Annotated in this window: 107 protein-coding genes, 2 tRNA genes, 1 other RNA gene and 1 pseudogene (1 of these 111 only partly in view); 47 read left to right on the top strand and 64 right to left on the bottom strand. The window is 65.4% G+C overall.

Translation table 11 applies throughout. The features are described from left to right. Positions 1-953: ATP-dependent metallopeptidase FtsH/Yme1/Tma family protein (locus A1351_RS17245; RefSeq protein WP_157096362.1), on the bottom strand; the 953-nt coding region annotated here is incomplete at its 3' end. Positions 954-1,239: 286 nt separating this feature from the next. Between A1351_RS17245 and A1351_RS17250 the strand changes: the two genes are divergently transcribed. Further along, a complete protein-coding gene (locus A1351_RS17250) occupies positions 1,240-2,904 on the top strand; it encodes a sulfite exporter TauE/SafE family protein (RefSeq protein ID WP_064033571.1) in 1,665 nt (554 codons plus the stop codon). A gap of 11 nt (positions 2,905-2,915) precedes the next feature. Here the strand turns inward: A1351_RS17250 and A1351_RS17255 are convergent, their stop codons facing one another. The 4 genes from A1351_RS17255 to A1351_RS17270 form a co-directional block, all read right to left on the bottom strand. Then, the gene (locus A1351_RS17255) at positions 2,916-3,209 is read right to left on the bottom strand and encodes a hypothetical protein (RefSeq protein ID WP_024880866.1); all 294 of its coding nucleotides are present in this window, start codon (positions 3,207-3,209) and stop codon (positions 2,916-2,918) included. Then, positions 3,206-3,712: a glutathione peroxidase gene (locus tag A1351_RS17260; RefSeq protein WP_024880867.1), complete on the bottom strand. Its 507-nt coding sequence runs from the start codon at positions 3,710-3,712 to the stop codon at positions 3,206-3,208. Before A1351_RS17260 ends, A1351_RS17255 begins: the two co-directional genes overlap by 4 nt. 181 nt (positions 3,713-3,893) lie before the next feature. Beyond that, positions 3,894-4,376 (bottom strand): glutathione peroxidase, encoded by a 483-nt coding sequence (locus A1351_RS17265; protein WP_018266439.1) that lies wholly within the window; start codon positions 4,374-4,376, stop codon positions 3,894-3,896. A 127-nt stretch (positions 4,377-4,503) separates the two neighbouring features. Then, a complete protein-coding gene (locus tag A1351_RS17270; protein ID WP_024880868.1) occupies positions 4,504-5,988 on the bottom strand; it encodes a sigma-54 dependent transcriptional regulator in 1,485 nt (494 codons plus the stop codon). A gap of 285 nt (positions 5,989-6,273) precedes the next feature. Between A1351_RS17270 and A1351_RS17275 the strand changes: the two genes are divergently transcribed. Beyond that, positions 6,274-8,124 (top strand): M3 family oligoendopeptidase, encoded by a 1,851-nt coding sequence (locus tag A1351_RS17275; protein ID WP_024880869.1) that lies wholly within the window; start codon positions 6,274-6,276, stop codon positions 8,122-8,124. A gap of 315 nt (positions 8,125-8,439) precedes the next feature. On the opposite strand, the gene A1351_RS24875 is transcribed toward A1351_RS17275, so the two are convergent. From A1351_RS24875 to A1351_RS17325, 10 genes are all read right to left on the bottom strand, one after another. Then, entirely contained in the window at positions 8,440-9,129 is a 690-nt protein-coding gene (locus tag A1351_RS24875) for a hypothetical protein (RefSeq protein ID WP_036308957.1), read from the bottom strand. A 217-nt stretch (positions 9,130-9,346) separates the two neighbouring features. Further along, positions 9,347-9,715, bottom strand: a complete 369-nt coding sequence (locus tag A1351_RS17285; protein ID WP_024880871.1) for a VOC family protein — start codon at positions 9,713-9,715, stop codon at positions 9,347-9,349. A gap of 50 nt (positions 9,716-9,765) precedes the next feature. Beyond that, positions 9,766-10,692, bottom strand: a complete 927-nt coding sequence (locus tag A1351_RS17290) for an ROK family protein (protein ID WP_024880872.1) — start codon at positions 10,690-10,692, stop codon at positions 9,766-9,768. Positions 10,693-10,772: 80 nt separating this feature from the next. Then, entirely contained in the window at positions 10,773-11,558 is a 786-nt protein-coding gene (locus A1351_RS17295; protein ID WP_064033573.1) for a pentapeptide repeat-containing protein, read from the bottom strand. After that, positions 11,555-12,355: a hypothetical protein gene (locus A1351_RS17300; RefSeq protein WP_064033574.1), complete on the bottom strand. Its 801-nt coding sequence runs from the start codon at positions 12,353-12,355 to the stop codon at positions 11,555-11,557. The genes A1351_RS17295 and A1351_RS17300 overlap by 4 nt, the downstream gene beginning before the upstream one ends. Positions 12,356-12,381: 26 nt before the next feature. Next, entirely contained in the window at positions 12,382-14,073 is a 1,692-nt protein-coding gene (locus tag A1351_RS17305; protein WP_024880875.1) for an OmpA family protein, read from the bottom strand. A gap of 113 nt (positions 14,074-14,186) precedes the next feature. Then, positions 14,187-14,561 (bottom strand): hypothetical protein, encoded by a 375-nt coding sequence (locus tag A1351_RS17310; protein ID WP_024880876.1) that lies wholly within the window; start codon positions 14,559-14,561, stop codon positions 14,187-14,189. Positions 14,562-14,637: 76 nt separating this feature from the next. Further along, positions 14,638-15,267, bottom strand: a complete 630-nt coding sequence (locus A1351_RS17315; RefSeq protein WP_026599252.1) for a hypothetical protein — start codon at positions 15,265-15,267, stop codon at positions 14,638-14,640. 157 nt (positions 15,268-15,424) lie between these two features. Then, complete coding sequence (locus A1351_RS17320; protein ID WP_157096363.1) at positions 15,425-16,165, bottom strand: sulfite exporter TauE/SafE family protein; 741 nt, start codon at positions 16,163-16,165, stop codon at positions 15,425-15,427. Positions 16,166-16,240: 75 nt separating this feature from the next. Then, on the bottom strand, positions 16,241-16,912 hold the full coding sequence (locus A1351_RS17325; RefSeq protein WP_024880879.1) for a TetR/AcrR family transcriptional regulator: 672 nt from the start codon (positions 16,910-16,912) through the stop codon (positions 16,241-16,243). A gap of 374 nt (positions 16,913-17,286) precedes the next feature. Between A1351_RS17325 and A1351_RS17330 the strand changes: the two genes are divergently transcribed. From A1351_RS17330 to A1351_RS17340, 3 genes are read left to right on the top strand one after another with little or no spacing between them, the layout of a single operon-like run. After that, a complete protein-coding gene (locus tag A1351_RS17330) occupies positions 17,287-20,751 on the top strand; it encodes an acyl-[ACP]--phospholipid O-acyltransferase (protein WP_024880880.1) in 3,465 nt (1,154 codons plus the stop codon). 18 nt (positions 20,752-20,769) lie between these two features. Continuing rightward, positions 20,770-21,819 carry an NADP(H)-dependent aldo-keto reductase gene (locus A1351_RS17335; RefSeq protein ID WP_024880881.1) on the top strand — a complete coding sequence of 350 codons (1,050 nt, stop codon included), beginning with the start codon at positions 20,770-20,772 and terminating at the stop codon, positions 21,817-21,819. A 21-nt stretch (positions 21,820-21,840) separates the two neighbouring features. Then, a complete protein-coding gene (locus tag A1351_RS17340) occupies positions 21,841-22,308 on the top strand; it encodes a GNAT family N-acetyltransferase (protein WP_024880882.1) in 468 nt (155 codons plus the stop codon). On the opposite strand, the gene A1351_RS17345 is transcribed toward A1351_RS17340, so the two are convergent. Further along, positions 22,309-23,163, bottom strand: coding sequence for a GyrI-like domain-containing protein (locus A1351_RS17345; RefSeq protein ID WP_024880883.1), 855 nt, complete (start codon positions 23,161-23,163; stop codon positions 22,309-22,311). 150 nt (positions 23,164-23,313) lie between these two features. Here A1351_RS17345 and A1351_RS17350 point away from each other — a divergent pair, with 150 nt between their 5' ends. Further along, positions 23,314-23,928, top strand: a complete 615-nt coding sequence (locus tag A1351_RS17350) for a glutathione S-transferase (protein ID WP_064033575.1) — start codon at positions 23,314-23,316, stop codon at positions 23,926-23,928. 64 nt (positions 23,929-23,992) lie between these two features. Here A1351_RS17350 and A1351_RS17355 read toward each other — a convergent pair whose 3' ends face one another. Beyond that, positions 23,993-25,087 carry a histidine phosphatase family protein gene (locus tag A1351_RS17355; protein ID WP_064033576.1) on the bottom strand — a complete coding sequence of 365 codons (1,095 nt, stop codon included), beginning with the start codon at positions 25,085-25,087 and terminating at the stop codon, positions 23,993-23,995. 497 nt (positions 25,088-25,584) lie between these two features. Here A1351_RS17355 and A1351_RS17360 point away from each other — a divergent pair, with 497 nt between their 5' ends. Beyond that, a complete protein-coding gene (locus A1351_RS17360) occupies positions 25,585-26,019 on the top strand; it encodes an Rrf2 family transcriptional regulator (protein WP_024880886.1) in 435 nt (144 codons plus the stop codon). Positions 26,020-26,117: 98 nt separating this feature from the next. On the opposite strand, the gene thiD is transcribed toward A1351_RS17360, so the two are convergent. Together thiD and A1351_RS17370 are read right to left on the bottom strand one after the other, a co-directional pair. Then, the gene (gene thiD, locus A1351_RS17365; protein ID WP_064033577.1) at positions 26,118-26,927 is read right to left on the bottom strand and encodes a bifunctional hydroxymethylpyrimidine kinase/phosphomethylpyrimidine kinase; all 810 of its coding nucleotides are present in this window, start codon (positions 26,925-26,927) and stop codon (positions 26,118-26,120) included. A gap of 20 nt (positions 26,928-26,947) precedes the next feature. Beyond that, positions 26,948-27,961 carry a WD40 repeat domain-containing protein gene (locus A1351_RS17370; RefSeq protein ID WP_064033578.1) on the bottom strand — a complete coding sequence of 338 codons (1,014 nt, stop codon included), beginning with the start codon at positions 27,959-27,961 and terminating at the stop codon, positions 26,948-26,950. 138 nt (positions 27,962-28,099) lie between these two features. Here A1351_RS17370 and A1351_RS17375 point away from each other — a divergent pair, with 138 nt between their 5' ends. Further along, positions 28,100-28,426 carry a hypothetical protein gene (locus tag A1351_RS17375; RefSeq protein ID WP_026599262.1) on the top strand — a complete coding sequence of 109 codons (327 nt, stop codon included), beginning with the start codon at positions 28,100-28,102 and terminating at the stop codon, positions 28,424-28,426. Positions 28,427-28,446: 20 nt separating this feature from the next. Here A1351_RS17375 and A1351_RS17380 read toward each other — a convergent pair whose 3' ends face one another. Then, positions 28,447-30,417, bottom strand: coding sequence for a bifunctional diguanylate cyclase/phosphodiesterase (locus A1351_RS17380; RefSeq protein ID WP_157096364.1), 1,971 nt, complete (start codon positions 30,415-30,417; stop codon positions 28,447-28,449). Between the two features lie 241 nt (positions 30,418-30,658). Here A1351_RS17380 and A1351_RS17385 point away from each other — a divergent pair, with 241 nt between their 5' ends. Then, positions 30,659-31,294 carry an HdeD family acid-resistance protein gene (locus A1351_RS17385; protein ID WP_024880891.1) on the top strand — a complete coding sequence of 212 codons (636 nt, stop codon included), beginning with the start codon at positions 30,659-30,661 and terminating at the stop codon, positions 31,292-31,294. 85 nt (positions 31,295-31,379) lie between these two features. Here the strand turns inward: A1351_RS17385 and A1351_RS17390 are convergent, their stop codons facing one another. After that, entirely contained in the window at positions 31,380-31,625 is a 246-nt protein-coding gene (locus tag A1351_RS17390; RefSeq protein ID WP_018266465.1) for a hypothetical protein, read from the bottom strand. 129 nt (positions 31,626-31,754) lie between these two features. Here A1351_RS17390 and dapE point away from each other — a divergent pair, with 129 nt between their 5' ends. Next, positions 31,755-32,912, top strand: coding sequence for a succinyl-diaminopimelate desuccinylase (gene dapE, locus A1351_RS17395; RefSeq protein ID WP_024880892.1), 1,158 nt, complete (start codon positions 31,755-31,757; stop codon positions 32,910-32,912). Positions 32,913-33,111: 199 nt separating this feature from the next. Here the strand turns inward: dapE and A1351_RS17400 are convergent, their stop codons facing one another. The 4 genes from A1351_RS17400 to A1351_RS17415 form a co-directional block, all read right to left on the bottom strand. After that, positions 33,112-34,167 carry a sensor histidine kinase gene (locus A1351_RS17400; RefSeq protein WP_064033579.1) on the bottom strand — a complete coding sequence of 352 codons (1,056 nt, stop codon included), beginning with the start codon at positions 34,165-34,167 and terminating at the stop codon, positions 33,112-33,114. Positions 34,168-34,322: 155 nt separating this feature from the next. After that, entirely contained in the window at positions 34,323-36,341 is a 2,019-nt protein-coding gene (parE, locus tag A1351_RS17405; RefSeq protein ID WP_026599264.1) for a DNA topoisomerase IV subunit B, read from the bottom strand. A 270-nt stretch (positions 36,342-36,611) separates the two neighbouring features. Next, on the bottom strand, positions 36,612-37,232 hold the full coding sequence (locus A1351_RS17410) for a 2OG-Fe(II) oxygenase (RefSeq protein WP_198162449.1): 621 nt from the start codon (positions 37,230-37,232) through the stop codon (positions 36,612-36,614). Between the two features lie 73 nt (positions 37,233-37,305). Further along, on the bottom strand, positions 37,306-37,974 hold the full coding sequence (locus tag A1351_RS17415) for a DJ-1/PfpI family protein (protein WP_064033581.1): 669 nt from the start codon (positions 37,972-37,974) through the stop codon (positions 37,306-37,308). Positions 37,975-38,074: 100 nt separating this feature from the next. Between A1351_RS17415 and A1351_RS17420 the strand changes: the two genes are divergently transcribed. Next, positions 38,075-39,064 (top strand): GlxA family transcriptional regulator, encoded by a 990-nt coding sequence (locus A1351_RS17420; protein WP_064033611.1) that lies wholly within the window; start codon positions 38,075-38,077, stop codon positions 39,062-39,064. On the opposite strand, the gene A1351_RS17425 is transcribed toward A1351_RS17420, so the two are convergent. From A1351_RS17425 to A1351_RS17440, 5 genes are all read right to left on the bottom strand, one after another. Continuing rightward, positions 39,028-39,351: a type II toxin-antitoxin system HicB family antitoxin gene (locus tag A1351_RS17425; protein WP_051949329.1), complete on the bottom strand. Its 324-nt coding sequence runs from the start codon at positions 39,349-39,351 to the stop codon at positions 39,028-39,030. The genes A1351_RS17420 and A1351_RS17425 overlap by 37 nt on opposite strands. Beyond that, positions 39,348-39,539, bottom strand: coding sequence for a type II toxin-antitoxin system HicA family toxin (locus A1351_RS17430; RefSeq protein ID WP_371441507.1), 192 nt, complete (start codon positions 39,537-39,539; stop codon positions 39,348-39,350). Before A1351_RS17430 ends, A1351_RS17425 begins: the two co-directional genes overlap by 4 nt. Positions 39,540-39,722: 183 nt before the next feature. Then, positions 39,723-40,277, bottom strand: a complete 555-nt coding sequence (locus tag A1351_RS24120; RefSeq protein ID WP_083967404.1) for a HEPN domain-containing protein — start codon at positions 40,275-40,277, stop codon at positions 39,723-39,725. A gap of 11 nt (positions 40,278-40,288) precedes the next feature. Next, positions 40,289-41,458, bottom strand: a complete 1,170-nt coding sequence (locus A1351_RS17435) for a DUF262 domain-containing protein (protein WP_064033582.1) — start codon at positions 41,456-41,458, stop codon at positions 40,289-40,291. Positions 41,459-41,753: 295 nt separating this feature from the next. Next, positions 41,754-41,843 (bottom strand) — tRNA-Ser (locus A1351_RS17440). A gap of 385 nt (positions 41,844-42,228) precedes the next feature. Here A1351_RS17440 and A1351_RS17445 point away from each other — a divergent pair. The 5 genes from A1351_RS17445 (at position 42,229) to A1351_RS17465 (ending at position 45,415) form a co-directional block, all read left to right on the top strand. Continuing rightward, positions 42,229-42,678, top strand: coding sequence for a gamma-glutamylcyclotransferase family protein (locus A1351_RS17445; protein WP_064033583.1), 450 nt, complete (start codon positions 42,229-42,231; stop codon positions 42,676-42,678). Then, the gene (gene panC / locus A1351_RS17450) at positions 42,675-43,541 is read left to right on the top strand and encodes a pantoate--beta-alanine ligase (RefSeq protein ID WP_064033584.1); all 867 of its coding nucleotides are present in this window, start codon (positions 42,675-42,677) and stop codon (positions 43,539-43,541) included. The genes A1351_RS17445 and panC overlap by 4 nt, the downstream gene beginning before the upstream one ends. Further along, complete coding sequence (locus tag A1351_RS17455; RefSeq protein ID WP_064033585.1) at positions 43,538-43,825, top strand: acylphosphatase; 288 nt, start codon at positions 43,538-43,540, stop codon at positions 43,823-43,825. The genes panC and A1351_RS17455 overlap by 4 nt, the downstream gene beginning before the upstream one ends. A gap of 5 nt (positions 43,826-43,830) precedes the next feature. Beyond that, on the top strand, positions 43,831-44,655 hold the full coding sequence (cysQ, locus tag A1351_RS17460) for a 3'(2'),5'-bisphosphate nucleotidase CysQ (protein ID WP_064033586.1): 825 nt from the start codon (positions 43,831-43,833) through the stop codon (positions 44,653-44,655). Between the two features lie 193 nt (positions 44,656-44,848). Further along, positions 44,849-45,415 (top strand): DUF1134 domain-containing protein, encoded by a 567-nt coding sequence (locus A1351_RS17465; protein WP_024880914.1) that lies wholly within the window; start codon positions 44,849-44,851, stop codon positions 45,413-45,415. Here A1351_RS17465 and rsmD read toward each other — a convergent pair. Further along, complete coding sequence (gene rsmD / locus A1351_RS17470) at positions 45,384-45,965, bottom strand: 16S rRNA (guanine(966)-N(2))-methyltransferase RsmD (RefSeq protein WP_024880915.1); 582 nt, start codon at positions 45,963-45,965, stop codon at positions 45,384-45,386. The genes A1351_RS17465 and rsmD overlap by 32 nt on opposite strands. 3 nt (positions 45,966-45,968) lie before the next feature. Further along, on the bottom strand, positions 45,969-48,443 hold the full coding sequence (locus A1351_RS25480) for a pseudouridine synthase (protein ID WP_064033587.1): 2,475 nt from the start codon (positions 48,441-48,443) through the stop codon (positions 45,969-45,971). A 182-nt stretch (positions 48,444-48,625) separates the two neighbouring features. Here A1351_RS25480 and A1351_RS17480 point away from each other — a divergent pair, with 182 nt between their 5' ends. Next, positions 48,626-49,927, top strand: coding sequence for a UDP-N-acetylglucosamine 1-carboxyvinyltransferase (locus A1351_RS17480; RefSeq protein WP_024880917.1), 1,302 nt, complete (start codon positions 48,626-48,628; stop codon positions 49,925-49,927). 13 nt (positions 49,928-49,940) lie between these two features. On the opposite strand, the gene A1351_RS17485 is transcribed toward A1351_RS17480, so the two are convergent. Further along, positions 49,941-50,288: a DNA-binding transcriptional regulator gene (locus A1351_RS17485; RefSeq protein WP_064033588.1), complete on the bottom strand. Its 348-nt coding sequence runs from the start codon at positions 50,286-50,288 to the stop codon at positions 49,941-49,943. Further along, positions 50,266-50,651 (bottom strand): annotated as a pseudogene (locus A1351_RS17490) (type II toxin-antitoxin system RelE/ParE family toxin). The gene A1351_RS17485 and the pseudogene A1351_RS17490 overlap by 23 nt, the downstream one beginning before the upstream one ends. A 177-nt stretch (positions 50,652-50,828) precedes the next feature. On the opposite strand from A1351_RS17490, the gene A1351_RS17495 reads away from it, so the two are divergent. After that, positions 50,829-51,269 (top strand): nucleoside deaminase, encoded by a 441-nt coding sequence (locus A1351_RS17495; protein ID WP_064033589.1) that lies wholly within the window; start codon positions 50,829-50,831, stop codon positions 51,267-51,269. Here the strand turns inward: A1351_RS17495 and A1351_RS17500 are convergent. Beyond that, a complete protein-coding gene (locus A1351_RS17500; protein ID WP_064033590.1) occupies positions 51,254-52,111 on the bottom strand; it encodes a patatin-like phospholipase family protein in 858 nt (285 codons plus the stop codon). The two genes, A1351_RS17495 and A1351_RS17500, sit on opposite strands and share 16 nt — an antisense overlap. Next, positions 52,108-52,992, bottom strand: coding sequence for an alpha/beta fold hydrolase (locus A1351_RS17505; RefSeq protein WP_064033591.1), 885 nt, complete (start codon positions 52,990-52,992; stop codon positions 52,108-52,110). Before A1351_RS17505 ends, A1351_RS17500 begins: the two co-directional genes overlap by 4 nt. A 302-nt stretch (positions 52,993-53,294) precedes the next feature. Between A1351_RS17505 and A1351_RS17510 the strand changes: the two genes are divergently transcribed. Together A1351_RS17510 and bfr are read left to right on the top strand one after the other, a co-directional pair. After that, on the top strand, positions 53,295-53,531 hold the full coding sequence (locus A1351_RS17510) for a bacterioferritin-associated ferredoxin (protein ID WP_018264260.1): 237 nt from the start codon (positions 53,295-53,297) through the stop codon (positions 53,529-53,531). A gap of 34 nt (positions 53,532-53,565) precedes the next feature. Further along, positions 53,566-54,042 carry a bacterioferritin gene (gene bfr / locus A1351_RS17515; RefSeq protein ID WP_018264261.1) on the top strand — a complete coding sequence of 159 codons (477 nt, stop codon included), beginning with the start codon at positions 53,566-53,568 and terminating at the stop codon, positions 54,040-54,042. A 119-nt stretch (positions 54,043-54,161) separates the two neighbouring features. On the opposite strand, the gene A1351_RS17520 is transcribed toward bfr, so the two are convergent. Both A1351_RS17520 and A1351_RS17525 read right to left on the bottom strand, forming a co-directional pair. After that, complete coding sequence (locus A1351_RS17520) at positions 54,162-55,412, bottom strand: MFS transporter (protein ID WP_064033592.1); 1,251 nt, start codon at positions 55,410-55,412, stop codon at positions 54,162-54,164. Between the two features lie 4 nt (positions 55,413-55,416). Further along, positions 55,417-56,034: a helix-turn-helix domain-containing protein gene (locus A1351_RS17525; RefSeq protein WP_024880925.1), complete on the bottom strand. Its 618-nt coding sequence runs from the start codon at positions 56,032-56,034 to the stop codon at positions 55,417-55,419. A gap of 165 nt (positions 56,035-56,199) precedes the next feature. On the opposite strand from A1351_RS17525, the gene A1351_RS17530 reads away from it, so the two are divergent. Continuing rightward, positions 56,200-57,045, top strand: a complete 846-nt coding sequence (locus tag A1351_RS17530) for a UDP-2,3-diacylglucosamine diphosphatase (RefSeq protein ID WP_064033593.1) — start codon at positions 56,200-56,202, stop codon at positions 57,043-57,045. Further along, positions 57,045-58,139, top strand: coding sequence for a glycosyltransferase family 1 protein (locus A1351_RS17535; protein ID WP_024880927.1), 1,095 nt, complete (start codon positions 57,045-57,047; stop codon positions 58,137-58,139). Before A1351_RS17530 ends, A1351_RS17535 begins: the two co-directional genes overlap by 1 nt. Here the strand turns inward: A1351_RS17535 and A1351_RS17540 are convergent. Together A1351_RS17540 and A1351_RS17545 are read right to left on the bottom strand one after the other, a co-directional pair. Then, positions 58,089-59,066 (bottom strand): hypothetical protein, encoded by a 978-nt coding sequence (locus A1351_RS17540; protein ID WP_024880928.1) that lies wholly within the window; start codon positions 59,064-59,066, stop codon positions 58,089-58,091. The two genes, A1351_RS17535 and A1351_RS17540, sit on opposite strands and share 51 nt — an antisense overlap. Positions 59,067-59,161: 95 nt before the next feature. Next, positions 59,162-59,761: a nucleotidyltransferase family protein gene (locus A1351_RS17545; protein WP_051465538.1), complete on the bottom strand. Its 600-nt coding sequence runs from the start codon at positions 59,759-59,761 to the stop codon at positions 59,162-59,164. Positions 59,762-59,850: 89 nt separating this feature from the next. On the opposite strand from A1351_RS17545, the gene A1351_RS17550 reads away from it, so the two are divergent. Continuing rightward, entirely contained in the window at positions 59,851-60,633 is a 783-nt protein-coding gene (locus A1351_RS17550; RefSeq protein WP_024880930.1) for a molybdopterin-synthase adenylyltransferase MoeB, read from the top strand. Here A1351_RS17550 and A1351_RS17555 read toward each other — a convergent pair. The 12 genes from A1351_RS17555 to A1351_RS17610 form a co-directional block, all read right to left on the bottom strand. Beyond that, positions 60,617-60,967, bottom strand: a complete 351-nt coding sequence (locus tag A1351_RS17555) for a RidA family protein (RefSeq protein WP_064033595.1) — start codon at positions 60,965-60,967, stop codon at positions 60,617-60,619. The genes A1351_RS17550 and A1351_RS17555 overlap by 17 nt on opposite strands. A 485-nt stretch (positions 60,968-61,452) precedes the next feature. Next, entirely contained in the window at positions 61,453-62,988 is a 1,536-nt protein-coding gene (locus A1351_RS17560) for an acyl-CoA carboxylase subunit beta (RefSeq protein ID WP_018266552.1), read from the bottom strand. A gap of 61 nt (positions 62,989-63,049) precedes the next feature. Beyond that, a complete protein-coding gene (locus A1351_RS17565) occupies positions 63,050-63,706 on the bottom strand; it encodes a hypothetical protein (RefSeq protein WP_024880934.1) in 657 nt (218 codons plus the stop codon). A gap of 97 nt (positions 63,707-63,803) precedes the next feature. Further along, a tRNA-Val gene (locus A1351_RS17570) sits at positions 63,804-63,879 on the bottom strand. 175 nt (positions 63,880-64,054) lie between these two features. Beyond that, positions 64,055-64,339 carry an HU family DNA-binding protein gene (locus A1351_RS17575; RefSeq protein ID WP_036291148.1) on the bottom strand — a complete coding sequence of 95 codons (285 nt, stop codon included), beginning with the start codon at positions 64,337-64,339 and terminating at the stop codon, positions 64,055-64,057. A gap of 284 nt (positions 64,340-64,623) precedes the next feature. Beyond that, positions 64,624-67,050, bottom strand: coding sequence for an endopeptidase La (gene lon / locus A1351_RS17580; RefSeq protein ID WP_024880936.1), 2,427 nt, complete (start codon positions 67,048-67,050; stop codon positions 64,624-64,626). Between the two features lie 288 nt (positions 67,051-67,338). After that, complete coding sequence (gene clpX / locus A1351_RS17585) at positions 67,339-68,604, bottom strand: ATP-dependent Clp protease ATP-binding subunit ClpX (RefSeq protein ID WP_018266556.1); 1,266 nt, start codon at positions 68,602-68,604, stop codon at positions 67,339-67,341. Between the two features lie 322 nt (positions 68,605-68,926). Further along, positions 68,927-70,147: a 6-phosphofructokinase gene (locus A1351_RS17590; RefSeq protein ID WP_024880937.1), complete on the bottom strand. Its 1,221-nt coding sequence runs from the start codon at positions 70,145-70,147 to the stop codon at positions 68,927-68,929. Between the two features lie 95 nt (positions 70,148-70,242). After that, positions 70,243-73,065 (bottom strand): preprotein translocase subunit SecA, encoded by a 2,823-nt coding sequence (gene secA, locus A1351_RS17595; protein ID WP_026599332.1) that lies wholly within the window; start codon positions 73,063-73,065, stop codon positions 70,243-70,245. A 209-nt stretch (positions 73,066-73,274) separates the two neighbouring features. Then, positions 73,275-73,574, bottom strand: coding sequence for a type II toxin-antitoxin system RelE/ParE family toxin (locus tag A1351_RS17600; RefSeq protein WP_064033596.1), 300 nt, complete (start codon positions 73,572-73,574; stop codon positions 73,275-73,277). Next, the gene (locus A1351_RS17605; protein ID WP_064033597.1) at positions 73,571-73,834 is read right to left on the bottom strand and encodes a type II toxin-antitoxin system ParD family antitoxin; all 264 of its coding nucleotides are present in this window, start codon (positions 73,832-73,834) and stop codon (positions 73,571-73,573) included. Before A1351_RS17605 ends, A1351_RS17600 begins: the two co-directional genes overlap by 4 nt. A gap of 57 nt (positions 73,835-73,891) precedes the next feature. Next, positions 73,892-74,869 (bottom strand): hypothetical protein, encoded by a 978-nt coding sequence (locus tag A1351_RS17610; RefSeq protein ID WP_064033598.1) that lies wholly within the window; start codon positions 74,867-74,869, stop codon positions 73,892-73,894. On the opposite strand from A1351_RS17610, the gene A1351_RS17615 reads away from it, so the two are divergent. Continuing rightward, positions 74,868-75,344 carry a GNAT family N-acetyltransferase gene (locus tag A1351_RS17615; RefSeq protein ID WP_064033599.1) on the top strand — a complete coding sequence of 159 codons (477 nt, stop codon included), beginning with the start codon at positions 74,868-74,870 and terminating at the stop codon, positions 75,342-75,344. The two genes, A1351_RS17610 and A1351_RS17615, sit on opposite strands and share 2 nt — an antisense overlap. Further along, on the top strand, positions 75,341-76,333 hold the full coding sequence (locus tag A1351_RS17620) for a zinc-dependent alcohol dehydrogenase family protein (RefSeq protein WP_024880943.1): 993 nt from the start codon (positions 75,341-75,343) through the stop codon (positions 76,331-76,333). The genes A1351_RS17615 and A1351_RS17620 overlap by 4 nt, the downstream gene beginning before the upstream one ends. Before the next feature lie 3 nt (positions 76,334-76,336). Here the strand turns inward: A1351_RS17620 and A1351_RS17625 are convergent, their stop codons facing one another. Beyond that, entirely contained in the window at positions 76,337-77,881 is a 1,545-nt protein-coding gene (locus A1351_RS17625) for an AAA family ATPase (protein ID WP_024880944.1), read from the bottom strand. Between the two features lie 235 nt (positions 77,882-78,116). Continuing rightward, entirely contained in the window at positions 78,117-80,726 is a 2,610-nt protein-coding gene (mgtA, locus tag A1351_RS17630) for a magnesium-translocating P-type ATPase (RefSeq protein ID WP_245275805.1), read from the bottom strand. A gap of 203 nt (positions 80,727-80,929) precedes the next feature. Here mgtA and A1351_RS17635 point away from each other — a divergent pair, with 203 nt between their 5' ends. Then, positions 80,930-82,201: an O-antigen ligase gene (locus A1351_RS17635; RefSeq protein WP_245275806.1), complete on the top strand. Its 1,272-nt coding sequence runs from the start codon at positions 80,930-80,932 to the stop codon at positions 82,199-82,201. 67 nt (positions 82,202-82,268) lie between these two features. Here the strand turns inward: A1351_RS17635 and A1351_RS17640 are convergent, their stop codons facing one another. After that, complete coding sequence (locus tag A1351_RS17640; protein WP_064033600.1) at positions 82,269-83,948, bottom strand: outer membrane beta-barrel protein; 1,680 nt, start codon at positions 83,946-83,948, stop codon at positions 82,269-82,271. Between the two features lie 103 nt (positions 83,949-84,051). Then, on the bottom strand, positions 84,052-84,312 hold the full coding sequence (locus A1351_RS17645) for a DUF2312 domain-containing protein (protein WP_024880948.1): 261 nt from the start codon (positions 84,310-84,312) through the stop codon (positions 84,052-84,054). A gap of 261 nt (positions 84,313-84,573) precedes the next feature. Here A1351_RS17645 and A1351_RS17650 point away from each other — a divergent pair, with 261 nt between their 5' ends. From A1351_RS17650 to A1351_RS17660, 3 genes are all read left to right on the top strand, one after another. Further along, the gene (locus tag A1351_RS17650; protein WP_024880949.1) at positions 84,574-85,035 is read left to right on the top strand and encodes an RDD family protein; all 462 of its coding nucleotides are present in this window, start codon (positions 84,574-84,576) and stop codon (positions 85,033-85,035) included. A 143-nt stretch (positions 85,036-85,178) separates the two neighbouring features. Next, entirely contained in the window at positions 85,179-85,910 is a 732-nt protein-coding gene (locus tag A1351_RS17655) for an arginyltransferase (RefSeq protein ID WP_024880950.1), read from the top strand. A 142-nt stretch (positions 85,911-86,052) separates the two neighbouring features. Next, entirely contained in the window at positions 86,053-86,445 is a 393-nt protein-coding gene (locus A1351_RS17660) for a hypothetical protein (protein WP_024880951.1), read from the top strand. Between the two features lie 146 nt (positions 86,446-86,591). Here the strand turns inward: A1351_RS17660 and A1351_RS17665 are convergent, their stop codons facing one another. Next, the gene (locus tag A1351_RS17665; protein WP_024880952.1) at positions 86,592-86,972 is read right to left on the bottom strand and encodes an AprI/Inh family metalloprotease inhibitor; all 381 of its coding nucleotides are present in this window, start codon (positions 86,970-86,972) and stop codon (positions 86,592-86,594) included. A gap of 435 nt (positions 86,973-87,407) precedes the next feature. Between A1351_RS17665 and hemN the strand changes: the two genes are divergently transcribed. The 3 genes from hemN (at position 87,408) to A1351_RS17680 (ending at position 90,312) form a co-directional block, all read left to right on the top strand. After that, positions 87,408-88,754: an oxygen-independent coproporphyrinogen III oxidase gene (gene hemN, locus A1351_RS17670; RefSeq protein ID WP_024880953.1), complete on the top strand. Its 1,347-nt coding sequence runs from the start codon at positions 87,408-87,410 to the stop codon at positions 88,752-88,754. A gap of 282 nt (positions 88,755-89,036) precedes the next feature. Beyond that, complete coding sequence (locus tag A1351_RS17675) at positions 89,037-89,777, top strand: ATP-binding protein (protein WP_024880954.1); 741 nt, start codon at positions 89,037-89,039, stop codon at positions 89,775-89,777. Between the two features lie 43 nt (positions 89,778-89,820). Further along, complete coding sequence (locus A1351_RS17680) at positions 89,821-90,312, top strand: polymer-forming cytoskeletal protein (RefSeq protein WP_024880955.1); 492 nt, start codon at positions 89,821-89,823, stop codon at positions 90,310-90,312. Positions 90,313-90,345: 33 nt separating this feature from the next. Here the strand turns inward: A1351_RS17680 and A1351_RS17685 are convergent, their stop codons facing one another. The 3 genes from A1351_RS17685 to A1351_RS17695 all read right to left on the bottom strand — a co-directional run bounded on the left by A1351_RS17685 (position 90,346) and on the right by A1351_RS17695 (position 93,210). Beyond that, positions 90,346-91,854, bottom strand: coding sequence for an acyl-CoA synthetase (locus A1351_RS17685; RefSeq protein WP_024880956.1), 1,509 nt, complete (start codon positions 91,852-91,854; stop codon positions 90,346-90,348). A 110-nt stretch (positions 91,855-91,964) separates the two neighbouring features. Beyond that, positions 91,965-92,906: a ribose-phosphate pyrophosphokinase gene (locus A1351_RS17690; RefSeq protein ID WP_083967402.1), complete on the bottom strand. Its 942-nt coding sequence runs from the start codon at positions 92,904-92,906 to the stop codon at positions 91,965-91,967. 91 nt (positions 92,907-92,997) lie between these two features. Then, positions 92,998-93,210, bottom strand: coding sequence for a hypothetical protein (locus A1351_RS17695; RefSeq protein ID WP_024880958.1), 213 nt, complete (start codon positions 93,208-93,210; stop codon positions 92,998-93,000). A gap of 134 nt (positions 93,211-93,344) precedes the next feature. On the opposite strand from A1351_RS17695, the gene A1351_RS17700 reads away from it, so the two are divergent. The 3 genes from A1351_RS17700 (at position 93,345) to A1351_RS17710 (ending at position 96,158) form a co-directional block, all read left to right on the top strand. Next, positions 93,345-94,058, top strand: a complete 714-nt coding sequence (locus A1351_RS17700) for a GNAT family N-acetyltransferase (RefSeq protein WP_024880959.1) — start codon at positions 93,345-93,347, stop codon at positions 94,056-94,058. A gap of 139 nt (positions 94,059-94,197) precedes the next feature. Then, positions 94,198-95,418 (top strand): tRNA 2-thiouridine(34) synthase MnmA, encoded by a 1,221-nt coding sequence (mnmA, locus tag A1351_RS17705; RefSeq protein ID WP_024880960.1) that lies wholly within the window; start codon positions 94,198-94,200, stop codon positions 95,416-95,418. After that, the gene (locus A1351_RS17710; protein WP_024880961.1) at positions 95,418-96,158 is read left to right on the top strand and encodes a class I SAM-dependent methyltransferase; all 741 of its coding nucleotides are present in this window, start codon (positions 95,418-95,420) and stop codon (positions 96,156-96,158) included. Before mnmA ends, A1351_RS17710 begins: the two co-directional genes overlap by 1 nt. A 4-nt stretch (positions 96,159-96,162) precedes the next feature. Here A1351_RS17710 and A1351_RS17715 read toward each other — a convergent pair whose 3' ends face one another. Both A1351_RS17715 and A1351_RS17720 read right to left on the bottom strand, forming a co-directional pair. Beyond that, complete coding sequence (locus tag A1351_RS17715) at positions 96,163-96,480, bottom strand: helix-turn-helix transcriptional regulator (protein ID WP_024880962.1); 318 nt, start codon at positions 96,478-96,480, stop codon at positions 96,163-96,165. Then, complete coding sequence (locus tag A1351_RS17720) at positions 96,474-96,764, bottom strand: type II toxin-antitoxin system RelE/ParE family toxin (protein ID WP_083967405.1); 291 nt, start codon at positions 96,762-96,764, stop codon at positions 96,474-96,476. The genes A1351_RS17715 and A1351_RS17720 overlap by 7 nt, the downstream gene beginning before the upstream one ends. A gap of 157 nt (positions 96,765-96,921) precedes the next feature. On the opposite strand from A1351_RS17720, the gene ssrS reads away from it, so the two are divergent. From ssrS to A1351_RS17735, 3 genes are all read left to right on the top strand, one after another. Continuing rightward, positions 96,922-97,077, top strand: a non-coding RNA gene (ssrS, locus tag A1351_RS17725) — 6S RNA. A 30-nt stretch (positions 97,078-97,107) separates the two neighbouring features. Then, the gene (locus A1351_RS17730) at positions 97,108-97,698 is read left to right on the top strand and encodes a 5-formyltetrahydrofolate cyclo-ligase (RefSeq protein WP_024880964.1); all 591 of its coding nucleotides are present in this window, start codon (positions 97,108-97,110) and stop codon (positions 97,696-97,698) included. Positions 97,699-97,813: 115 nt separating this feature from the next. Further along, complete coding sequence (locus tag A1351_RS17735) at positions 97,814-100,771, top strand: bifunctional [glutamine synthetase] adenylyltransferase/[glutamine synthetase]-adenylyl-L-tyrosine phosphorylase (protein ID WP_064033601.1); 2,958 nt, start codon at positions 97,814-97,816, stop codon at positions 100,769-100,771. Positions 100,772-100,882: 111 nt separating this feature from the next. Here A1351_RS17735 and A1351_RS17740 read toward each other — a convergent pair whose 3' ends face one another. Continuing rightward, positions 100,883-102,193, bottom strand: a complete 1,311-nt coding sequence (locus A1351_RS17740; protein ID WP_064033612.1) for an MFS transporter — start codon at positions 102,191-102,193, stop codon at positions 100,883-100,885. Between the two features lie 264 nt (positions 102,194-102,457). Between A1351_RS17740 and A1351_RS17745 the strand changes: the two genes are divergently transcribed. The 6 genes from A1351_RS17745 to mutT all read left to right on the top strand — a co-directional run bounded on the left by A1351_RS17745 (position 102,458) and on the right by mutT (position 107,090). Continuing rightward, positions 102,458-103,342, top strand: a complete 885-nt coding sequence (locus A1351_RS17745; RefSeq protein WP_064033613.1) for a peptidylprolyl isomerase — start codon at positions 102,458-102,460, stop codon at positions 103,340-103,342. 128 nt (positions 103,343-103,470) lie between these two features. Beyond that, positions 103,471-104,718, top strand: a complete 1,248-nt coding sequence (argJ, locus tag A1351_RS17750) for a bifunctional glutamate N-acetyltransferase/amino-acid acetyltransferase ArgJ (RefSeq protein WP_024880968.1) — start codon at positions 103,471-103,473, stop codon at positions 104,716-104,718. A gap of 146 nt (positions 104,719-104,864) precedes the next feature. Beyond that, the gene (locus A1351_RS17755) at positions 104,865-105,563 is read left to right on the top strand and encodes an HAD family phosphatase (RefSeq protein WP_024880969.1); all 699 of its coding nucleotides are present in this window, start codon (positions 104,865-104,867) and stop codon (positions 105,561-105,563) included. 105 nt (positions 105,564-105,668) lie between these two features. Continuing rightward, positions 105,669-106,028 (top strand): hypothetical protein, encoded by a 360-nt coding sequence (locus A1351_RS17760; RefSeq protein ID WP_157096367.1) that lies wholly within the window; start codon positions 105,669-105,671, stop codon positions 106,026-106,028. Between the two features lie 137 nt (positions 106,029-106,165). Then, positions 106,166-106,678 (top strand): carboxypeptidase-like regulatory domain-containing protein, encoded by a 513-nt coding sequence (locus A1351_RS17765; RefSeq protein WP_064033603.1) that lies wholly within the window; start codon positions 106,166-106,168, stop codon positions 106,676-106,678. A 10-nt stretch (positions 106,679-106,688) separates the two neighbouring features. Then, complete coding sequence (gene mutT, locus A1351_RS17770) at positions 106,689-107,090, top strand: 8-oxo-dGTP diphosphatase MutT (RefSeq protein WP_064033604.1); 402 nt, start codon at positions 106,689-106,691, stop codon at positions 107,088-107,090. 18 nt (positions 107,091-107,108) lie between these two features. On the opposite strand, the gene A1351_RS17775 is transcribed toward mutT, so the two are convergent. Then, positions 107,109-108,047 carry a DUF1152 domain-containing protein gene (locus tag A1351_RS17775; protein ID WP_064033614.1) on the bottom strand — a complete coding sequence of 313 codons (939 nt, stop codon included), beginning with the start codon at positions 108,045-108,047 and terminating at the stop codon, positions 107,109-107,111. Positions 108,048-108,328: 281 nt separating this feature from the next. Between A1351_RS17775 and rimP the strand changes: the two genes are divergently transcribed. The 3 genes in view from rimP to A1351_RS17790 are tightly spaced (at most 24 nt apart) and all read left to right on the top strand, a layout consistent with a single transcriptional unit that may run on beyond the window. Beyond that, on the top strand, positions 108,329-109,111 hold the full coding sequence (gene rimP / locus A1351_RS17780; protein ID WP_064033605.1) for a ribosome maturation factor RimP: 783 nt from the start codon (positions 108,329-108,331) through the stop codon (positions 109,109-109,111). A 24-nt stretch (positions 109,112-109,135) separates the two neighbouring features. Next, positions 109,136-110,770, top strand: a complete 1,635-nt coding sequence (gene nusA, locus A1351_RS17785; protein ID WP_064033606.1) for a transcription termination factor NusA — start codon at positions 109,136-109,138, stop codon at positions 110,768-110,770. Continuing rightward, on the top strand, positions 110,767-110,865 hold the 5' end (the start) of the coding sequence (locus A1351_RS17790) for an RNA-binding protein (protein WP_256388650.1). It continues 642 nt past the right edge of the window; the window shows 99 of its 741 coding nt (coding positions 1-99); the start codon lies at positions 110,767-110,769; its stop codon lies beyond the right edge, outside the window. Before nusA ends, A1351_RS17790 begins: the two co-directional genes overlap by 4 nt.

Raw genomic sequence — 110,865 nt, forward strand, 5'->3', positions numbered from 1 at the left:
AAGCGGCCCGGACGCATCAGCGCCGGATCGAGCACGTCGGGGCGGTTGGTCGCGGCGATGAGGATGATGCCCTCATTGGCCTCGAAGCCGTCCATCTCGACGAGCAGCTGATTGAGCGTCTGCTCGCGCTCGTCATTGCCGCCGCCGAGACCGGCGCCGCGGTGACGACCCACAGCGTCGATCTCATCGACGAAGATGATGCAGGGCGCGTTCTTCTTCGCCTGCTCGAACATGTCGCGCACGCGGGAAGCGCCGACGCCGACGAACATTTCGACGAAGTCCGAGCCCGAGATGGTGAAGAAGGGCACATTCGCCTCGCCGGCGATGGCGCGGGCGAGCAGCGTCTTACCCGTGCCGGGTGGTCCGACGAGCAGCACGCCGCGCGGAATGCGTCCGCCGAGGCGCTGGAATTTCTGCGGATCGCGCAGAAACTCGACGATCTCCTGAAGGTCTTCCTTGGCCTCGTCGACGCCGGCGACATCCTCGAAGGTGACGCGGCCTTGCGTTTCCGTCAGCAGCTTCGCCTTGGACTTGCCGAAGCCGAGCGCGCGGCCGCCGGCGCCGCCCTGCATCTGGCGGGCGAGAAAAATCCACACGCCGAGGAAGGCGATGAGCGGCAGCGCATTCAAGAACAAGGTCATCCACCAGCTGCCGCCGTCGCTCGCTGGACGCGCGCTGATGGCGACATTCTTCGCGGTCAGCCGCTGCACCAGCGACGGATCATTGGGCGCGTAAGTGGTGAAGGAGCGATTATCCGCGAAATGCCCGCTGATCTCGCTGCCGGCGATGGTCACGTCATGGACGCGGCCGAGATCGATCTGCGCCAGCAATTCGCTGAAGTTGATGTCGCGTCCGGCCGTGCGCTGGTTGCGCTGATCGAACAGCATGGCCAAAGCGACAGCGAGCAGCGCGACTATCGCGAATATCATGAAGGGCTTGTAATTCACTTTCATCGACGACCTCCGACGGACCGTCAGCCGGCCGCGGGAGACACATTTCCCGCGTCGACGGCGCGTGTCGCTTTTATGACCTTACGACAGCATTCCCAAGTCGCCAAATTAAATGCAGTCATGAGCCATGGCGAGAAATCATGAGCCGGGCCGCTGATCCGAGCGTCATCTTCGCCGTAGCCGCGCTCCGCCGCGCGGCCGAGACAAAAGGTCGCAGCGCCGCGGCGTCGCGGACGCCTTTTCCCGAGCCTGCGCTCGAACAGATATGATCTGTAAAGGAGAGCGGCGAATGGACGACCGGCTCACGAGCGTCGGCTCTGCGACGCTCGGCTTCCGCGCGCGCGGGATGCATTGCCACGGCTGCGAGCGCGCCATAGAGCGCGCCGTCGTCGAGCTCCCCGGCATTATGAGCGTGAAAGCCGATTATCCGACCGAGCGCGTGAGCGTGGCCTATGACCCCGCCGCCGTCACGCCTGAGGCGATCCGCGCCACGGTCGAGCGCCAGGGCTATCGCGCCGTCTCGACGGAGGAGCCCGGCGGCGGCCGCCTCGCCAAGATTCTCGGCGTCCTCCTCGGCCTCGCGGGCGTCGCTCTGCTGATCTTCATCGACACGCATTGGATCGGCGAGGCCGGCGCGCCCGATATCGGCCGCCATATGAGCCTCGAGCTTATTTTCCTGCTCGGCCTGCTCACCGGCTTTCATTGCATCGGAATGTGCGGCGGCTTCGTGCTGAGCTATACGGCCGATGACGCGCGGCGCGGGCGTCCGTCCTATCGCTCGCATCTGCTCTATGGCGCGGGCAAGACGATCTCCTACACGGCGATCGGCGCCTTGTTCGGCCTCGTCGGCGCCTTTATCGCCTTCACGCCCATGCTGCGCGGCGTCGCCGGCGTCATGGCCGGCGCGTTTCTGATCGTCTTCGGCCTCAACATGCTCGGCCTGTTCGAGCCGCTGCGGCGCTTTCGCTTCGCCCTGCCCGCGCCCCTTCAGCGCTATGTCGATCGGCGCGCGTCGGGCTCGCATCGGCCCTTCGTCATCGGCCTCTTCAACGGGCTGATGATCGCCTGCGGGCCTCTGCAGGCGATGTATGTGATGGCGGCGGGAACCGGCAGCGCGCTCGAGGGCGCGAAAATGCTGCTCGCCTTCGGGCTCGGCACGCTGCCCGTCATGCTGAGCTTCGGCGCGCTGTCGACGCTGGTCTCCGCCTCGCTGACGCATCGCCTGCTGATGGCCTCCGGCGCGATCGTCGTGGCGCTCGGCGCGGTGATGATCAATCGTGGCATGATCCTCACCGGCTGGGGCTATGATTTGCAATCCATGATCGGAACATTGCGCGGCGCGGAGGAACGTCCGATCCTTTCACCCTCCCCTGCGCCCACAACCGCGCCCGCTGTGGGGCCGCAAGCTTCGGCGCCGCAGCCGCGCGCCGCCTATCAGACGATCGAGATGGATGTCGTCGCCGCGGGCTTCTCGCCCAATCGCTTCATGCTCACCAAGGGCGTCCCCGTGCATTGGGTGATCGACGGCAAGGAGATCACCAATTGCAATAAGCGCATCGTCGTTCCGAGCCTCGCCCTCGAATTCGACGTGAAGCCCGGCGCGCAGACGATCGAGTTCACGCCGCGCGAGGCCGGCGTCATTCACTGGAGCTGCTGGATGGGCATGCTGCGCGGCGAGTTCGACGTGCAGGACGCGCCCGCCCCGGCCATCGCCGCGACGACAACGCCGCTACAAAAGCCTGCGGATGAGAGGCCGAGCGCGCGCTCAATGGCGCATGACGTCTATCGGGCGCATGACGACGTCTATCGCATCGCCGCCGGCGACACTCTGCGCGGCGTCGCCGTGAAGCTCTATGGCGACGGCGCGCGCTGGAAGGAGATTCTCGCCGCCAATCCGGGGCTCGATCCGCGGCGGCTGAAGCCGGGCGAGACGATCCACGCTCCAGGACGGTGAGACGCGACCGCTCACACCAGATATTTCGGCAGCTCGCGCTCGAATTCCGGAAAATACAGCGAAATCACGCTCACATCGAATTGCCCGAGGATCTGCTCCTTGGGCTCGCGCTCGAGCAGAAAGCGAAAGGCGGCGTCGAGACATTGCTCGGCGCTGGAGACGCCGCCGCCCAATCGCTCGGCGAGCACATGCGACATGGTCACGCGATGGCGCGACTTGCTCGCCGCATCGCGCACCACGACATCGAAGGTGAGGGTCTTGGGAGCGCCATTTTCGCGGCGCGCAATATCGATCGCGATGGTCATGCAGCCTCCGCCAGAAGCGTCTCTATATCCGCCGCGATCGCCTGCGGCCTGTCGGTCGGCGCATAGCGCTTCACGACGCAGCCCTGTCGATCGACGAGAAATTTGGTGAAATTCCATTTGATCGCCTGCGTGCCGAAAATTCCGGGCGCCTGCGCCTTCAAGAAACGATAGAGCGGATGCGCCTTCTCGCCATTCACGTCGATCTTGGCGAAGAGCGGAAAGGTGACGTCATAGCTCGCCGAGCAAAAGGCGCCGATGGCGGCTTCGTCACCGAGCTCCTGATGGCCGAATTGGTTGCAGGGAAAGCCGAGCACGGCGAAGCCGCGGTCGCGATAGGCGCGCCACAGCGCCTCGAGCCCCTGATATTGCGGGGTGAAGCCGCATTTGCTCGCGACGTTGACGATCAGCAGCGCCTGGCCGGCCCAATCGGCGAGGCTCGCGCTTTCGCCGTTCAGGCGACGCGCTTCGAAATCATGGACGCGATTCTCGCGGACAGGGCTCATGGCCGAGGCGACCTCTCGACATATCGCCTCGATCGCGGCGCGCGAGGGGCTCCCCGAACCGGCCGCTGAACGGCGGATCGGCGGAGCCCACTCGACCAATATGGCGCAGACTCGCGATTTCGTCACTCCGCCCGTCGGCTTCACCCATTGGGGGGAGCCGATGGCGGGCGCTTTCCGCCTCTCACGCCTCGGCGAGCAGAGCGTGAATGTCGGGCTCCATCTGGCGCGGCGTGTTGGTCGCCTGGAAGCGCTTCACCACATTGCCCTTGCGGTCGATGAGGAATTTGGTGAAGTTCCACTTCACGTCTTCGGCCGGACCCGGGTCCTTCTCCTTCAGCAGCTTGTAGAGCGGGTGCTGATTTTCGCCATTCACCTCGATCTTGCTGAACAGCGGGAAGGTCACGATGAAGCGGGTCGAGCAGAAGGTCTTGATCTCCTCGTCCGTTCCCGGCTCCTGATTGCTGAACTGGTTGCAAGGGAAGCCCAGAATGACGAACCCCTTGTCGCGGTTCTCGTTCCAGATCGCCTCGAGGCCATTGTATTGCAGCGTGAAGCCGCATCTGCTCGCCACATTGACGATCAGGATCACCTTGCCGGCGTAGTCGCCGATCTTGACGGTTTCGCCGTCGATCGTGCGCGCTTCGATATCATAGAGCTCGGACATGACTGAGAAGGTCTCCGTTCTGCGCGCCGGCGCCCGAGAGCGCGCGGCGCATTCTGGGCGCAGAATGGCCGCGAGCGGTTCCTTGGGCAAGCCGGGAAACGCCTAAATTCGCGGCGCCTTCGCCTCTTCAGGCGGCGTCCACATTCTCGTCCATCTCCTCGCCGAGCCCGTACTCCTTCATTTTGCGGTAGAGCGTCGAGCGGCCTATGCCCAGACGACGCGCAATCTCGGACATCTGGCCGCGATAATGGACGAGGGCGAATTTGATGACCTCGGCCTCCAGCTCCTCGAGACGGCGCATGTCGCCATGCGGTCCGAGCAGCGCCATCACATTTGGATCGCGAATCTCGACGCGGACGATCTCCCGCTCCGGCGTGGGGCCGGCCGAGACGGGCGCGGGCGCCGGCGGCACGCGGGCGGAAAAGCCGTCCACATGGGCGGCGATCTGCGGGAACTCGTTGACCGTCAGCTCGTCGCCATCGGCCAGCACCACGGCGCGGAACACGGCGTTCTCGAGCTGGCGGACATTGCCCGGCCAGTCATAGCTGGCGAGCAGCGTCGTCGCCTCATGCGATATGCCGCGCAGGCGCTTGTTCTCCTCCGCCGCGAAGCGGATGGCGAAGCGGCGCGCCAGATCGCCGATATCGTCGCGGCGCGCGCGCAGCGGCGGAATGGTGATGGGGAAGACATTGAGGCGGTAGAACAGATCCTCGCGGAACTGGCCGCGCTTCACCTGCTCGATCAAATTTTGATTGGTCGCCGAGATGAGGCGAATGTCGACGCGCACCGGACGCTTGGCGCCGACGGGGTCGATCTCCCCCTCCTGCAAGGCGCGCAGCAGCTTCACCTGCGTCTCGAGCGGCAATTCGCCGATCTCGTCGAGGAAGAGCGTGCCGCCATTGGCCTCGAGGAATTTGCCCGAATGCTTCTCGGTCGCGCCGGTGAAGGCGCCCTTCTCATGGCCGAAGAGGATGGATTCCACCAGATTGGCCGGCAGCGCCCCGCAATTGACCGTGACGAAGGCCTTGCCGCGGCGATCCGAGCCGCCCTGAATGGCGCGCGCGACGATCTCCTTGCCGACGCCCGACTCGCCCTCGATGAGCACCGGAATATTGGAATGGGCGGCGCGCTCGCCGAGGCGAATGACGCGCGCCATCTCCTCGCTGCGCGAGACGAGATCGCGGAAGGTCAGCGCGCCGTCCCTGCGGCGATTGACGCGGCGCAGCTCGCCGGCGAGGGCGTCTGCGGACAGCGCATTCTTGATGGAGACCTGCAAGCGCTCGGCGCCGACCGGCTTCACGACGAAATCATGCGCGCCGGCGCGCATCGCCGAGATCACCGTCTCTATGGAGCCATTGGCGGTCTGCACGATGACGGGCACGTCGATCTTGAGGTCGCGCATGCGAGTGAGCACGCCCATGCCGTCGAGATCGGGCATGACGAGATCGAGAATCAGCAGATCGACCGGCGTCGCGCCATTCTGCGTCAGCCGCGCCAGCGCCTGCTCGCCGCCCTCGACAGTCTCCACCTCATAGCCGAAGCGCCGCGCCGAAGCCTCGAGCAAGCGGCGCTGGACCGGATCGTCGTCGGCGATCAGAATCGTAGAAGTCATTGATCCTCTTGAAATCTCTTAGGCCTGCGCGGCGTGGGCTCGGGCGGATCGCGACGATCCGCAGCGTGCAATAGAGGACGTGGACGACGCCACCTTCCGGCCATGCTCGGAGATCAGGGTAAAGGCGCCGTTAACGTGAGCCTCGCCGTCGGGACGAATCCGAAGGCCGGGGACGGGAAAAGCTCCTGTGCGGCCTGCGACCAGGCGGCCTGCGACTTGCATTTTTTCCGTTCCGTGCCCGATATTCGGCGAAGCGCCCTTCATCCTCAACTCCCGGTTCGAACCATGCCGCATCTTCACGCCTGCGTCCAAGCCCCTCTTCGCGACGCCGCCTCCGAGGCTCAGGCCGGCGGCTCCGGCCCCGCGCTCCCCGAATGGAATCTCGCCGATCTCTATGCCGCGCCCGATTCGCCGGCGCTGGCCGCCGACATTGCGGCGGCGGAGAAGGAAGCCTTAGCCTTCGCAGCCGAGCTTCGCGGCCGCCTGAGCGAACTGGCGAGCGGCGCGGCGGCGAGCGAGACGCTCGGCGAGGCCGTGCGGCGTTATGAGGCGCTACAGGACCTGTTGGGCCGAATCATGTCCTATGCGGGACTGATCTACGCCGGCGACACCACCGATCCGGCCCGCGCCAAATTCTATGGCGACATTCAGGACAAGATCACCGAAATCTCCACGCAGCTGCTGTTCTTCCAGCTCGAGCTCAATCGCATCGACGACGCTGTTCTCGACGCCGCCGCGGCGACGGCGCCGCTCGCGCATTGGAAGCCCTGGCTCGAAGATATTCGCATGGAGAAGCCCTATGAGCTCTCCGACGAGCTGGAGCGTCTCTTCCACGAAAAATCCGTCACCGGCCGCGCCGCCTGGAACCGTCTCTTCGACGAGACCATCGCCTCGCTGCGCTTTTCGATCGGCGGCAAGGAGCTGACGATCGAGCCTGCGCTCAATCTAATGCAGGATTCGCGCGAGGAGGTGCGGCGCGAAGCCGCGCTCGCCGTCGGCGCGACGCTGAAAGCCAATCTGCGCACATTCGCGCTCGTCACCAACACGCTCGCCAAGGACAAGGAGATCGGCGATCGTTGGCGCGGCTTCAAAGACGTCGCCGACTCGCGCCATCTCTCCAACCGCGTCGAGCCGGAGGTGGTGGAGGCGCTGGTCGCGAGCGTCACAGCCGCGCATCCGCGGCTCTCGCATCGCTATTACAAGCTCAAGGCCAAATGGTTCGGCAAGGAGGCGCTGGACTATTGGGACCGCAACGCGCCGCTGCCCTCCGTGCCTTCGCATAATTACAGCTGGGACGAGGCGCGCGACATCGTTCTCACCGCCTATTCGAGCTTCGCGCCGCAAATGGCGGAGATCGCCTCGCGCTTCTTCGATAAGAGCTGGATCGACGCGCCGGTGCGGCCCGGCAAGGCGCCGGGCGCTTTCGCGCATCCGACCGTGCCTTCCGCGCATCCTTATGTGCTGGTCAATTTCCAGGGCAAGACGCGCGATGTGATGACGCTCGCCCATGAGCTCGGCCATGGCGTGCATCAGGTGCTGGCCTCGCGCCAAGGCGCTCTGATGGCGCCGACGCCGCTGACGCTCGCCGAGACGGCCTCCGTCTTCGGCGAGATGCTGACCTTCCGCTCGCTATTGGCGCAAACGACCGACGTCGAGAAGAAACGCGCTTTGCTCGCCGCCAAAGTGGAGGACATGCTCAACACTGTGGTGCGGCAGATCGCCTTCTATTCCTTCGAGCGCAAGGTCCACACCGAGCGCAAGAATGGCGAGCTCACCGCCGATAAGCTCTGCGAGCTGTGGATGAGCGTGCAGAGCGACAGCCTCGGCCCGGCCATTCGGCTCGGCGAAGGATATGAATCCTTCTGGGCCTATATTCCGCACTTCGTGCATTCGCCCTTCTATGTCTACGCCTACGCCTTCGGCGATTGTCTCGTGAACTCGCTCTATGGCGTCTATCAAAAGGCGGAGACGGGTTTCGCCGAGCGCTATTTCGGCCTGCTCGAGGCCGGCGGCGCCAAGCCCTATAACGAGTTGCTCGCGCCCTTCGGCCTGGATGCGCGCGATCCCGCCTTTTGGGGCATAGGCCTCGAGATGATCGAAGGGCTCATCGCGGAGCTGGAGGCGATGGAGGGGTAATTGGTGGACCCATCGCGAGGAGTGGAGCGACGAAGCAGACTGCAAACGAGGCAATGTCCAGGCGATCGCTTTACAGCAGGGCGATCGGGTGAAGGTTTCCTCATCCTGAGGAGCCCGCGCAGCGGGCGTCTCGAAGGACGAGAAAACCTTCATGCGCCGCCTTCTGGAGCTTGCCCTCGTGCTTCGAGACGGCTCCTGCGGAGCCTCCTCAGCATGAGGGCGAGGGTGCTTGCTCTTCACCCGATTGCCTTGCTTCGGACAGGCGTTCTTCTTGACGCCTTGTTTCGTTGCAGGAATCGAGTCGCAAGTTAAACGCTATTCCAAAGCGGACTGGTCCTCATCATTTGACCATATACCGTCTAATTCCCCGATGAACGTTGGCATGATATCCGAGATGCGGTTGTATGCGTACTCGAACACCCCGAGAGAACCCAGCACACTGTTTATTAGCATTTTTTTCGTTTGTTCCGCGCCCCTCATTCCCCGACCAAACGTCGTGACCATTTTCGTGTAATCGGTATCCGAATACAGTCCAAAGACCCCTCGCCAGTTCGGATGCGCAAATTCGCAGAGGCTATCATAGCTAGCTCGGATGCCCGGTATTTGCTTGTCCACTCGATCTATACACGTCAAGACATTGAACGCCTCTGGGAAATCCTCCCACAGTCGTGAACCCATCAACAGGCGCATCAAGATTGCGTCAAATTCCGATGCCGAGTGCTTCTCCCGATCGTCCAGCGCTTCCATGAGCCTCCAAGCAAGCGCACTACTTTCGGTTATTGCGCGGCAAAGGATGGCCGCCACCGCAAAGTCATTGCGTTCGATAGCATCACAAGCATTTCTCGACAGTTCCTCAGTCCGCCAGATCAGGGCTTCTCGTGCACAAAGCAGCTTCATTGGAGCCTTTGATCTTACACCCAACGCGGCCACGTCAACCGAAGTGGGCAGACTGTCTCGCAACCTATCAGCGAACTCTCTCACTTCGGACAAGTCGTCTCGTTGCATTGGTCCAAATCTCCTCCGAGTAATCAATCAAGTGGCAAGTATGTCGGATGATTCACGATCACCAACGCTGCAGGGAGTGAGGTTCACAGCAAAGATCGCGACGAAGGCCGCCAATTTGAAGGTCGATATTCTCCACTGGCCAATCATGACGCAGTTCGCTCTCGGCAGCTTCCTGTTAGCCGCGATGAAAATTCACGCGCTGAAGCGCGAGCCGCATTCACTCCACATTCTGCGCGATGCGCCACAGCACGCCCGATGGATCGTGCAGCGTGAAATCTCGCATACGCCAAGGTTGGAGCCGCACCTCTGAAACCGCGACGCCATAGCGCGCGGCGATTCCCACCTCCTCGACTTTCGCCCGCCACGCGTCGACATCCTCGACGAGCAGATGCAGCATCAAATTCTCGGCGAATTCCTTCACGTAGAAATTCTGCAGCAGGAAGCTCACAGTCTCGTGATGGAAATAGGCGACGCCGTCGCCGTCGGAGGCGAGCGTGAAGCCCAAATCCTGATAGAAGCGCTTGGAGAGCTCATAATCCTTCGCAGGAACGAATGCCTTCAATTCGATCGTTCGCAAATTGGACATGAACAGCCCCCGAGAAACGGAACGCCGCTCATCCTATCAGGAAAAGCGCATCAGCTCCCGCGATCCGGCCCGCCCCACAGCCAAGCCGCGCCGCGCACGCCGCCCGAGTCGCCATGGACATTGCGCAATATGCGCGTGTCGATGGCGTCCGAGAACGCCTGCTTCTCGACCAGATCGCGCAGACCCTCATAGATGAAATCGATATTGGATACGCCGCCGCCGAGCACGATGACATCCGGATCGAGCAGATTGACGATGCCCGCCAGCGCGCGCGACAGGCGGTCGCGATAGACTTCTAGCGCATGGCGCGCCGCCGCCTCGCCCGCTGCGGCGCGCGCGGCGATCTCCTCGCCATTCGCCTGCGCGCCGCTGCGCTGGCCATAATCGAAGGCGAGCGCCGGGCCGGAGAGAAAGGTCTCCACACAGCCGTAATGGCCGCAATAGCAGAGGCGCCCGGGAAATTCGTCCGGCGTCATCCAGGGCAGCGGCGTATGGCCCCATTCGCCCGCCACCTTGTTGACGCCCTGCAGAACCTCGCCATCGACGACGATGCCGCCGCCGACGCCGGTCCCCAATATCACGCCGAAAACACTGCGCGCCCCCGCCCCGGCGCCGTCGACTGCCTCCGACAGGGCGAAGCAATTGGCGTCATTCTCGAGCCGCACCGGGCGCTCGAGCAGCGCCTCGAGATCCTTGTCGAGCGGCCTGCCGTTGAGCCCTGTGGTGTTGGAGTTCTTCACGAGGCCGGTGCGCGGCGAGATCACGCCCGGCGTGCCGACGCCGACGCTGCCGCGCCCGCCGATCTCGCGCTCGAGGTCGAGCACGAGGCCGCCGATGGTCGCCAGAACGGCGGCGTAATCATGAGCGGGCGTCGGGGCGCGCCGACGCGCCAGCGTCTCGCCCGTGGGACCCATGGCGATCGCCTCGGTCTTGGTGCCGCCGAGATCGACGCCGATGCGGAAGGGTTCTCTTGTCATCGCCCTTCGTTCATCTATGGCGGCGGCGCGATCGGGCAGCCCCCGCCCCTATAGTCTTTCGCCTCGGCGCGTTTCCAAAGCTATTGCAGATAGGCGCGATCGAGATCGACCGCGCCCTTCAGCGTCGCGGCTACGCCTCTGTCGATCCTCACGGAATCGAGCGACAGGCCCTCGGCCTTGGTTCCCTCGAAGCGGGCGCCGGTGAAATCCGCGCCGGCGGCGTCGACATCCTTCAGCGAGGCCTTGTCGAAGATCGCGCCCGGCGCCCGCGCATAGCGCATGTCGGCGCGGGAGAGATCGGCGCCGTCGAAATGCGCGCCGTCGAGCTGGGCGGAGCGCAGAACGGCGCGCATCAGCCCCATGGATTGGTTCTTCATATCGGCGGACATATCCGCGCCGCGGAAGGAGGCGCCGCGCAGATCGGCGCCCGAGAGATCGGCGGCCACGCGGCTCTTGGAAAAATCCGCCCCCTCGGCGCGGGCGCGCTGCAGCTGCGTCGCGAAGACATGCGCGCCGCGCAGGCTGGCGCCGGAGAGATCGGCCTCGAGCAGCCAGGCCTGATCGAGAATGGCGCCGTCGAGCTTGGCCCCGGCGAGCCGCGCCTTCACCAGCCGCGCGGCGCGCAGATTGACGCCGGAGAGATCGAGGCCGGAGAGATCGAGCCCGTTGAGGCTGCGCATGGAGAGATCGAGCGTCTCGCCCGGCTTCGTCGCCGCTAGCCGCGCCTCTATGTCGGCGCGCGTGAACTCAGACTGCGAATAGGCGGGTTGGGCGAGATCGACATTGCGCAGCATGTCCTGCGCCGGCGCCTCCGCAGCGACGACGCAGAGCAGCAGCGACGCTCCGAGAAGATGCCCGCCTCTCATTGCGCCTGCGCCCGCTCTGCGGCCGGGGCGCTCCTGGCGGCGGCGAGCTCCTTGGCCTGCGCCACCCAGCGGCCGCGCTCGGGACGGCCGGGAACCGCGAGCGTCGCGCCGATCCAGGCGACATTCTCGGAGGACCAGCCGGCGATCTGATCGAAATGATAGACGCCGAGCCCGTGCAGCTTCTCGACGCTCTTCGGCCCGAGGCCCTTGATCTTGGCGAGATCGTCGGCGCGGCCGCCGCGCGGTTCCGGCAGCCCCTCCGGCCGCTGGCCCGGCGCCTTGCGCTCGTTCTCAGCGGGACGCGGCGATCCGGCGCGACGCCGCGGCTCGGCGACCGGAGCCGGAGCCTCGGTGAGCGCGGTTTCGGGCGCGGGCGGCTCGGCTGCGGCGATCGGGTCCACGGCGACGGGAGCAGGACCCGGCGCATTCTCGACCAGCGTCGCCGCGGCGCCGCGAAGCGCCACATGGGAGACATCCGCATGCGGCTTTCGCTTCGCCGGCGCGGCGGGAGCGGCGGCCCCGAACAGCAGCCTGACGCCGCCGCCGAAGGGCAGGCCGATCAGATAGGCCGTGGCGAGCAGCAGCCCCAATTCGAAGAGGAGGCCGTTGCGGCCGGGAATGGTCTGCAGATTGGCGAGCAAAAAGCCGCCGGCGAGCGCGAAGGCCGAGGCCACCACGACGCCATGGCCGGCGAATATCGCGCCGGCCTCTTTTTTCGTCGTCCAAAAGCCGATGACGAGCCCCAGCGCGAGCGCGGCGGCGAGCCATTGCGTGGAGGCGGCGAGCAGATAGAACATGGGTGTTCTCCCTCGAAAGCCCCGGATCACCGGATCGAGAATTCGATGCGACGGCCGCTCTCGTCGACCGCCGCAGCGCCCGAGGCGGAGAGTCGCGCCGCTTCGACGCCCGCCTCGATGAGATAAGCGCGAACCGCCTCGGCGCGATGGAGGCCGATGGCCTCATTCTCCGCATTCGAGCCGGCGCCCGCGAAAAGTCCGACGATATCGACGGCCGCGCCCGGGCTGCGCAGCAGCACGAAAGCGAGAGCGTCGACGACTGGGAAGGATGTTTCCGCAATCGTGTTGTCCGCGCCGAAGGAGAGCCCTTTGGCCGCGGTCTCCGACAGAGCGGCGTAGAGCTGTGTCGGCGGAATCTCGTCCTTCGTCGCGAGGCCGAGCCGCGCGGCGTGCTCATAGCCCTCCGGCAGCTCGCGGAAGAGGCGCGCGCGAATGTCATATTGCGCCTTGGCGTTATAGGCCGCGCCTTCCACCGCCAGCTTGCGGTCGGAGAGCGCCGCGACGCCGGAGTCGAGCCGCGCCAGCGCCCGCAGAGCCGCGCTCGCCGCCTCGGCGAAGCCCTTGGGCGCGCCATCGGCTATTGCGAGATCGACCTCCACCGCATCGCCGAAATCACGCTTGGCCTGCTCGGCGATGCGCGCGCGCGTCGCCGCGTCCGGCGCGAAGCCGGCGAGCGAGAGCCCGCTCTCCTGCTTGCGCGCGGTGAGCACGAAAGGCGAGACCGCGCCCGCCGCCACGCTCACCTTGCCGAGGCCAAAGCTCTTCGGCAGCGCCGAGCGCAGGCTCGCCTCGACGGCAGAGGCGCCGACATTGGTCTTGCCCGAGCCTTCGATGGAGACGACGCCATCGGCGATGGAGGCCTTGCCGCTCGACAGCTTCGCGAGCTCGTGCAGAGCCGCGCTCGCCGCTGCGGCGAAATCGCCGGGCGCGCCGCCGGCGACGCGCGTCTGATCGCTCGCCTTGCCGAGACTGGCCGCCTCGGCGATGAGAGTCTCGCGCGTCGTCTCGCTCGGCGCATAGCCGAACAGCGAGACGATCTCGCCGGCCTTGGCGGCGCTCCAGACGAAAGGCGAGACGCGCGGCGGCGCGATCTCCGCCTTTACCACAACGCCCTCGGGCGGGGCTTTCAGCGCCGCCTCGGCGCGATCATAGCCCTCGAAGCTGGCGGCGGCGCCGGTGACGGAAAGCGAAGCGTCGCTGACCGACACTCTGCCGTCGCCGATGGCGTCCAGCAGAGCGACGCCATAGGATGTGAGCGCAGCGTAATTCTTGGGCGCGCCCAGCGCCGAGATGGACGTGTCGGAAAGCTCGAGGCCCTTGCCCGCCGCCGCGTCGCGAACGGCCGCGCGCTCGCCGGGGACGGGCGCATTGCCGGAGAGAGCGAGCGTCTTGCCCTTGCGCTCCAACGCGAAGACGAAAGGCTTGGCGAGAGGCGGGGGCGTGGTGGCGTCTAAGATGGAGCGCACGCCCTCCTGCAATTCGACGGTCCGGACGGCTTCGGCGACGGCGGCCGGCGAGAGGACGACGCCGGACAGGCGAATGTCGCGCCCGTCCACGGCGACGCTTGCGCCTTCGATCGCGCCGGGGGATTTGTCGAGCGCCGCGCGGACGCGATCGCCCAAATCTTTTTCGATCTTCTCGACGTCCGACGTCGCGACGATCGTGAACAAAGCGGCCAGCACGGGCAGGCCGATCCACCATTTCGTCGGCTGGATCATGGCTTCCGTCGCTCCCTGGGGCGAGAATCATTACGTAACCGGCACAGTTCTACCAGTCGAGAGGCCGCAGACCAACTCGAGGGAAGCGCGTTGCCGCGTCGCAGGAAGCCGATTCAGCCCTTTTTCTTGGACGGCTGCTCGCCCGGCTGGGGCGGCGGCGCGGGGTAGAGATCGATCGCCCGATCGATCGTCCAGAAGCAATCCAGCGCGCCGGAGGGGCGCACGCACCACAGCGGGCCGTCGCGCTGATCGACGTCAACCTTCTGATCGCGCATGAGCTGCACGCATTGGCCGGCCTGGAGCTTGCCGCGGAAATAGGCGGGGTCGTCCTTGGCCGCCTTGTCCGCGGCCGGACGAAAGGCGCGTTTTATGTCCGCCTGATCGCGGCAGGCGAGAACTGCGCCGCGCGCGGCCGCCGCCTGCGCCGCCGAGGCGAGGCCGAGCGTGGCGAGAATGGTGACGGCGACGACGGCGCAACGGGCGTACATGCCGCGAATCTAACGCATTGGCGCGGGCATTTCCAGCCGTGTCCGCGCTTGGAAATTCGGTGATTTTCGGCGCCGATCACGATTTTGCGGGGCCGGTCCGCCGCTCGATCTCGGTTTTCACCCTTTTCCACAGATCGATCGCGCGCGGCTTGGCCCATTCATAGCCCTCGATGGCGCGCGGACGCCCCCAATCATAGAGCGCGACGCTCCATTCGCCGAGCAGCCGGCCCGTCGCCTTGGCGAAATCGACGCCCTTGTCGAACCAGGGCAGGAATTGGCTGTCCGCCGGAATCTTGGCCCGCGCCCAGGCGACGGCGTCCGCGACGATCTGCGAGATCGCGCGCCAGAGCTGGTTCCAGGGCTCGTCCACCGGCGTGCTCGTCACCTTGTCGCGGTAACGCGCGAACTCTCCCGCGAGCGTCGACTTGGCGCGGCGCTCGTCGTCGAGCTGGCGCTGCAAAGCGGCGGCGCGCTTTTCCGCCTCCTGCGCCTGGCGCAGGCCGCCCTCGGCCTTTTGCGCGTTGCGCTTGGCCTCGAGCTGAGCGTCGTCGATCTCGCGGGTCGATTCGTCGACCTGCAGCGCCATCGACTCATATTTGGAGAGCACGTCGTCGCGCTGCTCGATGACGCTGCGCAGTAGCGAGACGAGCGCGTCGCGCCCGAGCTTGTCGTAATCCTCGCCGGCGGTCGGGGTCGCGGCCGCCACAGCGGCGCTTCTATTGCGATTGTCGGACAGTTCGGCCTCCATCGACTTTTTCGCGCCGCGGCCTATGCGCCGGCGCTTCGCCGATGTGGTTAGATAAGGAGGCGGCTGCCGCCGACCAGCCGTGCCTTCCCGTCACGACGGCGCGAGGAGAAACGCCTCACGGCGCGCGCTGGAACAGGCCGAAGGTCAAGAGCGCGCCAATGACGACCACGATGATGCGCAGCCATTTGTCTGGAATGTGATGCAACATGCGCGCGCCGGCCACGCCGCCGATCGTGGCGCCGAGCGAGGTGACGAGCGCCTGGAGAAGGTGCAGATCCGGCGAGAACAGAAATATCGCCACGGCCGAGGCGTTCATCACCGCGGCGAGCACATTTTTGGTCGCGGCGGCGATGCGCACATTCTGCCCCGCCATGGTCAGCGCCGCGACCATCAGAAAGCCGATGCCGCCGCCGAAATAGCCGCCATAGACGGAGATGAGGAATTGCGCCACGCCGGCGCCGCGCGTCGAAAGATGCGCATTGGCCTCGCCGGGCTTGCGCAGAAAGCTGCCATAAGCGAACACCACGGTCGCGAACAGAACCAGCCAGGGCACAAGCTTGGCGAAGAAGGCGGGCGGCGTCAGCAGCAAGATCACCGCGCCGACCGCCCCGCCGACGATGCTGATGATGAACAGCGTGCGCAGGCCGAGGCCCGCCGCGCCGCGCGAGAGATCGCGGCCCGTCCAGCCGGTGGCGACCTGCGCGGGAAACAGCGCGACGCAGGATGTGACATTGGCGGCGCGGGCGTCCATGCCGGTGAGCATGAGCATCGGCAAAGTGAGAAAGGAGCCGCCGCCGGCCAGCGCATTTTGCGCGCCCGCCCACATTGCGACGAAAAAGAGCAGAAACAGCAGCATGGATCGGGGCGCCTTTTAAACTTCCCAAACCCGATATTTCAGGTCGGGCTCTGGAAGGCAAGCCATAGCTCGAAATCAGTCTTTTCGGGACGCTTCGCCGCAGGGCCGCGCGGTCGATCCAGCCGCGAAGGCGCGCACCAGCCGCTCGAGCTCGCCCTCCAGCGCCGCCTCGGACATTGGCGCGAGCTTCTCCTCGAGGCCCAGCGAGACGACGCCATGCACGGCGGAAAACAGGGTGCGCGCGAGCAGGACGCGCGAGGCCGCGGGCTCCTCCGGCAGCAGTCGCGCCAACGGCGCCTCGACCAAAGCGAAAAGCCGACCTTGATCCTCGAGATACCAGGCCGGCGCGGCGCGGCCGCCGGCGAGCCTATGCTCGAACAGCGCCCGCCACAGCGCCTTATTGGCGCGGGCGAAGGAGAGATAGAAGCGCGACAGCCGCAGCAGCTCTTCCGCCGGCTCGGGCGCCGGGCCGGGCGGCGCCGCGAGGCCCTGCTCCAGACGCGCGAGCGTATCCGCGCCGATGCGCAGGATCAGATCGTCGAGATCGTCGAACACATTGTAGATCGCGCCGACGGCGCAGCCCGCGGCGGCGGCGAGATCGCGCGCCTTCAAATTCTGCAGCCCGCCCTCGGCTATGGCCGCGCGGCCCGCCGCCACCAGCCGCGCGCGCAGATCGGCGCGGCGCGCTGAGGTCTTGGCGCCGGGGCGTTCCGCGGATTCGGATTCAGTTTTTTGAACGTCGTTCATTTTTCTCTTGAGCGCTGTTCAGATCGTGCTATGGTCACGCCTGAACGATGTTCATAACAGGAGGCCACGAATGTTCAAGCCGCCTTTTCGATGACAGTGCGCGCGCTCGCGCCCCCTCCCCGACCCTCCCCCGCTTCGCGGGAGAGGGGGCAGACTCGGCGCTTCATCGAAAATTTCGCGTCACGTGCCGCTTTCCCTCTCCCGCCAAGCGGGGGAGGGTGAGGGAGGGGGCCGCCAGCTCCCGAGAATCTCATCGCCGCGGGCCGCGCCCGCGGCGTAGTATGTGCGGGCGCGCAACGCCTGCCGACCAACCCATCCTTAAACAGAATCGGCGAAACCTGCATGTTCTCGCCGCGCGCCGACGGAATTCACCCATGTCCGATCATCTGCTCCTCACCAAACGTTTCGCACCTTTGTTCTGGTGCCAGTTTTTCGCCGCCTTCAACGACAACTTCCTCAAGAACGCGCTCGTTCTGCTCATATTGTTCAAGATCGGCGGGCATGAGGGCGAGTCGCTCGTCACGCTGGCCGGCGCCATTTTCATCGCGCCCTATTTCGTTCTCTCGGCGCTCGGCGGACAGATCGCCGACAAATACGACAAGGCGCTGGTCGCGCGTCGCTTGAAATTCGTCGAGATGGGCGCGGCGCTGATCGCCGTCGCCGGCTTCGCGCTCTCCTCCGTTCCCGTGCTCTTCGCCGCGCTGTTTTCCTTCGGCGTGCTCGGCGCGCTGTTCGGCCCGGTGAAATACGGCATTCTTCCCGATCATCTGCGCCAGGAGGAATTGCCGGCCGGCAATGCGCTGGTGGAAGGCGCGACCTTCCTCGCCATACTCACCGGCACCATCGCCGGCGGCCTCGCCATGCATGGCGGCGGCGAACCGCTCATCACCACCATCGGCGTCACCGCCGCGGCCGTGGCCGCCTGGGGCGCCGCGCGGCTCATTCCCTCCACCGAGCGCGCCGCGCCCGATCTGCGCATCGACCCCAATATTCTGCGCTCCACCGCCGTGCTGCTGCGCGAATTGTGGAAGGACAAGCGGCTGTGGCGCGTCGGCGTGGTGACGGGAATTTTCTGGCTCGTCGGCGTCATCGCAATGTCGCTGCTGGCGCCGCTGGTGACGCATGTGATGCATGGCTCGGAGCTGGTCGTCACTCTGTTCCTCGCGGTCTTCGCCATCTCCATCGCGGTGGGCTCCGGCCTCGCCTCCTTCCTGCTCGCGGGCCGCATCGTGCTGCTGCCGGCGGCGATCGGCGCGGCGATCATCGCCGGCGCCTCGCTCGATCTCGGCTGGACTCTCGCGACGCTCACGCCGCAGGAGGCGACGACGCCGCTCGAGATCGCCGAATTCTTCGAGCTCTCCGGCGCCTGGCGCGTGACCATCGATCTCGCTTCTCTCGCCATCGCCGGCGGGCTGATGATCGTGCCGAGCTTCGCCGCGCTGCAGGCCTTTGCGCCGGCGCAAGAGCGCTCGCGCATCATCGCCGCGGTCAATGTGCTCAACGCCGCCTTCATGGCCGGCGGCGCCTTCGCCGTCGCGCTGCTGCAGAGCAAGGGCGTCTCCGTGCCGGATCTCTTCCTCGGCATGGGCGTCCTCATGGCGCTCGCTGCGATATGGATCTACAAAGCGGTCGTCGTCTCCCCTTTTCGTGACGCCCTGTCGATCATCTTCCGCGCCTTCTATCGGCTCGAGGTGAAAGGCTTCGGCAATTTCGCCAGGGCGGGCAAGAATCCGATCATCGCGCTCAATCATGTGAGCTTCCTCGACGCCGCCGCCATTCTCTGCGTGCTGCCGGTCGATCCCGTCTTCGCCATCGACTCGACGATCGCGACGAAATGGTGGGTGCGGCCCTTCCTGCGCTATGTGCGCGCCATTCCGCTCGATCCGACGCGCCCGCTCGGCACGCGCACGCTGGTCAATGCGGTGAAGAACGGCGATCCGCTGATCATCTTCCCCGAGGGGCGCCTCACCGTCACCGGCAGCCTGATGAAGGTCTATGACGGCGCCGGACTCATCGCGGAAAAATCCGGCGCCTGGGTCGTGCCAGTGCGCATCGAAGGACCGGAAGCGACGATGTTCTCGCGTTTGACCCGCGAGCAGGCGCGCCGCCGCTTCTTCCCCAAATTCACTCTCACCGTGCTGGAGCCGACGCGGCTCGAGGTCGATCCCGCATTGCGCGGCAAGGCGCGGCGCATCGCCTCCGGCGCGGCGCTCTATGAGATCATGTCCGATCTCGTCTTCCGCACCAGCCCCATCGACCGCACGCTGCATCAGGCGCTCGTCGACGCAGCGCGCGAGCATGGCGCCGGCCGCGTCGCGATCCAGGACCCGATCACCGGCGCGCTCACCTATAAGCGCATCATGATCGGCGCCCATGCGCTCGGCCGCAAGCTGCAGCGCATTTCGCAAACGGGCGAGGCGCTCGGCGTCATGCTGCCCAATTCCAACGCCGCCGGCGTGACCATCTTCGCCGTCGTCGGCGCCGGGCGCGTCGCGGCCATGGTGAATTTCACCGCCGGCGCGGCGAACATCGCCTCGGGTCTCAAATCCGCGCAGGCGACGACGCTGCTGACCTCGCGCGCCTTTGTGGAGAAGGGCAAGCTCGACGCGCTGATCGCCGCGCTCGATAAGGAGTTCCGCATCGTCTATCTCGAGGATGTGCGCGGCGAGATCACGCGCGCCGACAAGCTCTCCGCTCTGCTGCGCCACAAGCGTCCGCTGGAGAAGCGGAGCCCCGACGATCCGGCGGCCATTCTCTTCACCTCCGGCTCGGAAGGCGCGCCCAAGGGCGTCGTGCTCTCGCACAAAAACCTGCTCGCCAACGCCGCCCAGGCTGCGGCGCGCATAGACTTCGGCCGCACCGACAAATTGTTCAGCGTGCTGCCGGTGTTCCATTGCTTCGGCCTCAATGTCGGCTTCATCCTGCCGATCGTCTCCGGCGTGCCGGTCTATTTCTACCCCTCGCCGCTGCACTATAAGATCGTGCCGGAGCTGGTCTACAACGCCAACGCCACAGTGCTGCTCGGCACCGACACATTCCTCAACGGCTATGCGCGCGTCGCGCATTCTTACGACTTCCGCTCGCTGCGCTATGTCATCGCCGGCGCCGAGCCGGTGAAGCAGGGAACGCGCGACGTCTATCTCGAGAAATTCGGCATTCGCATTCTCGAGGGCTATGGCGTCACCGAGACGGCGCCGGCGTTGGCGCTCAACACGCCCATGTTCAACCGCTTCGGCAGCGTCGGCCGGCTGCTGCCGGGCATGGAGCTGCGCCTCGAGACTGTTCCCGGCGTCGCCGAGGGCGGACGTCTCTTCGTGCGCGGCCCCAATGTGATGCTCGGCTATCTTTTGGCGGATAATCCCGGCGTGCTCGTGCCGCCGGCGCAAGGCTGGCACGACACGGGCGACATCGTCACCGTCGATGCGCAGGGCTATATAAAAATTCAGGGCCGCGCCAAGCGCTTCGCCAAGATCGGCGGCGAGATGATCTCGCTCGCCGCTGTGGAGACGCTCGCCGCGGAGCTGTGGCCCAATTCGCTGTCGGCAGCGGCGCGCGAGCTCGATCCGCGCAAGGGCGAGCGCATCGTGCTGGTGACGCAGCAAAAGGACGCCACACGTCCCGAGTTCCTCGCCTTCGCCAAATCGAAAGGCGCGTCAGAGCTGATGGTTCCGGCGGAATTCATGATCGTCGACAAATTGCCGCTGCTCGGCTCCGGCAAGCTCGACTTCGCGGGCGTCGCCACAATGGTGCGCGACCGCAACCGTTATGTTCTGCCCAGCCCACGCATTCCGAACGGCCTCGGCCGCATCGTCGGCGATGCGACGACGCAGAACGCCTGAGACGAAAGGTCGAAGACAATGGACTATCGCAAATTGGGCCGCACTGATCTTCGCGTGTCGGCGATCATGCTCGGCACCATGACCTGGGGCCAGCAGAACACCGAAGCGGAGGGACATGCGCAGCTCGACTATGCGCTCGATCGCGGCGTCAATTTCATCGACACGGCGGAAATCTACTCCATCCCGCCGCGCGCCGAGACGCAGGGCTCGACCGAGCGCATCATCGGCTCCTGGCTCGCGGCGCGAAAGAACCGCGACAAAGTGATATTGGCGACGAAAGTCTCCGGCCGCAGCGACAGCGCCTATCTGCGTCCCGAGGGCAAGGGAACCAGGCTCGATCGCAAGAACATCGGATATGCGATCGACGGATCGCTGAAGCGCCTGCAGACCGATTATGTCGATCTCTATCAGCTGCATTGGCCGGATCGCCCGCTGCCGCTGTTCGGCGCCGGCGGGACCATCTATCGCGCGCCGCCGAAACTCGATGAAATTCCCGTCGAGGAGACGTTGGAAGCGCTCGCCGATCTGGTGAAGGCCGGCAAGATTCGCCATGTCGCTTTGTCGAACGAGACGAGCTGGGGCGTCGCGCGCTTTTTGAGCGCGGCGGAGAAAGGCCATGGGCCGCGCGTCGTCTCGATCCAGAACGCCTACAACCTCATCAATCGCACTTTCGAGATCGGCCTCGCCGAATTCGCGACGCGCGAAGATGTGGGGCTTCTCGCCTATTCGCCTCTGGCGCAAGGCTATCTCACCGGCAAATACCAGAATGGCGCGCGTCCCGCCGGCGCGCGCACCACTCTGTTCGAGCGCGGCCAGCGCTATGAGAAGCCCGGCGTCACGCAGGCGATCGACGCCTATCTCGCGCTGGCGAAAGAGATCGGCGTGTCGCCGGCGAAGCTCGCCCTCGCCTTCGTCACCTCGCGTCCCTTCGTGACGTCGAACATCATCGGCGCGACGACGATGGCGCAATTGCAGGAAGATTTGGATTCGGTCGAGGTGACGATCACGCAGGAGATCGAAGCGCGCATCGACGAGATTCATCAGCTGCACAGCAATCCCGCGCCGTGAGGCGCAAGAGGAAAGCGCATCATGGACGTGCGACTGCGGCTCGCGCCGCTCGAGGAAAAGCGAGAGATCGCCGCTCTGCTGCGGCGCTATCTCATCGAGCTCGGCCCTTGGGGCTATGACGAGCCCGACAATTATCCTTTTCTCGATTCCTATTGGCGCGAGCCGCGTCGCTCTCCTTACGTGATCGAAGCCGATGGCGTCGCCGCCGGCTTCACCCTCGTCAACGCCATCTCTATCTCCGGCTATCCGGTCGAAGCTTCCATAGCGGAATTCTACGTGCTGCCGCATCTGCGCCGCGGCGGCTGCGGCGGCGCGGCGGCGCGCCAAGCCTTTCGCACGCGCGCCGGCTGGTGGGAGCTCTCTTTCCATCGCGACAATGCGGCGGCGTGCGCCTTCTGGCCGACGACCGCCGAACGCGCCGGCGGCAAGCGCATTCAGTTTTTCGACGTCGGCGAGAGCCGCATATTGCGCTTTCGTATGGCGCGCTGATCACTTCACCGGAATGAGCAGATCGGTGATCAGCCCTTCGGGCGGCGCGTCATAAGGCGTGTTGCGATAGATCTCGAGCGCCGGCCGATCGTCAGGCTCATGGCCGCTCGTCGGCAGCCATTCGCCATAGAGCCTCTGAAAGGCCACGGCGATGCCGCTATAAGGGCCGATGTGACGGTAGGAGGCGTAGCGCCCGCCGGGAATCTCGGCGATCGTCACCTCGCCCGAGGCCGCGACGCCATCTGGAAAAACCAGGCCGGCGCAATAGCGAAAGCCGCAATCTTCTTCCGGGTCGCCATAGCAGACGCCGATCGGATAGAGCGCCCGCCCGGCGAGGCCCGCCTGCATATGCCAGCGCCACAGGCTCGCCCATGTCTCCGGTATCGACGCCACCGGCCCCTTGTGCTCGAGGAGATGCGCGCGGATCGGCGCCAGCTCGACGATCTCGACATTCATGGCTGCGTCCTTTCTCATGACGACGATGGGGGAAGGCAAAGTGAAATCGGCGGCGGCGCGATGCGTCGCGCGAAACTGCGTAGGGCTCATGGCGACGAAGCCGCGAAAGGCGCGCGCGAAGCTCTGCGCATTCTCATAGCCCGCTTCCAATGCGATATCGGTGACGCTGCGCGCGCTCATCGCCAGCGCCCGCGCGGCGAGGGTGAGGCGGGCGCGGCGAATCGTGTCGGCGATGCTTTCGCCCTGCATGGCGCGATAGACGCGATGAAAATGAAAGGGCGAAAAATTGGCGAGCGCCGCCCACTCCTCGAGCGCGCGCGCTCGCGCGGGATCGCGAAAGATCGCCTCGGTGACGCGCGCGATGCGCCGCGCATAATCATTGCGTGTCGTCTGCTTCATGGATTTCACGAATAAATCAGCGCCGCGCCGGGCGCGTTGCAAGGATTGCTGATTTTCGTCCAATGCGCAAAAACCGCAATTGTCTCGGAATTATCGCATTTGTCGCGATGATCGCATCTCGGGCCGGGGCGAGCGAGAAGGATTTTGAAAATGCGTCTCATCGGAATGCTGGATTCGCCCTATGTCAGACGCGTCGCCGTATCGCTGAACGCATTCGGCCTGCCCTTCGTGCATGAGCCATTGTCGGTGTTTCGCGATTTCGACGCCTTCGCCGGAATTAATCCGATCGTAAAGGCGCCGACGCTGATCACCAACGAAGGGGTGACGCTGCTCGATTCGACTCTGATCCTCGATTATCTGGAACGCCTCGTCCCCGCCGAGCGGAGGCTCACGCCGGAACGGCCGGAGCATTTCTTGCGCGCGCAACGAATCATCGGGCTGGCGCTGGCGGCGAATGAGAAGACCGTGCAGCTCGTCTATGAGTCGAAGCGGCCCGACGAGAGGCGGCACGAGCCCTGGGTCGAGCGCGTCGAAGGCCAGCTTTTGGCGGCCTATCGCCTGCTGGAAAAAGAGGTCGCCGAGGTCGGGGAGAGCTTTCTCTTCGGCGCGCGCCTGCTGCAGCCGGATATAACGACGGCCGTCGCCTGGCGCTTCTCGCGCTTCGTGCTCGGCGATCGCCTCGAACCCGCCGATTATCCGGCGCTCGCGAATTTTTCCGTTCGCGCGGAGGCGCTGCCGGAATTCATCGCCGCGGATTTCGACTGAGGAATGCGCGCCTGAAGGCTCGCGGTCCGAAATGTCTCGGACCCCGCGAGCCTTTCGGCGAAGATCAGCTCTGCAGCTTGCCCAGCAGCCAGTCGAGCGCCTCGGGGAACACCAGCTCTTGCGTCGAGGCGATCTCCTCCGCGCTCCACCATTTCCAGCCGAGCACGTCGCTGCGCTCTATCTCGGTGAAGCCGCGCGTATCCGGCGTGAACTCGCCCGTGCGAATGGCGTAGAATCGCTCGTCCGCCTGGAACCAATCCTCGCCGAGCTGCATCGGAAACTCGCGCGAGAAGACGATATCGCCGATCTCGACGCCGGTGAGCCCGGTCTCCTCCGCGAGCTCGCGGCGGGCGGCGGCGTCGAAGGTCTCGCCGGGCTCCAAAGCGCCGCCGATCGAGCCCCAGAAATGCGAATGTCCATGCGCCACGAACACCGGCGACAGGCGCGTCGAATAGCGGAACAGCAGAACGCGATTCTCGGCGGTGAGCGGCAGCAGCCGCGCGGCCGGACGGCGCTCGAGCTTGCGCCCGTCATAGGGCATGACGACGCGCGCGCGCGCGCCCTCCTCCGCCCAGCGCTCGAGCGTCCAGCGTCCGTCCTCATAGAGGAACCAATTGGGCGCGGCGTGCAGCACAGGCGGATCACGCTTCTCGGAAAGGCCAAGGCCGGCAGCGAGGCGATAGCCTATGTCCAGCACGCCGGCATGGGCGACGACGAGCACTGTCTCGCCCGGATGCCGCGCCGCTATGGCGGTCAGCTCATCGCCGACGCGCGCGGCGAAAGCGGAGAGCGTCTCGCCGCCGGGAATGAGAAAATCCGCCTGACGCTGGCGATGCTTGGCGTGCTCGCTCGGAAAGGCGCGGTCGACATCGTCGAAAGTCATGCCGTGCCAGTCGCCATCGTCCTTCTCGCGCAGCGCGACGCTCGTCTCAATGGGTAGGCCGAGCCGGCGCGCCAGCGGCGTGACGGTCTGCACGGCGCGCTTGAGATCGCTGCTGTAGATGCGGTCGAAACGGGTGGAGTCGAGCTCGCGCGCCAGCGCCTCGGCCTGCGCCAGTCCTCTCACATTCAGGGGGATGTTCAGCTGCCCCTGAACGCGCCTCTCGAGATTCCAATTGGTTTCGCCGTGCCGTGCGAGACAGATGCGCGTGCGCGCCATTGACATTCTCCGGGATAGCCGCACGTCCTAGCGATGAAACGCCGTTCCGTCCAGCGGGACTGTGCGCCGCACAATGGCGGGCGACAAATCCTATGGGCGTCGCCGATTTCCTCCGTCGGCGCGCCGCACGCGAGCGGCCGCGTCCAGGCCGGCGCGAGAGCGCAGCCTGAGCCGCCCGCATCACTATAGCATTCTAGTGAATTAGTGATCCGCTCGCCGCGCAATGCGCGCGCGCAGGCGACGGAGCCCTTTCAGCGGCAGAATTTTTCCGCCCGGCGGCGGATTCGATGCTGGCGTTTTCCTTCTTGCGTGATAGTCGATATATCTATTCTATCCGCTTCGCCGTCATGGGTTTCGGCGCGCTCCCCTCGCGTTTCGCCATCGCGAAATCGCCTCGCTCGAGGCGCAGATCGCGAGACAGCCCATGGGGTTTGCCGACTTGCCGGAGGCGAGGCTCGCGCTCACTGCGGCGCGCGGACGGGAGAGATTGCGAACCGATGCTGTCCAACAAAGCGAAATACGGGCTCAAGGCGCTGATCCATCTCGCCGGCGCCGAAGGCCAGTGCCTCGCCGGCGACATGGCGGCGCAGAACAACATCCCGCGCAAGTTTCTCGACGCGATTCTGCTGGAATTGCGCAACGCCGGCATTCTCAACAGCAAGAAGGGCAAGGGCGGCGGCTATAATCTCGCCCGTCCGGCCGACAAGATCACCGTCGGCCAGATCATCCGCATTCTCGACGGGCCGCTCGCGCCCATCGCCTGCGCCAGCCGCACCGCCTATCAGCGCTGCAACGACTGCCCGGACGAGGACGCCTGCGCGATTCGCGATCTGATGCTGGATGTGCGCGACGCCATGGCGCTGATCCTCGATCGCACCAGCATCGCCTCGCTGCGCGGTAGGGGACGGCGATCGGCGCAAATCCTGCGCTGAGTCAGAGTCGTTTCGGTTCGAACCGAAACGACTCTATATCTCTTTGTTTGATCGTGTTTTCTTCACGCGAACCGGTTCCCACTTCGCTCGAAAACACTCTACCCTCTCCATAAAGACTGGAGAAGGTGGGGCGGCCCGCGCCCCGCGCCGAGCGCGAGCGTGTCGGCAGCGCCGAGCGCCTCTGTCAGAAAATCCTTGGCCGAGCGAATCGCCGGGACCAGCTCGGCGCCATGCGCCAGATGCGCCGCTATGGCGGAGGAGAGCGCGCAGCCCGTGCCGTGCAGATTCCGCGTCGCCACGCGCGCCCCGTGGAACTCGTGAACATCCTCGCCCTCGACGAGAATATCGAGCGGCTCGCCCGAAAGATGCCCGCCCTTCATCAGCACGGCCCGGGCGCCGCGCGCCGCCAGCGCCCTTCCCTGCTCCACCATCTCCCGCGGCGTGGCGGCCTCTGGCGCGCCGAGCAGGGCGGCCGCCTCCGGCAGATTGGGCGTGACCAGAGCCGCGAGCGGAAAGAGCCGCGCGATCACGGCCTCGACCAGCCCGGCGGAGGAGAGGGAATCCCCGCTCGTCGCGACCAGCACGGGATCGAGAACGATGCGCCGCGCGCCGGCGCGAGCGAGGGAGTCCGCCGCCGCCTGCGCTATGGCGGGCTCGGCCAGCATGCCGATCTTGACCGCATCCACTTCGATATCGGCGAAGATCGCGTCGATCTGCGCGGCGACAACCGGAGCCGGAACCGCATGGACGAGGCTGACGCCGCGCGTGTTCTGCGCGGTCAGCGCCGTGATCGCCGCCATGCCATAGCAGCGCAGCGCCGAAAATGTCTTGAGATCGCCCTGCACGCCGGCGCCGCCGCTCGGATCGGAACCGGCGATCGACAGAACCTTGGGAATTTGGGCGGCCATCTCGCCTCCCGCTCTTTGTCTTATTTTTTCGGCAGCGTCAGCACGCCGGCCGCGCCATTCTCGGCGCCGACGAGGAGCCGCGTTCCCTTGGCGTCCCAGCTCAGAGCCGAAATGCGCGCCGGCTCGCCTCGGTCCGGCGCGCGCACCAGCAACTCGGAGGCGTCGGTGAGGCGGCAGAGCATTACCATTCCATCCTCATAGCCGATCGCCACGGCGAGCGCGCTCGGGTGGAAGGCGACGCGCGTCACCTTCACCTCCGGCCGCACGCCACATTCGCGCGGCGGCTCGCCCATCGGCCCGTCCTTGGTTTGGAAGGGCCAGACGACGCAGGCGTCGGCGCCGGAAGTGGCGAGCCATTTGCCGTCATGCGACCAGGAGAGCGAGCGCGTCTTCGCCGGATAGCCGGCCATGCGCATATTCTTGCCGTCGGAAACGCGCCAACCGTGCAGCATGTTCTCCTGCATGGTGGTGAGCACGAATTTGCCGTCCGGCGAGACCGTCGCGTCGATATGCGAGCCCTTCCACTCCAGAAACTCCGGCGCGCCCGCATTGGGGAACCACAGCGAGACGCCGTTGTAATGAGCGATGGCGAGCCGATAGCCCTTGGGAAAAAAGGCGATTCCGCGCGAGCTCGACGGCAGCGGCAGCGTCTTGACCTCGCCCTTTGGCGTGCGCGCGCGCAGCTCGCGGCCGACGGACCAGGCGAGCGTCCCCTCGAAGCGGGCGGCGACGGCGTCGATCCATTTGCCCTTCTCATCGGCGATGATCTCGCGGCCGCCGGCGTTGTCGGACGCGACGACGAGGCCGTCGTCGCCGCCGGTGATCAGCCGCCGCCCGTCGATGGCCGCCGCCAATATGGCGCCGTCCGCATGGGCGACGACATGGCGAATCTCGTCCCCATTCGGAAAGGCGAGCCGTCCATCGGCCAGCGCCAGCACGGGCGTCTCCCCGAGAAAGGCGGCGGCGACGACCTCCGCGCCGGCGTCGAAGGGCGTGAAAGCGGAAGTGAGGGAGGGAGCAGCGCCAAAGGTCACGATCAGGAACGCCTCGGGAAAAGCCGCGGCGGCGCGGCCCCTTCTCTATAACGGATTTGCGGGGCCGGGCTCAAATGGCGCGGCGGTGGCGCCGTTCTTTCATGCAAGCTGGGTTTCGAGCCGGCAGGGAGGAGCCCAATGCAGCAAAAGCCCGACAGCGACGATTATCTCGCTCTTTTCGGCCGCTACAAGGAGGATTTCGGGGACGTCTACATGGACCCGGAGGACGAGCGCTTCCGGCTGCTTTTCGACCAGATCTGCCGCATGCTCACGCAGCCTTCCTCTTTCAACCTCAGCCTGCCCGAGCAATTTCGAACGACCGCCTCCCGCTATCTCGCCGGCGACCCTCACACAGTCGCCCATATGAAGACGATCGAGAACCGCCATTTCATGCTCAGCGACCTTTTCGACTATATTCATCTCGTGAAAACGATGGGCGGCTCCTGGGATCAGCGCGGCCGGTGACTCTCTGTCGCTTTGTTCGGTCACGCGGCGGAGGCCGCCGTCGGCGCCGACGCGTCGGCGGCCATTGCGAGAAAAGCGCCGAGCGGCATCGGCCGGCCGAACAGAAAGCCCTGCAGGCGCTGGCAGCCGGCTAGGCCGAGCACGTAAGCCTGCTCCTCTGTCTCCACGCCCTCGGCGGTCACGGCCATGTCGAGCGCATTGGCCATGTGAATGGCGCCGGCGACGAGCACGCCGGTCGATTTCTCGATCGTCACCCGATCGACGAGCGATTTGTCCAGCTTGATACGGTCGAAGCCATATTTCCGCAGATAGGCGATGCTGGTGTAGCCGGCGCCGAAATCATCCAGCGCCACGGCGACGCCCAGCGTCTTCAAAAAGGCGATCACCGCCGCCGCCCGCTGCGGATGGTCGATCAGATAGCCCTCCGTGACCTCGAGCTCGAGACGCGCGGAGGAAAAGCCGGTCTCCAGCAATGTCCGCATCACCGCGCGCTCGAAATCAGGATCGCGGAACTGGGCGGGCGAGACATTGACGGCGACCTTGATCGCCTCGACATCGAGAAAATCCTCGCAGGCCCGGCGCAGCACGAAGAGGCCGAGCTGATTGATGAGCCCGCTGCGTTCGGCGACCGGCACGAATTGATCGGGCGTGAGCTCGCCCTCCGGCCGCCGCGGCCAGCGCACCAGCGCCTCGACGGCGACGACGCGATTTTCCGCCGCGCCGACGATGGGCTGATAGACCACATCGAGCTCGTCGGCGCGGAGGGCGCGGCGCAGCTGATCCTCTATGTCCTGCTGGCGCTGGCGCTCGAGATCGAGATCGGGCGTGTATATCCTCATGCCCGATTTGCCATTGGCCTTGACGTGATACATAGCGATATCAGCGCGGCGGAACAGCTCCTGCGCGTCGCAGCCGTCCGCCTCCGTGCAGCAGACGCCGACGCTCGCGCCGATCTGCACCGCGCGATCTCCGATGCGGATCGGCCGCGCGAGAACCGTGAGCGCGCCGCTGGCGAAGGCGCGCGCCGCGCGCTCGGCGTCCGCGGCCGAGACCACCGCCGCGAACTCGTCGCCGCCGACGCGCGCCAGCATCGCGCCCTCGGGCAGAACGCGGAGGAGCTCTTTGGCCACTATGTCGATCAGCCGATCGCCGGTCGAATGTCCGTAAGTGTCGTTGACGTCCTTGAAGCCGTCGAGATCGATATAGACGACGGCGGTCGGCGGCGCGCCGGCGCCGCGGCTGCACTGGTCGAGCCTGGTCATCAGCGCGCGGCGATTGGGCAGGCCGCTCAGAGCGTCCATATTGGCGAGACGCGAATTCTCGTCGCTGAGCCGCTGCGTCTCCGCCTGCTTCTCGAGCAGCGAGCGGCGCGAGGCCACGAGATGCGCGAAATCGCGATAATAGATCATCAATATCGCGATCATGCCGACGGCGGCGAGCGCCAGATTGACCGCCGCCGCGCGAAAATGCCCATCATCGGCGAAGAAGAAGAACAGGCTGAAAGGCGCGACGCCGACCAAGGTCACGTTGAGCGCCGCCGACCGAAGATGCATCAGGCAGAAGTTGCAGCTGATCATCGTCAAGGCCAGGAAGAAGACGATCTGCGCCTTCGCATAGGCGTCGCCCTCGCCATAGGTGTAGAGCGACAGGCCCCAGGCGGTGAAGGCCACGGCGATGAAGAAAGCCAGTCTATTGGTGCGCTGCATGTGGCGGATGGCGATGTCGTCCGGCACTTGCGAGCGCCCGATCCGCCACCAGGCGACGCCACGCAGAAGGCAGAGGCCGCAGAGCGCGCTCGGCGCATAGACGGACAGCCAAGGATGACCGAATTTCGCGAAGGTGAACATCACAGCGAGCGCATTGGTCGCCAGGATGAAATAGAGAAGCGGGATCTGCCGCGCGAATGCACGAAACTGCGCGCGAATCAGCTCCACGTCGTCGGTCGGAACGCTGAACAAATAATGTAGTTTTCTGATGAGACTATTCTTCAAGATCAACGACCTTTCAGGCGTTCGTCACCCGTAAATCGAAAAATGGCCGCACCGGAAGCTTAGACAGGAACGGTGGCGAACTGGTTAAGATCGAGAAAACAATTCCACTGCGACGATGCAACGCGACGTCGCCCGGCGGAGGCCTGGACGAAACGCGAAACGGACCAATGTCATGCGGGGGCCGGCTCCCCCGTCGGAGAGCCGTCGCCTCGCGGCATTCGAAAATTCCGAGGAGCCAAGCATGAGCACGAGCAGCGTATCCGGCGATCCGTTTCGCGGCAGCCCGTTCGATCTGAACAAGCTCGAGGCGAAGAACGCTATTCTCGCCCATAATTGGTGGGCTATCGGCCTGCGCGGCCTCGCGGCGATCATCTTCGGGCTCATCGCCGTGTTCCAGCCCGGCGTGACCATATTGTCGCTGGTGCTGGTCTTCGCGATCTTCGCGGCCGTGGACGGCATAGCGACGATCGTCGCCGCCGTGCGCGCCGCGCGGCAGGGCGAGGCTTGGCTGTTTCTCTTCCTCGCCGGATTGGTGAAGATCGCCGCCGGCGCCTTCGCGGCCTTCTGGCCGGGCATCACCGCTCTCATCTTCGTGGCCGTTTTCGGCGCGGGCGAGGTCGTCGGCGGCGCGCTGACCTTCGGCTCCGCGCTGGATCTGAAGGAGGATCACGGCCGCTGGTGGCTGGCGCTGGGCGGCCTGCTGGCCGTGGTGTTCGGCCTGTTCCTGCTGCTGACGCCGGTCATCGGCGCGGTGGTGCTCACCTGGTGGGTCGGCATCTACGCCATAGCGCTCGGCATTGTGGAGCTGATCCTGGCCTTCCGGCTGCACGCCCGCCATGTCGAGCATCCGCCGCTGGCGCATCCGCAGGGCGCGTGATCGCCGGATCGGACAAAAAAATCGGGGCGCCCGCAGCCACAGGCGCCCCGTGCCCCCTTCCCGCCCCCGCGGAAAGCTCGAAAAATCAGTCGATCGAGGAAATCTTGATCGGCGAATCGAGATCGGCGTGCACGACCTTGAGGCCCGCCTTGGCGACGGCGGCCTCATCGGCGTACCAGGTCGACTCATGGTCGAGTCCGCCGTATTTGTTGAAGACCATCACATATTTGGCCTTCAGATCCACCTCGCAGCGCAGCCCTTTGCCGGGCTGGCCGATGGGCCGCATCTTGCCGTCCCAATCGATGAAATAGCCCCCGGTCTCTTCGGACATTTCCTGTTCCCTTTCGGACATTTGTCTCCGTGTCCGCGAGGAAGCACGTTTCAGGCCAGAGAGGTCGGGAGCGATTATTCGCTGCTCGCTCATATTGCAGAGCCCCTCGCATTTCCCTAACTTCCGCTCATGACTCTCTCCCCCGCCCTTTCCATCACCCGCGATCTCCTTCGCTGCCCCTCCGTCACCCCGGCCGACGCCGGCGCGCTCGGCGTGCTCGAGCAGCGCTTGAAAGAGGCGGGCTTCACGACGCATCGGCTCGTCTTCAAAGAGGAAGGCACGCCGGATATCGACAATCTCTTCGCCAAGATCGGCGAGGGCCGGCCGCATCTCGTCTTCGCCGGCCATACGGATGTGGTGCCGAGCGGCAATCCCGAGCGCTGGCGCTTCGATCCCTTTTCCGGCGAGATCGCCGACGGCAAGATTTTCGGCCGCGGCGCCTCCGATATGAAGGGCGGCATCGCCGCCTTCGCCGCCGCCGCAATCGATTATGTGAAGGAGCATGGCGCTCCCAAGGGCGCCATCTCCTTCCTCATCACCGGCGACGAGGAAGGCCCCGCCGTCAATGGCACGGTGAAGATGCTCGATTGGGCGAAAGCGCATGGCGAGGTCTTCGACCATTGCATCGTGGGCGAGCCGACCAATGTCAAAGAGCTCGGCGACACGATCAAGATCGGCCGGCGCGGCTCGCTCAACGGACGCCTCACCGTGCGCGGCAAGCAGGGCCATTCCGCCCATCCGCATCGCGCCGACAATCCCACGCCCGCCGTGGCGCGCATCGTCACCGCTCTTTCGACTCATGTCTTCGACGAAGGAACGGAGCATTTCGACCGCTCCAATCTCGAGGTGACGTCGATCGACATCGGCAATCAGGCGGCCAATGTCATCCCCGGCGAAGCGCGCGCGCGCTTCAACATTCGCTTCAACAATGTGTGGACGCTGGAAACGCTGCAGGCGGAAATCCGCCGCGTGATCGAGACGGCCGCGGGGGGCGCGAAAGTGGAGGTGGAGTTCCTGCCCTGCAATTCTCTGCCCTTCCTCACAGCGCCGGGCGATTTCAGCACGCTGGTCGCCGGCGCGATCGAGGAGATGACGGGCCGCCGTCCGGGCCTTTCGACCAGCGGCGGAACCTCGGATGCGCGCTTCATCACGCGCGATTGCCCGGTGCTGGAGTTCGGCCTCCTCAACGAGTCGATCCATGCGGTGGACGAGCATGCGTGCGTCGCGGATGTCGATGGGCTGACGGCGATCTACAAGCGCATCATCGAGACTTATTTCACGCGCTGAGGCCCCGAAACAACAAAGGTTCGCGCTCCCTTCTCCCGCGCAGGGGGAGAAGGTGGCCCGACGAAGTCGGGTCGGATGAGGGCTCGCGCCGCCACAGCATTATCTACAATTCAGAGCGCAGCAAACCCGCAGCGGCCCTCATCCGACCTCGCTTCGCGAGGCCACCTTCTCCCACAAGTGGGAGAAGGGGAGCACGCCCTCACTGCGCCAGCGCCTGCGCCGCCGGCACGGCGAGCGTCCATTCGAAGCCGTCGGGCGGAAAGCCGATCGTCGCCTCGCCGCCCAGCGCCTGCGCGACGAGGCGCTTGATGACCTTGTGGCCGAAGCCTTCGGACGGCGCCTCGGAAACAACCGGACCGCCGAACTCGCGCCACTCCACCACAAAGCGCCCGTCCTCGAGGCGCCAATGCAGCTCAATGCGCCCGTCCGGCTGCGCCAGCGAGCCATGCGTCAGCGCATTCACCGAAAGCTCGTGCAATGCGAGGCCGATGTTCTGCGCGGCCTCCGGCTTCAGCATCAGATCGGGACCGCCGGCGCGCGTCTGCTCCTCGACGCAGCCGACGTCGAGACAATAGGACAATTGCGCGCGCGCCAGCTCGACCATGGATGCGCCGCGCCAGTCCTGCGACACGAGAAGATCATGCGCCATGGAGAGCGCCTGCAGACGCGCGGCGAATTTGCGTTGGAAATCGGCGAGCGAAGGCGCGCCCGCCGCCGTCTGCCGCGCCATGGCCTGCACCACGGCGAGAAGATTTTTGGAGCGATGCACCAGCTCGCGCAGCAGCACATGGACATGATCCTCGCGCCGCTTGCGATCGGTTATGTCGCGCGCCGTGCCGATGATGCGCGCGGCGCGTCCGCCTTCGAAGAAAGTGCGGCCGCGCACCGCGATCCAGCGCTCGACGCCGTCGGTCTGGCCGATGACGCGATATTCCGCCTCATAATCGCCGAGCTCGCCGGGATCGAGCGCGGCCTGAACGGCCTCGCGCGTCTGCGCCTTATCGTCCTTGTGCTTGTCGTCCTTATGCATCGCATTGCGGAAAATCTCGAAGCTGCCCGGCGCATCGTCCGGCAGCGCCCAGAGCGCACGCACGCGCGCATCGAGATGCACCTCGCCGGTGACGAGATCCCAATCCCAAATTCCGGTGAGGCTCGCGTCGAGCGCCATGCGCATGCGCTCGAGCGCCAGAGCTTCGTCGCGATCGTCCCGCCGCTGCGGCGCGGACGCCTCGCTTCTTCCGTCGATCTCTGTCAAGCTCGACCTCTCGACGCCCGTCGCCCGCTTCGAGTGGCGCGGACCATAGCCCAATGGCCTCCGGCGGGCGAGAAAATCATTTCCAAATCACTCGTCGCCAATGCGCTCCATTTCACGAAACGGTAAACGTCGCCGCCCGGCCCGCGGTTCCCGCGTCACACATCCAATTCCGTGGCGAAAGCGGCGCGCTCCTGAATGAAGGCGAAACGCGCCTCTGGCTTGGCGCCCATCAGCCGCTCGACGCAATCGGCGGTCTCCTCGCGCTCGTCGCCGGCGATCACGACCTTGAGCAATGTGCGCTTCTTGGCGTCCATCGTCGTTTCCTTGAGCTGAGCCGGCATCATCTCGCCGAGGCCTTTGAAGCGGCTCGTCTCGATCTTGCCCTTGCCGGTCAGCACTTTCTTCACCAGCTCGTCGCGATGGGCGTCGTCGCGCGCATAGACGGTCTTGGCGCCTTGCGTCAGCTTGTAGAGCGGCGGCACGGCGAGATAGAGATGGCCGCCGTCGATGAGCTTGGGCATTTGCCGAAAGAAAAAGGTGATGAGCAACGACGCGATATGCGCGCCGTCGACATCGGCGTCGGTCATCACGATGATCTTGTCGTAGCGCAAATCCTCGTCGCGATAATGCGAGCCGATTCCACAGCCGAGCGCCTGCACCAGATCAGCGAGCTGCTGATTGGCGGCGAGCTTCTCGCGCCCCGCCGAGGCGACATTGAGAATCTTGCCGCGCAGAGGCAGCACGGCCTGGCTGGCGCGGTCGCGCGCGGCCTTGGCGGAGCCGCCAGCGGAATCGCCCTCGACGATGAAAATCTCCGAGCCTTGCGATGACGTATTGGTGCAATCGGCGAGCTTGCCCGGCAGGCGCAATTTGCGCGTCGGGGATTTCCTGGCCTGCTCCTTCTCGGCGCGTCGGCGAAGCCGCTCCTCGGAGCGCTCCACCGCGAAATCGAGGAGCTTGGTCGCCTGCGACGGTGCGCCGGCGAGCCAATGGTCGAAAGCGTCGCGCACCGTCCCTTCGACGAGGCGCGAAGCCTCGACATTCATCAGCCGCGTCTTGTTCTGGCCCTGGAATTCCGGCTCGCGAATAAAGACGGAGATCATCGCCGCCGACTGGCCCATGAGGTCCTCGGCCGTCACATTGGCGGCGCGCTTGGCCTGGCCGATGCGCTCGGCGTGATCCTTCAAGCCGCGCAGCAGAGCGAGGCGAAAGCCCGCCTCATGCGTGCCGCCGTCCGGCGTCGGAATCGTGTTGCAATAGGAGTGGGAAAAACCGTCCTCATTGGAGAACCAGGCGATGGCCCATTCGAGCGAGCCATGGCCGCCCTCGCGCTGCACCTTGCCGACGAAGGGCTGATCGGCGACCAGCTCCTTGCCCTCGGTCTCGCGCGTGAGATAATCGCGCAACCCGCCGGGGAAACGCAGCACGGCCTCGGCCGGCACATCCGAGCCCGGCTCGATCAGCGCCGGAGCGCAATGCCAGCGAATCTCGACGCCGCCGAAGAGATAGGCCTTGGAGCGCGCCATGCGGAACAGCCGCGCCGGCCGCCAATGCGTCGCCGGGCCGAAGATTTCCGCGTCCGGCTTGAAGCGCACCTTAGTGCCGCGGCGATTGGCGATGCGGCCGAGCTTTTCAAACTTGCTGGCGACGAGGCCGCGCGAGAAGACCTGACGATAGAGCTGCTGCTCTCTGGCCACCTCGACCTCAACCCTCTCCGACAGGGCGTTGACTACGGACACGCCGACACCATGCAGGCCGCCGGAGGTTTGATAGGCCCCCGAATCGAATTTGCCGCCGGCGTGCAGCATGGTCATCGCGACTTCGAGCCCGGTCTTGTCCGGAAACCGCGGGTGTCGATCGATCGGAAAACCGCGGCCATTATCCACGACGGTGAGCCAGCCCTCCGGCTCGAGCGTGACCTCTATGAAGCTGGCGTGGCCGGCGACGGCCTCGTCCATCGCATTGTCCAGCACCTCGGCGAAGAGGTGATGCATGGCGGCCTCGTCCTTGCCGCCGATATACATGCCCGGCCGCCGCCGCACCGGCTCCAGCCCCTCGAGCACCTCGATAGAGGCGGCGTCATATTCCGCCGGCGCCTTGGGCGCTTTCGCGGCGGGAGCGGCGGCGGCGGGCTTGCGCGGAGCGCCGCCGAAGAGATCATCGGATTTGGCCATGGAGGGGATTTTAGCGATTCGCGAGGGGGAGCGCGAGGGGGTACGAGAACATACAATGAACTTCTTTGAATAGGGACGTCCGCCTATCTCGCGCTCTGCCTGTTCCAAGCCGACCAAAACGAAAGCTGCGCCGGACCTGGAGAAGAATCGGGTTGAGGTTTCCTCATCCTGAGGAGGCGGCGCAGCCGCCGTCTCGAAGGACGAGAAAACCGTCAGCGCCGCCTTCTGGAGATCGCCCTCGTGCTTCGAGACGGTCGCTTCGCGACCTCCTCAGCATGATGGCGAGGGGGATTGCCCTTCGCGCGCCCGCCTCACCCAGCAATTGATCGAAAATCTCCCATCGGCAAAGGCGCTCGCGCAGCGCGTCGTCCGCACCTCATGCAATGCGGCGGACGGAAAAGCGACGAGACGATCATAGACCGGCGCTATGTCCGCAAAGCCGTCCGGCGAAAAGAGCCGCAGCGCGCCGCCCTCGAAACGCTTGGGCAGCGCGTGAAAATAATAGACGAGCGTGAGCGCCCGCACGCTGTCGTGTCCATCCGGCCGCGGCGGCGCATCGGCGTGGCGCTTGAAGAAGCCGCCGTCGCCGTAGCGCACCATCTCCATCTCTTTTTTCGTTTCGGCTGGCAAGCCGACATCGAGCTCATGCGTCAGTTGCGCGAGGATGGCGTCGACAGATGCGGAGAAAGCCGCGCGCAGCGGGCCGAGCTCGAGAAGATGCGAAGAATCGCGCACCGACGTATCGACGCGCGCCTCGCGCTCGGCTGTATAGAAACGCGATTGGTGAAATTCGCTCTCATGCTCCAGCGCGAATTGCATCAGCTCGCCTGCGCGCGCCGCGCCGAGAAAGCCGTCGATGACGACATGCGCAGGCGTGGCGGCGGCGGTCATAGGCGCATCCATTGCGGCGACAGGAGCGCTCGATAGAGCACAGAAAGCCGCACCTTGAAAAGCCGCGCCGCGCTCAGCCATGCAAAGCCGCGAAACGCGCCTTTCGCTCGGCGAAACGCGGCGATACGAATTCGACCAGCGCCGCGCCCGCCGTCTCTGGACGCCCGCTGTCGAAAGGCGGCGCCGGCGCATATTCGATCGACAATTGGATTGCGCGCGCGACCTGCTCGCCAGCGATATCGGCTGCGAGCGTCAAAGCGAAATCAATGCCCGCCGTCACGCCGCCGCCGGTGACGACACGGCCGTCACGCACGACGCGCGCGCCGTCGGGAACGGCACCGAACAATGGCAGAAGATCGCGCCAGGCCCAATGGCAGGCCGCGCGCTTGCCACGCAGCAGGCCCGCGGCGCCGAGCAGCAGCGAGCCGTTGCAGACCGAGGTCACATAGCGCGCGCCTTCCGCGAGCCGCGCGATCTGCTCGAGAAATTCGCGATCGACCGACGCCGCCTCGACGCCGGGGCCGCCGGGAACGCAGAGGAGATCGCAGCGCTCCACGCCGGCGAGCATGCGCGTCGAGCCGAATTCGAGTCCCGTGTCCGAAGCGACGCCGCCGCCCTCGCGCGAGGCGACGACGACCTCCGCGCCGGTCAGCCGCGACAGCACCTCGAAAGGCCCGGTGAAATCGAGCTGGGTGAGACGCGGAAAAATCGCGAAGACGATGCGAAAGCTTTGGTCCGACATTGCGAGCCTCCCCCTTGTTGACGAAGGCAGAGTAGCGCCGCTAGGCTCTGTCTCAAATGACGGTTTTCCCACTTTTCCAGACAGGGCCATGAGCGCACGGATCATCGCTCTGCTGATCTTCGAGGATTTTCAGATTCTCGATGCGGCGGGTCCGATCGCCGCATTCGAGATTGCCGCGCGCATCGTCCCCGACGCCTATGCGATACGGACCATCGCCGCCGCGCCGGGCCTCGTGCGCTCCTCTTCCGGCGTCGCCATAGCGGCCGCGAGCTTCGCGGCGGCGCGACGTTGCGACACGCTGCTGATCGCCGGAGGCCTCGGCACGCGCGCCGCCGCCACGGACAGAGCGACTCTCGCTTTCGCCGCGCGAACATCGACGCGCGCGCGACGTGTGGCGAGCGTGTGCTCGGGCGCCTATGTGCTGGCGGCGGCAGGGCTTCTCGACGGCCGCAGAGCGACGACGCATTGGAGCCGCAGCGGCGATTTTCAGCGACGCTTTCCCAAGGTTCGGCTGGAGCCGGATTTGATCTTCGTGCGCGACGGGCCGATCTGGACCTCCGCCGGAATCACCGCGGGGATCGATCTCGCGCTGGCGATGATCGACGACGATCTCGGCGAGGATATCGCGCGCGCCGTGGCGCGGCAGCTCGTCGTCTATCATCGGCGCCCGGGCGGGCAATCGCAATTTTCCGCGCTGCTGGAATTGGAGAGCCGGCAAGACAAATTCGCGACGCTGCTGCGCTGGGCGAGCGAGCGTCTGCGCCAGCGCCTCACAGTGGAGGAGCTTGCCGAGCAGGCCGCGATGAGCCCACGCAATTTCGCACGCGCTTTCTCCCGCGCCACCGGAGCGACGCCCGCCAAGGCGATCGAGCGCCTGCGTCTCGACAGAGCGAAGAGCGCGCTGGAGAGCGGCGCCGGCGCGATCGAGCAAATCGCGCGCGACAGCGGCTTTCACGATCCAGAACGAATGCGACGGGCGTTTCTGCGCGTTTACGGGCAGCCGCCGCAGGCGTTTCGGCGTGGGGGGCGGCTATTGCCCGCGCAGGCGACTGCTCACGCCACTTCCGCGAGCCGTTCGGCGATGAACTGATTGATGCTCTCGCCGGCCTTCGCCGCCTGCTCGGCGATGCGCTTGTGAAGCTCCGGCGGAATGCGCAGCGACAATGTGCCGGAATAGGGCTTCTCAGGCTCGACGTCGCGCGCTTTGCACCAGTCGCGATAGTCGGCGATCGTCTCAGCGAAGGCGCTGCGCAGCTCGTCTATGTCACGGCCGGCGAAGTGAAGCGTGGCGCGCGCATTGACGACGACGCCATTCATGAGCGCGTCGCCGTCTTCATAGCTCACCTCGGCGATATAGCCGTCATGCTTCAGGATCATGGCTTTGCTCCCGCGCTCTCGAGGAAACGGCGAACCGCCGCGACGGCGCCCTTGTCGGTCTGCGGTTGCGGGTGCGGGCGATGGAAGACCGCCTCCGCTCCGCCGAGCAGGAACCGAACGCGAGAGCCGCGTCCCTCCGAACGCTCCGCCCCGAGCGCGACGAGCAGGCTTTTTCGATATCCGTCCATCGCAGGTCCGAAGGAACGGGTCGGGCGAAGATCGCCTCCAGCGTGCGCCGATGCTTTGATAGCCGCTGTAATACCAAAAAATGGTAGCTTGCACCAGCAAAGGCAAGTGGAGGGGAGCGCCGGGCTGGAGGAGGATTGGACTGCCGAAGCCACGCGCGCTGAGGGAGCCTCGCAACCGTCACGCTATAAACCATCATTAATGCCAACAATATTAGAGCACTTTCTTAACTCAACTGGTATTATATTAACAAATGTCAAAGCTGACCTATATTGCCGATATATCTCATCGGCGGTCTTCTCTAACGAGAACGTCGCAAAATCTTGATGAACGAGCCGATTTCTATCACGCCCCACTTCTATGAAATTCTTAACAGCCTCACCTATCTCGGAGTTTCCCTTAATTATGTCTTCCATATGACTTTTGAAGTCAGGCCCAAAAAGACTATAGAATTTTGTTGCTGTATTACCATCCCAATCGAACCATGTGTGGTATTGTCGCGAAACTGCTTTATTTTTTATGAGAGCTGGGACGAGAGTGTTCGTACCCGCGATCTCCCGACAGAACAAAAGAACATCTTCCGAGATTCGGAGTTCAAAATAGCTTGCCGCAGCGAGAAGCAGAGCCTTTCTTGAGCTTTCATCAATAGCATTGCTGAGGGACACCTCTCCTCGTTCTTTCAGAACAGTGGAAGCATCTCGAAATTCCGTGTAGATACGGTCAACGGCAGACTGAGACATGTTCATAGCTACTAGAGTTTACTGAGCAATTCGCTAGCGCGCTTTAAGCGAACATCCACATTGAGCTTTTTCGTAGTCCCCTCCAAGGAGGCTCTGCCGAATTCGCTGTCGCCAATCAGCGCACTCAATTCTGCCGGCGAAACGCGGCCGCCCAAGAGACGACGGTCGGCGTAAGCGTCCGCACATGTGGCCGTAAATACCGCCTCAAACAATGCGATGTTAAACCTGTTTGAGCGTAGATTAATAAACGCATCCTGCGGCAAATCCACGCAAGCGTTTAGGAACGAGCAAAACAACTCCTCCAGATACCCATTTTCATCTGAACTATTTTTAGCACTGTCCCTTGAAAATTTGTTCAAGAACCGCACCATCGATGGCACATACGATTCGTAGCTTATAAGCATAGCAAACCCACGAAGCAGTATTTCGATGTCCTTCATATGCAAGTCAGGGACTTGAGTATTTAGAAATTCTCTCCATCTTGAATTAAGATTTAACCTATATAACATATCATAAAATCTGGAATGGTACATACTCGTCCTAATTTCCTGTGGCCGAAGATTCATTCCTCCAGTGTTCAGTCTGTTAAACACTTCGTAAATTGAAGAATCGTCACCTTCTGGCGAATTTTGCTTGACAACTATATTTCTAATCGGGCGCAAGTCAAGTTGAGTTTTGTAGTCACCCAGAGTTGAGTAGTTTAGTTTGTTAAACTTGTTGATTCTATTTGGCAACCTTTCGCTAAGCTTAAGATTAAAATCCTCAAAAAATTCGTCGCTATGCAGAATATGGTCGGGAATACGCCCCTCAGAATCGAATATTGTCCTCAATTCACTGCGCTTGTCCCTTTTTGGGAACCTGCGCTTTACAAAGTAGTAAATGGACATTAGACGCTGCTGCCCATCAATGACTAAAAATCTATTGCGAGTCTGTTCGTACAAAAATAGCTGAGGAACTGGGATCCCCAAGATCAATGACTCAATTAACTTCGATGATCTAGCTTTGTCCCATACAAAATTCCGCTGAAACCCCGGGATTCGTACTGCACCAGACTCGACGAAATTAAACAACGTCGATACATTGAAGTCACTTGGAGATGCAGTGATATCATACTCGTCAATTTGTAGATCATCGCTTTCCTCGACATAATCATCGAACCAGCGGTTTTCATCGTCGTTCATTGCATTCCCCGGGCTAGGTTCACCTTCGCGCGCGTCCAGGACAGATCGAGCGCCGACGCGAATCGGATCACCCAACCCAATAACTTAAGGCTTAACGTCGAACGAAAAAAGTTGGTTCCGAGCCCCGCCTCAGTCGCCCCTCCTCGATGGGCAGGTGGATCAAACAATTGACCTTCGACGGAGTGGTAGGGTCCCGAATACATAGGCGCAAGAGAGCTGTACCGAGATTTGTGATACCGAAGTGTGCTTCCGTTCGCGCCACATGCGCCACGCAACTCACCTAAGTAGTTGATTCTGGCGGAAGGGGTGGGATTCGAACCCACGGTGAAGTTTCCCCCACGGCGGTTTTCAAGACCGCTGCCTTAAACCACTCGGCCACCCTTCCGAACCCGGAGCCAGACCGGACTCGCGGCGAAGCCTATCGCTTCTCTATGACCGCGCGTCAACCGGCCGCGCGCGCCTAGCGGAACCAGACATAGACGATCGCCGCCGCCAGAGCCAGAACGAGGCCGATCGCCGTGTTGCGCAGAAAGCCGCCTTCGAACTCGTCCATTCCGTCTTCCCTTCTCGCCCTCGCGTCGATTCGACGCATTTCTAAAACTGCATCCAACGCTGAGAATAGTCGATGAGGGCGGTTAATTCCCAGGGGCCGCTCTCGGTTGGGAGCCCGGCGCAGGCCGGGCTCTTTTTCTTTCCGCGAGGGCCGCCCGCGGCGCCTCGCTCGCGACGGCGCTATGCGCTAAGGTCCGTCCGCCGCACGGAAAGACCACATGCCTCTCTATTTCGCCTATGGCGCCAATATGGACGTCGCCACAATGGCCGTCCGCTGTCCCCATTCGCGGCCGCTCGGCCTCGGCCGGCTGGCGCGCTATCGTTTCACCATTCTGGAGACGGGCTACGCCACTGTCGTGCCGGACGCGCGGGCGCAGGTCCATGGCCTGCTCTATGACCTCGCCGTGGCGGATGTGCCGGCGCTCGACCGTTACGAGGAGGTCGGCCGCCGGCTCTACCGCAAGGTGGTGCAGCCGGTGCTGCGCGCGCCGGTGGGCTCGGCGCGGGCGCTCATCTATATCGGAACCGCGACGCGCGAGGGGCCGGCGGCGCCGGGCTATGTCGAGAATATCGTCGCCTCGGCGCGCGCGCTCGGCCTGCCGAGCGCCTATATCGCCTTTCTGGAGAGCCATGCGCCGAATGCGCAGCAGAGGATGAGCCGAAGATGAGCGCTTTTCCCGTTCCCACCGTCCATACGCTGGCCGAGCTGCGCGAGCGCGTCGCGCAATGGCGCGCGCGCGGCGAGCGCGTCGGCTTTGTCCCCACCATGGGCGCGCTGCACAAGGGCCATCTCGCTCTGGTGGAGGAGGCGCGCCGGCGCGCCGATCGCGTGATGGTCTCGGTCTTCGTCAATCCCACGCAATTCGGCGCAGGCGAGGATTTCGGCCGCTATCCGCGCACGCTCGCGGCCGATGTCGAGAAGCTCGCGAGCGTTGCGGCCGATCTCTGCTATGCCCCGGCGGTGGAGGAAATGTATCCGCCGGGCTTTTCCACCACGGTCGCGGTGGGCGGGCCGGCGGTCGCCGATCTCGAGGATCATTTCCGGCCGACGCATTTCGCCGGCGTCGCGCTCATCGTCGCCAAGCTGCTCAACCAGGCCGATTGCGACGTCGCCGTCTTCGGCGAAAAGGATTATCAGCAATTGCTGGTGATAAAGCGCCTGGCGCGCGATCTCGATCTGCGCGCGGAGATCATCGGCGCGCCCACTTTGCGCGAGGCGGACGGCCTCGCAATGTCCTCGCGCAACATTTATCTCTCTGCCGAGGAGCGGCGCATCGCGCCGGCGCTCTATCGCGCGCTGAGCGAAGCCGCGCAGCGCATCGCCGCGGGCGAGCCGATCGGCCATGTGATGGCGGAGGCGCGCGAGCAGATCGCCGCCAAAGGCTTCCTCATCGATTATCTCGAGGCGCGCCACGCGCAGACTCTGGCGCGCGTCGCCCGCCGTCACGAGGGGCCGATCCGCCTGCTTGTCGCGGCGAAGCTCGGCGCGACGCGGCTCATCGACAATATCGCCGTGGAGGCGGCGCAATGAGCGAGAGGCGCCGCGTGTTCCGCATCATCGTGCGCGGGCGCGTGCAGGGCGTCGGCTTTCGCGCCTTTGTGGCGCGGGAGGCCGGGCGCCTCGCGCTCGCCGGCTGGGCGCGTAATTGCGACGATGGCGCGGTGGAGATCGTCGCCGCCGGGCCGCAGGGCGCGCTGCAAGCGCTGGTTGAAACCGCGCGACGCGGACCGCCCGCGGGACGCGTCGACGATCTGCGCGCGGAAGAGACGAACGAGGCCGCTCTCGTCGAGCGGCGCGGCGATTTGGAGTTCTAAAAGGCGTGCGGCTCGAGAGCGACGAAGATTTCGACGCGCTGGCGGCGGCTTTCGCCGATCTGGCGACCCGCGCCGGCGCCATTGCGATGGATGTTCTCGCCGCGCCGACAATCGACGCGCGCGCGAAGAAGGATGCGAGCCCGGTCTGCGAGGCGGATGAGAGGATCGAGGCCTTTCTGACGCCGCGTCTCGCCGAGCTGCTGCCCGGCCTTCCCATCGTCGCCGAGGAAGCCGCCGCCGCCGGCGCCGATTTCGCCCGCGCCGAGACGTTCCTGCTCGTCGATCCGCTCGACGGCACGCGCGAGTTTCTGGCGCGCAGCGGCGAGTTCACCGTCAATATCGGCCTTATCGTCGCGGGCGCGCCGCGCGCCGGCGCGGTCTATGCTCCGGCGCTCCGGCGATTATGGCTCGCCGGAGCGCGGGCCTTCGGCGCCGAGGCTACGCCCGGCCTGCCGGCGCCGCCGCGCGCGGCCTGGCGCCCGTTGCGCGTGCGCGCCCTACCGGCCGAAGGGCCGACGGCGCTGGTCAGCCGCTCGCATCTCGACGCGGCGACCACGGCCTTTCTGGAGACGCATCGCGTCGCCGCGACGCGCGACGTCGGCTCCTCGATCAAATTTTGCCTTCTGGCGGAGGGCGCGGCCGATCTCTATCCGCGCTTCGGCCCGACAATGGAATGGGACACGGCGGCCGGCGACGCCGTGCTGCGCGCGGCCGGCGGCGGCGTCATCGATCCCACGGGCCGCCCGCTTCTCTACGGCAAGGCGGGCGAAGCCTATCGCAACGGGCCGTTCATTGCTTTCGGCGATCCCGCAGCCGCAAGACTTTGTTAAGAACGCAGCGGGATTCTTCCTCTCGCGAAGAAGAGCCGTCGCGGCGCCACAGGCGCGACACGATCGCATCGAAACTTCGGCAAATCGATTCGCAAACGCCCAATGAGGAAGCTTCGTCATGCGCGCCGCAGATTCAACTCGCCGAGAGACGCGCGCAACGCGCAGAGAAGCGACGCTCGCAACGCGCAGAGAGATGCTGGCTCTCGCCACGGCCGCCGCGCTGTCGCCGCTGGCGCCGGCGCGCGCCGCCTATGACGTGCGGGCGGAGCCGAGACCCGAGCCCATGTCCGGCGACGAGGTGGTCCGCAGCGGCCATCGCTTCTTCGGCGCCATAGCGCGCGACCTCGCCCAGGGCGTCGAGCAATTGGCGCGACGCTGGGGACGGCCCAACGCCTATGTGCTCGGCCAGGAGGGCTCGGGCGCCTTCGTCGGCGGCCTGCGCTATGGCGAGGGGGTGATGTACACGCGCAACGCCGGCCAGCGCCGCGTCTTTTGGCAGGGGCCTTCGCTCGGCTTCGACGCCGGCGCCGATGGCGACCGCACCATGATGCTGATCTATAATCTGCCCTCGGTGGACGCCATCTACACGCGCTTCGGCGGCGTCGCCGGTTCGGCCTATCTGGTCGGCGGATTGGGCTTCACCGAGCTGTCGGCCGACGGCGTCGTCGTCGCGCCGATCCGCGCCGGGCTCGGCGCGCGCCTCGGCCTCAATCTCGGTTATTTGAAATTCACGCCGGAAGCGACCTGGAATCCGTTCTGACGCATCGCGCGATGACGATCTGCGTCTCGCCATAGCGGCGACGCTCTTTCTCGACGACGCCCTCCGGCAGCGATAACGGCGCGTCCGCCGCCTCCTCGACGACGATCAGCGCGCTCTCGGCGAGCCAGCCGCCTTCGATCAGCGAGCGCAGCGCGCGCGAGGCGAGATCGCGCCCATAGGGCGGATCGAGAAAAGCGAGCGTGAACAATTCGCCCGGCGGCGCGAGGCCGAGCTTGGTCGCGTCCCGCCGAAAGACGCGCGTCACGCCGCCCGCGCCCAGCGCCTCGACATTGGCGCGCAGCAGCGCGCGCGCCTCGGCGCCATCGTCGATGAAGAGGATTTTCGCAGCGCCGCGCGACAAGGCCTCGAGGCCGAGCGCGCCCGTGCCGGCGAAGAGATCGACGACGCGCGCGCCCGGAACGGGATCGTCATAGGCATGGGCGAGAATGTCGAAGACGGATTCGCGCAGGCGATCCGAAGTGGGACGGATCGCCTGCGATTGCGGCGTCTTCAGCACGCGGCCGCGAAAGCTGCCGGCGACGATGCGCATGGGCTAGCGCGGCTTGCGCGGCGCGCCGCCCGGCTTGCGCGGCCCCTTGCCGGGGCCTTTGCCCGCCGGCCCTTTGCCCGGGCCGCCTCTGCCAGGAGCCGCTCTGCCCGGAGCCGCTCTGCCCGGCTCCTTGCCCGCGCCGCTCCGCGGCGGACCGCGACGCTCGCCCGACGGCGGACGCGCATCCCCGTCACGACGCGGCGGACGACCCTCGCCTTCCTTGCGCGGCGCGCGCTCGCCCCGCGGCGCGTCGCCGGAGTCGAAACGCTTGCCGGCGCCCTTGCCCGCGAAGCTCTTGCCCGCGCCGAAGCTCTTGCGTTCGCCGAAGCTCTTGCCGGCGCCGGACGTCTTGCCGGCGCCGAAACTCTTGCGCTCGCCACGCTCGAAACGCTCGCCAGAGGGCGCACGGGCGGCCGCTCCCTCGCGACGCGGCGGACGCTCCTCGCCCTCCCGACGCGGCGCGCGCTCACGGCGCGGCCCATCGCCAGCGCCGAAGCTCGAACCGCGACGCTCGCCACGATCGAAACGCTCCGTCCGCTCGCCGCTGCGCGAACGCTGCTCCGCCCCCTCGCGACGCGGAGGACGACCCTCGCCCTCGCGACGCGGCGCGCGCTCACGGCGCGGCCCATCGCCGGCGCTAAAGCTCGACCCGCGACGCTCGGCACGATCGAAACGCTCGGTCCGCTCGCCCGTGCGCGGACGCTGCTCCGCCCCCTCGCGACGCGGAGGACGCCCCTCGCCCTCGCGACGCGGCGCGCGCTCACGGCGCGGGCCATCGCTAGCGCCGAAACTCGAACCGCGACGCTCGCCACGATCGAAACGCTCCGTTCGCTCGCCAGCGCGCGGACGCTGCTCCGCGCTCTCACGACGCGGCGGACGCCCCTCGCCCTCACGACGCGGCGCGCGCTCACCGCGCGGCCCATCGCCGGCGCCGAAGCTCGAACCGCGACGCTCGCCACGATCAAAACGCTCCGTCCGCTCGCCCGATGCGGCGCGCGCCGGCATTCCTTCGCGCCGTGGCGCGCGACCCTCGCCCTCACGCCGCGGCGGACGACCTTCGCCCTCGCGACGAGGCGCACGCTCACGACGCGGCCCATCGCCGGCGCCGAAGCTCGGACCGCGACGCTCGCCGCGATCGAAACGCTCGGTCCGCTCGCCAGCGCGCGGACGCGCAGCAGCGCCCTCGCGACGCGGCGGACGTCCTTCGCCCTCGCGCCGAGGCGCGCGCTCGCCCCGCTCGAATCGCTCCTTGCGCTCTCCGCCAGAGGCCCGCGCATCATCGTCACGGCGCGGCGGGCGGCGCTCGCCGGCAAAACGCGCAGGACCCGCCTCGCCCTCGGCCCTCTCGGCGCGGAAGCGGCGGGCGTTGCGCGTCGTCGCCGGCTCCTCGGCGCGGCGCACCGGCACGATCTTCTCCACCGGCACGGCGCGACCCTTGCGGTCGCTGGTCGCGGCGCGCTCGATGCGGGCGCGCGGGCCTTTGCCGCGCGTCTCCTCGCGCTCTGCGCGCAAGGTCGTCACATGCTTGCGCGTGCGCGTCTTGGCGCGCTGGCGCGCCTCCTCGGCGGCGACATGCGGCGGCTCGTCCGAGTCGCGGCGGGACGACGAAAAATCGACGCCGGCGAGCTCGGCCAAGCCCTTGCCGAGCTGCTCGCGCAACGTCTTCAGCTTCACCTCCTCGACGACGCCCTCCTCCAGCTCGCCGAGCTGGAAGGGGCCGAAGGAGATGCGAATCAGCCGATTGACGTCGAGCCCCAAATGCTCGAGCACGCGCTTGATCTCGCGATTCTTGCCCTCGCGCAGCGCCATGCTGATCCAGACATTGGCGCCCTGGACGCGATCGAGCTTGGCGTCGATCGGCGCGTAATCGACATCGTCGACGGCGACGCCCTTCTTCAACTCATCGAGTTGCGCCTGGTCGATCTCGCCATGGGCGCGCACGCGATAGCGGCGCGTCCAGCCGGTCGCCGGAAGCTCGAGCGTGCGCGCGAGGCCGCCGTCATTGGTCAGCAGCAGCAGGCCTTCGGTATTGATGTCGAGCCGCCCGACGCTCACCAAGCGCGGCAGATCGGGAAAGCGCTCCTCGAGAAAGCCGAAGACGGTCTCGCGCCCTTCCGGGTCCTTGGCGCTGGTGACGAGGCCGGCCGGCTTGTGGAACAAAAACAAGCGCGTCGGCTCGCGCTCGGCGAGCGGCTGGCCGTCCACCTCTATGCGGTCGCCCTCCTGCACATTGAAGGCGGGGCTGTCCAGCACGCGGCCGTTGACGGAAACGCGCCCTTCCGTGACCCAGATCTCGGCGTCGCGGCGCGAGCAGGCGCCGGCGCGCGCCATGACCTTGGCGATGCGCTCGCCCTCGAAGGCGCTGGCGGCGGCGTCGGGCTCGGCCGCTGCCGGTTTCTTGGCCGGAACGCGGCGACGCGGCGGCTGGTCGCCGCCGTCCTTACGGCGGGCGGGTCTTTCTGGCTTTTTGTCGGTCATCACGCCCTGATAGCAGGTCGCGGGGCCAAAGAGAAAGGCGCGGCGGCCGCTTTTTCACTCGTCATTCGCCATGAATCCGAGTTATGGCCTCGAATCCACGTAGGGAGTTGGCCGCAGCCCCGCGAAAGCCGGCCGCGGTCCCCTATTTCGGCGCATAGAGGCAACAGACGTCTGGAGGCGGTATGGCTCATCTGATCGTGCATGGCGGACGTCCGCTCAGCGGCAGGATCATCCCTTCCGCGAATAAGAACGCCGTGCTGCCCATTCTCTGCGCCACGCTGCTGACCAGAGAGCCGCTGCGCATCCATGGCGTGCCGGAGATCACCGACGTCAAGAAGATCCTCGAATTGTTCCGCACGCTCGGCAGCGACGTGCGGATGGATTTTGCGACCGGCCTGCTCGAGCTGCGCCATGAGGACACGCGCTTCGATCCGTCGATCCATCGCCTGCCGGCGGAGATGCGCTCCTCCATCATGCTGGCCCCGCCGCTGCTGGCGCGCTTCGGCGTCGCCCGCATAGAGGACGATGTGAAGGGCTGCACGCTCGGCGCGCGCGAGATCGACCCGCATATAGAGGTGCTGAAATCCTTCGGCGCGACGATCGAGCGCAGCGACGATTCGCTCGTCATCCGCTCCGACGGCCCGCTGCGCGCGACGCGGCACTGGCTCGACTACGCCTCCGTCACCACCACCGAGAATTTCGTGCTGTGCGCGGCGCTGGCGAGCGGCCAGTCCAAGCTCAACAACGCCGCCTCCGAGCCGCATGTGCAGGAGTTCTGCGCCTTCATGGAGACGCTCGGCGCGCGCATCTCCGGCATCGGCACCTCGCAGCTCACCATAGACGGGGTCGACTCCCTCACTGGCGGCGAGTTCCATCTCACGGAAGACTTCCACGAGGTCGCGACCTTTCTGGCGCTGGGCGCGATCACCGGCGGCGGCGTCGAGGTGAAGAATTCCGCGCCCGACCAGTTTCCGCTGATCGACCGCACTTTCGCGAAATTCGGCGTGCATGTCGTCCATGAGGACGGCTGGTCCAAGACCAGGGCCAATGGCCCGCTGAAAGTGGCGGAGCCCTTCACCCGCAATGTGCTGCAGAAAGTGGAGGCGGCGCCCTGGCCCTATCTGCCGGTCGATCTTCTGCCCATCTTCATCGCGCTCGGCGTCAAGGCCGAAGGCAGCGTGATGTTCTGGAACAAGGTCTATGACGGCGCGCTCGGCTGGACCGGCGAGCTCTCCAAATTCGGCGCGCATGTGTTTCTGTCGGACCCGCATCGGCTCATCGCCTTCGGCGGCAAGCCGCTGGTCCCGGCGCAGGTGGAGAGCCCCTATATCATCCGCGTCGCCATCGCTCTGCTGATGCTGGCGGCGAGCATAGAAGGGCGCTCGATGATCCATAACGCCACGCCGATCAAGCGCGCGCATCCGCGCTTCGTCGAGAATTTGCGCATGCTCGGCGCGGAGGTGGAATGGACCGGCGGGGATTGAGGCGGACGCCGGTCTAGAAGATCGCTTCTATGCCCTTACGGCGGATGAGGTCGAGCAGAACGAGCGCGGGGCCGCTCGGCCGCTTTGCGCCGCGCTCGAGCTGAGAGACATAGCCCACCGTAAGGTTGAGATAGCGGGCGAAGACCGCTTGGCTCAACCGCGCCTTTTCGCGGAGGTCGCGGATTTCCTCGCCCGTGATCGGCGCGGGCGCTGGCGCGCGGTCCTTGTCCAGTTGACGCAATGTGATCTTTGCATGACTCGCCTCGTCCATGATGCCGAGGCGGCGCATGTCTCCCGCAGTTTCGAGAATGGCGTCACGCAAACGGCTCGTAGCCTCGCTAGGCGTCGCTTTCTTTGTCATGCCGCACCTCCTGAATTGCTCCATCCTCGAGAGCCGCCTCGATGCGTTCCGATGTCGCTTCGAGCCATCCGCGCGCCACGAGGCGCAAATCCTCCAATTCGTCCGGCTCGATATTTTCCCTTTCGTTCTTGGCGAAGCCGTAAAGAAAAACAGCGCGCTCCTCGACGCGAAAGGCGATGATCATGCGATAGCCGCCAGAACGTCCTCGGCCCCGTCTGGCGACGCGCTGCTTGATGAGGCCCCCGCCCAAATCAGCGTCGATGAGGCCGCGCGCGGCGCGCCCGATCGCTTCGTTCAAGCTCTCGCGTCGATCCGCTCGCTGCGGGCGAACCGCGCGAACCATCTGATTTTGAAGACGCGCACACGGCACCATAGTTCTACAAACCATAGCTCTTTGAACTATGATTTCAAGCGGCCGATCGGGCGGGCGGCAGTTCAGCCGCTTGATTCGCGTCGGGCCGTGCTCGATATTCGCCGCGCTCGGCCGTGGAGACGCGCCCTTTGGCGCCCCTTTGGCGCGAGACGAAGCGAACAGGGCGAATGACCGACCCCCTCACCGCCGCCTTCGACGCCGCGCGCGAAGCCTTCGCCGCGAATGAGGTGCCCGTCGGCGCTTCCATAGCGCGCAATGGCGAGATCATCGCCGTCGCGGGCAATCGCACGCTGCGTGATAAAGACCCCACGGCTCATGCGGAGATGCTCGCCATTCGCGCCGCCTGCTCGGCACTCGGGAGCGAGCGGCTCGTCGATTGCGATCTCTATGTCACGCTCGAGCCCTGCGCCATGTGCGCGGCGGCCATCTCCTTCGCGCGCATTCGCCGGCTCTATTATTCGGCGGAAGACTTGAAGGGGGGCGGGGTCGACCATGGCGCGCGATTCTTCTCGCAGACGACCTGCCATCATGCGCCGGAGGTCTATGGCGGCTTGCGCGAGAGCGAGGCGGCCAAGCTGCTGCGCGCCTTTTTTCAGGCGCGGCGCTGAAGCGAAAGCCGCGCGGCGGCGCTCTGCAATCCTTCGATCACCTGCGCGCGGCAGGCGTCGCCCGCCTCGAAGATGCGCTTGGCCTTGAAGAGATCCAGCGCGAGATATTGATTGACCGCGGGCGAGATCAGAACGTCGGGCGGGCTCTCCTCGATCATGCGCTCGCTGATGGCGTTCATCATGATCTGGCTGGCGACGATGATCGTCTCTATCGGCGAGGGCGGCCGATTGCGCGCGCGTCCGCTCGCTGTTCCCGAGACATCGACGGCGAGCACGATATCGGCGCGGCCGACGAGATGATTGTAGGGCAGCGGATTGACGAGGCCGCCGTCGATCAGAAAGCTGTCGCCATAGGCGACCGGACGCACCAGGCCCGGAATCGCCATGGAGCCGCCGACCGCCGGACGCAGCAAACCAGACGAGATCGCCGCCTCGCGGCGCAGGCGAAAATCCGTCGTCACGGCGGTGAAGGGAATTTGCAGCGCCTCGAATGTCTCCGGCATGCCCTGCGGCCAGAAGGCGTCGAGGAAACGCTCGGCGTCGATCAGCGCCGGATGCGCGAGATCGGAGAAGGTGCGCGCCCGCCGTCGCGCCCGCGAGCGCAGCAGGCGCCGCGCGAGACGCATGCGATTGCGGAACGCCGCCTCCGCATGGGCGCGCAATTGCGCGCCGGAAAAGCCGGCGGCGTAAGCGGCGCCGATGATCGCGCCGATCGACGTGCCGGCGATGGCGCAGGGGCGCACGCCCAATTCGTCCAGCGCCTCCAGCACGGAGATATGGGCGAGGCCGCGCGCGCCGCCGCCGCCGAGCGCCACAGCGACGCTGAAGGGAAATTCGCTCACAGAAAAAGGTCGAGCGCGGCGAATGTCGCCTCGGGCGCCTCCTCGGCGAGATAATGGCCGCTGTCGATCTCGGCGCCGCGAAGATCGTCCGCCCATTCGCGCCATTGCTCGAGCAGAGCGGAGCCATGGCCGGAAAAGCTCGCCGCGCCCCATAGCGCCAGAGTGGGGACGACGATCTTCTCGCCCGCCGCGCGATCGGCGAGATCGAGCTCGCGATCCGGCCCCGCGCCGGCGCGAAAATCCTCGCAAAAGGCGTGGATGCGCGAGGGCTCGTCGAAGGCGGCGCGATAATGGGCGAAGGCCCGCGCATCGAAAGCGTCGAGCGTTCCGCTCTTGGTTCCGCTCGCCAGCGTATCGGCGAGAAAGGCTTTCGGATCTAGGCCGATCAATTGCTCGGGCTTGGGCGCCGGCTGCGACAAGAGCCGCGCGCGGCCGAGGCGCTTGAGATTTGCATCGCCGAGCGATTCCTCGAGCGGAGCTATATCGAGCAGAGCGAGCTTCTCCAGCCGCCCCGGATGATCGAGCGCCAGACGAAAGCCGACGCGCGCGCCGCGATCATGGCCGATGAGCGAGAAACGCACATGGCCGAGCTGCTCCATCACGACAATGACGTCCTCGCCCTGCGCGCGCTTCGTATAGGCCTCGCCCTTCTCGCTCGCAGGCGCGGAGGACCAGCCATAGCCGCGCAGATCCATGGCGACGACGAAGAAGCGCTCGGCGAGCCGCGGGGCGATCTTCTCGAAGGCGACATGAGTCTCGCCGAAGCCGTGCAGCAGCAGCAGCGGCGGACCGGAGCCGCCGGAGCGGGCGAAAATCGAGCCGGCGGGCGCATCGATCCAATGCGAGGCGAAGCCGGGAAAAAGATCTGGGAGATCTGACATCTGACCTTAGCCCTTCCGTTGGAGGCGCGAAGATTCGGCGCGAAGATTCGTCTGAAGCCTTTCTCAGCGCGAAAGATTTTCAAAAGAGCCGGGCGCGAGCATGCTCCAGGTCTTGCCGTGTCTCTTATCCACAACAAATAATCTGGTGCGGCCGAACGGCCGTGGCGCGCGATTTGCGAAGTCTCCGTGATCCCCGAGACCGCTGTCGGAAAACCGACAAAGGCCTCTAGCCAGAACCGGAACGGTACGTTAAGCTACTGAAATAACAGCTAGTTTACAACCCTTCCAAACTAGGTGCGGAGATGATCGTCTGCTCTTGCAATGTGCTCTCGGACGGGCAAGTCCGCGAGGTTCTCGGAGGAAGATCGGATCGCCCCAGCGTCGGCGCGATCTTCCGGCATATGGGGTGCGAGCCGCGCTGCGGCCGATGCGCGCGCAACATCAGCGCGATCGTCGATCAGCATGCGGCGATCCCCTCCGATCATTGCAGTGGGGCCGGCGAATGCGATAATTGTCGCGCCGACGAATTGGCTGCATGACCCGGTCCGCTCTGGCCGGGCGGAAGGGGGAACCATGCGCGGTGACGCGAAGCTCATCGAATATCTGAACCGTGGCGTCCGCGCCGAGCTGACGGCGATCAATCAATATTGGCTGCATTATCGTATCCTCGATAATTGGGGCTTCAAGGAGCTCGGCAAGAAGTGGCGTCACGAATCCATCGAGGAGATGGAGCACGCCGATAAATTCGTGCATCGCATCCTCTTCCTCGAAGGCTTCCCGAACATGCAGAGTCTCGATCCTCTGCGCATCGGCCAGTCCGTCGAGGAGATCATCCGCCTCGATCTCGCCACGGAAGTCGACGCCCGCGCTCTCTATCTCGAGGCGGCGGCCTATGCGCTGTCGATCAACGACCGCGTCAGCAAGCTGCTGTTCGAAGAGGTCGTCGAGAGCGAGGAGCGCCATATCGACTTCCTGGAGACGCAGCTCGAGCTGATCAAGCAGCTCGGCGTGCAGCTCTACTCGCAAAAGCACATGGGCGACCTCTCGTAAGAGGCGCCCGGGAGCCCGCGCCGATCGCGGGTTTACCCGAGCTCCGCATGACAATGCCCAAGTCGGGCGAGCCCGACTTGGGTGCGAGCGTCTCAAAAGGAGGCTTCATGCGCCGCCGCTCAAGCGCGTGAATGCTCGGGCTCGGCGTGAGCGTTCCGCGCCGCTTCCGTCCGAGCGTGACGGCCGGCGCAGAGATGCGCCACCGCGAAGGAGAGCAGCAGGCCGAGAAAGGCCACCGCCGCCATCGCCAAATAGGCGCGCTCCCCCGCCTGCGCATAGAGCGGTCCGGACAGGAAGGTGAGCAGGCTATTGCCGCCGGCGATGGCCGCCGCCAGCCAGGCTTGCGATTGCGCGAGGCGCTCCTTGCCGCCGAGCTCGGCGAGCAGATAGGCGGGGCCGATCTGCACCGCCGCGCATGAGGCGCCATGCAGCGCCTGGGCGAAGAAAATCCCATAGGGGCCGGGATCGGCCGACATCAGCAGCCAGCGCAGCACGGCGCCGATCGCGCCGACGAGCAGAAAGGCGCCCGCTTTCGACTCGCCGCCGAACCAGCGCGCCGCCATCAGAAAAGCGATCACCTCGGTGGCGAGCGCCGCGACCCAGGCGAAAGAGACGAAAGTGTCGCTATGGCCCTGCTCTTTCCAATGCAGCGCGCCGAATGTGTTCACCATCGAATGCGAGCTCTGCACCAGCGCCGCGGCGACGATGACCAGCGCCACCAGCTCCGGCCGCGCGATGCGGCCGACGGATTGCCGCTCCTCTCTCGCTCCCGACGAGCCGAAGCCGATCAGCGAGCCCATGCAGGCGAGGCAGGCGAAGGCTCCGACAGCGGTGAGCAGCCAGACGATATCCTCCACCGCGAGCGCGCCGGCGACCGGCCCGCTGGCGGCGAGAAAGACCAGGATCGACATGGAGCCCCAGCCGCGCACCCATGAATAATGCAGCTGCGGCAGGCCGGCCTCGCGCCGGCGCCGCGCCTCGCCGAAGGTGACGCCATCGGCGAGCGGCGCCAGCGGCCCCTGCGCCAGCGCCACCATGGCCCCGGCGACGAGCAATGCGAAGAAGCCGGAGGAGAGCCCCATCACCGCATAGGCCGCGGCCACGGCGGCCATGCAGCCGACGAGCAGCGCGCCATGATCGCCATGCTGATCGGCCCGGCGCGAGGCGAGCAGCATGGAGCCGATGCGAATGACCGGCTGCACGGCGAGAACGGCGGCGATCTCGAAAGCGTCGAGCCCGCGCGCCGACAGCCAGATGGAGAAGAAGGGCAGCTGGACCCCGACAATGGCGTAGATGGAGGCCTGCAGCAGCGACAGCCTCAGCTCCGCATGGCGCCCGGCCGCCGTCTCGCCGCTCGGTAGTTTCGTCAAATGGTCACTCCATCGCGGCCGCTTTGAGAATGCAGACCATGGTTGCATGGGCGGCGCTCCGCCCCAGATTGCGGATCACATGCGGGCGGTCGCAGCGGTAACGCAACGTCTCGCCCGCGCGCACGATCTCCTTGGCGCCGGCGACCTCCACCTCGAGCTCGCCCTCGCGCATGGACAGGCTCTCGACAGAGCCGCGCTGATGCGCGTCGGATTCGAGAACTCCCCCCGGATCGGCGGAGAATTCATAACATTGCAGCCATTCTACGGTCTTGATCCATCCGATGATCTCGAGCCGGCACTTGCCGTCGTCGGAGACGAGAATCGGCGTGTCCGCTCGGCTGGTCTTCTCGAGGAAGGGCTCGTCCTCCGTCGTCTGCAGCACACGCTCGATGGACACATCGAGAGCCTGGGCGAGGCGCCAGATCGTGGCGAGCGTCGGATTGGTCTCGTTGCGCTCGATCTGGCTGATGATCGATTTGGCGACGCCGGACTGCTGGGAGAGTTCCGACAGCGACAGATTATAGGCCTTGCGCAGACGCTGGACAGTCGCGCCGAGCTGCCCGGACAAAGCCAAGGCTCCGGCTTCCAGAATCTTCTGCTTTTCCCGGCCTTCCACGCCCATGACGCCCGTTCCTTTCGACATGATCGCGTTGATAATCGAATTCGTTCGAAATATCGAACGGGAAATTCGCCACGACTCCGCGCGCCTCGCGCGGTGTCATCGTTACGCAACAAGAATCTGGTGGGAAGGAGACGCTGCGGCACAAAAAGAGGCGGGCGCGTCAAAATGACCGCAATCGATTCATTGGCCGATTCGCAGAGCGCCAAGCGCTTCAGGACACTGTTCCTGTCGGATCTCCATCTCGGCACGAGAGGGCTTCAAGCCGAGCTTCTGCTCGACTTTCTGAAGCATCACGACGCCGACACCATCTATCTCGTCGGCGACATCGTCGACGGCTGGCGCTTGAAGGGCGGCTGGTATTGGCCGCAGGCGCACAATGACGTCGTGCAGAAGCTGCTGCGCAAGGCGCGCAAGGGCGCGCGCGTCGTCTATGTGCCCGGCAATCACGACGAATTCGCGCGCGACTACACCGGCATGGAGTTCGGCGGCGTCGAGGTCGCGGAGACCGATATTCACGAGACCGCCGACGGCAAGAAAATGCTCGTCATCCATGGCGATCAGTTCGACATAGTGGTGCGTCATGCGCGCTGGCTCGCCTTTCTCGGCGACTGGGCCTATGAGGCCGCGCTCTTCGCCAACACCTGGGCCAATCGCGTGCGCCGCCTGTTCGGCGTCGACTATTGGTCCTTCTCCGCCTGGGCCAAGCTGAAGGTGAAGAACGCCGTGAACTTCATCGGCGATTTCGAGCAGACTCTGGCGGCGGAAGCGGCGCGGCGCGGCGTGGACGGCGTCGTCTGCGGCCACATTCATCACGCGACGATCCGCCACATAGAGGGGATGCTCTATGTGAACACCGGCGATTTCGTCGAGAGCTGCACGGCGATCGCCGAGCATTCCGACGGCCGCTTCGAGATCCTCTATTGGCGGAAGACCGCCAAGGAGCAGGAGGCGGCGGCAGAAGCCGCCGCGCAGCAGCCGCCGGCCCTGCCGCAGGCGAGGGCCGCCGCCTGATGCGGATATTGATCGCGACGGACGCCTGGCGTCCGCAAGTCAACGGTGTCGTGCGTTCCTTGGAGGCGATGGCGAGCGCGGCGAGCGCGCTCGGCGCGTCGATCGATTTCCTGACCCCGCAGGATTTCTCCTCCATCCCCATGCCGACCTATCCGGAAATTCAGCTCGCCTTCGCCTCGGCGGGAGCGGTGGCGAAGCGTCTGGCGCAGGGCTACGACCATGTCCATATCGCCACCGAAGGGCCGGTGGGCATGGCGACGCGCGCCTGCTGCCTGCGCCAGGGGCGGCGCTTCACCACGAGCTATCACACGCGCTTTCCCGAATATATTCACGCCCGCACGCGCTTTCCGGTCGGCGTGACCTATGCGCTGCTGCGCCGCTTCCACAATAGCGGCGCGGGGACGATGGTCTCGACGCAGACGCTGGCGCAGGAGCTCTCCGCGAGAGGCTTCCGCCGGCTGATGCGCTGGTCGCGCGGCGTCGATCACCAGCTCTTTCACCCAGATAAGGCGGTCGATCTCGGCTATCCGCGGCCGCTCTATCTCTATGCCGGCCGGCTCGCGGTGGAGAAGAACATCGAGGCGTTCCTCGCGCTCGATCTGCCGGGCACCAAGCTCGTCGCCGGCGACGGGCCGGCGCGCGCGGCGCTCGAGGCGGCCTATCCGCAGGCGCGCTTTCTCGGCGTGAAGACCAGCGCGGAACTGGCCACGCTCTACGCCAGCTCGGATGTGTTCGTCTTTCCGAGCCGCACCGACACTTTCGGAATGGTGCTGCTGGAGGCAATGGCCTGCGGCCTGCCGGTCGCCGCTTTTCCAGTAGCGGGGCCGCTGGATGTGGTCGGCGCGAGCGGCGCCGGCGTGCTGAGCGAGGATTTGCAGGCGGCCTGTCTCGCGGCGACGGAGATTCCCTCAGCCGTGCCGCGCGCCCATGCGCTGACCTTCACCTGGGAAGCGAGCGCGCAGCAGTTTCTCGGCAATGTCGCGCTCGCGCATCAGAACGGCGTGGATGCGGCGGCGGCTCAGGCGGCCGCCGGCAAGGCCTGCTCAGCCAAACAGCCGAAGCTTTTCGTGCAGGGAGAGATGATCGAGCCGTGACAGCGCCACGAGGCGCGGATCGACCGGCAGCGCCGGTTCGGTCTTCGCCGGCGTGGTCTTCGGAAGGCTGATCTTGGGCGAGCCGGATTCGCGCGCGCCGAATTTGGGCGCATCGATGCGTGGCGCATCGAGTTCGACCGGCGCAGTCTCCTCCGGCAGAATCGCGCGAGCGACGAATTCCTCGAACACGATCTCATTGGACGCCGGCTCGGCGGCAACGGCAGATTCTGTGATCTCTATCGCCTGCGGCGGCTCCTCCAGCTGCGCGACGCGCTCGGGCTCGAAAGCGACAGGCTCAAAATCGACAGGCTCGGGCTCGGAAGCGACGGCCTCGATCTCGATCGGCTCGGCGACGACAGATTCCATCTCGAAGGATTCGACCAAGATCGGCTCGGCGTCGATCGGCTCCGCCTCCACGAGAGTCTCGACCTCGGCGATTTCTATCGGCTCATCCGCCACCTCGATCTCGAGAATCGGCTCGACGCGCTCCTCTTGGATTCGATGCGGCTCGTCGATGATCTCGATCGTCGCGGACTCGATGATCGCGCGCGGCGCTTCTTCCGGCTCCGCGGCGGGCGCGTCGAGCAATTTGGAGAATTGCTCGACCAGCGCATCGGCCTGCGCGCAGAGCTTCTCCTCGACGCCGCTGGCGCGCAGCGTGCGCGCGAATTCCTGCGCGCGCTCGACGAGGCGTCGCGGCAGGCGCCAATCGGAGGCGGCCTCCTGCTCCTCTGCGCGCTCCTCCGCGCGCGCAGCGATGCGCTCCAGACGATCCACCGCGAGCACGAGCCGCTCGGTCTCCTCGACGCGCTGACGGCGCGCATATTCGAGCAGGAACCAGCGGCCGCGCACGGTCTCCATCACCGCGGCTTCGATTCTCTCATAGTCTTCGGGATAGAGTCCGGTGGGCGGGGCCGGTAGGTTCATAGGCGGTCCTTGCGGGACAAAGCGCCGAATCAGCGCCTGTTCAAGGAAAGTCTGCGACGGCGTTTTATGCAAGCGCGAAAACGCTTTCACGCGGATCACGCGTGCGTTTCGGCGATGGTGAGAAAGGGCCAGCGCGCGCGAAGGCTCGCGGCTTTCGCCGCGAACAGCTCCGGCCGCGGATTGAGCGGATTGGGGCGCAGCACGCCGGCGAAGAGATCGTCGAGACGCGCCGGCGCATAGAGCTCCAGCGCGTCGTCCACACGCCGCGCGGCGACGCGCGTGCATTCGATGAGAAAACGATCGACGCCATCGGCGCTGCTGCGCAGCTGCGGATAGCCCGGACCGAAGCGCTCGCCATACCAAAGATGCACGCGCGCCTGATTCTTCAAATCGACGCGAATGGGAAGATCGGCGAAGAGCGCGCGAGCGCGGCGAATGGCGCGATCCTCCGCCTCATAGGAGATATCCTCGTCGAAATAGAAAATGTCGTAATCGAATATGTCCTGCGTCGCCGGCCGGCCGCTGTCGAGATTCCAAACCGTCTGGAACAGGCAGCCGGCGACGAGCCAGGCGTCCGCGAGGCGAAGGCTCGGCAGACGCTCGAGGATGACGGCATTATGCGGATTGCTCTGGATCGCCATAGCGAGACGCTCTTGCGCCTCTGGCGCCAGAGTTTCGAGGCGAGGCGGCGTCATCTTCTCCTCCGATTTCGCGCTCGCCGCGAAGCTGCTAAATATCACGACGAACGCGGCCGCCGCGTGAGCTTCGGCGCAGGAAAAACGACATGAGCCTCTCAGCCGAAGAAATCGAGCGCTACGCGCGCCATATCGTTCTGCGCGAGGTCGGCGGGCCGGGCCAGCAGCGGCTGAAGAAAGCGCGCGTGCTCGTCGTCGGCGCGGGCGGGCTCGGGTCGCCGCTGCTGCAATATCTCGCGGCGGGCGGCGTCGGCGTGCTGGGCATTGTCGATGACGACGAGGTCTCGCTGTCCAATCTGCAGCGGCAGGTGATTCACCATACCACCGCCGTCGGGCGGCTGAAGGTGGACAGCGCCAAGGACGCCATCCATCGGCTCAACCCGCATGTGCATGTCGAGCCCCATGCGCTGCGCCTCACGGAGCACAATGCGCGAGCGCTGATAGCGGGTTACGACATCATCGCCGACGGCTCCGATAATTTTTCGACGCGCTATCTCGTCTCGGACGCCTGCTTCTTCGAAAAAAAGCCGCTCGTCACGGCGGCGGTCGGCGGCTTCGACGCCTCGCTGACGACGCTGCGCCCCTTCGAGAACGACGCCGAGGGCCGCCCCAACCCGACCTATCGCTGCCTCTTCCCGGCGGCGCCGCCAGCGGGCGCCGTGCCGAGCTGCGAGGAGGCCGGCGTACTCGGCGCGCTCACCGGAATCGTCGGCGCGATGATGGCGCTGGAAATCATCCGCGAGATCGTCGGCTTCGGCGAGGGGCTGGTCGGGCGCCTGCTGCTGATGGACGCCCGCTCCATGCGCTTCGAGACCCTGCGCTACGCCTATGATCCCGACAATCCGCTGACCGGCGTCACAGCGCCGCGATGACGGCGATCTCTATCCTGTAATCGGGCGTGACGAGCTTCGCCTCGACCGTCGCGCGCGCCGGCGGATTGCTCTTGTCGACCCAGACGTCCCAAACCGAGTTCATCTCGGCGAAAGTGGCGATATCGGCGAGATAGATGGTGGCGGAGAGAATCTTCGCCTTCTCGCTGCCGGCCTCCTGCAGAATCGTGTCGATGAGGCCGAGAATCTCGCGCGTCTGATCGGCGACCGGACCGCCCTTGGCCGCCTCGGCCACCTGGCCCGCGGTATAGATCACGCCGCCATGCACGACGGCCTTGCTCATGCGCGCGCCGGCGCCGATCCGCTTGATGGACATTTTCCGTTTCTCCGAAGGTTGCGAGTGGGGCTCTGGGAAGAGCTGCGGCGGCGGGGAGCCGCTTCATAGGCAGGAGCTATCTATCGAGTGAAAAGCTCTATCATAGCTCTACATACACAAAGAGCGGGGACGGCCCTTGCCTCTCCCCACTCTTTGGTACCCGTCCTTTGACCGGACTCGTCGATAGGCGCCATCCGCGAGAATAGTGTGGAGCGTCTCGCGAGACGTGCAGAGTTCCGGCGTCCTCCCCGACTTGGACCTCAGCCAGCGATTGGTCGAACGCATTCTGCGTTCATATGTTTTTAGCCAGCTCGGCGAGGGGGACATTATGACAGCCGTGGCGTTTTGTCACCCAAAAAAGCCTGCCGCTGGAATGAAATTGTGCGGAGGGCGCCCGACTTCGGGGCAGGCTGTTCTCCGCTCGAGCGAAAAGGCGCGCCGACCCACCCGGGGAGCCGGCGCGCCTCCCTACCTGAAAGGATAGGTCAGAGCGGGATATTGTCGTGCTTCTTCCAGGGATTTTCCAATTCCTTGTGGCGCAGCAGGGCGAGCGCGCGGGCGATACGCTTGCGCGTGGCGCTCGGCATGATGACCTCGTCTATGTAGCCGCGCTCGGCGGCGACGAAGGGCGACAGGAAGCGGTCCTCATATTCCTTGGTGCGCTGGGCGATCTTCTCCGCGTCGCCGATATCGGCGCGAAAGATGATCTCGACGGCGCCCTTGGCGCCCATGACGGCGATCTGCGCCGAAGGCCATGCGTAATTCACATCGCCGCGCAAATGCTTGGAGGCCATGACGTCATAGGCGCCGCCAAAGGCTTTGCGGGTGATGAGCGTCACTTTCGGCACAGTGGCCTCGGCATAGGCGAAGAGCAGCTTGGCGCCGTGCTTGATGAGGCCGCCATATTCCTGCGCCGTGCCCGGCAGGAAGCCCGGAACGTCGACGAAGGTGACGATCGGAATATTGAAGCAGTCGCAGAAGCGCACGAAACGCGCCGCCTTCTTGGAGGCGTCGATGTCGAGCACGCCGGCGAGCACCATGGGCTGATTGGCGACGAAGCCGACCGTGCGGCCCTCGATGCGGCCGAAGCCGACGACGATGTTCTTGGCGTGGGTCTCCTGAATCTCGAAGAAATCGCCCTCATCGGCGATCTTCGTGATCAGCTCCTTGATATCATAGGGCTTGTTCGGATTGTCGGGGACCAGAGTATCCAGCGAGGCGTCGAGCCGCTCGGCCTCGTCGAAGCTCGGCCACTCCGGCGGCTCCTCCTTATTCGAGGAGGGCAGGAAATCGATGAGCCGGCGCATCTGCAGCAGCGCCTCGACGTCATTGTCGAAGGCCTTGTCGGCGATGGAGCTCTTGGTGGTATGCACCGAGGCGCCGCCGAGCTCCTCCGCCGTCACCGTCTCATTGGTCACGGTCTTCACGACGTCCGGGCCGGTGACGAACATATAGCTCGTGTCGCGCACCATGAAGATGAAGTCGGTCATGGCCGGCGAATAGACGTCGCCGCCGGCGCAGGGTCCCATGATGACGGAAATCTGCGGAATGACGCCCGAGGCCATCACATTGCGCTGGAACACCTCGCCATAGCCGCCGAGCGCCGCGACGCCCTCCTGAATGCGCGCGCCGCCGGCGTCGAACAGGCCGATGATCGGCGCCCGGTTCTTGAGCGCCATATCCTGCAGCTTGGTGATTTTCTGGGCGTGGGTCTCCGAAAGAGAGCCGCCGAAGACGGTGAAATCCTTGGCGAAGACGAAGACGGCGCGGCCATTGACCGTGCCCCAGCCGGTGACGACGCCGTCGCCGGAGATTTTCTCGCCCTTGTCCATGCCGAAATCGGCGCAGCGGTGCTCGACGAACATGTCGAACTCCTCGAAGGAGCCGTGATCGAGCAGCAGCTCGATACGCTCGCGCGCCGTGAGCTTGCCGCGCGCATGCTGCGCGTCGATGCGCTTGACGCCGCCGCCGAGACGCGCCGAGGCGCGCCGCTGCTCGAGACCTTCGATGATATGTTTCATGGAACGACCGATCCTGCAGGTTGAATGGATGCGCCGAGGAATTCCCCGCTCGACGGCTCTTTTACAGCTTTGGCGAGCCGAGCCGCCAGCGGGCGATCTCGGCGGCGGAAAGAAGGTGAACGCGATCCGGCGAGGTGCGCTCCGCCAATGCGATGAGATCGCGGCTGACGCCCATGGAATCGCTGTAGCGGGTGAGCGTGCGGCGCATCCCGCCATCGTCGTAGCGGCGCTCGCGCAGCGTCTCGCCGCTGGTCGGATCGACACCATCGACATAATTGAACATGCGATGGACGCCGACGCGGCTCTGGCGCGGGATCACCCGCTTGCGGCCGCCCATCAGCGCATAGACGCAGGCGGAATAGCAGCGGCCGGAAACCAGCGCGCCGCTCGCCGGCTCGACGCGGGCGACGATCACCGCCATGCCGAGGCGGCGCAGCGCCTGGCCGAGCTGCATGGAGGCGAGCACACGGCCGCCGGGCGAGTCGAGCAGCACGATGCTGCGCAGCTCGGTCTCGCGTCCCTGCTCGCGCAGAAAGCCCACAAAAGCGTCGGCCGTGTCCTCGACGATCTCGCCCTCCGCCACGATGACGCGCGGGCAATGGTCGGCGCAGCGGGCGTTCGCCGTCGTCGCGAGATGGAACGACATCTCCTCGGCGCGGGCCGAAGGCGCCGCGAGCAATGCGGCCATGGCGAGGAGAAGGACGAAATTTCGGCTCATGCTCTCGGCGCTGCGTCTCTCATCCCTTGCGGCCAACTCCCGCCCTTCCGCGCGCTCCCGGCGCGGCCGAATGACGGGGTCTCTCCCGAGCGCGGCGTGGTGGGCGGTGACGGGCTCGAACCGCCGACATTCTCGGTGTAAACGAGACGCTCTACCAACTGAGCTAACCGCCCGCGCGCCGACCGGGGTCGACGCCGCATTGTTTACGGGAGGGCGCCCCCTCCGCGCAAGACGGGTTGCGCAGGCGTTTTGAAACGACAATGCCGCCGGCGACGTTCGCGCCCCGGCGGCGAGCCTAGAAATCCGGTCGAAAGGGGGAATCGGCGCGGCAGGCCAGCCTTGCTCGGCTCACTTGGTCTTGTTGAGCGCCGCTTTGAGCGTGGCGCCGGGCTTGAAACGGGCGCTCTTGGAAGCGGGGATCTTGATCTCTTCGCCGGTCGCGGGATTACGGCCCTTGCCGGCCGCGCGCTTCTTGACCGAAAAGGTGCCGAAACCAACGAGACGCACCTCTTCGCCCTTCTTGAGGGCCAAAGTGATGCCGTCGATCACTGCGTCGATGGCGGCGGCGGCGGCGGCCTTCGAGGTTTCGGTCGCCTCGGCGACGTGCTCGACCAGTTCCAATTTATTGACCATGGTCTCATCCCTTCTGCTTCCGCCGGGAGCCGGTCGTCGACACGGGCTGAGCGCCGAAAATCGAGCGGCGTCGAATCGTTCGGACCCGGCACAGAGGAGTGATGTGCCGGAATGTCAGCAAAAGCAAGGGTTAGAAGAAAAGGCGCCGCCGGAATCCCTGGAATTCCGGACGCCTGAGGGCGAGACTATGGGGAAATCTGCGGAAAGCCGGGCTTCGAGCGGCCGAGCCCGAGGGCGGCGGCCCCTCCCCCGCGGCAGAGCCGCAGGCAGAGGGGCCGAAGCCTTCAGTGGGCGCGCACGCCGGCCGCGTCGTCCTCGACGACCGCCTTGGCGATCTGAGCCGTGGGCTCCTCCCAGACGATCGGCGTCGGCTGACGCACGAGCGCATGGGCGAGCACCTCGTCCATTCGAGACACCGGCACGACCTCGAGGCCATTCTTCACCGAGTCCGGAATATCGGCCAAATCCTTGGCGTTCTCTTCCGGGATCAGCACCTTCTTGAGGCCGCCGCGCAGCGCCGCGAGCAGCTTCTCCTTCAGGCCGCCGATCGGCAGCACGCGGCCGCGCAGCGTGATCTCGCCGGTCATGGCGATGTCGCGGCGCACCGGAATGCCGGTGAGGATCGACACGATCGTCGTCGCCATCGCCGTGCCGGCCGAGGGGCCATCCTTGGGCGTCGCGCCTTCCGGCACATGCACATGGATGTCGCGGCGGTCGAACAAAGGCGGCTCGATGCCGAAATCGACAGCGCGGGAGCGCACATAAGAGGCGGCCGCGGAGATCGACTCCTTCATCACCTCCTGCAGATTGCCGGTCACGGTCATCTTGCCCTTGCCGGGCATCATCACGCCTTCGATCGTCAGCAGCTCGCCGCCGACGCCGGTGACGGCGAGGCCGGTGACGACGCCCACCTGATCCTCGAGCTCCGCCTCGCCGTAGCGATATTTGTGGACGCCGAGATAGTCGGTGATGTTGTCATTGGTGACGTGGACCTTCTTGCCCTTTTCCTTGGACAGCAGGATTTCCTTCACCGCCTTGCGGGCGAGATTGGAGAGTTCGCGCTCGAGATTACGCACGCCGGCTTCCCGCGTGTAGCGGCGCACCAGCGTCAGCAGCGCTTCGTCGTCGATCGACCATTCGTCGGCGGCGAGGCCATGCTTCTTGACCGCGTTCGGAATGAGATGCTTGCGCGCGATCTCGGCCTTCTCGTCCTCCGTGTAGCCGGCGATACGGATGAGCTCCATGCGGTCCATCAAGGGCGCAGGGATGTTCAGCGTGTTCGACGTCGTCACGAACATGACATTGGACAGGTCGTAATCGACCTCGAGATAGTGATCCGCGAAAGTGGCGTTCTGCTCCGGATCGAGCACCTCGAGCAGAGCGGACGACGGATCGCCGCGGAAATCCATGCCCATCTTGTCGATCTCGTCGAGCAGGAAGAGCGGGTTGGACGTCTTCGCCTTGCGCATCGACTGGATGATCTTGCCGGGCATGGAGCCGATATAGGTGCGGCGATGGCCGCGGATCTCCGCCTCATCGCGCACGCCGCCGAGCGACATACGCACGAACTCGCGGCCCGTGGCCTTGGCGATCGACTTGCCGAGCGAGGTCTTGCCGACGCCGGGCGGGCCGACGAGGCACAGGATCGGGCCGGTCAGCTTATTGGCGCGGCTCTGCACGGCGAGATATTCGAGAATGCGCTCCTTGACCTTCTCCAGGCCGAAGTGATCGGAGTCGAGAACGCCCTGCGCAGCCTCGAGATCGCGCTTGATCTTGGACTTCTTGCCCCAGGGCAGCGCCAGCACCCAATCGAGATAATTGCGCACCACCGTCGCTTCCGCGGACATGGGCGACATCTGACGCAGCTTCTTGAACTCGGCGACAGCCTTGTCGCGCGCCTCCTTGGAGAGCTTGGTGTTCTTGATGCGCTCCTCGAGCTCGGCGAGATCGTCCTTGCCGTCCTCGTCGCCCAGCTCCTTCTGGATCGCCTTCATCTGCTCGTTGAGATAGTACTCGCGCTGCGTCTTCTCCATCTGGCGCTTGACGCGCGTGCGGATGCGCTTCTCCACCTGCAGCACGGAGATCTCGCTCTCCATCAGCGCGAGGCATTTCTCGAGACGCTTGGCGACGGCGATCGTCTCCAGCACGTCCTGCTTCTCGGCGATCTTCACCGAGAGATGCGAGGCGACCGTGTCGGCGAGCTTGGAGAAATCGTCGATCTGCGTGACCGCAGCGGCGATCTCCGGCGAGACCTTCTTGTTGAGCTTCACATAAGAGTCGAACTCGGCGATGACGGAGCGGCCGAGCGCCTCCACCTCGACGGGCTGATCGATCTCGTCGCCGAGCGCCTCGGCGTCGGCCTCGTGATATTCATCGACGCGCGTGTAGTTGCGCACCTTGGCGCGGCCGACGCCTTCCACCAGCACTTTGACAGTGCCGTCGGGCAGCTTCAGCAGCTGAAGCACGGAAGCGAGCGTGCCGATGGAATAGATCGCGTCGGGAGCCGGATCGTCGTCGCCCGCATTCTTCTGCGTCGCGAGCAGAATGAGCCGCTCGGATTTCGTCACCTCTTCCAGCGCGCGGATCGACTTGTCGCGCGCGACGAAGAGCGGAACGATCATATGCGGAAAGACCACTATGTCGCGCAGCGGCAGAACCGGATAACTGTCGATTGCGCCGGGAACGATGGAATTGCGCTTTTCGTTCGTCATATCTTTTTTCCTGTTCCGTTTCGCTCCCCGCAGGGGAAGCGGGGCGAGGCGACGCTCTGACGCAAAGGGACGCTTCTGACGTTAAAGGGACGCTTGCAAGTTCCAGGCCCGACGCTCCGGCGGAAATCCGCCTTCCGAGAGACCCGCTCACGCACGAACGGCGTCGAAGGCGACTACGCAACAAATGGGCCTAGCGGCAGAACGATTCAAGATACTGGAAAAGCAGACGTATCTGGCAGAAAGGGCGGGGGCTGCGAAAGAAGTCGCGCTCCCCCGCCCAAAAAAGCGTCAGGCGCTCGCGCCGCCGCTCTTCTCGTTGCGCTCTGCATAAATGTAGAGCGGACGCGCCTTGCCCTCGACCACCTCGGGGCCGATGACGACCTGCTCGACGCCCTCGAGGCCCGGCAGCTCGAACATGGTGTCGAGCAGAATGCCTTCCATGATGGAGCGAAGGCCGCGCGCGCCAGTGTGACGCTCGATCGCCTTGCGGGCGACGGAAGACAGCGCCTCGTCCTGGAAGGTGAGCTCGGTGCTCTCCATCTCGAACAGCCGTTGATACTGCTTGACCAGCGCATTCTTCGGCTCGGTGAGGATGCGCTTCAGCGCCTCCTCGTCGAGATCCTCGAGCGTCGCGATCACCGGCAGACGGCCGACGAATTCCGGAATCAATCCGAACTTCAGCAGATCCTCCGGCTGCACATGGCGGAAGATGTCGCCCGTGCGGCGCTCGTCCGGCGCCTGCACATTGGCGCCGAAGCCGATGGAGGTGCCCCGACCGCGCGAGGAGATGATCTTCTCGAGGCCGGCGAAGGCGCCGCCGCAGATGAAGAGGATGTTGGTCGTGTCGACCTGCAGAAACTCCTGCTGCGGATGCTTGCGCCCGCCCTGCGGCGGCACGGAGGCGATGGTGCCTTCCATGATCTTCAGCAGCGCCTGCTGCACGCCCTCGCCCGACACATCGCGCGTGATCGACGGGTTGTCGGATTTGCGCGAGATCTTGTCGATCTCGTCGACATAGACGATGCCGCGCTGCGCGCGCTCGACATTATAGTCGGAGGCCTGCAGCAGCTTGAGGATGATGTTCTCGACATCCTCGCCGACATAGCCCGCTTCGGTGAGCGTCGTTGCGTCGGCCATGGTGAAGGGCACATCGAGGATGCGCGCCAGCGTCTGCGCCAGCATCGTCTTGCCGACGCCCGTCGGGCCGATGAGCAGAATGTTGGATTTCGCCAGCTCGACGTCGCCATGCTTGGCGGCATGGTTGAGGCGCTTGTAGTGATTATGCACGGCGACAGACAGCACGCGCTTGGCCTGCGCCTGGCCGATCACATAATCGTCGAGGACCTTGCAGATTTCACGCGGCGTCGGAATGCCGTCGCGCTGCTTGACGATGGACTTGTTCTCCTCGCGGATGATGTCCATGCAGAGCTCGACGCATTCGTCGCAGATGAAAACCGTCGGACCGGCGATGAGCTTGCGCACCTCATGCTGGCTCTTGCCACAAAATGAGCAGTAGAGCGTGTTCTTCGAATCGCTGCTGCCGACCTTGCTCATGTCTCGTCTCCTGACCGATCGGCCCGCTGTGGCGAATCGAACCAACCTCACTCGATATCAGCGAGGGCCTAACAAAAGGTGCAAACAGGCTTCGCCCGCCGCTCTCCCCCGTCCCCCAGCCTCCGGCGTCTACCGCGGATGCCAGTCTATAAGTCCCGGCCCGCAATGCAACCACGACGCCCGCATATAAATCAAGCAAGAATCGCGCCTTGGGAAGAGGGCCTGCGCCTTTTCTCGGCGTCTCCCCCTTCTAAATAGTAAATTCCCTGGAAATCAAGCTCTTGACCCAGGGCGTCGCCGAATGTGCGACAGTCTCGAGACGTTACGTTCTCAGTTTTTTGGCGACAGGATTCAAGCGGAGCCTATACGCGTCCGGCATTCCCGAGCCGAGCAGAGGACGCAGATAAAGCCGGAAGGCGTCAGTGACATCCGTGCCATCCGCTGTCAGAAATTCGGCCGGCATCACCTTGGTCTTGCCGGCGACCTCCACGAGCGGCGTGAGCCGATAATCCACAGAGTAGAATCCCGTGCGGTGAATCGTCACGGAGCCGTCGCGATCGCCCCATAGCGCGAACTGCACCGCCTTCTCGCCGACCTCGCGCGCCTCGCGCTGATCCACATCGGAGACGCAGCCGACGAAGCTGCGCTGCACATAGCCGAAAGTGTCGGCGCGCACGCGCTTCAAGCCGAGCTTCGTCTTGACGAGCTCGGTCAGCATATCGGCGAGAGCGCCGCCGCCCAGATGCACATTGCCATGCGCGTCCTTCTCCACCTGCTCGGCGAGCTTGACCGCGATCGGCGTATGGTTCTCGTCGGAGATTCCCTCCGAGACGGCCACGACGCAGCGCCCATATTTGTCCATCGTCGCTTTGACGTCGGCGAGAAAACGCTCGGTGTCGAAGGCGCGCTCGGGCACATAGATGAGATGCGGTCCGTCGTCCGGGAATTTCTTGCCGAGCGCGGAGGCGGCGGTCAGAAAGCCGGCATGGCGGCCCATGACCACGGCGATATAGACGCCGGGCAGCGCCCAATTGTCGAGATTGGCGCCGGCGAAGGCCTGTGCGACCCAGCGCGCCGCGGAGGGAAAGCCCGGCGTATGATCGTTGATCATCAGATCATTGTCGATCGTCTTCGGAATATGCACGACGCGCAGCGGATAATCGGCCTTGATGGCTTCCTCGGAAACGATGCGCACCGTGTCGGAGCTGTCGTTTCCGCCAATATAGAAGAAGCAGCCGATCTCATGCGCGCGCAGCACCTCGAAGATCTCGTGGCAATATTTGAGATCGGGCTTGTCGCGCGTCGAGCCCAGCGCCGAGGAAGGCGTGCAGGCGACCATCTCGAGATTATGCGTCGTCTCTTGCGTCAGATCGACGAAATCCTCATTCACGATGCCGCGCACGCCGTGATAGGCGCCATAGACGCGATCCACCGCGCGGAACTTGCGCGACTCCAGCACGGCGCCGACGAGAGACTGATTGATGACGGCGGTCGGTCCGCCGCCTTGCGCGATGAGGACCTTGGAGAAATCGATCTTCGACACGAGGAATGCTCCGAGAGAGTAGTCAGTCGTGAGTGACGAGCAGCGGCGAGCGAGCGTGAGTTACGCCGCTCACCACCCGCTGCTCATTGCGTTTCTCACACCAATGCGCCGTGGCAGTGCTTGAACTTCTTGCCCGAGCCGCAGGGGCAGGGCTCGTTGCGGCCGACCTTGCCCCAGGTCGCGGGGTTCGCGGGATCGCGCGCGGCCTCGGCCTCCGCCACGCCGCCGCTCGTCGCCTGCGACGAAAAATCGGCGGCGGCAAGGCGGGCGTTGAGCTCGGCGAGCGCGCTCTCTCCGCCGCCGGCCGCGTTCGGGTCAGGATGCACATATTCCATCGGCGGCAATTCGGCCGGGGCCGGCGGCGCCTCGAATGAAACCTCGACGCGCATCAGCTGCGAGACGACGGTCTCGTCCCAATGCGTCATCAGGCTGCGGAACAGCTCGAGCGCCTCGGACTTATATTCGTTGAGCGGATCGCGCTGCGCCAGGCCGCGCCAGCCGATCACCTGACGGAGATGATCGAGCACGACGAGATGATCGCGCCACAGATGATCGAGCGCCTGCAGCACCACCTGCTTCTCGATCATGCGCGAGAGCTGCTCGGTGTTGCGCTCGACGCGCTCGGCATAGGACCGGTTCGCCGCGGTGAGCAGGCGCTCCTTGATCTCCTCGTCGGCGATGCCTTCTTCCTTCGCCCAATCCTCGATCGGCAGATCGAGATTGAGCTGCGCGCGCGCCGCCTCGGCGAGCCCTTCGACGTCCCAGGCCTCGGCATAGGCATTCGGCGGAATGTGCTTCGTGACGAGCTCGGCGACGACATCCTCGCGCATCTCGTTCACCGTCTCCTCGACGCTCTCCTCCGCCATGATCTCGCGCCGGCGCTCGAAGATCACCTTGCGCTGGTCGTTCATGACATTGTCGAACTTGAGGATGTTCTTGCGAATGTCGAAGTTGCGCGCCTCGACCTTGTGCTGCGCCTTCTCCAACGCCTTGTTGATCCAGGGATGGACGATCGCCTCGCCCTCCTGCAGGCCGAGCTTCACCAGCATCGACTCCATGCGCTCGGAGCCGAAGATGCGCATGAGATCGTCTTGCAGCGACAGGAAGAATTTCGAGCGGCCGGGATCGCCCTGACGGCCCGAGCGGCCGCGCAGCTGATTGTCGATGCGGCGGCTCTCGTGGCGCTCCGTGCCGATGATGTAGAGGCCGCCGGCGGCCAGCGCCTTCTCCTTGAAATCGGAGACCTCGGCGCGAATTTCCGTCTCCTTCGCCTCGAGCGCGGCGCCCTCGAGCCCGGCGCATTCCTGCGAGACGCGCATCTCTATGTTGCCGCCGAGCTGAATGTCGGTGCCGCGGCCGGCCATGTTGGTGGCGATGGTGATCGCGCCCGGCACGCCGGCCTCGGCGACGATATAGGCCTCCTGCTCGTGGAAGCGCGCGTTGAGCACGGCGAATTGCCGCGACGGCTGGCCGCTGCGCGCCGCCTCATAGAGCTTGGCGAGCGCCTTGGTCGGCTCGGAGAAGTCGATCTGCTTATAGCCCTTGGAGAGCAGGAATTCGGCGAGCTGCTCGGACTTCTCGATCGACGTCGTGCCGACGAGCAGCGGCTGCATCTTGGCGTTCGCCTCCTCGATCTCGTGCGCGATGGCGTCGAGCTTCTCGCGGCCGGTGCGATAGACCTCGTCGTCCTCGTCGATGCGCTGCACCGGGCGATTGGTCGGAATCTCGATGACGTCGAGCTTGTAGATCTCGGCGAACTCGTCGGCCTCCGTCGAGGCCGTGCCGGTCATGCCGGCGAGCTTCTCATAGAGGCGGAAATAATTCTGGAAGGTGATGGAGGCGAGGGTGACGTTCTCCGGCTGGACGGCCTGACGCTCCTTGGCCTCGAGCGCCTGATGCAGCCCTTCCGAATAGCGCCGGCCCGGCATCATGCGGCCGGTGAACTCGTCGATGATGACGACCTCGCCCTTGCGGACGATGTAATCCTTGTCGCGCTGAAACAGCTTGTGCGCGCGCAAGCCTTGATTGACATGGTGAACGAGCGTGACGTTCTGCGCCTCGTAGAGCGCGCCGTCGGCGAGCACGCCGGCCTCGGCCAGCAGCTCCTCCATATGCTCATTGCCGGCCTCCGTCAGATTGACGGTGCGCTGCTTCTCGTCGAGCTCGTAATCTTCCTTGTCGAGCTTGGGGATCAGCTTGTCGATGGCGTTGTAGAGATCGGATTTGTCGTCCGAATGGCCAGAGATGATGAGCGGCGTGCGCGCCTCGTCGATGAGGATCGAATCCACCTCGTCGACGATGGCGTAGACATGCGGGCGCTGCACCATTTGCGCCAGCTCATATTTCATATTGTCGCGCAGATAGTCGAAGCCGAACTCGTTATTGGTGCCGTAGGTGATGTCGCTGGCGTAGGCTTCGGCGCGGTCCTCGTCGGAAATATCATGGACGATGACGCCGACGCTGAGGCCGAGGAAGCGATAGACCCGGCCCATCCATTCGGCGTCGCGGCGGGCGAGATAGTCGTTGACGGTGACGACATGGACGCCGCGGCTGGGCAGCGCGTTGAGATAAACCGCGAGCGTCGCCACCAGCGTCTTGCCCTCGCCGGTGCGCATCTCGGCGATGGCGCCCTCGTGCAGGACCATGCCGCCGATCAGCTGGACGTCGAAATGCCTCTGGCCGAGCACGCGCTTGGCCGCCTCGCGGACGGTGGCGAAGGCCGGAACGAGCAAATCGTCGAGTCGCGCGCCGTTCGCGAGCCGTTCGCGGAACTCTTCGGTGCGCCCACGCAGCGCCTCATCGGACAAAGCCGCGAGCTCGGGCTCCAAAGCGTTGATCGCCTTGACCTTCGGCTGATAGGTCTTGAGCCGGCGGTCGTTGGCCGAGCCGAAAATCTTCTTGGCGAGAGCGCCGAGCATGCGCAAACCTTTCTAGATGAGCCTCCGGCGATGAGCCGGCGGAGGCCGCCTTTTCGCACATGTTCCTTTCGATTTGCCAATTTCTTTTCGAAAGGTCGGCGGGCGCGGCCGCGCGCTCGCGCTCACGGTTGCGGCGCGACGACGGGCGAGAGATAAGAGGCGGCCGAACCCTTGTCAATGTAAGGGGAAGCTTACCCGAGAGGGCGAGATCAGCGCTTTGGAACCAGCAGCGGCTCATAGTCCCTGGCGCCCCAGAGGACATGCAGGACAACCACCGCCTCGTCCAAGACTTGATAGAAAATCAAATAATTGCCGCGGACCAGTCGGCGAATGCCGCTCGCTTCTCGACCTGCGAGCAGAGGATAGGCCAGAGGCGTCGCCGGCAATGCGCGGCAGCGCGCTTCGAGCTCTTCGACGAAGGTGAACGCCCGCGCAGGGCTGTCATGCGCGATAAAATCGCCGATCTGGAGAAGATCGGCGCGCGCCTCGGCCGAGAAGACGAGCTTCATTCCTGGCGAGGACCCGCTCGGCCGCCATAGCGCGAGCGAAGCTCGGCGAACACCTCGTCGGCGGGACGCGTGCGACCGGCTCGAGCGTCGGCGAGGCCGCGCTGCAACGCGGCGTCCAGCTTCGCCATTCGGTCTTCGCGCTCTTGAAGCAGCCGGACTCCTTCGCGGATCACCTCGCTCTTGGAGTGATAGCGGCCGCTCGACACCAGAAGGTCGATCGCGCTCTCCAGGTCCCGCTCGAGCGTAAGGTTGCTTGTCATCGCATGTTCTCCTTGCCGATGATTATGACAAAGCGCGAGACGCTTTGCAAAACGCGCTCACTCCGGCGCCTCCTCGATCCGCCGGAACGGCTGCGGCAGCCGGCCCTGCTCCAACAGTCTCGAGAACAGCCGCAGCCCCGCCGGCTCATTGCCATTGGGATGCACCAGCACGATCGAGCCGTCCCGCGGCGGCGGCGACAGCACCAGCCAAGCGTCCGCGCCGAGCGCGATCAGATGACGGCGGCGCAGCTCCTCCATCAGCCGCGCGTCGGCGACGAGGCCGGGGAAGCGGAAAAACGCCGAGGGCGTCGCGCCGCGCTCGATCAGCAGCCGCTCCACCCGGAAAATCTCGGCGTCGAGATCGACGCCCGGCCGCAGCAGATAATTCTGCCCATCCGCGAGGCGGGGAACATAAGGGTGGCTGTAGGAATGGCCGACCCAGTCGATCCGCAGCGTTCCGCTCGCCGCCTCATCCATCAGCCAGTCGAAATCCGCCCCATGGCGCTCGATCCAGAGCCCCGACACGGAGAGCGCGACCGGCGCGCCGGGGGCGAGCTCGGCCAATCGGCGCAGAAAGTCGCGGTCGAGCGGTCGCTGGCTCGGGCAGAGATCGCCGGTCAGAAAAGAGCCCGCCCCCGCCCCATGGCCGAGCCCCGCGCTGATCGATAGGCTGCGGCCGGCGGCGGCGAGGCGCGGCTCGTCTGGATCGCCCGGCCGCGGCCGCAAGGCGCGCAAAAAGCGCGTGTCCTTCTGCTCCGCCTCTGTCGTCTCCCGGCAGCGCCAGACGCTCTCCGCCTCGAGGCGCGTCTCCAGCGTCGCCGGATCGACCGTCAGAGCGACCGCCTCACCGTCGAGCCGCATGCGGCGAATGGCGAGGCGCTTCTCGTCCGCCGGCCCATGGCATTCGAGAAAGACAGGCCGATAATCCGCGAGACGGCGCGCCGTCTCCCGCCCGCGAGCGGACGGGACGATTGCGAGAAGAACGGCGAGCGCCCAGAATAAAGCCGCAGCGCTCCTTTGCGGGAGATGGTCCATGATCGAAAAAGCTCCTCCCGATAAACCGCTTGCCCAAACCACACCCGCCGCGGAGACGCTCGCCGTCGTCTTCCACGATCTCGCCCGCGAGAGCCCGGCCGTCGCGGCGGCGCTCGGCGGCGAGATCGCCGCGAGCTTCCGCCCCCGCGACGAGGCGCCCTTCTCCATCATCGCCCATGACGAGAAGGGCGCGCTGATCGGCGGGCTCAACGGCGTCTCGCACTGGCGCTGGCTCTATATAAGGCACTTATGGGTCGCGCCGGAGCGTCGCGGCATAGGTCTCGGGACCGCCCTGCTGCGCCGCGCGGAGGCGGAAGCCCGTGCGCGCGCCTGCCTCGGCCTCTATATCGACAGTTTCGATCCGCGCGCGGCGGCGCTCTATGAGCGCTTCGGCTTCACCCGCTTCGGCGAGATCGCCGATTTTCCGCCCGGCCATAGCCGCATGTTCTTCTCCAAGAGGATCGCCGGCGCATGACGGAAACAACCGCCATGGTCCTGCGGCGGCCGGGAACGCCGCTGGAAGCCGAGCGCCGCCCCCTGCCCCGCCCCGGCCCCGGCGAATTGCTGCTCGAGGTCGAGGCCTGCGGCGTCTGCCGCACCGATCTCCATGTCGTCGACGGCGAGCTCGAGCATCCGAAACTGCCGATCGTTCCTGGCCATGAGATCGTCGGCCGCGTGGCGGCGATCGGCGCCGGCGTCACGGGCTTCGCTGTTGGAGAGCGAGTCGGCGTCCCCTGGCTCGGCCGCACTTGCGGCTGCTGCCCCTATTGCTCCAGCGGCCGCGAGAATCTCTGCGACGATCCGCTCTTCACCGGCTACACGCGCGACGGCGGCTACGCCACGCATACGGTCGCCGACGCTTCCTATTGCTTCCCGATGCCGTCCGATGGCGATGCGGCGGCTCTGGCGCCGCTGCTCTGCGCCGGGCTCATCGGCTGGCGCTCGCTGAAGATGACCGGCGACGCGCGCGATATCGGCATTTACGGCTTCGGCGCCGCGGCGCATATCGTCGCGCAAGTCGCGATCGCGCAGGGGCGGCGCATCTTCGCCTTCGTGCGCCCCGGCGATGTGGCGGCGCGCGATTTCGCGCTCTCGCTCGGCGCCGTCTGGGCCGGCGGCTCCGACGACACGCCGCCGGAAAAGCTCGACGCCGCGATCATCTTCGCGCCCGTCGGCGCGCTGGTTCCGCGCGCGCTCGCAGCGGTGCGCAAAGGCGGAATCGTCGTCTGCGGCGGCATTCACATGAGCGACATTCCCGCTTTTCCCTATTCGCTGCTGTGGGAGGAGCGCCGGCTGGTCTCCGTCGCCAATCTCACGCGCGAGGACGCGCGCGAATTTCTGGCGCTCGCGCCGCAGATTGGAATCGACACGCATGTCGTGCGCTATCCGCTGACTGCGGCCAATGAAGCGCTCGCGGATTTGCGCGAGGGGCGTCTGCAAGGCGCGGCGGTGCTGATTCCGTGAGGCCTACTCCTTCTCCTGCAAAGCGGGAGAGGGCTGCAGAGAGGGCTGTCGCGCGGCGATCTCCTGCGCGATCACACCCACCTCGTGCGTAGCATCGACTCGCGTCCATCGCATCTCGCCGAGATCATAATTGCGCTGCCGCGCCGCTATCTCCTGCGTCGCATCCGACACATCGCCCTGCCGCGCGCCGACGCGGGACACGCGAAGCGGCCCATCCGCCTCGAGCCAAAAGCCCGCGAAAGGAACGCCCACGCGCTTCGCCGCCTCCTCCAGCGCATCGCGCTCGCTCTCGCGCGCATAAACGGCGTCGACGATGACGCACCAGCCGAAAGAGGCGACGCGCGACGCCTCATTCTGCATCGCCTCATAGACCCGCGCGGAAACGGCCGCCGTATAGGCCTCCTGCGGCAGCGGCGATGTAGGCGCAACGCCGAACAGCTTTTTGCGCAATCGATCGCTGTTGAGCGTTCGCGCGCCGGGCGCGGCGCCGACGAGCGGAGCCAAAGCCGCCGCGACGCTGGACTTGCCGGAGCCGCTGAGCCCGCCGATCGCGACGATGCGCGGCGTCGCGGGCCGCAGAAGCGCGCGCGAGAGATCGAAATAATCGCGCGTCTCCTCGTTCAGGGCAGCATGATCTGCGTCGGCGTCGAGCGCGCGCGCGGCGGCGACATCGGCGCGGATCGCAGCGCGCAGAGCCATGAAAAAGGGCAGCAGCGGTAGCCCCTCCACCTCGTCGCAATTATCCAGATAGCGATTGAGCGCGAAAGCGGCGAGCGCATCCAGTCCCCGCCGGCGCAGATCCATCAGCAGAAAAGCGAGGTCGTAGAGAACATCGATCGTCGCAAGATCGTCGGAGAATTCGATGCAATCGAATGGCGTCGGCTCGCCGTCGACGAGGCAGATGTTGCGCAGGGTGAGATCGCCATGGCAACGCCGCACCTTGCCGGCGTCGCGCCGACGATCGAGCAGCGCGCCATGCGTCTGCGCCACAGCGCGCAGCTCATCGGCGAGCGCACGGCGCTCCTGCGCCGAGACAACGGGCGATTTGGCGAGCGAGCTCGCATCGCCGAGATCGAGCAGCGAGGCCATGACCAAAGCGCCGCCGCGCCCTTCGATCACTTCCGCGCCATCGTGAAATTGCGCTATGCGCGCGGCGAGACGCTCGACGAGCGGCGCAGAGAGACGGCTGGCGACGGCGAGATTATCGAGGAGATTTTCTTCCTCGAAGCGCCGCATCTCGACGACGGCGTCGATGAGCGCGCCATCGCCGTCGAAACACAGCGCGCCATCGCCCCCGCGCGTGATGCGGCGCACGGCGAGATAGAGCTGCGGCGCCGTGCGGCGGTTGAGCGCGTATTCGCGCTCGCACATCGCCGAGCGAATCTGCGGCGTATGAAAATCGAGATAGGGGAAGACGACGTCGCGCTTGAGCTTATAGACGCGCTCCTTCGTCAGCACGACGATCGAGATGTGCGTTACGATCGTCCGCGCGTCCTCGCCCTGCGCCATGAGAAAGCGGACGGTCTCTTCCTGCGCGCCGAATGTCATGATCCGAGGGCTCCCGAAATCTCGCAGAACGCGCGCCCCTTCTCCCACTTGTGGGAGAAGGTGGCCCTCGCGTCAGCGAGGGTCGGATGAGGGCTCACGACCGCATTCGGATTACTCGTCATTTTCGCTGTCATTCGCAGCGAGCCCTCATCCGACCCGACTACGTCGGGCCGCCTTCTCCCGCGAGCGGGAGAAGGAGTCGCGCACCGAGATTTCGCAAATGACTTCGCGCTCATCACATTCCCCATTTCTTCACGAACCAGCTCTTCACCAAATGCGCCAGCACCGAATAGCAGATCAGGAATGAGAAAATCGCCGGCCAATAGAGCGGCGGCAGCGGCGTGAAGCCGAAGACGCCGGCGATCGGCGAAAAGGGAAGCGCCGCGCCGATGAGGCAGACGACGAGCGTCGTCAGCAGCAGCGCATTGCTCGCGCGGCTCTCGATGAAGGGAATCCGCGCTGTGCGGATGATGTGGATGATGAGCGTCTGCGTCAGCAGCGATTCGACGAACCAGCCGCTCTGGAACAGCGCCGGATCGGCCAAGGCGCCGAAGCCGTAGATCATCAGCGCGAAAGTCGCATAATCGAAGATCGAGCTGATCGGCCCGACGCAGAGCACGAATTTGGCGATATTGTCTATGTCCCAGCGGCGCGGCCGCTCGAGATATTCGGCGTCGACATTATCGGTCGGGATCGCCGTCTGCGAAAAATCATAGAGCAGATTATTGGTGAGCACCTGAATCGGCGTCATCGGCAAAAAGGGCAGGAACACGCTCGCGCCGAGCACGCTGAACATATTGCCGAAGTTCGAGCTCGCGCCCATCTTGATATATTTGTTGATGTTGGCGAACACTTTGCGGCCCTCGAGCACGCCATCGCCGAGCACGGCGAGGCTCTTCTCGAGCAAAATGATATCGGCCGTCTCCTTGGCGACGTCGACCGCCGTGTCGACGGAAATGCCGACATCGGCCGCCTTCAGCGCCGGCCCGTCATTGATGCCGTCGCCGAGATAGCCGACGACATGGCCCTTGCGATGCAACGCATCAATGACCCGCGCCTTTTGCGGCGGCGACAGCTTGGCTAAAACGCTTGCCTCCGCCGCCAGCGTCGACAAGTCTTCATCACTCATCGACTCTATCTCGGACCCGAGCGCGATGCGTCCGACCTCGAGCCCCACATCCTTGCAGATCTTGCGCGTCACAATGTCATTATCGCCGGTCAAGATCTTCACCGCGACGCCGGCTTTGGCGAGCGCCGCTATGGCCGGCGCCGCGCTCTCCTTGGGCGGATCGAGAAAAGCGATATAGCCGAGCAACGTCAGCGCGGTCTCGTCGGCGACCGAAAAGCTCGTCTGCTCCGGCGGCAGCTCCTTATAGGCGACGGCGACGACGCGGAAACCGTCGGCGTTCAGCTCCTCCGTCTCGCGCTGCGCCGCCTCGAGATGCGACGGATCGAGCGCGCCGCAGTCTTTCTCCGTCTCATAGCGCGCCGAAATGGCGAACAGCTCCTCCACCGCGCCTTTGCAGATGAGCAAATGCGGTCCGTCATCGCGGCGCACGACGACGGAAAGGCGGCGCCGCTCGAAATCGAAGGGAATTTCGTCGATCTTCTCGAATTGATGATCGGGTCGCAGCGCGGTCGCCAATTCGTGATGGTCGAGCACGGCGCGATCGAGCAAATTCTTCAAGCCCGATTGAAAATGGCTGTTGAGAAAGGCGAATTCGAGAACGCGATCCGACTCCTCGCCGAATATGTCGAGATGTCGCTTCAATATGATGCGGTCCTGCGTCAGCGTTCCGGTCTTGTCGGTGCAGAGCACATCCATCGCGCCGAAATTCTGGATGGAGTTGAGCCGCTTCACGATCACTTTCTTGCTGGCAATGGCGATCGCGCCCTTGGCGAGATTGACCGTCACGATCATCGGCAGCATTTCGGGCGTGAGGCCCACGGCGACGGAGACGGCGAAGAGCAGCGCCTCCAGCCAGTCGCCCTTGGTGACGCCATTGATGACGAACACCGCCGGCGCCATCACCGCCATGAAGAAGACCATCAGCAGAGTGAAGCGCGTCAGCCCCTTGTCGAAGCTCGTCTCGACGCGCGCGCCGGCCATTTTGTCGGCGAGCGCGCCGAGGCATGTGCGCCGTCCCGTCTCGATGACGATTGCCGTCGCATAGCCGCTGACAACATTCGCGCCCATCAGCGCGAGATTTTGCGCGGCGAAAGGATCGCTCGCCGGCGCGGCATGCGCGAATTTCTCCACCGGCATGGATTCGCCGGTCAGCGCCGATTGATTGACGAAAAGGTCCTTGGCCTCCAGCAGGCGCAGATCGGCGGGAATCATGTCGCCGGCGGAGAGGCGCACGATGTCGCCGGGCGCGAGCCGTTCGATCGGCTCCTCGACGAAATTATCCGCCGTATGCGCGCCCGGCCTTCGCACGGAAGCATGCGTGCGCACCATCGCCTGCAAGCGCGCGGCGGCCTCGTTGGAGCGATGCTCCTGGAAGAAGGCGAGGCCGACGCTCAGCACCACCATTGCGGCGATGACGACCGAAGCGCGCAGATCGCCGAGCGCGTAAGAGGCGACGGCGAGGGCGAGCAGCAGCGCGTTGAGCGGATTCTTCGCCCTGCCGGCGATCTCGCGCATCACGCTCGGGCGCCGCTCATGCGCGATGCGGTTGAGCCCGACGCGCCGCAGCCGATGCGCCGCCTCGCGCACGTTCAACCCCGCGCGCGAGCTGTGCAGGGAAACGAGAACCGCCTCGCCCTCGGCCTCCGCGGCGCGTAGCAGCGCGCCGTCGAGCTGCTTCTCATGCAGGAGGCGCGTCGCCGAAAATCGCTGGTTCATCTCTTGCAAATTCCCGATTCGGGCGGGGAGCGGAAGAAGCGAAGCTGTTTCATCGCGGGCCGGCAAGGGCGCATGATGTCGCTTCGCTATCAAGTTCAGGTCACGCTTTCTTAACCATGACGAGGCTAGCAAATTCACAAGGCGCCGTCCTCACCTCGCGCGCGTCGCGCCCCAAGGCGCGCGACATCCTGGATCGTTCCGATATGGGACAAGCGATGACCGAGGCCGCGGCGGCCGCGCCACAGCCTCGCTGGACTCTGAACTATCCGCGGCTGCTCAACGCGCTGTTCTGGATCACCGCCTTTTCCGGCTCGGTGGTGTTCATCGAGCCCTCGCCCTATGACGGGCTCATTCTGCTGACGCTCATCGTCTGGGTGCTGGGCGGCGTGCGCGTTCATCGCGCCGTTCTGCCGGGCGTCGCCCTGCTCGTGCTATGGGCGCTCGGCGGCTACATCTCGCTCATTCCCTATTGGAACGAGCCCGATCCCGTCGAGTTCATGACGCATACGCTGTTCATCTCGACGACCGGCGTCTTCTATATGCTGTTCTTCTCGGAGAACACGTCGAAGCGCTTCGATCTCTGCATGAGCGGCTATGCGGCGAGCTGCATGCTCGCGGCCGTCATCGCTGTCGGCTCCTGGGCCGGCCTGTTCGGCAATCCGTTGACGATGACGCTCGACGGCCGCGCCATGGCGCCCTTCAAGGATCCCAACGTGCTCGGCTCCTATATGGTGCCGGGCGTGCTCTATTTCGTGCAGCGCCTGCTGCTCGGCCGCTGGGCCTATTGGCCGGTGACGCTCGCCGGCCTTGCGCTCTCGGGCGCGGCGCTGTTCACCTCCTTCTCGCGCGGCTCCTGGGGCGCGGCGGTGGTGTCCATCGCGCTGATGACGATCATGTCGGTGATGACCGCCGATTCGCGCAAGATGCGCATGCGCATCGGCTTCATGGCGCTCGCCGTCGTCGGCGTGGTCGTGGTGGGCGTCGGCGCGGCGCTCACCGAGCCCTCGGTGCGCGAGTTCTTCTTCAAGCGCGCCTCGGCGACGCAGGATTATGACGAAGGCCCGACGGGCCGCTTCGGCAATCAGAAACGCTCGCTGCCCATGCTGGTAGAGCGGCCCAACGGCATGGGGCCGCTGCGCTTTCGCCTCATCTTCGGGCTGGAGCCGCACAATAGCTACATCAACGCTTTCGCCTCCAATGGCTGGCTCGGCGGCTTCGCCTTTCTCGGCCTCGTGCTGACGACGACCTTCGTCGGCTTCCGCCTGTCGCTGACGCGCTCGCCCTATCTGCGGCACGGGCAGCTCATCTGGTCGGCGATGTTCGTGTTCTTTCTGCAGGCGCTGCAGATCGACATCGACCATTGGCGCTATTTCTTCATCTATCTCGGCGCCGTCTGGGGCCTCGAGGTCGGCCGCGTGAAATGGGCCGAGCAAGAGCGCCGCGAGAGCGTTATCCGATCCAATCGGATCGGATAACGCTCTCATTTCTCTATTGGGAGCGAATTCTGATCGATCGAACGATTCCGTTCGATCGGAAAGCGCTCTACGGCTCGAAGCGAAGCCCGCCCATGATGACATTGGCGGTGAAATTGGAATTGGCTGTCGAGCTGACGAGGCGCTGCCAGAAATAGCTGCCTTTGATAGAGATGGAGCGGGTGAGCTTGTATTCGAGCTTCACGCCCGCCGTGCCGACCTGCTCGAACGTATCCGCGCCCTGGTAATTATTGGTCTGATAGCTGCCGGTCGTGGTGATGGTGAAATTGCGGAACATCGCATGCGTCACATCGAAGGTGACATTGCGCGAGAGCACGCCCGCCGCCCCTTGCAGCGTCGTCTCGGAGAGCGTCGTTCCGGCGCGCAGCGTGATCGTGGTGAGCGGCGTCGCCGTATAGATGATGGCGGCGTCGATGATCGGCCCGCGCAAGCGCGGCAGGCGCGGATCGGCATAGTCGCGCTGCGCATAGCCGCCCGAGGCCTCGCCGGTGACGAGATCGGTGATCTTGAACGTGCTGCCGGCGCGGCCGGAGACGCCGGTGCTGTCGCGCGCATAGCCATAAGGGTCGAGCCAGCTGTCATGGACGCGCTTGTCGAGCGTCGCCTCGACATAGGGCTTCATCGACGGGGTGAGCTCATAGGAGATGCGCGGATTGATGCCCGGATCATTATAGCTCGTGCTCATCAGATTGAGCGTCGAGCCGTCATTGTAATAGGCGTTCTGGAATATCCAGCGGTCGAAGGTTCCGCGCATCGTCACATCCAGCCGGCCGAAGCTCTGCGTCACGCCGGCCGCCGTGCCCAGCGAGACGATGAGCGGCCGATTGACGACCGTGACATTGGGCAGGCTGGTGACGAGGCCCGGCGCGCCCGGGCGCTGCGAATCGAGCGTGAACTTGCCCTCGAATTTCACCTTGGTGTCGCGCGCGACGTCCCAACGATAGAAGGCATCGCCGACGCCATCGGGCCGATCGGCGTTGTCGACGCTGAAATAATCCACATAGCCGAGCCGCAGATTCCCCTGAATCTCGTCGCGGCTCCATTCCGAGCGCAAGCGCAGGCCGGCGTCGACGCGGAAAAATTTCGAGCCCTGGTAGCCGGAGGTCAGGCGATTCGGGTTGGTGTCATAGCCATAGGTCGGCTCGGCATAGGGGTAGAGGCGCAGCGAGCCGACGCCGAGGCCGAGCGGCGCATAAGGATTGGCGTCGATGCGCAGCTTCGGCTTCGCCGGAATCTGCGCCGGAAGCGCGACATTGGGCGGCGGCGGCCGCTCGGCCGGCAGGTCCAGCGCGCCGCGGAAGCCGCGCATGCGCAGCTTGGCCTGGCGCTTGATCTTGGCCTTGGCCTGGACCGAGGTCTTATAGGCCTCGAGCGGCGGCAGCGGATGCGCCGGGGAGAGCGGCGGCGGCTTCAAGGGGGCCGGCGGCGGATTGGGCCTGGGCAGGCGGGCGCGCACGCGCGGCAGACCGTAGTTCGGCGCGCCGGAGGAGAGTTCCGGCGCGGCCCGGCGCTCCTGCGTCATCGGCTGTGAGACCGAGGGCGGCGCGGCGCCCAGCCCCGGAATGGAGGGGACCGTCGGCAGATCGCGCAGCGGGGTGATATCGAGCGAGGAGGGCGAGAGCGTCTGGCCGGCGGCCGGACGCGACGGGGCCACCGCCGCCGGCGCAGCCAGCGACAGGGCGATCAGCGTCGTTGCCGCGGCGCGGCTCTGAAACTTGGCGGAAGCCACTCGTTCCCTCGCGCGGACGCCCGGTCGAAGCGGGCGCGATGGAAACGAGCGTTAAGGAGTTATGGTTAACGGAGGCTTACCAGCGAAGCTCGAGACTGAGGGCTCAATCGCCCAGCGCGGCCATATAGAGTTCGAGAATCTCTTCCTCTTCCGCCCGCTTATGCTTGTCCTGGCGGCGCAGCGAGACGATCTTGCGCATGATTTTGGGATCGAAGCCGGTGCTTTTGGCCTCGCCATAGACGTCCTTGATATCGTCGGAGATGGCGCGCTTCTCCTCCTCGAGCCGCTCTATGCGCTCGATGAAGGAGCGCAAATGCCCCCCATTCACTTCGCCGGTCGGATCGATCCCGGCGCTGGCCTCCATCTCTCGGGCGGCGACCCTGTTGCTGGCCATGATCTTCTCCTAAAGGGCTCGGGGGAACTTCGGCGCTCTGGGGGGGGAGCCGCGCGGCGTCCAATCCAGGCGTCCATGTCCAGGACGAAGGCGAGGCATGCCAAGCCGCAGACCTCGCCGTCAAGCGCGCTCGGAAATAATCCCCGCTTTCCTCCCGTCCGAGCTTGACGCCCGCCCCCTCGTCCCCGACATCAAGCCCGCAAAACCCGCAGAAGGGGAGAGGATACGCAAATGTACGACGCCGGCGGCGACGGCCGCCTCTATCCGGTCTCGCCGGGCCTGCCGCCGCGGGAGGCGCTCGCCGGCGTGCGCACGCGCCGCATTCTCGCCCTCTGCCTCGATTTTTTTGTCGTGGCGCTGCTGTCGGCGGGTCTGTGGCTCGGATTGCTGGTGCTGAGCTTCGGCCTCTCGGCCTTTCTGCTGCCGCCGCTGTTTCCGGTGGTCGCCTTCTTCTACAACGGCCTCACCGTCTCCGGCTGGCGGCGGGCGACGCCGGGAATGCGCGCCATGGACCTCGAGGTGCGGCTCGCCGATGGCGCTCCGGCGCCCTTCCTCAACGCGGCCGTCCAGGGCGTGCTCTTTTATGTGAGCTGGCTGTTCCCGCCGCTGCTGCTCGTCACCTTCATCACCTCGGACAAGCGTTGCCTGCACGACATTCTGGCCGATGTCATCGTCTTGCGGCGGGCGGATTGAGGCCGGGACGCGAAAAATTCTTGGCGCGCCGCGGGCAAAAATTCTTGGCGCGCCGCGGGCGTCGATTCTAATATCGCGGTCTGTCCGCGCTGGAAGGCGTCGGAGCGTGCGGTATATCGAATTCGGCGACAGGACCAGACAGCGTGACGAGAGAGCCCCGCGACGCGCCGCAATTCTATCTCACCTCGCCGGCGCCGTGCCCCTATCTCCCGGGGCGCGACGAGCGCAAGGTGTTTACCCATTTGATCGGCCGGCGCGCGCCGGCGCTCAACGACACTTTGACGCAATCGGGCTTCCGCCGCTCGCAGACCATCGCCTATCGGCCGGCCTGCGAGACCTGCCGATCCTGTGTCTCGGTGCGCGTGAAGGTCGAAGAGTTCCAGCAATCCAAAGGTTTGCGCCGGGTGGCGCGGCGCAACGCGGATCTCTTCGCCGAGGCCCGCCGCCCCCATGCGGCGAGCGAGCAATATGCGCTGTTCCGCGCCTATGTGGGCGCGCGGCACAATGACGGCGGCATGGCCGATATGAGCATGGTCGACTATCAGATGATGGTCGAGGACAGCCACGTCGAGACGCGGCTGATCGAATATCGCATGCCGGCCGAGAATGGCGGACCGGGCCGGCTGGTCGCCTGCTGCCTCACCGATTATCTCGCCGACGGCCTGTCGATGGTCTATTCCTTCTACGATCCTTCGATGGACGAGCGCTCGCTCGGCGCCTTCATGATTCTCGACCATGTGGAGCGGGTGCGCCGCGCCGCGCTGCCGCATCTCTATCTCGGCTATTGGGTCGATGGTTCCCGCAAAATGGCCTATAAGGCCCGCTTCCTGCCGCAGGAGCGGCTGGGCATGGACGGCTGGAAGCGCGTCGACTGATTCGTTTTCTCGACGCTTTCCTGAAGGCCAGATGAACGAAGCGGCCATACGCCGTTCAGCTTCGCCGCATTAACCTTTGCTTCGTCATCAGGAATTTCCGGCCGGCGCTCGGCGCGGCCGAATGAAGCGAAGGAGAGCGTCCATGGGCGCGAGGATCACAAAAATCGCCGCACTCGCGGTCGCCGGCGTCGTTGCTGCGACGACCATCGGCGCCGCCACTCCGGCTCTCGCCGACGGCTGGGGCCATCACGGCGGTTGGGGCCACGGCGGAGGCTGGGGCCATGGCGGCGGCTGGGGCCGTCCCGGATACGCCGGCTATGGCTGGCGCGGCGGCCATCGCGGCTACGGCTGGGGCGCTCCGGTCGCAGCCGGCGTGCTCGGCGCTCTGGCGGTCGGCGCGATCGCGGGCGCCGCCTCGCAGCCCTATTACGGCTACAGCGGCTATGGCTATGGCGGCTGCTATCCGGCCAATCAGCCCGTCCTCGACGACTGGGGCAATGTCGTCGCCTATCGCCGCGTGCAAGTCTGCAACTGACGCGATCGAATAGAGATTCGGCGAATTAACAGAATTCGGCGCCCGGTCAGCCAGGGGCGCCGATGCCCGCCGCCGCCTCCCCGCCCCCTCTCGCGCGACGGCGAGTATAGGCCTCCCGGACTCCCCTCCGGGGGGCCTTTTTTTCGTCAGAGCCGGCGCAGCGACAGCGCCTTGCCTTCCTTGGCGTCGCGTCGCCAGAGCCCATCAGCCTCGAGGTCGAAATGCGCCTTATGGCCCTTGCGGGCGGTGAGCGCGAGGCGGCCGCGCTCCATGGACCAGCCCACCGGATCGAAGATGACCACGCCTTGGTCGCGGCAGGCCGGCGCCAGCTGGGCGCGGAAGCCGCCCGGCCCATGGGCGCGATCGTCGAGCGTCAGCATGCAGCCCGTGTCCTTGTCGCCGGCGCGAAGGATCGCATAGCGGCCGGCGACGCTGGGCGGCGCCGCTAGGGCGGGCGCGGCCTCTATGGCGACGAACGTCAGGCCGACGAAGGCGAGAAGCTTCGCAGAACGATAAAAAAGCGACATTGAAGGCTCCAAGGAGCATTGAGAATCGAGGAAGAATATTGCCCTGCGCACGCCTCTCGACCAAGCCTCGAGGCAAAAAAAACGCACGGCGTCGTCGGAACCAGCGCGTTTTATTAAAACGCCTCCCCACTTTCTTCCGCCTCTGCTCCGCGCCGCAGCCCGCGCGCCGGTCGCGAGGCGGAGCGCGCCGAAGCGCCAGCGGTCGATCTGTCGAGGATTTTCATGCGCAGTCCCTAAAGCTCCGCCACATCCGATATTTGCAAAAGGCGCGTTAACGAATTGCTCTATCTCGGCCATTGACCCGGCCGTCGCGGCGCGACAATCGGGCCGCTCCGCCGCCCGACGGTCTTGCGCTTTTGCGCCTCGCGCCCCAAAGGACTAATCTCGAGCAAAAGGCCGGGGTTCGCGGCCTTCCTCCACACTGGAGCCGGCAAGATGACCAGCGCCTCTCTCGCTCTCGCCGAACGTTCGGCGCCGCGTTACACGAGCTATCCCACCGCCCCGCATTTCTCGGCGGACATCGGGCCGGATCAGGCTGCGCGCTGGCTCGCCGAACTCTCGCCTTCGACCAATCTGTCGCTCTATCTGCATGTGCCCTTCTGCCCGGCGATCTGCACCTATTGCGGCTGCCATACCAAGGCGCTGCGTCAGGACGCGCCGCTCACCTCCTATAAGGAGACGCTGCTGCGCGAGATCGAGCTGGTCGCGGCCTCGACGCCGGCGCGCCATGTGCGCTCGATCCATTGGGGCGGCGGCACGCCGAGCATGCTCGGTCCCTCGCGCTTTCGCGAGGTGGCGCATGTGCTCGGCGAGCAGTTCGACATCGCCCGCGACGTCGAGCATGCGATCGAGCTCGATCCACGTCTCGTGGACGCCGCGCTCGCCGACGCGCTGGTCGCGTCGGGCGTCAATCGCGTCTCGCTCGGCGTGCAGGATTTCAACAGCCATGTGCAGAAAGCCGCCGGCCGCGAGCAGCCCTATGAGGTGGTGGAGCGCTGCGTCGCGCTGCTGCGCGCCGCCGGCCTCGAGGCGATCAATTTCGATCTGATGTACGGCCTGCCGGAGCAGAGCGTCGACGATGTGATCCGCACCGCCAAGCTCGCCGTGGGCCTCTCGCCGAGCCGCCTCGCCGTTTTCGGCTATGCGCATGTGCCTTGGTTCGCCGTGCATCAAAAGCTGATCGATCAGGCCGCGCTCGCCGGCGCCAACGAGCGCCTCGCGCAGGCGGAGGCGGTGCGCGCGACGCTGGAGGCCGAAGGCTTCGAGACCATCGGCCTCGATCATTTCGCGCGGCCGCAGGACACGATGGCGCAGGCCGCGCGCGAAGGCCGATTGCACCGCAATTTCCAAGGCTACACGACCGACGCGGCCGATGCGCTCATCGGCCTCGGCGTGTCCTCCATCGGCCGGCTGCCGCAGGGCTATGTGGGCAATATCGGCGACACCGGCAATTGGCGCCGCTCCGTCGAGGCGGAGCGCCTGCCCATCTCGCGCGGTCTCGCCTTCACCGCGGAAGACAAAGCGCGCGGCGCCGTGATCGAACGACTGATGTGTGATTTCTCAGTGGATTTCGGCGCGGTCGCCGCGGCGCATGATTTTCGCGAGGACGCTTTCGACGACGCAGTGCCGCGCCTTTCGACGCTAATCGACGAAGGCCTCGTCGCGCTCGATGGTCGCCGCCTCACCATCGCGCCGCGCGGTCGTCCTTTCGCGCGTCTCGCCGCCGCCGCCTTCGACGCCTATCTCGAAGCGAAGGTCGCGCGGCACTCTGTCGCTGTGTAGGGCGCGCACCGATCGACCAACCAAAAAATGCCTCCACGCGATGCATGCGACGCATCGACTCGTCGCCATCGCGTGTGTTATTTCGGATATGTTTCTTATCCCCGGCTCAATTTCGTTCGGCCCTGGGCCGGCATTGACAAAGCGACCGTAACCTCGAATTGTCTCAATATGAAATAAGTACTATCGCCTAGGCGATTCTCACAGCTTTCGTCTCACAGCGTCGCGTGCCGTCACGAGTCCGCACAAGACGCGTAGCGTTTATCATTCCGAGGAATCAGCATAATGCTCGCATCGCCGCTCGTTCTGGTCGGAGCCGACAAGGGCGGAGTCGGCAAGACGACGGTGACGCGGCTGCTGATCGATTTCCTGCAGCTGGCGAACCGCGCGGTGCGAGTCTACGACACGCAATCGCCGACCGGCGCGCTGAAGCGCTTCTATCCCGATATCGCGCAGATCATCGACATTCGCGACGTGCGCCATCAGGCGCGTCTCGTCGAGAGCCTCACCGAGCACAGCGCCGTCACCATCGTCGACATAAAGGCGGGGCAGCTCACGCGCACGCTGCGCTTCATGGAGGATGTCGGCCTGCTCGACGCCGCGTCGCGCGGCGAGGCGCGTGTGATGGTGCTGCATCTCATCGGCGCCTCGGTCGCCTCGCTCTCCGAGCTCGAGGAGGTCGAACCCTTCAAGACCAAATGCGAGTATCGCATCGTCAAGAACTTCATCAACGCCTCCAACTTTTTTCAAGAGAACGCCCACTTCTCCGAACGCTATCTCGGCGAGAGCGATACGAGCCGCGAGATCATCGTGCCGCGTCTCGATCCGCTCGCCTATGAGGCGGTGGAGCTTACCGGGCTGCCATTTTCCTCTTTCGTGTTCGACGAGCCTGCGCGCAACGCCGAAAATCGTCCGCGCTCCTTCGTCCTGCGCGGCTATGTGCGCACATGGCTCGAACGTTCATGGACCAATTTCGAGGCCGCGGGGCTGCGCAGCTATGTCGCTCCCGTTTCCGAGAAAATCTAATTCCAAGAAGCCGGTAAACGGCGCAACAAAGGAGACCACCGTGATGAAAGACTTCCGACCTGAAGAAAAGAATGTCGTCTATATCGGAGAAGGCGTGACGCTGACGGGTTCCGTCAAAGCGCAGGACACGATCGTCGTCGACGGCGCCGTCGATGGCGAGATCTCTTGCAGCCAGCTGATCGTCGGCCCGTCGGGCGTCGTCAATGGCGCGATCTCCGTCTCCGACGCGGACATCTATGGCCGCATCGGCACGGATATCACCATCAAGCAGCTGCTGATCGTGCGCTCCACCGGCCGCGTCGAAGGCAAGTGGATCTATGGCGAGATCGAGGTCGAGAAGGGCGGCGTGCTGTTCGGCACGGCGGAATCGACCGAGATCCGTTCCGAGCGCAAGCCCGTGAACGCGAAGGAAGAAAAGGCCTCCTTCAAGAGCTTCGAGAAGCCCGCGCTGGTCGCCTCCAATGACGCCGACGCCGAAGCCGCGCCCGTCACCAGCATCTCGTCCCGCGCGCTGCGCGATCGCCGCAAGGCCTGACGTTCAGAGCCGCCAGGCTCGGGACTGAAAGGCTCAGGGCAGAGCTGCGCGCAAGAGCTTGCCATTGCGATTGCGCGGCAGCGCCTCCAGAAAAACGATCTGTCGCGGCCGCTTATAGGCCGCGAGATGATCCGCGCAATGGGCGAGGATATCCTCCTCGCCCAGCGTCGCGCCATCGCGCAAAATCACATAGGCTTTGATGATCGTCTGATCGTCGCGGCCCGGACGCTCCGCGACAGCGGCGTCGGCGACGAGCGGATGCGCCAGCAGGCATTTCTCCACTTCCGCCGGCGAGACGCGATAGCCGAGTGCGTTCATCACCTCATCCGCGCGGCCATGGTGCCACATATAGCCATCGGCGTCGAACTCGACGAGATCGCCGGAGACGAACCAGTCGCCGCGAAAGGCTTCCCTTTCTTCGTCCGGCCGGTTCCAATAACGCAACATCAGGCCCGGCTCGTCGCGGCGCACGGCGAGCACACCGGTCTCGCCGAGGCCGAGCGGCTCGGTCCCCTCCTCGCGCGGCAGAGCGGCGACGAAGCGCCCCGGCTGCGGGCGACCCGGCGAGCCCGGCCGCACCGGAACGCTCGGCGCGCTGGAAATGAAGGTCGAAATCTCGCTCATGCCGAAGGCCTCGTAGAGCTCGGTCTTGGCGCGCGCGCGCCATTCCTCTAGCAGGCTCGGCGACAGAGCGGCGCCGGCGGTGAGGCCATGCCGCAGGCTCGAGAGATCATGCGTCTCCAGCGCCGCATATTTGAGAATCTGGCGATAGACGCCAGGCACGGCGGCGAAGATGGTCGCGCGATGGCGCGCAATGAGCCGCGGCCAGACTTGCGGATCGGGGCGGCCATTGTAGAGCACCGCCGCGGCGCCATTGGCCAGCGGATCGACCACGCCGACGCCGAGCGTGTAGGTCCAATTCATCGCGCCGGCATGCAGCATCACATCGGCCGCAGAAAGGCCCTGCCAATGCGAATACATGGGCCGCCGCGCCCAGGCGGCGCGATGCGCATGCAGCACGCCCTTGGGCCGGCTCGTCGTGCCGGACGTGTAGACGAGATAGGCGGGATCGTCGGCCGCCGTGTCGGCGTATTCGTCCAGCGGCGCGTCTTTCGTCAGCCGCGCGAGATCCTCGCCGCGCAAGACGAAGACGCCGGCGCGCAAATGCGCCTCGCCCTCGAAATCGCGGCCGAGCACCAGCGCGGTCGCGCCGCAATCTTCCAGCAGGAAGGAGGCCTCCTCGAAAGTGAGCTGCGAGGAGGCGAGCAGCGCGACATAGCCGGCGGCGATGGCGGCAAAATAGGAGAGGACCGCGCCGGCCTCATTGCCCATGCGGATCATCACCCGCGCGCCGGGCGAAAGGCCGAGATCGCGAAAGCCGGCGGCGAGCGCGCGCACGTCGCGATCGAGCACGCCATAGGTCCAGCTCGTCTCGCTCTCGTCGCCGACGATGACGATCGCTGTCTTGTCGGGATGAACGCGCGCGTGATCGGCGATGCAATAGCGGGCGAGATTGAAGCGTGCGGGAACAGGCTCGATCATGTGCTCACAAACTCTCGACGCGGCGCGCGCTCTCTCGTCCACTCGCGGGAACAGACGGCCCTCGCGTCAGCGAGGGCTTTCGCTTTGATCGCGCCCTGCGGCGCGCGCCATCAATCGAACAGGCTCGACACGCTCTCCTCGCGCGCCGTGCGGGCGATGGCCTCGCCGATCAGAGGACCGATCGGGATGAAGCGGATGTTGCGCGCTCCCTGCACGGCGGGCGTCGCCGCGATCGTGTCGGTCAGCACCAGCTCTTTCAGCTTGGAGGCAGCGACGCGCTCGGCCGCCGCGCCGGACAGCACGCCATGGGTGATATAGGCGGAGACCGAGGTCGCGCCCTGCGCCAGCAGCGCCTCGGCGGCGTTGCACAGAGTGCCGCCCGAATCGACGATATCGTCGACGAGAATGCAATTGCGGCCGGAGACGTCGCCGATGATGTTCATCACCTCCGATTCGCCGGCGCGCTCGCGGCGCTTGTCGACGATGGCCAGCGGCGCGTCGATGCGCTTGGCGAGCGCGCGGGCGCGCACCACGCCGCCCGTATCCGGCGAGACCACCATCGCATTGGGCACTTTGGCGTGCGATTTGATATCCGCCACCATGACCGGCGCCGCGAAGAGATTGTCGGTCGGAATGTCGAAGAAGCCCTGAATCTGCCCGGCGTGGAGATCGACGGTCAGCACGCGGTCGGCGCCCGCGCGGGTGATGAGATTAGCCACGAGCTTGGCCGAGATCGGCGTGCGCGACGTGCCTTTGCGGTCTTGCCGCGCATAGCCGAAATAGGGAATGACCGCGGTGATGCGGCGCGCCGACGCGCGGCGCAGCGCGTCGATCATGATGAGCAGCTCCATCAGATGATCGTTCGAAGGCGCGGAGGTCGACTGGACGACGAAAGTGTCCTGCCCGCGCACATTCTCCTGAATCTCGACGAAGACCTCCATATCGGCGAAGCGCCGCACCTGCGCCCGACACAAAGGCACGCCGACATAGGCTGCGATCGTCTCGGCGAGCGCGCGATTAGAGTTGCCTGCGAGAATTTTCATCGCCGCCATCGAAACGCCTCGACCCTCACCAGTGACACGGCGGCCTCTTAGCAGCGATGCGGCCGTCGGACAATACGGCAGCAATATGACACTGCTCTCGTCACGCCTCGCCGCGGCGGCAGACGATCTTGAGATATTCCTCTCCCTCGCGCGGCGCGAGCGTCGTGCGGGCGATCGTCGCCTGCCCGAGGAGGCCGCATTGCGCCTGGCTCGCCACCCTCGGCCCCCGGACGACGTCTATCGCCGTCTCCGGGCGGCAGTCGCTCGGCGAGACCTGTAGCGAGCAGACGAGGATCATCACGGAATAGAGCATGCGCTTTCTCCCCCGCTGGAGGTCAAATCCTCGGGCCGGTCGAAACCTCTCTGACGACGAAGCTAGGGCATGTTCCATGCCACTGCGATGAGATAAAAGCGGCAGAGCCGCCTTCTTTCGACCCTGAGACAAAAATGTCACAACCGCAGCCTCCGGCCCCGCTCTCGGCGCCTTTCGTCGCTCCCACGCGAACGCGCCTCTCCGGCCGGCTCACCAATCTCGTCCCGCTCGCAGCGGCCCATGCCGACGATCTCTATGCGGCGACGCACGAGCAGCCCCGCGCCGAGGATCGCGAGGCGCTGTGGCGCTATCTCTTCATCGGCCCCTTCCCCGACCGCGCCGCCTTCCGCGCCGCCGTCGAGAAAATGGCGGCCGCGACCGATGCGGTCTGGTTCGCCGTGCTCGACGGCGACGGCCGCGCTGTCGGCTTCCAGTCCTATATGAACATCGAGCCGGCCAATCGCGCCGTCGAAGTGGGCGGCGTGCTCTATTCCCCGGCTCTGCAGCGCAGCGCCGGGGCGACCGAGGCGCAATATTTATTCGCCGCCCACGCCTTCGAGACGCTCGGCTGCCGCCGCTATGTCTGGAAATGCGACAACGCCAATGAGAAGTCCAAGGCGGCGGCGCTGCGGCTCGGCTTTTCGCCGGAGGGGCTCTTCCGCCAGCATATGATCGTCAAGGGCCGCAATCGCGACACCGCCTGGTTTTCCATGCTGGACAGCGAATGGCCGGCGCGCCGAGCCGCCTTCGAGGCATTCCTCGATCCCGGCAATTTCGACGCCTTCGGCCGCCAGAAAACGCCGCTTTCGGCCTTGAACGGGCAGGCCCGCGCGGCAGATAGGGACTGACGGCGGCAGGGCCGAGCCCGGCTCGGACGGATTGCCTCGCCGAACGGATGATGGTTTACAATGAATTGCGAGACGTTGGCGCGGATTTGAAGCTTCCGCCGGCGGTTCTCGCGCAACGCTCTTCGGACGGTCAAAGAAAATGACGACGGCCGGCGCCAGCCTACTCAACAGCCTCGATCTGCCCAAGCCGCCGGGCGAGACGCGGGTCGTCGTGGCCATGTCCGGCGGCGTCGACTCCAGCGTCGTCGCCGCTCTGCTGCGCGAGGAAGGCTATGACGTCGTGGGCGTCACGCTGCAACTCTACGACCATGGCGAGGCCACGCATCGCAAGGGCGCCTGCTGCGCCGGCCAGGACATCCAAGACGCCCGCCAGGTGGCGGCGCGGCTCGGCATTCCGCATTACGTGCTCGACTATGAGAGCCGCTTCCGCGAGACCGTCATCGACACTTTCGCGCAGAGCTACGCCAGCGGCGAGACGCCGGTTCCCTGCGTCGCCTGCAATCAATTCGTGAAATTCGTCGATCTCTTCGAGACCGCCAAGGATCTCGGCGCCGACGCTCTCGCCACCGGCCATTACATCGCCTCGCGCGAGGACGGCTTCGGCGGCCGCGCGCTCTATCGCGCCTTCGACGCCTCCCGCGATCAGAGCTATTTCCTCTTCGCCACGACGCGCGCGCAGCTCGACATGCTGCGCTTTCCGCTCGGCGAATACGCCAAATCCGAGGTGCGCGAGCTGGCCCGCCGTTTCGGTCTCGACATCGCCGAGAAGCCGGACAGCCAGGACATCTGCTTCGTCCCCAGCGGCCATTACACCGATCTCGTCGAGCGCCTGTCGCCCGGCGCCGCCGTGCCGGGCGACATCGTCCATGTGGACGGGCGCGTGCTCGGGCGCCATGCCGGGGTCATCCATTACACCATCGGCCAGCGGCGCGGCCTCGGCCTCGGCGCCGCCGTCTCCGGCCGCGCGGCCGAGCCGCTCTTCGTCGTGCGGCTCGACGCCGCCAAGGCGCAGGTCGTCGTCGGCCCGCGCGAGGCGCTGGAGACCCGCCGCGTCGCTTTGCGCGACGTGAATTGGATCGGCCCGGGCGATCTTTCCGATCTGCCGGCCGAGGGGCTGCCGATTTCCGCGCGCGTGCGCTCCACCCGTCCGCCGACGGCGGCGCTGCTGCGGCCGCTGCCGGGCGGCGGGGCGGAGGTCGTGTTCGAAACCGGCGAGTTCGGCGTCTCGCCGGGCCAGGCTTGCGTCTTCTATGAGCGCGACGACACGCGCGGCCGTGTGCTCGGCGGCGGCTTCATCGCGCACGCCGAAGTGGAGCCCCCCGCGCCAGAGCCGGCGCTCGAGCTCGATCGGAGTGCGTGATGAGCGATGCGCGTGGCGTTTCCGGCTTCAATTTCTTCGAGCACGGCCTCGATCGCCAGGCGATAGAGGCCGCCTACGCCCGCTGGGCGCCCGTCTATGATCTCGTCTTCTCCCATATGCTCGGCCCCGGCCGGCGCGCCGTGGCGACGATCGCCTCGCGCGCCGATGGGCGCATATTGGACGTCGGGGTCGGCACCGGCCTCGAGCTGCCCATGTTCCGCGACAAGGCGCGGGTCGTCGGCGTCGATCTCTCCGAGCCTATGCTGCAACGCGCCTCCGCCCGCGTCGCCCGCGAGGGACTGAAGAACATCGCCGGCCTCGCCCGCATGGACGCGAGCCGCCTCGCCTTCTGCGACGCCAGCTTCGCCTGCGTGGTGGCGCCCTATCTGCTGACCGTTGTACCCGACCCGGAGGAGACTCTGGACGAGCTCGCCCGCGTGCTGCGGCCGGGCGGCGAGATCGTGCTGGTCAATCATGTCAGCTCGCCGGATTGGCCGATGTCGGCGCTGGAGGAGTTCATCGGCGAGAGCTTTTCCGTCACTCTCGGCTGGCGCCCGCAATTCCCGTGGTCGATCATCGGAGACTGGATCGACTCCCGCACCGACATGCGCCTCACCGAGCGCCGCGTGCTGCCGCCCTTCGGCCTGTTCACGCTGACGCGCATCGAACGCCTCGCCCGCTGGGGCGAGCACTCGCGCCGGCCCTATGACGAGCATCGTCGGCCGTTCGAGCACGCGTGAGCGGTCACACCAATTCGAAGCGCAAGCGCCGGCCGACGACCTTCGCCGCACGCACCAGAGTATCGAGCGTGGCGCTATCGTTCTTCGGATCGAGCAGCCGATCGATCTGAGCGCGGCTCGTCTCCATCATCTCGGCCATCCGCGCTTTGGTGATTCCTTTCTTCTTCATTTCGGCGGCGAGTTGCGCGGCGATCACCTCCTTGATCGCTGCGGCCGTGACTTCCTCGCGAATGCCCTGCTCGTCCAGCCAGCTGTCGAAAGTCGAGCCGAGGTGAGGATTTTCTCCGACGCCCGGCGCAGGGTTTTGCTTTTTCGTCACCATGATGCGACCTTTTTCAGCCTCTGGCGCGCGAGCGTCAGCTCATCCGCCGGCGTGCGTTGCGTCTTCTCGATGAATGCATGGAGCGCGATCAGCGCGCCCTCGTGAAAGCCGAAGAAGACGCGCGCCTCTCGCTTGCTCGGCAAGGACGACCGGACCTCCCACAAGCCGCCGCTCAACGCTCGGCACAAGGGCAGGCCCATCGGCCAGCCGAACTGGACCTTCATCATGTCGCGCCCGACGGCGCGACGATCGTCGAGCGGCAATTCATTCAGCCATTCCCGCACTGGCTCTCGGCCCGCGAGAGTCCGCCAGAAGCGGAGGGGAATGGCCTCGAGAGCCTCGGTCATAGAATTAGGGCAATGTATCAAAAAAGATACCAGCCCACAAGCATCGCCACGTCGGCCTCTGGCGTTCTCGCCCGCGTGGGATTACATTGCTCTCGCGGCGCTGCGGGGTGCGTGACGGACTTTAATTCCCCGGGGCCTTATCGATCTCTAAGGGAGCTGTCCCTGGCCTTGCCCGTGGGCTCGGTCACTACGGCGCCCACCTACGTTGTAGGTTCCCGGGATCGATGTCCCACGGCTCACGCGGCCCGCGCTATTGCATCTCGGACGATTAAACGCCCCAATGACCGTCGACGCCAAGACCGAACTGCGCCGGCGGACGCTCTCCCGCCGCGATCTCGTCTCTCATGAGGAGGCGCACGCCGCCTCGCTCGAAGTCGCCGAGCGCGCGCTGGCGCTGGTGCGTCGATTCGCGCCGCGCGGCTCCGAGACCGGCGAGGTGGTCTCCGTCTATTGGCCGATCCGCAGCGAGCTGAACACGCGCCCTCTGCTGGAGATTCTGGCGGCGGAGAAAATCGCCACGGCGCTGCCGGTGATGACGGCGGTGAAGCGCCCGCTGATCTTCCGCGCCTTCACGCCCGGCGACGATCTGATGAAAGGTCCCTTCGGCCTCTCCGAGCCGGCCGAGACGCAGCCCTCCTTCGAGCCCGACATCGTCTTCTCGCCGCTCGCCGCCTTCGACCGCAAGGGCTATCGGCTGGGCTATGGCGGCGGCATTTATGACGCGACGCTCTCTCAGCTGCGCGCCAAGAAGCGCATCGTCGCCGTCGGCGTCGCCTACGCCTGCCAGGAGACCGATTCCGTGCCGACCGAGCCGCACGACCAGAAGCTGGATTTTCTGCTGACGGAGCGAGAGCTGATCGAATTTTCGTGACGCGCGTTTGCGTCGCCGCGTTCGGCCGAATCTCGCCGCGCGACTCCTTCTCCCGCAGGAGGGAGAAGGAAGCGCGCAATTCTGAGAGGCGTCGCTGCGCAGGCAACGGACGAAAATGACGCAGACGAATTCCCGCTCGCTCCTCTCCCGCGCCCTCCGCGTCATCGAGCCGATCGACCATGCGCAAGCCGCGGCCGCGCTGGCGCGCGTGCTGGAGAGCGACGCCGATGGCGCGCTCGCCACCGTTCTCGCTGTGCATGGAAAAGCACGCCCTCTACTCGAGGGCGTCCTCGGCTCCTCGCCTTTTCTCACCGAGCTGTCCGCGCGTGATCCCGCCCGGCTCGCGCGCCTGCTGAGCGACGAGCCCGACGCCAGCCTCGCGCGGCTCGTGGAGGCCACATGCAACGCCGCCAAGGGCGTCACGGATGAAGCCGAGCTGATGCGCGCATTGCGGCGCGCCAAGCAGGAGGGCGCGCTGCTGGTCGCGCTCGCCGATCTTTCCAAAGTCTGGGACACGATGCAGGCGACCGATGCGCTCACGCGCCTCGCCGACGCCGCGCTCGCCGCTTCCATCGCCTTCACGCTGCGCGAGGCCGCCGCCGCCGGCAAGCTCGAGCTCTATGATCAGCGCATGCCGGAGCGCGGCTGCGGCTGGATATTCCTCGCCATGGGCAAGGAAGGCGCCTATGAGCTCAACTACTCTTCCGACATAGACATCATCGTCCTCTTCGACCGCGCCCGCGCCCGCGTCGCGCAGCCGAGCGAGGATGTCGATCTCTTCGTCAAAATGACGAAGCGTGTCGTGCGCATTCTCTCGGAGATCACGCCCGACGGCTATGTGTTCCGCGTCGATCTGCGGCTGCGGCCCGATCCCGGCGCGACGCCCATCGCCATACCGCTCGAGGCGGCCTTCTCTTACTATGAGAGCATGGGCCAGAATTGGGAGCGCGCCGCCTTCATCAAGGCGCGCGCGGCGGCCGGCGACATTCCGGCCGGCGAGGCTTTTCTGAAAGAGCTGTCTCCTTTCGTCTGGCGCAAGAATTTCGATTTCGCCGCCATCGCCGACGTGCATTCGATCAAGCGGCAGATTCACGCTTTCAAAGGCCATGGCGAGATCGCCGCGCTGGGGCATGATCTCAAGCTCGGCCGCGGCGGCATTCGCGAGATCGAGTTTTTCGCGCAGACGCAGCAGCTCATCACCGGCGGACGCAATCCCGCATTGCGCGGCCGCGCGACATTGGAGACGCTCGACGCGCTCCTCGCCAATGGCTGGATCGAGCCGCGCGTGCGCGACGAGCTGCGCGCGGCTTACGTCTTTCTGCGCGATATCGAGCATCGCATTCAAATGGTCGCCGACAAGCAGACCCATGTTCTGCCGCGCGACGAGAAGGAGGCGCTGCGCATCGCGCGCATGGCCGGCTTCGCCACGCTCGAGGATTTCACGCAGGCGCTGGTCGCGCATCTCGAGACGGTGCAGAGCCATTATTCGCATCTCTTCGAGAGCGCGCCGCAGCTTTCCTCGCAGACCGGCAATCTCGTCTTCACCGGCGGCGAGGACGATCCCGGCACGCTCGAAACGCTGTCGCGTCTCGGCTTCGCGCATCCCAAGACAGTGACGGAGACGATACGCGGCTGGCATTTCGGCCGCTACGCCGCGACGCGCTCCACCAAGGCGCGCGAGCGCCTGACCGAGCTGACGCCGGCGCTGCTGGAGGCGCTCGCCGCGACGGAGAACGCCGATCGGGCCTTTCTCGCTTTCGACAAATTGCTCGCCGGGCTTCCGGCCGGCGTGCAATTGTTTTCCGTGCTCCTCGCCAATCCGACGCTGCTGTCTTTGCTGACGGCGATCACCGGCGCCGCGCCCAAGCTCGCCGCCACCATCTCGCGGCGCCCGCGCGTGCTCGACGCCGTGCTGGAGCCTGCCTTTTTCGAGCATTTGCCCGATGAATCGGAGCTCGCCGCAGCGCTCGCGCGCAGCCTCGCGGAAACGCGCTCCTATGAGGAGGCGCTCGACGCCGCGCGCGTCTTCGGACAGGAGCAGAAGTTTCTCATCGGCGTGCGCGTTCTGACCGGCGCGCTCTCGGTGGCGGAGGCGGGCCTCGCCTATGCGCGACTCGCCGAACGCCTCATCGCCGCTCTGCTGCCGCGCGTCGAGGCGGAGCTCGCGCGCGCGCATGGACGCATTGCAGGCGGCCGCGCTTGCGTCGTCGCGCTGGGCAAGCTCGGCGGACGCGAGATGACCGCCGCTTCCGATCTCGACCTCATGCTGCTCTATGACGCCGATCCGCACGCCGAGTCGGATGGCGAGCGGCCGCTCGCCGCGCCCGCCTATTATGCGCGGCTGACGCAGCGGCTCATTTCCGCGCTGTCTGCGCCAATGGCGCAGGGCCTGCTCTATGAGGTCGATTTTCGCCTGCGGCCGTCCGGCAGCAAAGGGCCGCTGGCGGTGAGCGTGAAAGCCTTCGAGGATTATCACGCGCATGAGGCGTGGAGCTGGGAGCATATGGCGCTGACGCGCGCGCGCGTCGTCGCCGGGGCGAGCGATTTCGCGACGATCGTCGAAGAAGCGATCAGCGCCGCGCTGACGCGTCCGCGCGACGTCGAAAAGCTGCGCCAGGACGTCCTCGACATGCGCGCCCGTCTCGAGCGCGACAAGCCGGCGAGAAGCCTTTGGGATTTGAAGCAGGCGCCGGGCGGGCTGATCGATGTGGAGTTCATCGCGCAATATTTGCAGCTTCGCCATGCGAACGCGCATCCGGCGTGCCTCTCGACGATGACATCGACGGCGCTGGAGCGTCTTTCCGATCTCTCCCTATTGGACCCGAACGAAGCGGCGACATTGATCGAAGCCTCGCGCCTCTATCAGAGCCTCACGCAATTGCTGCGGCTCTCGATCGACAATGATTTCGATCCTGCGCATGCGCCGCGCGGCCTCGTCGAGCTGCTGCTGCGTGGCGGCGAGGCGGTGGATATCGCCCATCTCGAGGCGCAGATCGTGGAGACGCAGCGCGCGACGCGGGCGATTTTCGTGTCCATTCTCGGCGCTGAAAGCAAAACAGCGCCCTCACCCTGAGGAGCCGGCGAAGCCGGCGTCTCGAAGGGTCGACCGCGCAGCCTTCTGGAGCATCCTTCGAGGCTTTTTGCGTTCCGCAAAAAGCGCCTCAGGATGAGGGGACTGTATTCATCATCGATCGACGAGCCGCGACGGAATGGCGATGATGACGAGCATCGCGCTCATGGCCATGAACAGAGCCAGCGCATAGAGCCCGTAATCGGCGCGCTGGGTCTGATCCTTGATGAAGCCGACCATATAGGGGCTGACGAAGCCCGCGAGATTTCCGACCGAATTGATGAGCGCTATGCCGCCCGCCGCGGCGACGCCGCGCAGAAAGGCGGTCGGGCAGCTCCAGAACAATGGCAGCGCCGTCATCGTGCCGGCGCTCGCCACAGTGAGCGCGATCAGCGCCGTCGCCGTGTCGGCGGCGAAGAGCCCGTTGGCGACGAGGCCGACGGCGCCCAATGCGCAAGGCAGAGCGAGATGCCAGCGGCGCTCGCGATATTTATCGGCGCTGATTCCGCCCAAGAGCATGGCGACGCTGGCGACGGCGTAGGGCGCGGCCGACAAGAGGCCGATGTCGAGCGGCCGGCTGACGCCCGTCGCCTGGACCAGAGTCGGCAGCCAGAAACCGACGCCATAGAGCCCCATCACAATTCCGAAATAGACGAGACATAAAATCCAGACTTTGGCGTCGCGCATCGCATCGCGGAAGGAATGGGACGCATGGGCGGCGTGATCGGCGGCGAGATGATCGGCGAGCAGCCTCTTCTCGCGGTCCGACAGCCAGCCGGCTTTTTCGATATTGTCCTCGAGCGCGAAAAAGACGATCGCGCCGACGACAATGGACGGCAGCCCTTCGATGAGGAACATCCAGCGCCACCCCGAAAGCCCGTGAACGCCGTCGAGATTCTGCAATATCCAGCCCGAGAGCGGGCCGCCGACGACGCCGGCGAGCGGCACCGCCAACATCAGCAGCGCGGTGATGCGGCCACGGCGCGCGGCGGGAAACCAATAGGTGAGATAGAGGATGGCGCCGGGAAAGAAGCCGGCCTCGGCGACGCCGAGCAGAAAGCGCATGACGTAGAACATGAGCGGCGTCGAGACGAGCATTGTCGTCGCCGAGGCCAGCCCCCAGGTGACGAGAATGCGCGCGATCCAGCGCCGCGCACCGACGCGATGCAGGATCAGATTGCTGGGAATCTCGAACAGGAAATAGCCGATGAAGAAGACGCCGGCGCCGAGCCCATAGACGCTCTCGCTGAATTTCAGATCGCCGACCATCTGCAGCTTGGCGAAGCCGACATTCACGCGATCGAGATAAGCGAGGATGTAGCAGAGAAAGAGCAGCGGCAGCACGCGCCGCGTGACCTTGGCGTAGACGCGCTGCTCGAGAGCGGCCGACGAAGCCTCGCCGTGGAGCGGCGGAACGAGAGTCATGACGATATTTCCCAAAGGCTCGAAGCGGCGACCGCTATCGTTAAAGCTTTCCCGACCGGAACCGGAAGAACCTCCCGGCCCGAGCGCGAGCGGCGTTGCGCGACCCTCGACCCTTGCAATATAATCTTGACCAATTCCATCGAGACGACGCCGGCGCCGCGCGTCGCGCCCAAATTTCCGTGTTCCCCTTTGCGGAGTCTTGCTCTAGTGGAACGCTGTTCGCGACAGGCCTCCCCGCCTGTCGCTCTTTTGTTGGAGACCATCATGCCTCACCTCAAGACCACGCGTCTCGGCAGCCGGGGCGTCCTCGCCGCGATCGGCGTCCTCGCTCTGCTGGCGATGGGCGCGGCCCCGGCGCAGGCCAAGGTCCTCGCCAAGGTCAATGGCGTCGACATCACCGACGAAGACGTGAAAATCGCGCTCGACGATCTCGGGGCTGGTCTGCCGCGGCAGCTGGAGGGCAAGGCGCGCGAGAATTATATTCTCGATTTCCTCATCGACGAGCAGCTCGTGGTGCAGAAGGCGCAGCGCGACAAGCTGGGCGAGACGCCGGATTTCGCCAAGAAGCTCGCCTATTTGCGCGACAAGGCGCTGATGGAGGCGCTGCTCGGCAAGGTCTCCAAGGACGCCACCACCGAGGCCGCCGTCAAGAAGACCTATGACGAGGCCGCCAAGAATCAAAAGCCCGAGACCGAGATCCACGCGCACCATATTCTGGTGACGACGGAGGACGAGGCCAAGGCGGCGCAAAAGCGCGTGAAGGGCGGCGAGGATTTCGGCAAGGTCGCGACCGAGCTGTCCAAGGACACGGGCGCGCAGGGCGGCGATCTCGGCTGGTTCACCAAGGACCGCATGGTGCCGGAATTCGGCGAGGCCGCCTTCAAGATGGAGCCGGGACAGATCTCCGATCCGGTGAAGACGCAATTCGGCTGGCATATCATCAAGCTGGACGAGAAGCGCCCGAAGGTGTTCCCGCCGCTGGACCAGGTGCGCGACCAGGTCTCCCGCTATGTGGCGCAGAAGGCCCAGTCGGACCTGATCATCGAGCTGCGCCAGGGCGCCAAGATCGAGCGCACCGAGCCGCCGGCGGCCGAAGCCAAGCCGGGCGACAAGCCCGTCGAGGCCAAGCCTGCCGAGAAGAAGAAATAGTCATGAGGCGGTAGTGAGCGGGGAGTAGGGAAGCGCGGCTCGCCGCGCCCGCCCTGCTCGCTCGCCGCGCCCGCTCACTGCTCACCATCCTGCTCCCACCCCTTGCTTTTCAGGACCTATACCGCCCCATGGCCAAGGCCGCCCCCATTTCGCCGCTCGCCCCCAAGACCTATCCCGACATTCCGCCGATCGCCGGCGTCCGCTTCGCGGTGGCGCAGGCCGGCATACGCTATGCCGGACGCACCGACGCCATGCTCGCCCTCTTCGACGAGGGCACGCAGGTCGCCGGGGTGTTCACGCGCTCCAAATGCCCCTCGGCCCCTGTCGACTGGTGCCGGGCGCGGCTCGAGGGCGGCAAGGCGCGGGCGCTGCTCGTCAATTCCGGCAACGCCAACGCCTTCACCGGCAAAGCCGGCAAGGAGGCGGCCAAGCTCTCCGCCAAGCTCGTCGCCGCCGCCGCCCGCGTGCCCGAGAAGCAGATCTTCCTCGCCTCCACAGGCGTCATCGGCGAGCCGCTCGACGCCACGAAATTCGAGCCCGTGCTGGGCAAGCTCGTGGCCGAGGCGCGCGGCGACGCCTGGCGCGAGGCCGCCTCGGCGATCATGACCACCGACACCTATCCCAAGCTCTCGACGCGCGTCGCCAAGCTCGGCGACGTCGAGGTGCGCCTAGCGGGCGTCGCCAAGGGCGCGGGCATGATCGCGCCCGATATGGCGACCATGCTCTCCTTCGTCTTCACCGACGCGCCGATCGACGCCGAGGTTCTGCAGAGCCTCTTGTCGAAATCGGTGCAGACCTCGTTCAACGCCATCACCGTGGACAGCGACACCTCGACCTCGGACACGCTGCTGCTCTTCGCGACAGGCGCGGCGGCGGAGCGCGGCGCGCCGCACATCGAGAAGACGAGCGACCGCCGCCTCGAGGATTTCCGCCGCGCGCTGGACGAGGTTCTGCTCGATCTCGCGCATCAGGTGGTGAAGGACGGCGAAGGCGCGCGCAAATTCGTCGAGGTGACGGTGATGGGCGCCGAGAGCCCCAAGGCGGCCAAGCGCATCGCCCTCTCCATCGCCAATTCGCCGCTGGTGAAGACGGCGGTGGCCGGCGAGGACGCCAATTGGGGCCGCGTGGTGATGGCGGTCGGCAAATCCGGCGAGGCCGCGGATCGCGACAAGCTGGCCATATGGTTCGGCGACATACGCGTCGCCCATAAGGGCCTGCGCGATCCCGATTACGATGAGGCGGAAGTCTCGCAGATCATGAAGCGCGACGAGATCGCCATCCATGTCGACATCGGCCTCGGCTCCGGCGCCGCGCGCGTGTGGACCTGCGATCTGACGAAGGAATATGTCGCCATCAACGGCGACTATCGCAGCTGATCGTTTTCCCTCCCGAGCCTTTCCTTCTCCCGCCTGCGGGAGAAGGAAAGCGCGCGCCTGACATGGGCTCGTGACCTGTTCGTCATCGCAGCGTTTCGAGAATCGGCTTCTACTCGCCTCGGCTCGGGCGGCGAGGAAGCGGACTTATGGTTTTCCCCCATGCTATAGAAGCAGTGCTCTTCGACATGGACGGCACGCTGCTCGACACGGAGCGGCTCTATGTCGACGCCTGGATCGCCGCCGGCCGCGCCGTCGGCTATGAGATCACCGAGGCGTTTTGCCATCGCATGATCGGCAAGCCCATGCAGGATTGCGAGACGATGATGATCGAGCGCTTCGGCGCCGATTTCCCGCTCGACGCCTGCATCGAAGCCTGCGGCGCCTTCGTCGCCCGCGCCTCGCGCTCCGGCGTGCCGCTGAAGGAGGGCGCGCGCGAGCTGGTCGACTATCTCACGGCGATGAATATTCCGCTCGCCATCGCCACCTCCTCGCGGCGCCCGACCGCCGAGCATCATCTGAGCCGTTGCGGACTGCTCTCGCATTTCTCCGCTCTGGTGACGCGCGACGATGTTCTGCGCGGCAAGCCGCATCCCGAATCTTATCTGCGCGCCGCGCGCGCGCTCGGCAAGGAGCCGCGGCGCTGCCTCGCGCTCGAGGATTCGCCGACCGGGCTGCGCTCGGCCGCCGCCTCCGGCGCAATGACGATCATGGCCCCCGATGTTCTGCAGCCCTCCGCCGAGGAGCGCGCCCTCTGCCTCGCAGTCGTCGCCAGCCTGCGCGACGTGCTCGAAATGCTGCGCGCGCATGCGGACACGCAGCGGCCCCTAGGCGCCATTGCGCGATGACGCGCTTCGTTTCGGTTTTTAGACTTCATGCCGACGCGACACGCTCGCGAAGAGACGAAGATCATGCCCCCGCGCCATCCGCTTTTGGTCATCGCTCCTTTTGGCTTGTCATTATCGCTCGCCGCCTGCGCCGGCGCCTATGAGGAGGCGCGCGACTACGCCGCCGCCTCCGGCGTCGTCGTGGAGAAGAGCGTGGACGCTCCCGCTAAGAAGGCCAAAGTGAAAAAGGCCAGGAAAAAGACCGCCGGCAAGACGAAGCCCGCCGAGAAAGCGGCGGTCGAGAAGGACGCGAAGGCTCCGCCCGCCGTCGGCGCCTGCGTCACCTATCAGTTCATGGGCGGGGCCGATTGCGAGGAAGCGATCACCAAGCGCAATTGCTACGACAAGCGGAGCAATGTCGTCGATTGGCGCAAGGAAATGAGCTGCGCCGCCGCCTTTCTCTCGCCGCCGGAGAAGAAACCTTAAAACACTCTCGAGCCTTGTTCTGTCGTGTTTTCTTCACGGAACCGGTTCCCACTTCGCTCGAAAACACTCTAGAGCCTTGCCTCGGCCGGACGAAGCGGCGACATTGGCCGCGCATTCGCCCAACGAGGCCATTCCCCATGCGTTCCGCCGTCCTCTGCATCGCCCTCGCGCCGCTCGCTCTTTCCGCCTGCAACAGCGCCGCGCCCGAAATGCGCTTCGATGCCGCCGAGGCCGCCTTCATAAAGCAGGAGGGCAAGGCGACGATCGAGGGTCAGGCCTTTCTGCGCGACCAGCAGGGCAAGATGAATGTGCGCTACGCCGCCGGCGAGGTGGTGCGGCTCATCCCGGCGACCGCCTATGCGCAGGCGCGCATCTCGCAATTCTACGGCAAGCGCAAGTTCATCGCCGCCCTCTTCATGCCGACGCCGACGCAGGAGGCCGAATACGCCGCCTATACGCGCACGACCAAGGCGGGCGCGACCGGCCGCTTCACCTTCGACAAGGTCGCGCCGGGCCGCTATTTCGTGACGACGCAGCTCACCTGGGTTCCGAAGGGCGGCTTGCTGAGCGAGGGCGGCGCGATGTACGACGAGATCACCGTCACCGGCAAGGAGACCGATCCGATCGAGGTCGTGCTCTCCGGCAATTGAGGGAAACGCTTTGTCTCTGCTTCTCGTGGTCGCCGCAGCGCTCGTCGATCCGCAAGGCCGCGTGCTGATCGCCCAGCGTCCGCAGGGCAAGCAGCTCGCAGGCCTGTGGGAGTTCCCCGGCGGCAAGCTCGACCCCGGCGAGCGGCCGGAGCAGGCGCTCGTGCGCGAGCTGGCCGAGGAGCTGGGCATAGAGGTGGAGACAGCCGATCTCGCGCCGCTGACCTTCGCCAGCCACGCCTATGAGGCGTTTCATCTGTTGATGCCGCTCTACCTCTGCCGGCGCTGGCGGGGCGCGCCGCACGCCCGCGAGGGCCAGACGCTCGCCTGGATGCGGCCGGGCGAGCTCGATGCGGCGCAAATGCCGCCCGCCGACGCGCCGCTGATCGCCCCGCTGGCGGCGTTGCTCGGGTGAGCGGGATTCGCCGACGCCTCAGAGCGGCAAATTCTTCCAGTCTCGCTTCTCTGCGTAGGCGTGATGAATGCGGATCGCATTCTCCACCTCGTGGAATTTCTCGCTGCCGGCGATCGCCTCGTAAAAGCCCATGCCGCGGACGACGGCGGCGAGATCATAGCACCAATAGAGCGCCATCAGCGCATTGATGAACAGCTCCGTCCCCCTGGTGCGCTCCGTGTCGTGCCGATTCCCGAAGCCGCCGCGGATCGCCGAGGTGATCGAATTGGCCACGATGCTCTTGGAATTGGGCTGGCGCTCGTTGAGATAATCGACAGCGTCGAGCAGCGCGTCGCCCTCGGGCGTCCCCGGCGACACCGAGACGCAGCCCAGGAATCCGCCGGAACGGATCAGCTCGGCCGTGTTCTCGAGAAAAGAATGATGGCAGACGCCGTGATAATGATCGACGCCGAAGCCGAGGCAGACGAGAAATTTGCGGACGCCCTCGAGCTGATGGACAGCGGCGATCGAGAGAGCGTCCTCCTCTATCGTGCCGAGCGCGGCCTCGTCGCCCTTCATCAGACTGTCGGTCCCGCCGTCGACGAGGATGATCGTATCGACCTTCAACAGCGTGACGAGCGCTTCATAGGATTGCCGCAGCGGTCTCACGCCGGTCTTCTCGAAGGCGAAGACCTTGGGCTCGCAGCCACGCGCCGCGAGCCAGTCGACGAGATGGCGCTCGGGAAAATAGCCCTGCATATGGCTGTCCAGATCGACGAGCCGCCCCGCGGGACCGATCTTCTTGCGGGAGGCGAGATCGACGCGCGCGAAGGACAGATTGGCGAGAAAGACATTCTTGCCCGCATTGCGCAGAAAGACATGGAGCGGCAGGCCGCTGACGATGTCGAAGCCTCCGCCGCAGCCGGCGATGAGAATGCGCTGCGAGTCCTCGAGCGCGCGGAAAAAAGGGATTTGCATTATTTCGTCTCTCTCCAAGGCGTGAAAAGCCTATCGCCTCTTCCGCGGTCTCGAAACAATTTCTCGAGCCGGCGGCGAGGCGTGATGCGCGGCGGCGCTCCCGGCGGAGGGCCGAGGCGCCGCCGCCGAGCATTTTTCTTGCGCCGGCGCGCGATCCGGGTGTATAAGCGCCTCGTTCTATCTCATAACGGTCATTCTCGGATGATCGCTGCTTGAGAGTGGGGCCCGGCCGGGACCCGCTCTTTTTTGTTTGCACCGGCCGGAAATTCTCGCAAGACAGGATGAGCCGCTTGGCAGAAACGCCCGCCGCCGGCGCCGTGGAGGCGCCCTCCCTGCTCGATGAGCCGCGCCTTTGCGGCGAGACGGGCGTTGCGGCGCGCATCGCCCATACCGCCGAGCCCGTGCTGGCGCAGCTCGGCTTTCGTCTCGTGCGTGCGCGCATTCTCTCGCAGAACGGCATGGTTCTGCAGATCATGGCCGAGCGTCCCGACGGAACCATGACCATCGACGATTGCGAGGCCGCGAGCCAGGCGCTGTCGCCGGAGCTGGACGTGGAGGACGTCATCTCGGACGCCTATCGGCTGGAGTTGTCCTCCCCCGGCATAGATCGCCCGCTGGTGCGAGTCTCGGATTTTCGTCGCGCGATCGGCCATGAGGCGAAGATCGAGCTGACGCAGCCGCTCGCCTCTGGCCGCAAGCGTTTTCGGGGCAATATTGTCTCCGTCGAGGGAGACGGCCGCGACGCCGTGGTGACGCTCGAGCGCGACGACGCCCCGCCGGACGAAGACAAGATCGTGCAAATGCCGCTGCGCGATCTCGACGAGGCCAAACTGATGCTGACCGACGCGCTGATCCGCGAGGCGCTGCGCGCCGGCAAGGCGCAGCTCGAGGACGACGGCCCGAGCGAGGAAGAGGCCGCGCCGCAAGAGGATACGCGGCCCCGCCGTGGGCCGGGCCGTTTCGCCGTGGCGCGCGGCACTAAGGCCAAGCCGCTGGTTCCGGCCGGCGTGCAGACGGGATTCAAGAAAAAAGGCAGCGGACCCGGCCGTCGCGGCGACGCGTAGGGCCGACGTTTTTGGGAGCAAGATATGGCCGTCAGCGCCAACAGGTTGGAAATCCTGCAGATCGCCGATGCGGTCGCGCGCGAGAAATCGATCGACCGCTCGATCGTCATCGCCTCCATGGAGGACGCGCTGCAAAAGGCCGCGCGCTCGCGCTATGGGCAGGAGACCGAGGTCCGCGCCGAGATCAATCCGAAGAGCGGCGAAGTCCGCTTCTCGCGTCTGCTGCTGGTCGTCGATCTCATCGAGAATGACGCGACGCAGATTTCCATCGAGGACGCGCGCAAGCGCAATCCGGCGGCGCAGGTCGGCGATTGGATATCCGAGACGCTGCCGCCTTTCGATTTCGGCCGCATCGCCGCGCAATCGGCCAAGCAGATCATCGTGCAGAAGGTGCGCGAGGCGGAGCGCGACCGCCAATACGAAGAATTCAAGGACCGCATCGGCGAGATCGTCAACGGCGTTGTCAAGCGCGTCGAATATGGCAATGTGATCATCGATCTCGGCCGCGGCGAGGCGATCATCCGCCGCGACGAGATGATCCCGCGTGAGACATTCCGTCCGGGCGATCGCGTGCGCGCCTATGTCTATGACGTGCGCCGCGAGCAGCGCGGTCCGCAGATTTTCCTGTCGCGCACGCATCCGCAATTCATGGCCAAGCTGTTCCGCCAGGAAGTGCCGGAGATCTACGACGGCGTCATCGAGGTGAAGTCGGTCGCGCGCGATCCGGGCTCGCGCGCCAAGATCGCCGTCATCTCGCGCGATTCCTCCATTGATCCCGTCGGCGCCTGCGTCGGCATGCGCGGCTCGCGCGTGCAGGCCGTGGTCGGCGAATTGCAGGGCGAGCGCATCGACATCATCCCCTGGTCGGCGGATGCGGCGACGTTCATCGTCAATGCGCTGCAGCCGGCCGAGGTGGTGAAGGTCGTTCTCGACGAGGATTCCGCGCGCATCGAGGTGGTGGTGCCGGACGATCAGCTGTCGCTGGCCATCGGCCGCCGCGGCCAGAATGTGCGCCTCGCCTCGCAGCTCACCGGCTGGGACATCGACATTCTGACCGAGGCCGAGGAATCGGAGCGCCGTCAGCGCGAGTTCGTCGAGCGCACCAAAGTGTTCATGAACGCCATCGACGTCGATGAGGTGGTCGGCCGGCTGCTCGCTTCGGAAGGCTTTCAATCGGTCGAGGAGCTGGCATTCGTCGATCTCGGCGAGCTGGCGACGATCGAAGGCTTCGACGAGGACACCGCCGCCGAGATTCAAAACCGCGCCCGCAATTATCTCGAGCGAGTCGAAGCGGAGAACGAGGCGCGTCGCCTCGAGCTTGGCGTGCTCGACGAGCTGAAGGAGCTCGACGGCGTCACCACGGCGATGCTGGTCAAGCTCGGCGAGAATGACGTGAAGTCGATCGAGGATCTCGCCGGCTGCGTGCCGGACGATCTCGTCGGCTGGACCGAGAAGAAGGATGGCGAGACGGTCAAGCAGACCGGCTTCCTCGACGGGATCGACCTTTCCCGCGAGGAGGCGGAGGCGCTGATCATGGATGCGCGCGTGCGCGCCGGCTGGATCGAGGCGCCGGAGCCCGAGGCGGAAGCCGAGGAGACCGAGGCCGCTGAGCCGACAGACGCGCAGCAGGCAGAGGCGCAGCAGACCGAGGCGCAGTGACGAAACGAGACGGCGAGCGAATGAGAGAGGCCGAGGCGAGCGAACGGACCTGCATCGTCACCCGCCGGCGCGACGCGCCGGAGGGGATGATCCGT

It is taken from the genome of Methylosinus sp. R-45379 (assembly GCF_001644125.1).
GTDB lineage: Bacteria > Pseudomonadota > Alphaproteobacteria > Rhizobiales > Beijerinckiaceae > Methylosinus.

Excerpts from the sequence above, each read along its gene's own strand:
- A1351_RS17250 (WP_064033571.1), top strand. The coding sequence starts at position 1,240 with ATGGACGACCGGCTCACGAGCGTCGGCTCTGCGACGCTCGGCTTCCGC.
- A1351_RS17255 (WP_024880866.1), bottom strand. The coding sequence starts at position 3,209 with ATGACCATCGCGATCGATATTGCGCGCCGCGAAAATGGCGCTCCCAAG.
- A1351_RS17260 (WP_024880867.1), bottom strand. The coding sequence starts at position 3,712 with ATGAGCCCTGTCCGCGAGAATCGCGTCCATGATTTCGAAGCGCGTCGC.
- A1351_RS17265 (WP_018266439.1), bottom strand. The coding sequence starts at position 4,376 with ATGTCCGAGCTCTATGATATCGAAGCGCGCACGATCGACGGCGAAACC.
- A1351_RS17270 (WP_024880868.1), bottom strand. The coding sequence starts at position 5,988 with ATGACTTCTACGATTCTGATCGCCGACGACGATCCGGTCCAGCGCCGC.
- A1351_RS17275 (WP_024880869.1), top strand. The coding sequence starts at position 6,274 with ATGCCGCATCTTCACGCCTGCGTCCAAGCCCCTCTTCGCGACGCCGCC.
- A1351_RS24875 (WP_036308957.1), bottom strand. The coding sequence starts at position 9,129 with ATGCAACGAGACGACTTGTCCGAAGTGAGAGAGTTCGCTGATAGGTTG.
- A1351_RS17285 (WP_024880871.1), bottom strand. The coding sequence starts at position 9,715 with ATGTCCAATTTGCGAACGATCGAATTGAAGGCATTCGTTCCTGCGAAG.
- A1351_RS17290 (WP_024880872.1), bottom strand. The coding sequence starts at position 10,692 with ATGACAAGAGAACCCTTCCGCATCGGCGTCGATCTCGGCGGCACCAAG.
- A1351_RS17295 (WP_064033573.1), bottom strand. The coding sequence starts at position 11,558 with ATGAGAGGCGGGCATCTTCTCGGAGCGTCGCTGCTGCTCTGCGTCGTC.
- A1351_RS17300 (WP_064033574.1), bottom strand. The coding sequence starts at position 12,355 with ATGTTCTATCTGCTCGCCGCCTCCACGCAATGGCTCGCCGCCGCGCTC.
- A1351_RS17305 (WP_024880875.1), bottom strand. The coding sequence starts at position 14,073 with ATGATCCAGCCGACGAAATGGTGGATCGGCCTGCCCGTGCTGGCCGCT.
- A1351_RS17310 (WP_024880876.1), bottom strand. The coding sequence starts at position 14,561 with ATGTACGCCCGTTGCGCCGTCGTCGCCGTCACCATTCTCGCCACGCTC.
- A1351_RS17320 (WP_157096363.1), bottom strand. The coding sequence starts at position 16,165 with ATGCTGCTGTTTCTGCTCTTTTTCGTCGCAATGTGGGCGGGCGCGCAA.
- A1351_RS17325 (WP_024880879.1), bottom strand. The coding sequence starts at position 16,912 with ATGAACGACGTTCAAAAAACTGAATCCGAATCCGCGGAACGCCCCGGC.
- A1351_RS17330 (WP_024880880.1), top strand. The coding sequence starts at position 17,287 with ATGTCCGATCATCTGCTCCTCACCAAACGTTTCGCACCTTTGTTCTGG.
- A1351_RS17335 (WP_024880881.1), top strand. The coding sequence starts at position 20,770 with ATGGACTATCGCAAATTGGGCCGCACTGATCTTCGCGTGTCGGCGATC.
- A1351_RS17340 (WP_024880882.1), top strand. The coding sequence starts at position 21,841 with ATGGACGTGCGACTGCGGCTCGCGCCGCTCGAGGAAAAGCGAGAGATC.
- A1351_RS17345 (WP_024880883.1), bottom strand. The coding sequence starts at position 23,163 with ATGAAGCAGACGACACGCAATGATTATGCGCGGCGCATCGCGCGCGTC.
- A1351_RS17350 (WP_064033575.1), top strand. The coding sequence starts at position 23,314 with ATGCGTCTCATCGGAATGCTGGATTCGCCCTATGTCAGACGCGTCGCC.
- A1351_RS17355 (WP_064033576.1), bottom strand. The coding sequence starts at position 25,087 with ATGGCGCGCACGCGCATCTGTCTCGCACGGCACGGCGAAACCAATTGG.
- A1351_RS17360 (WP_024880886.1), top strand. The coding sequence starts at position 25,585 with ATGCTGTCCAACAAAGCGAAATACGGGCTCAAGGCGCTGATCCATCTC.
- thiD (WP_064033577.1), bottom strand. The coding sequence starts at position 26,927 with ATGGCCGCCCAAATTCCCAAGGTTCTGTCGATCGCCGGTTCCGATCCG.
- A1351_RS17375 (WP_026599262.1), top strand. The coding sequence starts at position 28,100 with ATGCAGCAAAAGCCCGACAGCGACGATTATCTCGCTCTTTTCGGCCGC.
- A1351_RS17385 (WP_024880891.1), top strand. The coding sequence starts at position 30,659 with ATGAGCACGAGCAGCGTATCCGGCGATCCGTTTCGCGGCAGCCCGTTC.
- A1351_RS17390 (WP_018266465.1), bottom strand. The coding sequence starts at position 31,625 with ATGTCCGAAGAGACCGGGGGCTATTTCATCGATTGGGACGGCAAGATG.
- dapE (WP_024880892.1), top strand. The coding sequence starts at position 31,755 with ATGACTCTCTCCCCCGCCCTTTCCATCACCCGCGATCTCCTTCGCTGC.
- parE (WP_026599264.1), bottom strand. The coding sequence starts at position 36,341 with ATGGCCAAATCCGATGATCTCTTCGGCGGCGCTCCGCGCAAGCCCGCC.
- A1351_RS17410 (WP_198162449.1), bottom strand. The coding sequence starts at position 37,232 with ATGACCGCCGCCGCCACGCCTGCGCATGTCGTCATCGACGGCTTTCTC.
- A1351_RS17415 (WP_064033581.1), bottom strand. The coding sequence starts at position 37,974 with ATGTCGGACCAAAGCTTTCGCATCGTCTTCGCGATTTTTCCGCGTCTC.
- A1351_RS17425 (WP_051949329.1), bottom strand. The coding sequence starts at position 39,351 with ATGATCCTGAAGCATGACGGCTATATCGCCGAGGTGAGCTATGAAGAC.
- A1351_RS17430 (WP_371441507.1), bottom strand. The coding sequence starts at position 39,539 with ATGGACGGATATCGAAAAAGCCTGCTCGTCGCGCTCGGGGCGGAGCGT.
- A1351_RS24120 (WP_083967404.1), bottom strand. The coding sequence starts at position 40,277 with ATGTCTCAGTCTGCCGTTGACCGTATCTACACGGAATTTCGAGATGCT.
- A1351_RS17435 (WP_064033582.1), bottom strand. The coding sequence starts at position 41,458 with ATGAACGACGATGAAAACCGCTGGTTCGATGATTATGTCGAGGAAAGC.
- A1351_RS17445 (WP_064033583.1), top strand. The coding sequence starts at position 42,229 with ATGCCTCTCTATTTCGCCTATGGCGCCAATATGGACGTCGCCACAATG.
- panC (WP_064033584.1), top strand. The coding sequence starts at position 42,675 with ATGAGCGCTTTTCCCGTTCCCACCGTCCATACGCTGGCCGAGCTGCGC.
- A1351_RS17455 (WP_064033585.1), top strand. The coding sequence starts at position 43,538 with ATGAGCGAGAGGCGCCGCGTGTTCCGCATCATCGTGCGCGGGCGCGTG.
- A1351_RS17465 (WP_024880914.1), top strand. The coding sequence starts at position 44,849 with ATGCTGGCTCTCGCCACGGCCGCCGCGCTGTCGCCGCTGGCGCCGGCG.
- rsmD (WP_024880915.1), bottom strand. The coding sequence starts at position 45,965 with ATGCGCATCGTCGCCGGCAGCTTTCGCGGCCGCGTGCTGAAGACGCCG.
- A1351_RS25480 (WP_064033587.1), bottom strand. The coding sequence starts at position 48,443 with ATGACCGACAAAAAGCCAGAAAGACCCGCCCGCCGTAAGGACGGCGGC.
- A1351_RS17480 (WP_024880917.1), top strand. The coding sequence starts at position 48,626 with ATGGCTCATCTGATCGTGCATGGCGGACGTCCGCTCAGCGGCAGGATC.
- A1351_RS17485 (WP_064033588.1), bottom strand. The coding sequence starts at position 50,288 with ATGACAAAGAAAGCGACGCCTAGCGAGGCTACGAGCCGTTTGCGTGAC.
- A1351_RS17495 (WP_064033589.1), top strand. The coding sequence starts at position 50,829 with ATGACCGACCCCCTCACCGCCGCCTTCGACGCCGCGCGCGAAGCCTTC.
- A1351_RS17505 (WP_064033591.1), bottom strand. The coding sequence starts at position 52,992 with ATGTCAGATCTCCCAGATCTTTTTCCCGGCTTCGCCTCGCATTGGATC.
- A1351_RS17510 (WP_018264260.1), top strand. The coding sequence starts at position 53,295 with ATGATCGTCTGCTCTTGCAATGTGCTCTCGGACGGGCAAGTCCGCGAG.
- bfr (WP_018264261.1), top strand. The coding sequence starts at position 53,566 with ATGCGCGGTGACGCGAAGCTCATCGAATATCTGAACCGTGGCGTCCGC.
- A1351_RS17525 (WP_024880925.1), bottom strand. The coding sequence starts at position 56,034 with ATGGGCGTGGAAGGCCGGGAAAAGCAGAAGATTCTGGAAGCCGGAGCC.
- A1351_RS17530 (WP_064033593.1), top strand. The coding sequence starts at position 56,200 with ATGACCGCAATCGATTCATTGGCCGATTCGCAGAGCGCCAAGCGCTTC.
- A1351_RS17535 (WP_024880927.1), top strand. The coding sequence starts at position 57,045 with ATGCGGATATTGATCGCGACGGACGCCTGGCGTCCGCAAGTCAACGGT.
- A1351_RS17540 (WP_024880928.1), bottom strand. The coding sequence starts at position 59,066 with ATGAACCTACCGGCCCCGCCCACCGGACTCTATCCCGAAGACTATGAG.
- A1351_RS17545 (WP_051465538.1), bottom strand. The coding sequence starts at position 59,761 with ATGACGCCGCCTCGCCTCGAAACTCTGGCGCCAGAGGCGCAAGAGCGT.
- A1351_RS17550 (WP_024880930.1), top strand. The coding sequence starts at position 59,851 with ATGAGCCTCTCAGCCGAAGAAATCGAGCGCTACGCGCGCCATATCGTT.
- A1351_RS17555 (WP_064033595.1), bottom strand. The coding sequence starts at position 60,967 with ATGTCCATCAAGCGGATCGGCGCCGGCGCGCGCATGAGCAAGGCCGTC.
- A1351_RS17560 (WP_018266552.1), bottom strand. The coding sequence starts at position 62,988 with ATGAAACATATCATCGAAGGTCTCGAGCAGCGGCGCGCCTCGGCGCGT.
- A1351_RS17565 (WP_024880934.1), bottom strand. The coding sequence starts at position 63,706 with ATGAGCCGAAATTTCGTCCTTCTCCTCGCCATGGCCGCATTGCTCGCG.
- A1351_RS17575 (WP_036291148.1), bottom strand. The coding sequence starts at position 64,339 with ATGGTCAATAAATTGGAACTGGTCGAGCACGTCGCCGAGGCGACCGAA.
- lon (WP_024880936.1), bottom strand. The coding sequence starts at position 67,050 with ATGACGAACGAAAAGCGCAATTCCATCGTTCCCGGCGCAATCGACAGT.
- clpX (WP_018266556.1), bottom strand. The coding sequence starts at position 68,604 with ATGAGCAAGGTCGGCAGCAGCGATTCGAAGAACACGCTCTACTGCTCA.
- secA (WP_026599332.1), bottom strand. The coding sequence starts at position 73,065 with ATGCTCGGCGCTCTCGCCAAGAAGATTTTCGGCTCGGCCAACGACCGC.
- A1351_RS17600 (WP_064033596.1), bottom strand. The coding sequence starts at position 73,574 with ATGAAGCTCGTCTTCTCGGCCGAGGCGCGCGCCGATCTTCTCCAGATC.
- A1351_RS17605 (WP_064033597.1), bottom strand. The coding sequence starts at position 73,834 with ATGACAAGCAACCTTACGCTCGAGCGGGACCTGGAGAGCGCGATCGAC.
- A1351_RS17615 (WP_064033599.1), top strand. The coding sequence starts at position 74,868 with ATGATCGAAAAAGCTCCTCCCGATAAACCGCTTGCCCAAACCACACCC.
- A1351_RS17610 (WP_064033598.1), bottom strand. The coding sequence starts at position 74,869 with ATGGACCATCTCCCGCAAAGGAGCGCTGCGGCTTTATTCTGGGCGCTC.
- A1351_RS17620 (WP_024880943.1), top strand. The coding sequence starts at position 75,341 with ATGACGGAAACAACCGCCATGGTCCTGCGGCGGCCGGGAACGCCGCTG.
- A1351_RS17625 (WP_024880944.1), bottom strand. The coding sequence starts at position 77,881 with ATGACATTCGGCGCGCAGGAAGAGACCGTCCGCTTTCTCATGGCGCAG.
- mgtA (WP_245275805.1), bottom strand. The coding sequence starts at position 80,726 with ATGAACCAGCGATTTTCGGCGACGCGCCTCCTGCATGAGAAGCAGCTC.
- A1351_RS17635 (WP_245275806.1), top strand. The coding sequence starts at position 80,930 with ATGGGACAAGCGATGACCGAGGCCGCGGCGGCCGCGCCACAGCCTCGC.
- A1351_RS17645 (WP_024880948.1), bottom strand. The coding sequence starts at position 84,312 with ATGGAGGCCAGCGCCGGGATCGATCCGACCGGCGAAGTGAATGGGGGG.
- A1351_RS17650 (WP_024880949.1), top strand. The coding sequence starts at position 84,574 with ATGTACGACGCCGGCGGCGACGGCCGCCTCTATCCGGTCTCGCCGGGC.
- A1351_RS17660 (WP_024880951.1), top strand. The coding sequence starts at position 86,053 with ATGGGCGCGAGGATCACAAAAATCGCCGCACTCGCGGTCGCCGGCGTC.
- A1351_RS17665 (WP_024880952.1), bottom strand. The coding sequence starts at position 86,972 with ATGTCGCTTTTTTATCGTTCTGCGAAGCTTCTCGCCTTCGTCGGCCTG.
- hemN (WP_024880953.1), top strand. The coding sequence starts at position 87,408 with ATGACCAGCGCCTCTCTCGCTCTCGCCGAACGTTCGGCGCCGCGTTAC.
- A1351_RS17675 (WP_024880954.1), top strand. The coding sequence starts at position 89,037 with ATGCTCGCATCGCCGCTCGTTCTGGTCGGAGCCGACAAGGGCGGAGTC.
- A1351_RS17680 (WP_024880955.1), top strand. The coding sequence starts at position 89,821 with ATGAAAGACTTCCGACCTGAAGAAAAGAATGTCGTCTATATCGGAGAA.
- A1351_RS17685 (WP_024880956.1), bottom strand. The coding sequence starts at position 91,854 with ATGATCGAGCCTGTTCCCGCACGCTTCAATCTCGCCCGCTATTGCATC.
- A1351_RS17690 (WP_083967402.1), bottom strand. The coding sequence starts at position 92,906 with ATGGCGGCGATGAAAATTCTCGCAGGCAACTCTAATCGCGCGCTCGCC.
- A1351_RS17695 (WP_024880958.1), bottom strand. The coding sequence starts at position 93,210 with ATGCTCTATTCCGTGATGATCCTCGTCTGCTCGCTACAGGTCTCGCCG.
- A1351_RS17700 (WP_024880959.1), top strand. The coding sequence starts at position 93,345 with ATGTCACAACCGCAGCCTCCGGCCCCGCTCTCGGCGCCTTTCGTCGCT.
- mnmA (WP_024880960.1), top strand. The coding sequence starts at position 94,198 with ATGACGACGGCCGGCGCCAGCCTACTCAACAGCCTCGATCTGCCCAAG.
- A1351_RS17710 (WP_024880961.1), top strand. The coding sequence starts at position 95,418 with ATGAGCGATGCGCGTGGCGTTTCCGGCTTCAATTTCTTCGAGCACGGC.
- A1351_RS17715 (WP_024880962.1), bottom strand. The coding sequence starts at position 96,480 with ATGGTGACGAAAAAGCAAAACCCTGCGCCGGGCGTCGGAGAAAATCCT.
- A1351_RS17730 (WP_024880964.1), top strand. The coding sequence starts at position 97,108 with ATGACCGTCGACGCCAAGACCGAACTGCGCCGGCGGACGCTCTCCCGC.
- A1351_RS17735 (WP_064033601.1), top strand. The coding sequence starts at position 97,814 with ATGACGCAGACGAATTCCCGCTCGCTCCTCTCCCGCGCCCTCCGCGTC.
- A1351_RS17740 (WP_064033612.1), bottom strand. The coding sequence starts at position 102,193 with ATGACTCTCGTTCCGCCGCTCCACGGCGAGGCTTCGTCGGCCGCTCTC.
- A1351_RS17745 (WP_064033613.1), top strand. The coding sequence starts at position 102,458 with ATGCCTCACCTCAAGACCACGCGTCTCGGCAGCCGGGGCGTCCTCGCC.
- argJ (WP_024880968.1), top strand. The coding sequence starts at position 103,471 with ATGGCCAAGGCCGCCCCCATTTCGCCGCTCGCCCCCAAGACCTATCCC.
- A1351_RS17755 (WP_024880969.1), top strand. The coding sequence starts at position 104,865 with ATGGTTTTCCCCCATGCTATAGAAGCAGTGCTCTTCGACATGGACGGC.
- A1351_RS17765 (WP_064033603.1), top strand. The coding sequence starts at position 106,166 with ATGCGTTCCGCCGTCCTCTGCATCGCCCTCGCGCCGCTCGCTCTTTCC.
- A1351_RS17775 (WP_064033614.1), bottom strand. The coding sequence starts at position 108,047 with ATGCAAATCCCTTTTTTCCGCGCGCTCGAGGACTCGCAGCGCATTCTC.
- rimP (WP_064033605.1), top strand. The coding sequence starts at position 108,329 with ATGAGCCGCTTGGCAGAAACGCCCGCCGCCGGCGCCGTGGAGGCGCCC.
- nusA (WP_064033606.1), top strand. The coding sequence starts at position 109,136 with ATGGCCGTCAGCGCCAACAGGTTGGAAATCCTGCAGATCGCCGATGCG.